The organism is Vibrio sp. Of14-4 (genome assembly GCF_022347625.1).
Taxonomy (GTDB): domain Bacteria; phylum Pseudomonadota; class Gammaproteobacteria; order Enterobacterales; family Vibrionaceae; genus Vibrio; species Vibrio pristinus.
The window spans coordinates 1-86,474 of record NZ_JAKRGI010000018.1 but is presented as its reverse complement, the minus strand read 5'-3'; the positions used below and the strand labels follow the sequence as shown (position 1 = coordinate 86,474).

General features: G+C 42.1%; 77 protein-coding genes and 2 pseudogenes. 32 read left to right on the top strand and 47 right to left on the bottom strand.

The features are described 5' to 3' along the window. The 5 genes and pseudogenes from MHN79_RS16440 to MHN79_RS16420 form a co-directional block, all read right to left on the bottom strand. Positions 1-4,983, bottom strand: a pseudogene (locus tag MHN79_RS16440) (hypothetical protein); the annotation flags it as partial. 510 nt (positions 4,984-5,493) lie between these two features. Then, the gene (locus tag MHN79_RS16435) at positions 5,494-6,687 is read right to left on the bottom strand and encodes a DUF3103 domain-containing protein (protein ID WP_239173784.1); all 1,194 of its coding nucleotides are present in this window, start codon (positions 6,685-6,687) and stop codon (positions 5,494-5,496) included. A 397-nt stretch (positions 6,688-7,084) separates the two neighbouring features. Then, the gene (locus MHN79_RS16430; RefSeq protein ID WP_239173783.1) at positions 7,085-8,023 is read right to left on the bottom strand and encodes a hypothetical protein; all 939 of its coding nucleotides are present in this window, start codon (positions 8,021-8,023) and stop codon (positions 7,085-7,087) included. Beyond that, positions 8,023-9,348 (bottom strand): sphingomyelin phosphodiesterase, encoded by a 1,326-nt coding sequence (locus MHN79_RS16425; protein ID WP_239173782.1) that lies wholly within the window; start codon positions 9,346-9,348, stop codon positions 8,023-8,025. The genes MHN79_RS16430 and MHN79_RS16425 overlap by 1 nt, the downstream gene beginning before the upstream one ends. Positions 9,349-9,831: 483 nt before the next feature. After that, positions 9,832-11,172, bottom strand: coding sequence for a DEAD/DEAH box helicase (locus MHN79_RS16420; protein WP_114785419.1), 1,341 nt, complete (start codon positions 11,170-11,172; stop codon positions 9,832-9,834). A 341-nt stretch (positions 11,173-11,513) separates the two neighbouring features. On the opposite strand from MHN79_RS16420, the gene MHN79_RS16415 reads away from it, so the two are divergent. Further along, the gene (locus MHN79_RS16415) at positions 11,514-11,741 is read left to right on the top strand and encodes an Lpp/OprI family alanine-zipper lipoprotein (RefSeq protein WP_160930317.1); all 228 of its coding nucleotides are present in this window, start codon (positions 11,514-11,516) and stop codon (positions 11,739-11,741) included. Between the two features lie 324 nt (positions 11,742-12,065). On the opposite strand, the gene MHN79_RS16410 is transcribed toward MHN79_RS16415, so the two are convergent. The 8 genes from MHN79_RS16410 to MHN79_RS16375 are packed head-to-tail and all read right to left on the bottom strand — an operon-like array spanning position 12,066 to position 21,322. After that, positions 12,066-12,713: a 4'-phosphopantetheinyl transferase superfamily protein gene (locus MHN79_RS16410; RefSeq protein WP_239173781.1), complete on the bottom strand. Its 648-nt coding sequence runs from the start codon at positions 12,711-12,713 to the stop codon at positions 12,066-12,068. Then, positions 12,697-13,452, bottom strand: a complete 756-nt coding sequence (locus tag MHN79_RS16405; protein WP_239173780.1) for an alpha/beta hydrolase — start codon at positions 13,450-13,452, stop codon at positions 12,697-12,699. The genes MHN79_RS16410 and MHN79_RS16405 overlap by 17 nt, the downstream gene beginning before the upstream one ends. Then, complete coding sequence (locus MHN79_RS16400) at positions 13,449-15,065, bottom strand: hypothetical protein (RefSeq protein ID WP_239173779.1); 1,617 nt, start codon at positions 15,063-15,065, stop codon at positions 13,449-13,451. The genes MHN79_RS16405 and MHN79_RS16400 overlap by 4 nt, the downstream gene beginning before the upstream one ends. Positions 15,066-15,080: 15 nt before the next feature. Continuing rightward, entirely contained in the window at positions 15,081-16,631 is a 1,551-nt protein-coding gene (locus tag MHN79_RS16395) for an amino acid adenylation domain-containing protein (protein ID WP_239173778.1), read from the bottom strand. 11 nt (positions 16,632-16,642) lie between these two features. After that, entirely contained in the window at positions 16,643-18,838 is a 2,196-nt protein-coding gene (locus MHN79_RS16390) for a polyketide synthase (protein ID WP_239173777.1), read from the bottom strand. Further along, positions 18,831-19,997: an acyl-CoA dehydrogenase family protein gene (locus tag MHN79_RS16385; protein ID WP_239173776.1), complete on the bottom strand. Its 1,167-nt coding sequence runs from the start codon at positions 19,995-19,997 to the stop codon at positions 18,831-18,833. Before MHN79_RS16385 ends, MHN79_RS16390 begins: the two co-directional genes overlap by 8 nt. Positions 19,998-20,012: 15 nt before the next feature. Beyond that, on the bottom strand, positions 20,013-20,255 hold the full coding sequence (locus tag MHN79_RS16380) for a phosphopantetheine-binding protein (RefSeq protein WP_239173775.1): 243 nt from the start codon (positions 20,253-20,255) through the stop codon (positions 20,013-20,015). Between the two features lie 8 nt (positions 20,256-20,263). After that, complete coding sequence (locus tag MHN79_RS16375) at positions 20,264-21,322, bottom strand: hypothetical protein (protein ID WP_239173774.1); 1,059 nt, start codon at positions 21,320-21,322, stop codon at positions 20,264-20,266. A 180-nt stretch (positions 21,323-21,502) separates the two neighbouring features. Between MHN79_RS16375 and MHN79_RS16370 the strand changes: the two genes are divergently transcribed. Genes MHN79_RS16370 through MHN79_RS16350 form a run of 5 tightly spaced genes read left to right on the top strand, consistent with a single transcriptional unit; the run spans position 21,503 to position 26,046 of the window. Then, entirely contained in the window at positions 21,503-23,014 is a 1,512-nt protein-coding gene (locus MHN79_RS16370) for an amino acid adenylation domain-containing protein (RefSeq protein WP_239173773.1), read from the top strand. A 1-nt stretch (position 23,015) separates the two neighbouring features. Further along, the gene (locus MHN79_RS16365; protein WP_239173772.1) at positions 23,016-23,972 is read left to right on the top strand and encodes a 3-oxoacyl-[acyl-carrier-protein] synthase III C-terminal domain-containing protein; all 957 of its coding nucleotides are present in this window, start codon (positions 23,016-23,018) and stop codon (positions 23,970-23,972) included. Continuing rightward, complete coding sequence (locus tag MHN79_RS16360; RefSeq protein WP_104973289.1) at positions 23,972-24,205, top strand: phosphopantetheine-binding protein; 234 nt, start codon at positions 23,972-23,974, stop codon at positions 24,203-24,205. Before MHN79_RS16365 ends, MHN79_RS16360 begins: the two co-directional genes overlap by 1 nt. Before the next feature lie 12 nt (positions 24,206-24,217). Then, positions 24,218-24,841 (top strand): hypothetical protein, encoded by a 624-nt coding sequence (locus MHN79_RS16355; protein WP_239173771.1) that lies wholly within the window; start codon positions 24,218-24,220, stop codon positions 24,839-24,841. A 20-nt stretch (positions 24,842-24,861) separates the two neighbouring features. Beyond that, positions 24,862-26,046, top strand: coding sequence for a sugar efflux transporter (locus tag MHN79_RS16350; RefSeq protein WP_239173770.1), 1,185 nt, complete (start codon positions 24,862-24,864; stop codon positions 26,044-26,046). Positions 26,047-26,451: 405 nt separating this feature from the next. Here MHN79_RS16350 and MHN79_RS16345 read toward each other — a convergent pair whose 3' ends face one another. The 4 genes from MHN79_RS16345 to MHN79_RS16330 are packed head-to-tail and all read right to left on the bottom strand — an operon-like array spanning position 26,452 to position 30,514. Beyond that, positions 26,452-27,357 (bottom strand): L,D-transpeptidase family protein, encoded by a 906-nt coding sequence (locus MHN79_RS16345; RefSeq protein WP_239173769.1) that lies wholly within the window; start codon positions 27,355-27,357, stop codon positions 26,452-26,454. Between the two features lies 1 nt (position 27,358). Beyond that, positions 27,359-28,774 (bottom strand): deoxyribodipyrimidine photo-lyase, encoded by a 1,416-nt coding sequence (gene phrB / locus MHN79_RS16340; RefSeq protein WP_239173768.1) that lies wholly within the window; start codon positions 28,772-28,774, stop codon positions 27,359-27,361. After that, positions 28,771-29,562, bottom strand: coding sequence for a MerR family transcriptional regulator (locus tag MHN79_RS16335; protein WP_239173767.1), 792 nt, complete (start codon positions 29,560-29,562; stop codon positions 28,771-28,773). The genes phrB and MHN79_RS16335 overlap by 4 nt, the downstream gene beginning before the upstream one ends. 1 nt (position 29,563) lies before the next feature. Next, a complete protein-coding gene (locus MHN79_RS16330) occupies positions 29,564-30,514 on the bottom strand; it encodes a DUF523 and DUF1722 domain-containing protein (RefSeq protein ID WP_160930303.1) in 951 nt (316 codons plus the stop codon). Between the two features lie 342 nt (positions 30,515-30,856). Between MHN79_RS16330 and deoD the strand changes: the two genes are divergently transcribed. The 4 genes from deoD (at position 30,857) to MHN79_RS16310 (ending at position 35,012) form a co-directional block, all read left to right on the top strand. Continuing rightward, positions 30,857-31,567: a purine-nucleoside phosphorylase gene (deoD, locus tag MHN79_RS16325; RefSeq protein WP_160930301.1), complete on the top strand. Its 711-nt coding sequence runs from the start codon at positions 30,857-30,859 to the stop codon at positions 31,565-31,567. Positions 31,568-31,628: 61 nt separating this feature from the next. After that, the gene (locus MHN79_RS16320; RefSeq protein ID WP_239173766.1) at positions 31,629-33,098 is read left to right on the top strand and encodes a lactate dehydrogenase; all 1,470 of its coding nucleotides are present in this window, start codon (positions 31,629-31,631) and stop codon (positions 33,096-33,098) included. Between the two features lie 400 nt (positions 33,099-33,498). Beyond that, on the top strand, positions 33,499-33,882 hold the full coding sequence (locus MHN79_RS16315) for a DUF3302 domain-containing protein (RefSeq protein ID WP_239173765.1): 384 nt from the start codon (positions 33,499-33,501) through the stop codon (positions 33,880-33,882). Then, positions 33,882-35,012, top strand: a complete 1,131-nt coding sequence (locus MHN79_RS16310; protein ID WP_239173764.1) for an HlyD family secretion protein — start codon at positions 33,882-33,884, stop codon at positions 35,010-35,012. The genes MHN79_RS16315 and MHN79_RS16310 overlap by 1 nt, the downstream gene beginning before the upstream one ends. Before the next feature lie 53 nt (positions 35,013-35,065). On the opposite strand, the gene gltS is transcribed toward MHN79_RS16310, so the two are convergent. Beyond that, complete coding sequence (gltS, locus tag MHN79_RS16305; protein ID WP_160930293.1) at positions 35,066-36,292, bottom strand: sodium/glutamate symporter; 1,227 nt, start codon at positions 36,290-36,292, stop codon at positions 35,066-35,068. Between the two features lie 620 nt (positions 36,293-36,912). Between gltS and MHN79_RS16300 the strand changes: the two genes are divergently transcribed. From MHN79_RS16300 to MHN79_RS16285, 4 genes are all read left to right on the top strand, one after another. After that, positions 36,913-37,836, top strand: coding sequence for a DUF368 domain-containing protein (locus MHN79_RS16300; protein WP_239173763.1), 924 nt, complete (start codon positions 36,913-36,915; stop codon positions 37,834-37,836). Between the two features lie 160 nt (positions 37,837-37,996). Continuing rightward, the gene (locus tag MHN79_RS16295; protein WP_239173762.1) at positions 37,997-39,328 is read left to right on the top strand and encodes an aspartate aminotransferase family protein; all 1,332 of its coding nucleotides are present in this window, start codon (positions 37,997-37,999) and stop codon (positions 39,326-39,328) included. Next, the gene (locus MHN79_RS16290) at positions 39,328-40,170 is read left to right on the top strand and encodes a 3-keto-5-aminohexanoate cleavage protein (protein ID WP_239173761.1); all 843 of its coding nucleotides are present in this window, start codon (positions 39,328-39,330) and stop codon (positions 40,168-40,170) included. The genes MHN79_RS16295 and MHN79_RS16290 overlap by 1 nt, the downstream gene beginning before the upstream one ends. Positions 40,171-40,211: 41 nt before the next feature. Further along, a complete protein-coding gene (locus MHN79_RS16285) occupies positions 40,212-41,186 on the top strand; it encodes a TAXI family TRAP transporter solute-binding subunit (protein ID WP_239173760.1) in 975 nt (324 codons plus the stop codon). A gap of 15 nt (positions 41,187-41,201) precedes the next feature. Here MHN79_RS16285 and MHN79_RS16280 read toward each other — a convergent pair whose 3' ends face one another. Continuing rightward, positions 41,202-42,083, bottom strand: a complete 882-nt coding sequence (locus MHN79_RS16280; RefSeq protein WP_239173759.1) for a LysR family transcriptional regulator — start codon at positions 42,081-42,083, stop codon at positions 41,202-41,204. Between the two features lie 127 nt (positions 42,084-42,210). Next, positions 42,211-43,176 carry an arginine deiminase-related protein gene (locus MHN79_RS16275; protein ID WP_239173758.1) on the bottom strand — a complete coding sequence of 322 codons (966 nt, stop codon included), beginning with the start codon at positions 43,174-43,176 and terminating at the stop codon, positions 42,211-42,213. A gap of 300 nt (positions 43,177-43,476) precedes the next feature. On the opposite strand from MHN79_RS16275, the gene MHN79_RS16270 reads away from it, so the two are divergent. Then, on the top strand, positions 43,477-45,330 hold the full coding sequence (locus MHN79_RS16270; protein ID WP_239173757.1) for an ABC transporter ATP-binding protein: 1,854 nt from the start codon (positions 43,477-43,479) through the stop codon (positions 45,328-45,330). Positions 45,331-45,787: 457 nt separating this feature from the next. On the opposite strand, the gene MHN79_RS16265 is transcribed toward MHN79_RS16270, so the two are convergent. The 4 genes from MHN79_RS16265 to MHN79_RS16250 all read right to left on the bottom strand — a co-directional run bounded on the left by MHN79_RS16265 (position 45,788) and on the right by MHN79_RS16250 (position 49,066). Then, positions 45,788-46,471, bottom strand: coding sequence for a DUF4937 domain-containing protein (locus MHN79_RS16265; RefSeq protein ID WP_239173756.1), 684 nt, complete (start codon positions 46,469-46,471; stop codon positions 45,788-45,790). Positions 46,472-46,564: 93 nt separating this feature from the next. Next, entirely contained in the window at positions 46,565-47,023 is a 459-nt protein-coding gene (locus MHN79_RS16260; protein WP_239173755.1) for a hypothetical protein, read from the bottom strand. 43 nt (positions 47,024-47,066) lie between these two features. Next, positions 47,067-47,564 carry a DUF3887 domain-containing protein gene (locus MHN79_RS16255; RefSeq protein WP_239173754.1) on the bottom strand — a complete coding sequence of 166 codons (498 nt, stop codon included), beginning with the start codon at positions 47,562-47,564 and terminating at the stop codon, positions 47,067-47,069. 323 nt (positions 47,565-47,887) lie between these two features. Beyond that, the gene (locus MHN79_RS16250; protein ID WP_239173753.1) at positions 47,888-49,066 is read right to left on the bottom strand and encodes a MerR family transcriptional regulator; all 1,179 of its coding nucleotides are present in this window, start codon (positions 49,064-49,066) and stop codon (positions 47,888-47,890) included. A gap of 265 nt (positions 49,067-49,331) precedes the next feature. Here MHN79_RS16250 and MHN79_RS16245 point away from each other — a divergent pair, with 265 nt between their 5' ends. After that, positions 49,332-49,718, top strand: a complete 387-nt coding sequence (locus MHN79_RS16245) for a tautomerase family protein (protein ID WP_239173752.1) — start codon at positions 49,332-49,334, stop codon at positions 49,716-49,718. 92 nt (positions 49,719-49,810) lie between these two features. Here MHN79_RS16245 and MHN79_RS16240 read toward each other — a convergent pair whose 3' ends face one another. Both MHN79_RS16240 and MHN79_RS16235 read right to left on the bottom strand, forming a co-directional pair. After that, positions 49,811-50,731: a dihydrodipicolinate synthase family protein gene (locus MHN79_RS16240; protein ID WP_239173751.1), complete on the bottom strand. Its 921-nt coding sequence runs from the start codon at positions 50,729-50,731 to the stop codon at positions 49,811-49,813. Positions 50,732-50,741: 10 nt separating this feature from the next. Then, the gene (locus MHN79_RS16235) at positions 50,742-51,518 is read right to left on the bottom strand and encodes an aldolase (protein ID WP_239173750.1); all 777 of its coding nucleotides are present in this window, start codon (positions 51,516-51,518) and stop codon (positions 50,742-50,744) included. Positions 51,519-51,633: 115 nt separating this feature from the next. On the opposite strand from MHN79_RS16235, the gene MHN79_RS16230 reads away from it, so the two are divergent. Then, positions 51,634-53,106, top strand: a complete 1,473-nt coding sequence (locus MHN79_RS16230) for a PLP-dependent aminotransferase family protein (protein ID WP_239173749.1) — start codon at positions 51,634-51,636, stop codon at positions 53,104-53,106. A gap of 135 nt (positions 53,107-53,241) precedes the next feature. Here the strand turns inward: MHN79_RS16230 and MHN79_RS16225 are convergent, their stop codons facing one another. The 9 genes from MHN79_RS16225 to MHN79_RS16185 all read right to left on the bottom strand — a co-directional run bounded on the left by MHN79_RS16225 (position 53,242) and on the right by MHN79_RS16185 (position 62,031). Then, positions 53,242-53,967: a class I SAM-dependent methyltransferase gene (locus MHN79_RS16225; RefSeq protein ID WP_239173748.1), complete on the bottom strand. Its 726-nt coding sequence runs from the start codon at positions 53,965-53,967 to the stop codon at positions 53,242-53,244. A 306-nt stretch (positions 53,968-54,273) separates the two neighbouring features. Further along, positions 54,274-55,314 (bottom strand): nickel/cobalt transporter, encoded by a 1,041-nt coding sequence (locus tag MHN79_RS16220; RefSeq protein WP_239173747.1) that lies wholly within the window; start codon positions 55,312-55,314, stop codon positions 54,274-54,276. 69 nt (positions 55,315-55,383) lie between these two features. Next, on the bottom strand, positions 55,384-56,088 hold the full coding sequence (locus MHN79_RS16215; protein WP_239173786.1) for a DUF1007 family protein: 705 nt from the start codon (positions 56,086-56,088) through the stop codon (positions 55,384-55,386). An 85-nt stretch (positions 56,089-56,173) separates the two neighbouring features. Continuing rightward, a complete protein-coding gene (locus MHN79_RS16210; protein WP_239173746.1) occupies positions 56,174-57,061 on the bottom strand; it encodes a DMT family transporter in 888 nt (295 codons plus the stop codon). Beyond that, positions 57,054-58,331: an opine metallophore biosynthesis dehydrogenase gene (locus MHN79_RS16205; protein ID WP_239173745.1), complete on the bottom strand. Its 1,278-nt coding sequence runs from the start codon at positions 58,329-58,331 to the stop codon at positions 57,054-57,056. The genes MHN79_RS16210 and MHN79_RS16205 overlap by 8 nt, the downstream gene beginning before the upstream one ends. A 1-nt stretch (position 58,332) precedes the next feature. Further along, complete coding sequence (locus tag MHN79_RS16200) at positions 58,333-59,118, bottom strand: nicotianamine synthase family protein (RefSeq protein WP_239173744.1); 786 nt, start codon at positions 59,116-59,118, stop codon at positions 58,333-58,335. Positions 59,119-59,155: 37 nt separating this feature from the next. Continuing rightward, positions 59,156-59,911: an ABC transporter ATP-binding protein gene (locus MHN79_RS16195; protein ID WP_239173743.1), complete on the bottom strand. Its 756-nt coding sequence runs from the start codon at positions 59,909-59,911 to the stop codon at positions 59,156-59,158. Then, a complete protein-coding gene (locus tag MHN79_RS16190) occupies positions 59,908-60,984 on the bottom strand; it encodes an iron ABC transporter permease (protein ID WP_239173742.1) in 1,077 nt (358 codons plus the stop codon). Before MHN79_RS16190 ends, MHN79_RS16195 begins: the two co-directional genes overlap by 4 nt. Positions 60,985-60,987: 3 nt before the next feature. Beyond that, a complete protein-coding gene (locus MHN79_RS16185; protein ID WP_343283934.1) occupies positions 60,988-62,031 on the bottom strand; it encodes an ABC transporter substrate-binding protein in 1,044 nt (347 codons plus the stop codon). Positions 62,032-62,344: 313 nt separating this feature from the next. Here MHN79_RS16185 and MHN79_RS16180 point away from each other — a divergent pair, with 313 nt between their 5' ends. The 4 genes from MHN79_RS16180 (at position 62,345) to MHN79_RS16165 (ending at position 65,916) form a co-directional block, all read left to right on the top strand. After that, entirely contained in the window at positions 62,345-63,241 is an 897-nt protein-coding gene (locus tag MHN79_RS16180; RefSeq protein ID WP_343283933.1) for a DUF535 family protein, read from the top strand. A 334-nt stretch (positions 63,242-63,575) separates the two neighbouring features. Then, complete coding sequence (locus tag MHN79_RS16175; protein WP_239173740.1) at positions 63,576-64,775, top strand: aminotransferase class V-fold PLP-dependent enzyme; 1,200 nt, start codon at positions 63,576-63,578, stop codon at positions 64,773-64,775. Positions 64,776-64,789: 14 nt separating this feature from the next. Continuing rightward, positions 64,790-65,470 (top strand): class I SAM-dependent methyltransferase, encoded by a 681-nt coding sequence (locus tag MHN79_RS16170; RefSeq protein WP_239173739.1) that lies wholly within the window; start codon positions 64,790-64,792, stop codon positions 65,468-65,470. A gap of 122 nt (positions 65,471-65,592) precedes the next feature. Next, complete coding sequence (locus MHN79_RS16165; protein ID WP_239173738.1) at positions 65,593-65,916, top strand: heavy metal-binding domain-containing protein; 324 nt, start codon at positions 65,593-65,595, stop codon at positions 65,914-65,916. On the opposite strand, the gene MHN79_RS16160 is transcribed toward MHN79_RS16165, so the two are convergent. Next, positions 65,910-66,305: an ACT domain-containing protein gene (locus MHN79_RS16160; RefSeq protein ID WP_239173737.1), complete on the bottom strand. Its 396-nt coding sequence runs from the start codon at positions 66,303-66,305 to the stop codon at positions 65,910-65,912. The genes MHN79_RS16165 and MHN79_RS16160 overlap by 7 nt on opposite strands. Positions 66,306-66,364: 59 nt before the next feature. Next, positions 66,365-67,072, bottom strand: coding sequence for a transporter substrate-binding domain-containing protein (locus MHN79_RS16155; RefSeq protein ID WP_239173736.1), 708 nt, complete (start codon positions 67,070-67,072; stop codon positions 66,365-66,367). Positions 67,073-67,252: 180 nt separating this feature from the next. On the opposite strand from MHN79_RS16155, the gene MHN79_RS16150 reads away from it, so the two are divergent. The 6 genes from MHN79_RS16150 to MHN79_RS16125 all read left to right on the top strand — a co-directional run bounded on the left by MHN79_RS16150 (position 67,253) and on the right by MHN79_RS16125 (position 73,875). Then, complete coding sequence (locus tag MHN79_RS16150) at positions 67,253-68,068, top strand: SDR family NAD(P)-dependent oxidoreductase (protein WP_239173735.1); 816 nt, start codon at positions 67,253-67,255, stop codon at positions 68,066-68,068. Positions 68,069-68,230: 162 nt separating this feature from the next. Next, positions 68,231-68,956, top strand: coding sequence for a transporter substrate-binding domain-containing protein (locus MHN79_RS16145; RefSeq protein WP_239173734.1), 726 nt, complete (start codon positions 68,231-68,233; stop codon positions 68,954-68,956). A 221-nt stretch (positions 68,957-69,177) separates the two neighbouring features. Beyond that, complete coding sequence (locus tag MHN79_RS16140) at positions 69,178-70,059, top strand: 2OG-Fe dioxygenase family protein (protein WP_239173733.1); 882 nt, start codon at positions 69,178-69,180, stop codon at positions 70,057-70,059. An 86-nt stretch (positions 70,060-70,145) separates the two neighbouring features. After that, positions 70,146-71,285 (top strand): sugar diacid recognition domain-containing protein, encoded by a 1,140-nt coding sequence (locus MHN79_RS16135; RefSeq protein ID WP_239173732.1) that lies wholly within the window; start codon positions 70,146-70,148, stop codon positions 71,283-71,285. A gap of 138 nt (positions 71,286-71,423) precedes the next feature. Next, on the top strand, positions 71,424-72,689 hold the full coding sequence (locus MHN79_RS16130; protein WP_239173731.1) for a GntP family permease: 1,266 nt from the start codon (positions 71,424-71,426) through the stop codon (positions 72,687-72,689). A 49-nt stretch (positions 72,690-72,738) separates the two neighbouring features. Continuing rightward, entirely contained in the window at positions 72,739-73,875 is a 1,137-nt protein-coding gene (locus MHN79_RS16125) for a glycerate kinase (protein ID WP_239173730.1), read from the top strand. Between the two features lie 265 nt (positions 73,876-74,140). Here MHN79_RS16125 and MHN79_RS16120 read toward each other — a convergent pair whose 3' ends face one another. Both MHN79_RS16120 and MHN79_RS16115 read right to left on the bottom strand, forming a co-directional pair. Further along, the gene (locus MHN79_RS16120) at positions 74,141-74,710 is read right to left on the bottom strand and encodes a tRNA-dependent cyclodipeptide synthase (RefSeq protein ID WP_239173729.1); all 570 of its coding nucleotides are present in this window, start codon (positions 74,708-74,710) and stop codon (positions 74,141-74,143) included. Positions 74,711-74,916: 206 nt separating this feature from the next. After that, entirely contained in the window at positions 74,917-75,762 is an 846-nt protein-coding gene (locus tag MHN79_RS16115) for an MBL fold metallo-hydrolase (protein ID WP_239173728.1), read from the bottom strand. Positions 75,763-76,037: 275 nt separating this feature from the next. Here MHN79_RS16115 and MHN79_RS16110 point away from each other — a divergent pair, with 275 nt between their 5' ends. Then, positions 76,038-76,742, top strand: coding sequence for a DUF445 domain-containing protein (locus MHN79_RS16110; RefSeq protein ID WP_239173727.1), 705 nt, complete (start codon positions 76,038-76,040; stop codon positions 76,740-76,742). Positions 76,743-76,779: 37 nt separating this feature from the next. Here the strand turns inward: MHN79_RS16110 and MHN79_RS16105 are convergent, their stop codons facing one another. From MHN79_RS16105 to proV, 4 genes are all read right to left on the bottom strand, one after another. Then, entirely contained in the window at positions 76,780-77,256 is a 477-nt protein-coding gene (locus MHN79_RS16105) for an Lrp/AsnC ligand binding domain-containing protein (RefSeq protein ID WP_114785371.1), read from the bottom strand. A gap of 221 nt (positions 77,257-77,477) precedes the next feature. Then, on the bottom strand, positions 77,478-78,485 hold the full coding sequence (gene proX / locus MHN79_RS16100; protein WP_239173726.1) for a glycine betaine/L-proline ABC transporter substrate-binding protein ProX: 1,008 nt from the start codon (positions 78,483-78,485) through the stop codon (positions 77,478-77,480). After that, positions 78,482-79,528: a glycine betaine/L-proline ABC transporter permease ProW gene (gene proW, locus MHN79_RS16095; RefSeq protein ID WP_239173725.1), complete on the bottom strand. Its 1,047-nt coding sequence runs from the start codon at positions 79,526-79,528 to the stop codon at positions 78,482-78,484. The genes proX and proW overlap by 4 nt, the downstream gene beginning before the upstream one ends. Positions 79,529-79,532: 4 nt before the next feature. Further along, on the bottom strand, positions 79,533-80,720 hold the full coding sequence (gene proV / locus MHN79_RS16090; RefSeq protein ID WP_239173724.1) for a glycine betaine/L-proline ABC transporter ATP-binding protein ProV: 1,188 nt from the start codon (positions 80,718-80,720) through the stop codon (positions 79,533-79,535). Positions 80,721-81,277: 557 nt separating this feature from the next. Between proV and MHN79_RS16085 the strand changes: the two genes are divergently transcribed. Continuing rightward, positions 81,278-81,868 carry a LysR family transcriptional regulator gene (locus tag MHN79_RS16085; RefSeq protein WP_239173723.1) on the top strand — a complete coding sequence of 197 codons (591 nt, stop codon included), beginning with the start codon at positions 81,278-81,280 and terminating at the stop codon, positions 81,866-81,868. Here the strand turns inward: MHN79_RS16085 and MHN79_RS16080 are convergent. Beyond that, positions 81,864-82,040, bottom strand: a pseudogene (locus MHN79_RS16080) (VOC family protein); the annotation flags it as partial. The gene MHN79_RS16085 and the pseudogene MHN79_RS16080 overlap by 5 nt on opposite strands. A 192-nt stretch (positions 82,041-82,232) precedes the next feature. Here MHN79_RS16080 and MHN79_RS16075 point away from each other — a divergent pair. Beyond that, a complete protein-coding gene (locus MHN79_RS16075) occupies positions 82,233-82,655 on the top strand; it encodes a VOC family protein (RefSeq protein ID WP_114785365.1) in 423 nt (140 codons plus the stop codon). On the opposite strand, the gene MHN79_RS16070 is transcribed toward MHN79_RS16075, so the two are convergent. Further along, positions 82,648-83,544, bottom strand: coding sequence for a LysR family transcriptional regulator (locus MHN79_RS16070; RefSeq protein WP_239173722.1), 897 nt, complete (start codon positions 83,542-83,544; stop codon positions 82,648-82,650). The genes MHN79_RS16075 and MHN79_RS16070 overlap by 8 nt on opposite strands. 177 nt (positions 83,545-83,721) lie before the next feature. Here MHN79_RS16070 and bla point away from each other — a divergent pair, with 177 nt between their 5' ends. Then, positions 83,722-84,576 carry a class A beta-lactamase gene (gene bla / locus MHN79_RS16065; RefSeq protein WP_239173721.1) on the top strand — a complete coding sequence of 285 codons (855 nt, stop codon included), beginning with the start codon at positions 83,722-83,724 and terminating at the stop codon, positions 84,574-84,576. Between the two features lie 35 nt (positions 84,577-84,611). Next, the gene (locus MHN79_RS16060; protein ID WP_239173720.1) at positions 84,612-85,454 is read left to right on the top strand and encodes an MBL fold metallo-hydrolase; all 843 of its coding nucleotides are present in this window, start codon (positions 84,612-84,614) and stop codon (positions 85,452-85,454) included. Between the two features lie 72 nt (positions 85,455-85,526). Here the strand turns inward: MHN79_RS16060 and MHN79_RS16055 are convergent, their stop codons facing one another. Together MHN79_RS16055 and MHN79_RS16050 are read right to left on the bottom strand one after the other, a co-directional pair. Continuing rightward, on the bottom strand, positions 85,527-85,961 hold the full coding sequence (locus tag MHN79_RS16055) for a hypothetical protein (protein WP_239173719.1): 435 nt from the start codon (positions 85,959-85,961) through the stop codon (positions 85,527-85,529). A gap of 18 nt (positions 85,962-85,979) precedes the next feature. Further along, positions 85,980-86,474: hypothetical protein (locus MHN79_RS16050; protein ID WP_239173718.1), on the bottom strand; the 495-nt coding region annotated here is incomplete at its 5' end.

The window sequence follows — 86,474 nt, the reverse complement described above, 5'->3', positions numbered from 1 at the left end:
CTCAGTGTCATGAGTCGGTGTGCCCGTCGTCAATTCAATATCTCTCAACTCAGGGGCAACATCATCCTCGTAGACGACCTCGTCAGTCAGCGTTACCGACTGACCTGCACTATTTTCACCCGTCACCGTAATGATGATAGTGCCTTGATACCAGTCCGAGATATCGTGTTGTTCAGTTTGCCAATCGCCATTCTCGTCGACAGGGATTGTTTGACTATATTGAGGAAGGTTGCTTTGGTCTACTAAGCCTGATGTTGGTTTATTTTTGACCGTTACGGTCAGCTCTGCTCCGGTCTGAAACCCTTTAGAAGTACCTGAGACGATAAACTCCGTTGCATCAGAGGCTTTGATACTATCACCCATGTCGTTCAGCGTAATCACAGGCTTTAATGGGATATGTGTAGTATATCCTTCACCAAGATTGCCTTGGGGACGGGTATCTTGGTAGACTCCTTCAACAACTATGAGAGGGGCTGTGGCACTACCACTTGGCAGCATTAGCGGCTGTGTTGTACCTACCCACACTTTAGAAAAACTGGTCTCTTCAAATGAAATAGCCTGCCCATTCAAAGATGCAGTAGGTGTAGTCACACGTTCATTGAATGTCAGCGTAACCTTAGCGCTTTTATCATCTAGCAAGACGTTTTCTGATTCCTCCCCATCATATGAGATTAGAGTACTGACCACCTCTGGTTTGATCTTATCGTCATATAGAGCTTTTTTGGTTGCTACAACACTACGCTCGCCTTCGGCGTACTTTCCGCTAACAGTGACGGTAAATTCAGAATACTCCCATGTAGACATATTGATCGGATTGGTTTTCCATCGCCCATCAGATTCTAGAATTACTACGTCAGAAAATTTATCAGCCCCTTTACGATCTTCCTTATCTGAGACAAGGTTAACGGTTAACTGCGCTGTTCGTTTGAAACCTTTGGTTGTGCCGCTGATCACTACATGTTTCACATCGTCTTCTTCAGCGTTTACCTCATTATTTTCTGTAACATTATCTATAGTGATCAAAGGCTCAACAAAAATTGTGTGCTCATAACCCTCAGTACCTTGATTTCTAACCCGGTCGAAATATGAGGAGTCGATAGTCAACTGCGTGGACTCTTTGTTTGCTTCAACCGATACACGAGCGGAAGATTGCCATACGGTTCTGTATTCTTGGGGGTTTTCAAAACTAATCTCAGCTCCACCGATTTTGACAGTACCCGGCTCTAACGTCACTGGTTCCTCAAACTCGACAGTAAATTCAGCTTCTGTATCCACCACAGGAAATTCAGGATCGACAGTTACACGTTTAATTACTGGTATTTGATTATCAACCAAATACACAAAGGTTTGGGAGTCGAAATTCCCTATACTATCTTGCGCTTTAACAACAATATTAAATTGCTTTGCTTCGCGGTACTTATCACTCTTGGAGTTGATAACAAAGTTATAAGTCTCAGTATATTCCGTCGAATCATCGCTACGCTCAAATTTAGTGTCCGTAGCTTCATGTTCTGTGCCTTGTGGATCTACCCAAAAGACAGTGAAGTCCCCTTCATTTATTTTTACTGTTGTTTTATCATCGGTAATAGTGACCTTTGATTCTATCTTTCCTGATATAGTGTAATTCGAACCATCACCAAAAAACGCGCCTTCTGACTGCTGTTCATTTGGTTGAACCGAAATACTAGGTGGGGTGTTATCTATGCTGCTACCCTCTTGATTAAATACATTGTCATCGGCATATATGGGGTTCGCTTTGGCGAAATGGTCAGCCTGATTTAGCGCGTCTTTGCGTTCAACATCATAAGACGCGGCAACCCTGTAATAAGCCTCTGCAAGATCCTTACGGTAGGTATCTGGACCTAACTCCTTGCCTGAATCACTGAGGATTATCTGGCCTGTTGATTCATTCCCTTGGTCATCATAAATACTGCCCTGACCATCGGCCTTACCATCCTTAGAAAGATCGCGATAAAAGGCTTTCGCATAATCAACGCTGGTGGCGTAGTTCGCATTCGCGAGTTCCGTTAAACCTTCCAAAAGAAAACGGTAGATGTGCTTGGAAGCTAATTTCGCCGGAACTCCTTCTTCGTCGAGTTCCTTGGTGGATGCGTAGGGGGTACTAACAGGATCAAACCCCAACATAGAGTCTGATTGAGTGGCCAATGCATTATTGACTTGGGATAGAATCTCTTTGGCCTTGACGGCTGTTTTATTACCAGACTCTAAGTTATTCCATTGACTATCAAACAAACCTGCATGGTAACTGGCAAATTCAGTGATATAAACTGTGGTATCTTTGCTTGGAGAAAAATAGGCACTAAAACTATGTACTGGTACTTTGTCACCATCAATATCATCACCAAGAATCTCATAGCTAAGATCAACTAGGGTTTTGATATCTTTGCTCCACTGAAAATAGTGTGGTTCACCAGATGCTGAAAAGTCATCCAAGTACACTTTATAAAATTCCCGCTCTTGTTCGCGAGTTAAGAGACATTTAACAATATCTTTACCTTCATCACCAAGGGCTGCATCACAGGTTTTTATTAAATTAAAGGCACCTGTAGAAGCATTTAACCCTGCCAGTACTACCCTTGCGTTACTAAAGGGTGACACAACGGTTACAACTGGTTTGTCAAAGGTCGACCTAAAAAATGCCTCTATTAATGTGCCTTGATTACCGCCCGTTGCTTCTTTGTTGTAACTGAGATTGCCTGCAGCATCTTCTACCGTTATTCGTAGCTTTTGGATATCACTAGACAAAGCTTTGGCAAATTCATCTTTAAAAGCATCTCTAGAAAAAGGGATGTATAGAGTCATAGAGGGTAAAAACGAATCGTTGTCTTTGTTTAAATTAAACGGAAAGTAAACATTATCGGCTGTTACTTCACTTGCTGTTTGTACCCTTGTACCACGAAGAATAAATTCAGCTTCACCTCTCCTTTTCGAGTAATACTCAACGGTCACCTTTAAATTATCAGCAGAAGTGCCATTTTCATCTGAAATTGTCAAAGTTACATAAGGTAATGAGTTTCTCTGGAAAACATCTGGGTTCTCAAGTTTGGTTAAGTCCAAATCAGAAAATACTTGTCTCGCACCTTTCGAAGCATAGTCATAGTCAATCAGCAAGTATTTAGTTGCATCCTCAACATTTTCTTTGGTGTAGGTACTCGATTCGTATATGCTCGGGAAAGATTCTCCCTCAAGTCTTTGGAAATTAAATTGAGCGTCAGGGTAAGTTAAACTTACTTTGGGAGCAGTTACGTCCTGATACAAAATAAACTCTTTATTACCTTGGTTTCCATATATATCTTTGGCGCGAATCGAAAAAGCAACACTTTGGTCAAAGTTAAGCCCCGATTCCGTATAAGAAAATCCACACCATATTGCAGAGCCACTGGGATAGTTAGAACAAGAATATTTACTATACTCGCCAGACGATAAAGCAATCCATACAGACCTATCTTCAAGTAATTGAGGATCTTTTTTAACATAACCAGTAAGTAAATAGTCAGTTGGCAGACTGTTTACAGATTCTGCAGACGTAACCACAATAACTGGGGCCGAGTTATCCCATTTAATATCAACGCTAACTTCTTCTTCACTCTGATTTATGATGTCAGAGAGATAAACTAATAGTTTGGCGTCAGAGTCACTATTGGTATTACCGTCTCCTAGAGCCTCAGTATTAAGATGAACAGTAAGACTTGCTTCGCGTTTCCCCACGGTAAAGTTGCTATCATCGACCCAGCAATTTAGCTGAGCATTTTCTTGTCCAAATGGGCATAAAAGCTCTGTCCATGAGTCAAATTGCTTATCTTCTGTATATTTAACCACAACCCTAGCTGACGCTATTCCCACATTATCTACTAGGTTTAAAGCTATAATATCCTGACCAGCAAGAACATCGCCCTCTTTCGGGTAATCTACCGTTGGCGGCATATCATCAATGCTAGGTGGCTGCTCACCAGGGGTATAACGCTGTGGAAAGATTTCATCTGGGTTTTCATTTGAACCATTTACTTTGCTTAGCTCATCAGCCATGGCTTTATATTGGTCAAAGCTTGGACTTTTAATAAAATCAGCAAAGTCCTGATACCCTGTTGTTCTATTAATTTCAGGATTACTGACCGCAGACATAATGTGTTGAGCAATGATATGTGTGTAGAAGTCTGCATCAAGCGTTGCTTTGCTACCAAACTCAACATCCTCTGAAAACTGTCCCCCTTCGTCGCGCTTTCGTCCATTGAGTTTTCCATCAAAAGTAATATCTTGATACCCGAGATCTGCAAGATGCAAAGAGGTATAGGTGTCTTTACCTTCATCAGGGTTAGGCTTTAAAAATTCCCAAGCGTATGACGAGTATGCCGTCAGCACTGCTCCATATTTGTGCCCATTGGTGACATTAGATGTCACATTTAATGTAAGGTCTACTGGCTGCGTCGTGCTAACATCAAAACCGTATAGCTCACTGAGGTCTTTAGTTGAGGTCGTAATAGCACTATTAACCGATCGACCCTGCTTAATTCTATATTCGGTCAACCCTGTTACCAGGTAAGTCAGCGGCGTCACCATAACATTTTGCGTGCTGCCCTCAGTGTAATTAGTCACGCTCGCCAAATAGACAGGTTTACCTTTGCTGCCATAAACAGCATTGCCAGAGAAAGGATCCTCATACCCTCCTCCCTTTGCTGATATATAGAGAGGCATAGATGCTGATTCAATATCAATCGAATAATGGCCAGATGCTGAGGTTATATCACTTCCCAACTTACGCCCTAAAGAACCATTTTTGTACTCATATATTTCCACCGAAGCTCCTGACACAGGTGCATCAAAAACCACACCAGTAATCGTGCCTTGGGTTCTGGAACGAGGGGCAGAGTCACCGCCACCACCACCACCGCCACATGAACTTATTAGGAGTAGAGTAAGTATTATGAAAAGAGACTTTTTAAAAGGGTTAAAACTCAGCATCATACCGACTTGACGTTGACCAAAAGTTCAAAAATTATATTTTCAGTTTGAATAATGACAACAAGGTAAAATAACCATATAAGAGCAATACTGAGCAGTGATATTTCAGCCGTTATTCTAAAAAAAGAAGTATTGACCGATCAAATTCACCATATGGGTAGTGAATTTGATTTTGACATTTTCCTGATAGAGAAATATTTGAGTTATTTATTTTAAAAATTAGACCCAGATCTAATTTTAACTAGGATCGCTGATTTTTCGTTAAGGGGCTATCTCGGGTATTAAACGCCATTTAAAATGCAAACAATCAATAAAACTTTAATCATAACCCTATAGATTTATTCGACTTTTCATATTATTGAGCTTAGAGTGTTTTAAAAAGAGAGGAAGTCTTAATGGATGGTCATGATAAAAGAGCTATGTACCTCTGATTCTGCTCGATACGAATGTGATACGACTACATAAAATAAAAAAGCAGCACATATCTATGTGCTGCTGTTTTGATTATTGCTGTTATTCGGTCGGAGAGATTGTCACTGGTTTGAAGGTTGCCACAACATTGCCACCTGCTCCTGGACGCTCGACATAAGGGGTATTTTGCATAATGGTATAATAAGAGTCGAGATAATCGTCGTCGTTAGTTAGCACACCATCTGGAATCACATCGATAATTCTATTGGTGATTTGAGCTATGATAGCGTAGCCTTGAATTTCTGGATCTGGAATCATTTTCAAAATATCTTCCGCCGCTTTTACCAAAATTTTCGCTAGCTCTTTATAGTCAGTTCCATCGTCTTGCTCCATCAGAATCATATCGACAGCGCCCCAACGATACCGTGGCCAGAAAATCATGGTTTGGCTTGGGTAGTAATCTTTGCCGTCGTAATCTAAATAAGGCATATCGACGAGGTCAATTTCAGGTTCTACACGGCTTGGATCAACGCCAGTGATAATGGCGTATACTTCCGCCTTGCCAGAAATCCATGGCTCTTCATCGTCGCTAAGACGAATTTTCGTTAACTGAGTAGTATTAAGTGGCTCTACATCACTAAGCTGCGCCGAACGCTTAATACCTTGCTTGGTTTTTGAAGGTAGTTTAGGGCTGTCATTGGTGATCAAATTAGAATCTTGGCCCAAGCGATTCATCTCTGTTCGCATTGCCATTAGACCTGCACGAAGTTCTTTAGCGCTATTGCTGTCAACAACGAGGACTGGAACATCTGGCATTTGGTAAACATCTAATTCATGCACTTGGCCGTAAACATCATAAGCTTCTACATACTGCCAGTTTGAGTCATCACCTGAAGGCTCAAATGCAAACAGTGGACTTTCTCCTTCCTGCCAGTCTTTGACCATTGATGCATCAGCAATCCTAAGCTCCATCACTGAATCAGTATATTGAGCAATGCCTTTTGTTTGGCGGTATTGGTAATCGGCCTGCTGCATACGCTGTTTAAACGCTGAATATGGCTTAATGCTTTCCACAGAGTCCAAATCCGTGGCCAGATTCTCCTCTGTAATTTGTGACTTGATTGATTTTTCTAAATCAAAGTAGCGAGCGCTGATTTGCATCGCAAGCGCTTTTTTTTGCTGTGCTATTTCTTCTGAGATTGATTGTGCATCTGTTGTGTTTACAGTTTGTGCGTTCAACGGAAAGCCAACTATAGTTGTCGCAAGCATCAAGCTGATAGGTAGGTTTGGTCTCATAAAAATGATCCTTATTTGAATTTTTATCCCTAATAGAGCGTTGCCCTACCTGGTCCAACCTATCAGCTCCATCAATAAGTGGAACAAAAACGATCGATTTTTGTTCTATTTTTCCGATAAAGATCACTTAATGAACAAATTGTTCAAAATTCAGTCTTAAAGCGCTTGGAATTTTAAAATTAATAAGTCAATCAATATGCAAGAGATAGTAATATCAACTAAAAGAATAACTTAGTGACTCAGATCACCGGAATGTAAAGCAACTATTACATGCTTTACAGCGACTTTTCCTAGTGATAGGAATGAAGATTAAATACTCTAAATTTACAAAAGTTCACAAATATGGATGAGTATTCATAATGAAATAGGTGTTTAACAGTAGTAAATTTATTTTAATCTATTGATATAAAAAATAATCTCTACGAAATTGACTGACTTGTTGCTCAACATAAGTTTGCCACTCACTGTTTGACAAACTGTTAGACTGCCTTTGAGCTTCTAAGGATTGGTGTAGAGCGGCAAGCTCATCTTGATATTGACCAATATGGGCATTTTGCTGAGCGACTTGCTGCTCTCTCGATGCGATCGAAGCAATCTCTTTGTCAGTTAAATAGTGCCTCGCGAGCTGATTTTTTATCTCTCGCACTTTATCTGGTGGATAGGAACGGGGGATCAGGCTGACACCTTTTTCGTATTTTTCGCTATCGGCTTCTAGAGTTAACACCGCCTCTTTTTCTCGCCATTTTATCAATAAAGTATGGTAGTCGTTTAGAAAGTCTGCTGCCAAAGACTCTGATAGGCTATCTTGTTCAAGGCTAAAATCGTAGAGGGCAAATTCATCGGCAAAGACTAATGTGGCGTGCTCTCCCCAAACCATAGTCGTTAGCCGCTTAAACTCTGCCACTTTGTCTGAAAGCAACGCAAAATGGTTCAACTCAGACTCTTGCCAAATGCTCTGCCACTCACGGTTAAAATGGTTATAGTTTTCCAGCAATTGATACCGAGAATCCGATAGTTTCGACTTGAGAGCGGCAAGTTGAGACAAGCAATCTCCTTTGCCGAGACAATCTGCCCAAAATTGCTCTATCACATTAACCAGTTCTCGTCCTTGGCTTTGGTTAAGTTGCGTTATTGAGCGATCAATTTCCGCGTTCTTTACGGGGGCACTTTCAATTTTGGGTGTTTGGCTTACTAAAGGCTTAACTAAGCGTTGAGGGACTTTACCAACCTCTTGCGAAGGCTTGTCACCTGTCGAGTCAACCAACCTTTCTTCCTCTGGCCAAAGGTAGATGCTCGCCACGACAGCGAGCACAAATAAAATAGCACGGTAGTTCATTACTCAATCACTGCGCTCACAGGAAAGTGGTCGGAAAGGTTGTAGTGCTTCCAAAGCCTTTCGTCTGTGGTACGAGGGATGTCAACACGATTGTTATTACGCCTGCTCTCTCCGTACTCATCGCTGACCATGACATAATCCAAGTATTCCACATGCTCGCCGCCTGAGAGTGCTTTACCAGAAAAGTCGTTGATACGCGGATCAAAGGTTGATTCTGTGTATCCAGAGTAATCTGGCTCTTGCACACTGAGGTTGGTTATCATGCTCTGGTAGTCATCTGGAAATTTCAACTTGTTGACATTAAAGTCACCGCTGTACACCACAGTTTCATGACTGGGTATGTCCAGTGACTGGGCCAATGATCGCATCTGTTTAAACTGGCGCTGTCTATACTCTCTGGCTTTATCCGTATCAGAAGAAGCCGTGTGTGTCGCAAACACATGATAAGCTTTACCGCCTTTTATGATCTCGGCATAGTTAACACCCTTGTCGGCAAAACAGTCGGTTCCAGCACAGTCAGGAAATACATATTGCGCCTGATTCACAATCGGATATCGACTAACAATAATCACCCCGCCATCATGTATGTTGGCCCCTTTTTTATCTAACATTTCAGTATGATAAGGGTATTCCTTTGCTAGTTCGCGCAGAAAAGCACCTCGGCCATTGGCAAACACTTCCTGCAAAGCCAAAACATCATAACCTGATACATGCTCGGGGATTATGTCGTAGCGGTCACCAATATGAGAGGCCATCACAGGCAGGGCCCATATGTTATAGGTCATGACCTTGAGAATATTCTCATCTGGTTCAACGGTCTCGCCCACTTTGGCTGGAGTAATCGTATAATAGAGGTCGTCATATCGAGCGGTATTGGCTGATTTGAAGCTCAGCTCAGTGGGGCGCTGACCAAATGCAGTCGTGGTGAAGCGGTGCAGATCCCTATCATCTTGCAGGGAAAGATCTACGTCAGATGAAGATAAACCATATTGGATTGAGGAATTATACCAATGCCCCGTCATCACTTGGTTTAGCTCGACACTTTCCCCCAAAGGATTCGAGATGACTGTATTGAATCTGTATGTTTGGCCTGACTTTACTCCCTCCCAGCGATTAAAACTTAGCACCGCTTTCGTTTCCCATGGCCCCAAGGTTTCCGTATGCTGCTGCCATTCATCACCGTATTCAAGTAAATCTGAGCCATCATGGCTGACTTGTACAGTTAATGGCTGGGCTGAGTTATTAGTTAGATACACATCGGTATCGGCCATTACTGGCATAACGACAAGCGAAGCGAGCAAAATATTCCACAGCTTAAAACTCATGTTATCTTCCTCAATTTGAATTTCTGGTTAAAATTTAAACCAATAATGTTTCATATTTGTTATAAATAAATTAAGAGAAATAATTCACACACTTAACGATAAAACGTGATAACAAAGCACTTTTTAGTGCATAAAATTTATAAAGTTTGAAGTTGTTTAAAACATTGATACCAAGATTTGAAATCATTATTTCTATCAAAAAAACCTATAAGACTAGTAATAATTAGGCAGTTTGATTTAAAAATAAAAATACTCGTTATTATTCAAACATCAGTATGAAAATCACCCTATAAAAAAGCGGGTAATTTTCCATAAAATAAGCGTTTTTAGTCACGCCAACCTAATGATAAATATAGAAATGTTTATAAATTATGTTGTTGATTTTCAGAAAGATTATTTGAACTGTAAATAATACAAAAGCCACCGAAACGGTGGCTTTTAGAAGTTTATATTGAAGGTGTTAGCTATAAAGTATGCGCTAAGTTAGTCGTCATCTTTAGGCGCTACTTTCTTTTTGGGAATAAAGACTGAATCGCCCACAGCAACATTTTGGTAGAAACCTTTATCACGTTGTGCTGGCTTCTTGTTGGCTTTTTTCGCTGCCGGCTTGGACTTCTTGACCACTTTTTTCTTACCACGGTAATCCGCTTTCTTTGGCTTTATCCCTTTAAACTTGCCTTTTAAACCTTCTAGCTCAGAAAAAGTAATGTCTTGTTGCAAATAGGCCTCAACACGCTTGAAGCTATCCCAATCTTTAGGGCCAACTAAGGATAAGGCATCGCCTTTATTACCAGCTCGACCTGTGCGGCCAACACGGTGTACGTATTCCTCAGTATGCTTTGGCATGTCAAAATTGACCACGTGGGTAACATTGGCAATATCGAGACCACGAGAAGCAACATCGGTCGTTACTAGAATTTTAAACACCGCCCGTTCAAACTGACTCATAATGGTGTTGCGTTGCGTCTGATTTAGGTTGCCACTTAAAGCGATGGCTTTGAGTTTTTTCGCATTAAGCTTTTCAGTTAGACGCTCTGTATCCACTCGAGTTGCCGTGAATATAATCAGCTGCTTATATTGGGCATCATCAAGAATACGCTCTAAAATCGCTTCTTTATGATCAAGGTGATCACAGAGGTAGAATGTTTGGGTGATATCCTTATGCTGCTCATTCGATACACCTATCGCTATTCGTTTTGGTGCATTCAACATTTCAAATGCGATTTCATTGACTTCAGCGTGATCGAGCGTTGCAGAGAACATCAACGTTTGACGACGGCGATGCTTGGCAGCATTGTGAATACGGCGCAGCTCAGGTGCAAAGCCCAAATCCAACATGCGGTCAGCTTCATCCAACACCAAAGTTTCCAGTCCATCAAGGTACAAGGAACGGTGCTCAAGGTGGTCAGCCAAGCGTCCCGGTGTCGCGACAATAAACTTAGGGTAGCGACGCAAGGCTTTCACCTGATCGTTGAAGTTCTCACCACCAACGATAAGGGTAGCTTCATAAGAAAGACCACCCAGCATAGAGCGTAGCTCGCCGTAGACTTGTTTGGCCAATTCTCGGGTCGGAGCTAAGATAACTCCACGAGGGTCTTTGGCTGAAAATGCTTTGTTCTTTAAAGATTTATGCAGCATAGGCAACACAAAAGCAAGCGTCTTCCCTGACCCCGTTTTCGAGGAAGCCAGTAAGTCTTTGCCAGCAATCGATACCGGAATCGCCTGCTGCTGAATGTCTGTCGCCTGCTTAAAGTCAAAGTGCTTAAGGTTTTTTAATAAGCGGTTGTCTAGCCCTAACTCTTTAAAGTGCAAAGTATTCTCCAAGTTATAAGTGTGTCTGCGTCTTGTTCTATTCTCAAACCAAACACGGAAATTTTCAAAAACGCGACATGATACCCTGAAAGCGCCTGAGTGGATAGAGATCACAGAAAATTATCCCTGTGATTCTGGTTTTGACGCTCAATATAGTTAGCACATTGACATTTACACTCACTAGCCGTGAGACATGTATCAATTAATTCGATAATTGCTTAAATTCTTGGGTTTTTTTGACTTTTTCCTGCTTTTTGATAGGCAAAATAGAGTCTACACTTTAGTAACCGTCACTATATGAGAGTAAAAGTATAGGACGTATTTTTGATACTTTACATGCAAGGAGTTCTTCTATGAACAAAATGTTGATCGCAGCTGCGGCCTCTTCTGTGCTTTTTCTCGCAGGTTGTGCTTCAGGCCCAAGCGATGCATCTTCAGCTAAAATTGACGAGCTAAGCAATCAGGTTAGCCAGCTAAGCCAGGATGTACAGGCCCTTAAATCTGAGTCAATGTCAGCTCGTGAAGAAGCTGCACGTGCTAACGAGCGCATCGACAACATTGCCCAGTCTTATACTAAATAAGTCTGAAGTATAAAATAAATCGTTATTTTTCAATAGTTAAGAATAACGATTTATGTTCGAATGGCGATAAAGTGGCGACATAATAATGTCGCCACTTTTGTTTTTAGTGTAAACATTAAAGAACTTTTCAATGCTTTTGTTCTAACAAGATTTTGCCCCTTTCTGGGTTACGTGTCGAAGTTTGAGCAAAGATCCTCGGGTAGATTTGATATAGAAAAACTCATGGGCTACAAGAAGCAAGACCTGACCCCATTACACAAAGTGGTGCCCCGATGAGTTTGTCTCAGGAATTTTCGATTCGATTGAACAACGCAGCATCAACGTTCATGAATCAATGATAGCTAGAGTTTCTGCATTTATTGAGTTTAAAGAATAATTTACTTTAAAAACTTTGCCTCTAGCCATCTTTTGTGAGAGATCTTCAGTCAAGACTAGTAACATATAGTTAGATTCAAGGTTTACGGTCAAAATCTCGCAGCAATTAAAGTTCAAGAATCTTTTTAAACATGGGTACAGTGCTTTATAAAGGCTCTCTTTAGCAGAGAATGCTAGTGTCACGAATTGAGATTCTGAACTGAAATAGCCAGAAAGTCTGAGTTCTTTAGCCGAACACACTACCTTCTTAATTCTGTTGCTTTGGTTAACGTCGAGCCATTTCTCAATGTCGATTCCAACAGACTGCTTGTCATTCTGTGTGACCACCGCTACAGCCATCGAATCACAATGAGAAATAGAACCTGCATAACCTTGCATCCAGATGGGCTCTTTAAACTCACCGATACTAGGCTGAATTGGGGAATGAACACCAAGTAGGTTGTAACACATCTTTACACACTGCCGCCCAGTTAAAAACTCTGCTTTTCTTTTGACGGTAGCACTGCTCAACTCATTCCCGAGAACCAGCCCGGAGTCCAATAAATCTTCAATATGCTTTTGTTGGTATATAACAGGGGCTCTATGTACAGCAAACATCTCCCACCCATCCTTTAATGACTCTCGAACACTCAGTAGCATTCTCATGAACAAATAAATGACCGCCATCCAGGCTGTATGTGTACGCTGAGGGGTAATGTTTCACTAGGTTGCGTGATAATGATGCAGGTATCACTAGATCATGATTGGAATAAAGTACTAGGGTTTTCTTGTCAAAACTCAATATTAAGTCTTGATTGACAAGTAGCCCCATTAGCTTTATTTGATACAAACAATCTTGGTATTTGGGGAAATTGGAGTTCATTAAGCTCTGAACTTCAGACATGTACGCTTGATCGCTTTTACTCACACATGACAAGGAGTTCCATAATGATATTTTGACGAATGTATGCCGCTCTAACGAGTAAAGGTAATTGAGAAAATCAATCCAGTTTGTAACGGAAAACTGCGAAAAATCATTCGCCCAGCAGGTTCCGCACAAGATTAGTCCTTCGACACTATCGGAGTGCGATTGAGCATAGTACTGAGCAAGCCATCCACCCATCGAATATCCTACCAAATAGAATTTGTCTGCATCTATACTAGATAGGCGATGACTTAATTCATTGGCCCATGAGGAAAGGTTAACGATGGCATTGTCGGTCGTATGTTCTATGATGATCACGCGTGAATTAGAAAGCTTGGAGGCTAATTTCTCCAAGCTCCAAGCATCGAACATGTATCCGGGAAGCAAGACGTAAGTAGGTCCGTCTCCTTCCCTAATAGTGCGAACGATCATGCACATATCTCTTCAAGACAAAAGAGTGCAAACCATTCGTCAAGTGTCGACGATGTATAAAAACGCTCTCTGCAAATATCTCCTTGATAGAGTCCAAGAGTGGCAATCGCCCGTGCAAGAATTTGGGTTTTAGACAGTGAATCTAATCCTAGATCAATTTCCAAGTGACACTCTCCATCGTCAGCAGTGATAGGGTCAAGAGAAAATTCATTGATAATTTCTATCAGAAGAGCACTCTCTTTTCGCTGGTTTGCATGAACTTTTCCTGTTCGCTTAATTAGATCTGCACCATCAAGGCCATTGCGTAATTCAAGGTTGAACATGTTGCGGAATTCTTCTATTACACTTCGGCTAAAAAACTTCGAATCATAATTGAACGACACAACCAAGCCGTTTGGTGTTAAGACCGACATGACATCAAGCCCTCCAGATAAATTAGTGGTGCCCAAAAAACAGCTTGATATATCCACATCTGAGTGAGTGCAGTCGATACTCGATGAGCCATAAAACGAAAAATAGACATTCGTCGGCATCCCTCGTCGTAACGTAATAGCATATTCTTCATCGGAGATTTTTGATTTGATGTTACTGCTAGCAAGAGATCTAGCATTACGTCTTGCTGTGACTTGATCGACTTCATTGAGTGTACATTTGGTCGTATGCTCGTTCACTTGCGCTTCGACTTCAAACGACTCGCAAGTCTCAACCTTCTCGCGTTCAAAGTGGAGTAAAAAGGATTGAGCAAAGCAGCCTACTTGCGATTTGTGTATTGTTTTATCTGCATAACTACGGCCATGAGTAGGGATTTGAAGCAATAACTCTGACTCTCCCAAGTTAGTCTTAAAAAATGCCTTAGCAAAACATGATGCCATGTAAGAGAAAAGTGACACTCCGTGACTAGCAACCACGTTCGTGATTTTCTGAAGATCTTGGGCTGGAATCAACGAAGACATCATTTTATAGTGACCGACTAAGTAGTCTAAGTGCTTACCTTCAGGTGACCAAAAATACTTTTTGGTCATCATCGATTTGCTGTAGTCAATCACAAAGCTATTCAGTGTCTCTTGATGTTGTTGATAGTCGCTCAGATCAGGAACTGGCTCTGTACTGATTTGGGTCGATTTTGAACCAATGACCATACCCAGTTGCTGCAAATAGGAATTAAGCAAGTTGTCTACGCTGATCCCATCTGCATATAAGTGTTCGACGACTAGAAACACTAGTAGTTCATTGTCATTAATCTTAACAACGCGCAAAAAATGATTATCGTGAGAAGAAATCCCTAAAGGCATGCACAATAGAGCATTTACTTCGGATTCAACAAAATCATTCACATCATCTACGGCCACTTGTGAGTATTCGTAACAGGATAGATGAGCTTGGTCTGATATGCTCTCTACAACACTCATCTGACCGTAGCTGTCGCTTCCTAACTCTATATCAAAGTGCAATCCCTGAGCGGCAGCATAGAAATTCTTATACGCTGTTAAAAACTTCGATGGCTCGCTTGGACTTGATAGTGATATTTTAACGGCACTACAAACACTAGTTCCACCACATAGGTCCTTCCACATTCCAAATAAATATTGTGACGGAGTAATTATTGAACTCATATCATCTACTCTTCATTAATTGTCAAAAAATCCACTAATTTTAGCGCGATCATATTTACCATTCGGTGTCCTTGGGAATTCGGCGCTAAATAGAATGACTTTGTTAGGGTTCATGTATTTTGGTAAAGATTCTCTAATACGATTACAAATAAGTTCAAAGTCAAATTCTTCTTTCAACTTTACTAGGCAACCGAGCGTGTCCTCTAGTGAGTCAGCTTTAGGAATAAAAATGACCACAGCTTCAGAGACTTCTTCAAGGCTTGTTATTGTTGCTTCAATCTCGCCTAGCTCAATACGATGCCCCAAATATTTTACCTGACTATCTTTCCTACCAATGAAATAAAAAACATGCTCCTTGTCAATTTCAACGATATCGCCAGTTCTATATAGCTTATCTGGGTATAAGTTATGCTCAGGGTTTTGGATAAAGGAAGATCTTGTTTGTAGATCATTGGCCAAATAACCATAAGATACAGATTCACCTCTTACTACCAACTCACCTCTCTCACCAGGAGCTTGAGTAAGCTTTCCTGCATCAGTGAGAACAAATAGCTCCATGTTGTCTCGTGCTTTTCCTATAGGTAAATGCTTAGTTTGCTCGTCAGGTATCTCATCGAAAATGTGATACGTACAATCTACGGTTATTTCCGTAGGGCCGTACATATTGACAAACCGAACGTGTGGAAGACATTGCATCCAGGTCCGCAGCACTTGTGGAGGTAGAACTTCGCCAGCGCAAAGTAGTTGCTTAAGATTGAGAAGGATGCCCGGACGTACCCTTCTTGTTTGCTTCAACATTGAAAGAACCGAGGGCACACAAAAGAAAACGCTAATTTTGGACTCTTCTAACCACGGAATTAGGCTCGGAACCATCTGGTTTATGCTATCGGGAACTAAATGCAGTGTAGCGCCGACCTTCATTGCCGTATAGATATCAAAGGTAGAATTATCAAAATACAATGGAGCATGATTAGCTATTTCGTCACTACTGCTCAATTGATATGTTTCAACGCACCATTCAATATAGTCATTGATGGCTTTATGAGGGATCATTACCCCTTTGGGTACACCAGTAGAACCCGAAGTGAACAATATGTATGCCAGATCAACGGATATCGCTTGCCTAGGCGTTAATGTGTCAATATCCGATACTGATACTTCTTCATCAATATTGATGATTCTTACATTTTCTAGTTCAGAGAACAATTGAGCTGATAAGTGCAAGCTATCATTGTTTACTATGATTATTCGGATTTTTGCCGACTCAACTATCGAATTTAGTCGAGACTTCGGAGAGTTAATATCCAATGGTACATACACATTTCCAGATTTGAGTATAGAGAACATAGCCTTAATAGCGGAAACCTTTTTGGGCATGAAAATAGCAACAGCTTCTTGCTTGAATGTCCCTAAACTGCGAATGTATTGGCTATACTTGTTCGTGAATTTGTCTAAACTTTCGTAAGTTATAGTCTCTTGGCTATGTAGATCATTATATTGAATTGCAATTTTATTAGGGAAGAGCCGAGCTGACTCCTCTAAATATTTATGAACCGTTTTAATCACTGTAGTATCCGTTAAGTAAAGATAATTGAAGTCAAATATTTTTGAGGTATCTTATTCCAATGGATATTATTTCCATCTAACCAACTTTTCATAATATGGTGATTATGGTCTCCATCTTGGGGAAGTGGGATCTTGTTACAAAAATCAATCTTTACGTCAATGTAATGCTCCTCTTTTGAGCTTATTTCACTGAGTAAATCCTTTGATATGGCCCTTGATTCTGATATGCACTCTAGGTAGCCGTTAGCTATTATTCTTATTAACGACTGGGCATTATTGAGCTGCCCGAACAATTGCCCAGGTGTCACAACCCCTTCTTTAATTATTAAGTAAATGGTTTTTAATGATGATGAAATATGATCACTAGACAGCCCCCACTTATCATAAAGCTCTAATGCAGCAAACACGTAAGCCAAATTTGTATGTTCTGCACCGCATACCTTGTGCCATTTACTCATCAAGACCTTATATGTAAATTGTTGCTTTTCTAGCTCCTGAGCATTTGCAATCCAGTCTGACGACAACGACGCTATCGCGCTTTGCGCCCCTTCAATCCTATTCAAGAAACGCTGACTTAATCTCCAAATCTTATTTTTGTCACTGATGTACATCATCCCAACATGGAGGTGGCTGATGACATCCTTGGATATCTCTTCGGTCGCTTCGCCGTGATCTACAATCACGTAAGGTCGGTTTAACGACTGAAACAGTGGTAAGTTAGTGAGATAGTCCTTGGCATAGACCGTGGACAAGTTAGACGATAGGTGCACATCTTCTATCGCGCTACCCATCACTTTTTGTGCATATCTAGGGCGGCCGTTTTCATCACTAAAACCATCATAAGGCTTACGAACATGTGCGATGTTTTTCTTATCCAAGCTCGGACTATAGCCAATGTAGTATCCATCGCTTAAGGGTAGGGGACGTTGTTTGCCACTTGTTTCAACTGGTTCAGACAAAATAACATGGCCATTAGCACCACCAAAACCGAATGAACTTACCGCAGCTCTCCGAATACCATTCATTGTTTTCCAGTGCTTATTGTGAGTCGGGAAATTGAGTTTCCCCTTTCTTTCAAATACGAGCGGATTCAAAGCCTCAATCCAAGAGTTCGCTGGTATCACTTTATGCTTCATCATTAAAATGACCTTAATGATACCTGCAAGGCCTGCAACTGATTCGGTATGACCAATTACACCTTTGATACTCCCTACATCACTCTCACTAAACACACGAGACAGCGCATCTACCTCAATTGGATCACCTAACGAGGTTCCTGTACCGTGCGCTTCGATATAAGAGATAGACTCAGGCTCAACGTTTGCCATTGAAAGACTATCGCTAAGTAACTCCACTTGGGCATCTACGCTAGGGGCGGTGATTGAAGGAGTACGACTCCCGTTATGGTTACCTATGACGCTATCTATCACGGCAAAAATAGGTAATCCTAAATCAGTGGCTCGTTCAATAGTGGTAACCAGTAATGCCGCCACGCCATCGCCAGGAACATAACCATCAGCGTCAATCGAAAATGGGGTGCATCTTCCTTTTCTCGACAACATACCTGCTTTGGAGAATGAAATGTATTTCATCGGGTGCAAGTTGAGGTTCGCGGCAGCAACGATAGAGAAGTCGGCTCTGTTCAAAGTCAGCAAACGTTCAGCATCACTCAAAGCCATGAAGGAGGCACTGCAAGCGGTATTAATTGTTTTGCTTTCTCCCCTAAAGCCAAATTCTGAACTAACTCGATTGGCTAGTAATGCTTGAAAGTTCCCCAGTGTCGTCTCGGGCCCGATAGCTTGAGTGCCGTCAAGTTTGTTAAAGAGATTATCCACAGCCATAGCGCCCACGGAGACAGAGACGTTATAGTGTTCTAAGTAAGAAGCGTCTATACCTGCGCATTCCATCGCTCTTTCAACGTGGTCAAACAACAACCATTGCTGCGGATCAATCTGTGCTTTTTCTGTGGAGGTTAAACGTGCTTTAGAACGGCTATTCGCTCGAGTAAGATTAATGGGGGCCATCCACTTAGAGACACTTTTGTTTTGTTCATATCTTGCTGTACTAAAAAAACCCTCTATTGGCCACCTATCTTTCGGTATCTCTTCAAAAGCGGATTGACTTTCAGTCAATAAGTTCCACAGGGCGTTTGAATCTTCGGCACCAGCAAGTTCACATGAGTATCCAACGATTGCGAGTTTAGCCATTTTTACTTTCGCCCTCGTCAGTACGTGCAAAATTTCGTGTAGTGACGTCTATATAGCTTTGAGGGCTGATCATCATATGCTGGCGGCCTGTTTGGATATCACGCAGCACTCTTTCAACGTTATTACGCTCGGAAATTGCGGAGGCTCCGAGGTTTTTGTAAGCAATTTCCGCTGCTTCTGCGCATATTTCGTTGGCAAATGTTGCAGCAAGTCTGACTTTTTCTATGAGGACTTCAGAAAGGGTTGAATGCGTTTGCAGGTGATCTTTAGCTAAGCTAGCGGCGGAGACTAATAATGCTTCTGAAGCTAATGCCCGAGCCTTGATACGGGCCCAGTCCTCTTTGAAGCTATCTTTAGATGCCAAAGGTAACTTCTCATTCGCACGTACTATTTTGGTTCCTAACTGTTTGAGTTCGGTTAAGACTCGATTCGTCATTCCCAAAGCCCAGCAACCATGTGAAAGCGCTGAAAGCGGTAATATGCCCATACGATAAAGGCTACTACCTCTGTTGGCTTCACCTGCGCTAAATTTGAAACAACGATCTTTGGGAACAAAGATATCGTTAACACTATAGTTGATACTGCCAGTACCTTTGAGGCCAGTAGTCTTCCAATCGCCAAAGACTTCAACGTCCTTTATGGGTATAACCGCAATTATAACTTCGGGGTCACCTGCGTCAGTTTTTATTACATTTCCATTATCCACCTGTATGAACCCGGCAACCACCCACTCAGCTAGGTGAATACCACTCCCAAATGACCATCGTCCAGTCAGTCGATAGCCTTCTTCCTCCACATATCCTCGGCCATTTGGTTGATATTGCCCAGCGATCAGCGTTTGACCCTTTTTCGAAAATACTTCATCAAAGCCCTTTTTAGGTAGGTAAACACTGCAATGCGAAGCAGCTAAAACATGAGCAATCGCTAACCAACCAAACGAACCGTCGATATATGAGCACTGTTGCCACATCTCGACCAGCTCATTTGCGTTCTCACATCCACCTCCCACTTCTTTTGGGTAGATAGCCTGCCAAGCATTTGTTTGCTCCATAATGCCTACGATGTCTCTAGAGAACATTCGCTCTTGCTCAGCTTGTTCAGCCAGAAGGAAAATTTGGTCTTGCGCCTGTTTTAAGGCACTTAAAGCATGGTTAACCATATCTAGACACCTCGGCTAATTAGAAAGTATTTCGCTGATCACAGCATCTATGGATTTGATTGACTGAAACGTATTAATGTTTAGTGCGGTGTGGGGGAAATGAAAATTGAAATGTGCCTCAAGTTCAACCATAAGGTTGACGGACATGAGTGATGTCATTCCTAGGTTATATAAATTATCTTCATGAGACAGCTTATCGGACGCAGGTAAATTCACTAATGTCTTCTTCACAATGGTTGCTACTTCGTTTATGTACATCTAAGCCTCTACTTATTTGTTGTTAGATTTTCGATTTGCTGCTGGAAATCATCCATTTTCTTGGCAACTAATGATTCCTTGGTGCATATTTCTTCCAGAATAGGAATATTCCGATATAGGGTTTTAGCCGAGTTTTGACTCACCGAGAAGTGATGAAACATCTCAAAAGCTCGCCACAAATCAGCTAATTCTTCATAACACTTAATAATTTCTTCTATGTCTTCTATAAAATAATTTGCGAGGTAGTGCTGCTCGTTGAGTAAGGCGCGAAAAAAAAGAGCGTTCGCATGACGTTCTCCAAAACACCTTTCAGTCCATGGAACTAAGAATGGAGTGTCGTTTTTCAGTAAATGTTTATACTGAGCAGTAAAATTCTGAATAGCATTTAAACCAAATCTGGCACTTGATGATTTTAGGTTTGAAATTATCCTAGATAGATCGTCAACTAAACTAATATGGTCGATGTGAAAATCCGTATCTTCTCTATCGACGACGTATATATCTAAATATCCATAACTCTCAAGAAAATAGTTAAAGTTATTTTTAAAACCCTCGAATGAGATATGGGACTGTTGATGTTTTCTTTCAATAAAACTGTAGGTGAAATTACTTGAATCTTTACCATTGATTATACAAACGCTAAAAGCATGATCTTTGTTGAAGTATGGACTTTCCTCAATGAAAAACGGGTCTATCACACTCATTAGATGATAATCTTTTGAAAGTAAAATTTTATCCAGCTCCTGAAAATTAGTTACTTTTAAACGACTTACCTTAAACCCGTAACGGCTTCTGATGTTTTCTACAACACGGTGGGAAAGTACAGACTCGGTACTAGACATATCCCAGCCAGGTTGAATAGACATATTTGAATGGATGCCACTAATATCAAAGTTGTCATTATTAAATAAATGAAACTCATGCTCTAAATGAGCTAAATCTAAGTCGTTGACTTTGTAATTGTTGCTAATAAAACAAGATAAAGTGGCAAGGAAACAATTAGGGCTTTCTAATTTTGGATAATTTTGGTATGGATGAAAAAACTTGGCTTTACTCGTTAAATTCACTGGAAATTCCACCTTGACTTAATTTCCTATCATTAATATCATCATAAAATAAACATATCAATAACGATTAATTAAAATATAGTAAATTAGTCTGTTACTAATATAAATAACATTTTCAGTTATCGTTGAATAGTTTTTAATGACAGAAACAACACTATCATCTCAAGGAAAGTAACAATTATGCTATCACTCAATAAAAATAGTGTTCCAGTGGAGAATATATTGCTCTATGGCGATACTACGCCTGACGCTATTGCTATTGTCGACGATGAAAAAAGTTTGACATATCGAGAACTTAAACTCGCTGTGACTAACTTGTCTCGTTCTATTGTTGATTATTTTGATAATATAGAAGAGAAAAGAGCAATTGTATTATCAGACGGAAGTACCGATATGGTTATCGCTATATTGGCAATACAGTGTGCAGGAGGAGCTTATATTCCCATCGAGCCCAAAGTGCCGCTAGAACGCGCCCGTAGCATATTTGATGATGCGTCACCCAGGCTGATCATTAATGACTTGAGAAACACTGAACGAGCAATTGAGCTGTCAAACGCACTTGATATTCCACAGTTGACGTGCCAGCTTAACTCCTTAATCACCACTGAGAATCAACCTTCGCTAGCGCTCCCGAAACTGCTCCCCAACACTCCCGCTGTCGTGTTCTTTACATCGGGCTCTACAGGCAAACCCAAAGGTGTTGAGCTCGGCCATCTAGGCTACCAAGCTTGGTTTGAAGGAATTCAAGAGTGTTTCAATGTTTCTCAAGGTGACCGAGTAGCCTTAACGACCAACCACAGCTTTGACTTGTCGCTTGGCGAGTTATTGCTGGGGCTCGTGTCTGGAGCCACTCTTGTTGTTGCACCACAGAGTACCGTTAGGGATCCGCTATCCATCATACCTTGGCTTGATAAACACAAGATAACCGTTTGGCAATCTGTGCCATCACTGATGAAGCAAATATTGCCGTTTTATGATTTGAGTGACGCTTTGACGTCATTGAGAGTGCTGATGTTTTGTGGCGAGCCGCTCGAATTAGATTTAGTCAGAAATTTTCATACCACATTTCCTAAAAGTCTCGCTCGAGCCATAAATCTATATGGCCCTGTTGAAGCTTCTATTCAGGTGACATGGTGCTGGGCTGATAAGTATTTTGATAGCAATATGGTTAATGTTCCGATTGGCAAGGAGCTCGCCTACGCAAATGTAGACACCATTCCACACGGGCTATCTGACCAGGAGCTCATTGTTAGCGGCCCTCATCTCGCTTTGCGATACCTTGATGAGGACAAAGATCGCGAGGCATTTATTTCCGAAGATGGATCTAGCAGATACTACAAAACCGGCGATCTTGTAGTTAAAGGGGAAGACGGAGACCTCATTTTTGATGGTCGTACCGACGACCAAGTCAAAATCAATGGATATCGGATTGAACTCCCTGAAATAGAGAAAGCTTTGTTACAACATACAGCAGCGACAGACGCATGTGTCATCGCTCATACCGAAGGAACGGAAAAAACGCTTGTTGCGTTTGTCGTCGCAGAAGGTACGAACAGTAGAGAAATGCGCCGTCAGCTATCCACTTCACTGCCAGTTTATATGCTACCTAAGAGGTTTGTGTTTATGGACAAACTCCCACTAACTCAGAATGGTAAGCGAGATAAAGTGTTGATGAAGAGAGAGTATATTTAAAATGACGCAAACTATAAACTTTGGTTGCATCGGCTATGAACTTGGTGAAACCTGCATAGATTTAGAAGACAACGTCGCACTCTGTTCAGATCGTAAGAGCCAGTTGTTTCTTCGTACTATGGGCTTTGGCACTTACTACAAAACTGAGCGAACATTGGGGGAGTTAGCTCAAAAGTCGATTGAAAAAAGCTTAGCGAACTCCAACGTATCCGCTAAAGATATTGATTTGGTTATTTATTCTTCTAGCACTTTTGGTGATCGCCATGGTGATGTGATTGACAAAGAGATTGCTCAATGCCTGACCAACGTAGGCCTAGAAAAAGTGTACCCGATAGGCATTTATTTATCCCAGTGCAACAACTTTTTTGCGGCACTGGATGTAGCAACTCAATATATTAATTCAGGGCGACATCAGACTATCCTGATGGTTTTCGCTGATAGAGTTCTTGATGAGTCTACCAGATTCAAAAATTTAGCTATAAATAGTGATGCTGCAGTTTCTTGTGTATTGTCAACTAGGCATGATCTCGGGTTACCACTGTCAGTCAGTGGGCAAAACATCAAAACATATTTGACCGATGCAGATATGATCAACCCTAGCAACAATACCCTAAACAAAGATATTCATGACCGATATTTAAGTGGCATATCCTCAGTATTTAAACAGATGTTGACTGAAAACAAAATGGCTGCTGACGATGTTGATCAGGTGATATGCCACAACTTCAGCTACAGTGCTCTCCGTCAAATCGCCACCGCTATAAATGTCCATGAGTCTCTGATATTTAAAGATAATATTCGAAGATTTGGACACGCATATACGTGTGATACCTTGATAAATCTCAACGATTATATCAATCAAAGTGAACGAAATCTTGAAGGTCAAAAAGTCGGGGTCATCAGTACCGGCTTGTATTTTTGGGGCAGTGCCCTGTTTACAGTAAAAAAGGAAAAGTAATGGAAGAACGTTTATTAGCAATATGGATGGATGTATCTCAGTTAGACAATATTGATCGTAATATGTCAATCTTCGAGTTGGGATTAGACTCCATCAAAGTTATTGATATATCTGAACAAATTTATAATGAAATGAAGATCCGTTTGGAATGGGAAGAATTCAATGTCATATCAACTTTCAATGACACCTTGAAACTCCTCAATGAAAAAAAAGCACTGTTAGAGACAGCTTAATACAAGGAACTGGTGAGAATTTTTTCACCAGTTATTTTAGATATGACACACTATGCCAAAAATTTCTCTATTACTCATCCCGCCGTCGGGAAATTAGAGTTAGTCCAGTGCGATAGCGATTTGATTTTAAGCTATGGAAACCAAACGCAAAGAATAAAGTGGGACTTGCCGGAGCCCATAATAAATGTTGAACTATTTGGTGATACCATCCGGGTTACCTATCAGTTTCCACAGGGTTCTATTCTCAAGAAAAACTTATACTTTTCTGAAGGATCTTTTAACTTTATTATTCCGGATGGAATCTGTTTTTTTGTAAAAGAAACTATTGAGCAATGGCCAACAGTTTACCACCGATGTCGTGAAGGATCGCAAGTCAGTTTTCGTTGTCCTGACTCGGCAGAATCGTTCGTGATACAGATACACAGTACAAAGCGAGAGCACGACGGGAAGTATGTCACCGATTATTCTTTCCAAGTCGGAGAAGATGTTGTTCGTAGTGCCTTGTATCCTAATCACTTTATACAAGTTAAAAGTTTTTACCTTTATAACAGCCCCTACTCAGGCGCCTGGCCTGTGTTTTTATTGAGCAAAACAAAGTTATCTTCCGAGGAACTTAATTCAATTCACCCAAAATAACTTTGTGATGAGGAATCAAAATGAAAAGCCTACTTAAAGGGGTTTCAGGTAAACTGTTTATAATCAATAGTTTAACTGCAACTGCTTATGCGTTTATTCTTCCTATAATGAGCGTTTACTTGGTGAGCGGTATTGGGGCGAGCCCTTCTTTCATTGCATATTACAGCGTCAGTTTTGCCCTATCAGGCATGATGTTTAGTCAATGGTTTGGGTCTCTGTCAGATAAAGGGATTAGTGATCGATTCCTATTCTTAATCTCAATGGTCTGTATCGTTGTTTCTGCAGTCTGCTTTTCTTTTATCACTGAACCATGGCAGGCACTCGTAGTAGGGACTGTCCTTATGGGCCCAGGGAATGCTTGTATCCCATTAATATTATCTATGATTAAACGGTATGCAGAGCAAGCAGGCAAAAACATAACCAGCCTCAACACTCAAATGCGCTCTGGCGTTTCTGTCGTGTGGATTATCGGCCCAGCGCTCGCGTTTGTGGTCGCGGATGCTTGGGGTTATAAGTCCAATTTTTACATTGCGCTTGTCTTATCTGTGTTAGTTATACTAATGACGGCAAAGTACCTTCCTTCGTTTAATCAAGCCACTGAGTCTTCATTGGCATCAGGTGAACAACAAACTTCTATAAGCATGACTGCTTTTCTTCTTGGCCTTGTGATCTTTTTAGGCAATTTAGCAAACCATGTTTATCTTACGGCCATGCCGTTGTATCTGACTAAAGAATTGAGCATACCTTTATATTTCCCTGGATTTTTATTGGGTCTCACCGCGCTGTTCGAAATTCCTGTAATGCTATACGCAGCAAAGTTGTCTGAAAAATATGGAAAAGGCCAACTTATGGTGTTTGGGCTCCTTTGCGCCGTGATCTACTTCGGACTAATGCCATTTGTGATCTCAATTGAACTACTGCTTTTACTTCAAGTTTTTAATGGATTGTTTTACGGCGTATTTGTTGGATTGGGCATCACTATTATCCAGGATGCGTTCCCTGAGAAAGGGGGATTCGCGTCAGCCTATTATACTAATATGATGAGGATTGGAATGATGTTTGGTACATCTCTCACTGGCTTCATTGCTCAATATTTTGATTTCCAGACAGCACTGTTAGCTTCATTGGTGTGCGCTTTAATTGCCTTGCCTCTTATGGCATACGTGTCAAATAAGTCGGTTAAAAATTCAATTAGAGTCACTTAATCAACGTTTTGTTCTCGTGACCAGTCTCCAGAAGAGTATTGACTAACTGGAAGTGCGGCCGAAGAGATCCGGGTAGGATCGCCTTCGGCTCACCGCCGTCATGATATCGCTGATAACACCCCGCGCTTCTGATAGATCACCAAGACAATACCCTTGAACGGAAATAGTGCCCGCGATGTGGCATCTCTCTGCTTCATTGTTCGTGAGAGGTATGAGTGTAGTGGCCAAGTAAAATTGGCCACTATTCTAGAGGTTTCCCATAGATAAAGTAATTCGTTGTTAACTAAATTAAGTAGAAAATCTAACGCGTTTCTGTCCAAAAATAAGCTACTCGATTACAAAGGGCCTGCTAATACAGGCCGTTTCTGTTTTTTAAAGGTTAAGTTATTGCTTCGACACTAAGTCTCAATCCATAAAATCAGGCGATACCACTTCAACAGGCACACCATTTTGGGCAAGAATAACGGCTTTAGCTTTCGCATCTGATAGGTCAAATTCATCCAACCACCAGCGTAGTTGTTCCGGCAAGACAAGGGCTTTTTTACTGCCATCACTGCGTGTTAGTGGTTCATGCGCTTCAACAAACACACTTCTATCTGGTTCCAATGCCACTTTAATCGGTTCATTAATTACTCTTACCTTTTCGCCTAAGTTAACCTTGGGGAATAACCAATCAATGTCCTTTGGATCCATACGAATACAACCCGAGCTCACCCTAAGCCCTATACCGAAGTCTTTGTTTGTGCCGTGTATTAGGTACTCGCCGATACCATAAGCCAATCGCATTGCGTAGTTTCCAAGTGGATTATCGGGGCCTGCAGGCACAATTGTTGGTAGATCGATACCCTTCTCTCGGTATTCTTTTCGAATCGACTTTGGCGGTTTCCAAGTGGGATTGCGCTTTTTCTGACTAATACTGGTTTCCATTTCTGGCGTATCCCTGCCAATACGGCCAATACCGACGGGGAAGATATGGACCAAGTTTTTATCAGGTTGAAAGTAGTACAAACGGAGCTCTGCGAGATTAATCACAATGCCTTTTCTTGGCACATCGGGCAGTATGATACGAGTTGGGATGGTTAACACATAGTTTTCAGCGGGAAGGAACGGGTCCACCCCCTTGTTCGCAGCCATGAGTGATAAAAAACCGACATCGTAGCGCTTGGCAATATCAGCTAAGCTTTCACCTTGTGACACTTGATGGTACTGCGTACGCCCAACAATGTTGCTTCCTTCTTGCGGCAATTGATACGTGGCGGCAAGCACTGGCAAACTGAAACAACATAAAATGGGGAGAAGAATGCGCAGCATGTTAAACGTCCTTAGCTTCCTTATAAAGGCCTAAGGTTACTTCTCTCTCGACCTTATGATCAACTATTGGATCAGGATATGACAGGTTTCTTACATCTGGCCACGCCCAAGGCTTGTGAATATACTTGTCTGGCACACCAACAAGCTCTGGTATCCACTGGCGTATAAACGCGCCTGATGGGTCAAAGCGTTCGCTCTGCGTTACGGGATTAAAAATTCTAAAGTAAGGCTGGCCATCACAGCCTGTCGATGCGCACCATTGCCAACCTCCGTTGTTGGCTGCGTAATCGCCATCAATAAGACGCTTCATAAAGTAGCGCTCACCGATGCGCCAATCAATGTGCAGATCTTTGATCAAGAAACTCGCTACAATCATCCTCAGACGATTATGCATCCATCCTGTTTGGTTCAATTGTCGCATCGCTGCATCTACTATCGGATAACCTGTTTGTCCTGTTTTCCACGCTTCAATCCATTGACTGTTGTTGGCCCATTTTAAGCCATCCCCCCAGTCAAGAAAACTGCGTCCTTTACTGAGTTTAGCTTCAAAATAAATCAGATGCTGATAGAACTCTCGCCAGATCAATTCACTTTGCCAAACTTCACGTCCAGAATTGAGCGGTGGAGTTTGACCATACATTAGCCTCGCCATACATTGGCGAACTGATAGAGCACCAATAGCTAGGTAGGGCGACAATTTACTTGTCCCTTGTATAGAGGGAAAGTCTCGCTGACGGTCATAAAGATCACTTCGAGTAGCGGTAAAAGCTCTTAGCTGAGCGATAATTGACTGATTATCAGCGGCCCAAGCACTACTCTCTTGCCTTGGATAACTGAAGGTAACCGCTGGATGAAAACATAAATCTCGGCTTGTCTCTGGTAAATCAGCCTTGACAGCTTTATGGGCTTTTTTGACCTCAAAAGAATGTGCTTCGAGTTTAGTAAGATAAGCTTTCTTGAACGGAGTGAAGACTTTGAAGTAACTTCCTTGCTTATTGACGACACTGCCGGGAGCGAAAATGCATTTGTCGTCACACAAGCGAAAGCCAATGCCGTTTGCCGACAGCTGACTAGCAAGAAGGTCGTCTCGTTGACACTCATCCACTTCGTATTGTCGATTTACAAAGACAGTATTTGCGCCAAGGCCGGTAGCCACTTCAGTTACTCGCTCGGCGCAGTCAGAATACTGAGCAACCTCGTCATACAAAAGTTGAATATTGAGCTCTGCCAGTTCTTCACAAAGCTGCTCGAGCCTGCGAAAGATTAAATCCGCTTGCATAGGCGCTAGGCCATGGTTTTCCCATGTCTCTGGCGTGGCAAGATAAATGCAAACCACAGGTTCGCCGTGACTAAGCGCTTCGCACAATGCGGTGTTATCATCAACTCGTAAATCTCGCCTTAACCAAACTAGTTTCATTTTTCGCACCGCAATTGTTGGATCAGTTCAGAGACCACCACTTTGCCTGACAATTGTTCTTCCAGCTGGTTTATGGCCGTGAGCTGAGGCTCATTGATGGCTTTCGCACTGTAGATACCGATAACAGCAAAACTTTCTATGGCGGGATGAATGGCAAGCCCCGACAAATCTTCAACTTCATCCAACAGAGTAACATTGTACCCTTGCTCAACCAGTGTTAGTGCCATCAGGCGTGAGCCTATGTCTGTATTGCCGATAGTGCTTACGAGCAATGCGCGTCCGGAGCGACTCGCTTTGTTTTCCGAATCAATAATCGCATTTAACTTATTGACCATTATTGAGTAAAACAGACCGTATTGCAGGGCTCGCAACGATGGACGAATCGAGGCAAAGGCTTGTTGAACTGGTTGAATAAATTGCTTGTCGACCACATTTAGCGGGTACTCTTTAACGACTGAATTAATCAGTGTTTCAGCTTTACCCTTGTTTAAACTTGCCAAAGCTTCCAGTACAGACTCTACATCATCCAATTGGCTGACATTGTTATCAGCGTCATAAGAGTCACTGTTCCCCGCTTCTAACAAGGCTTTGACCTTACCAATTGACACGCCTTTATTAAGCCAGCTCTGAATTTTGTCAATTAAGTCAATGTGTTCTTGGGTGTAAAGTCTGTGACCTTTAGGCGTTCTCTCTGGCTCAATCAAGCTATATCTTCTTTGCCAAGCCCTTAAGGTGACTGGTTTTACACCTGTCATTTCAGAAATTTCTCTTATCGCGTATTTCTTCATTCTACAATCCGTATCTCAGCCTCATCTCTTGGGGATGAGGTTGCAAAAATTTTTGCTCAAGTAAGTATTCATCTGGGTAAGTCGTTAAATAATGCTTAATTAAGGTTATCGGCGCTAAGAGAGGCAAAGTGCCCTGACGATACTCCTCAATCACTCCACATAACTCAGCTTTTTGCTGTTTATTTAACGATCGCTTGAAGTAACCCTGTAAATGCATTAGCACGTTAGTGTTGTTTTTCCGGCTCGCTCTGTTAGCGACCGCTTTCATTAAGCCTTCTCGGTACAACTGGTAAAAAGTCTGTGGATCATAGTCTTTGGTGTTGGCAACGAGACGGCCGAGTTCTTTGTATGATTGAGGGTGATGTGCCATCAGAGTCAGCTTGTAACGAGAATGAAAAGCAACCAGTTTTCCGGCCGTAGGCTCATCTCCCATTGAATCATAAAAATCTCTTAGCACGAAGATGCGTGCAATGAAGTTCTCTTTGAGAACGGGATCATTTAAGCGTCCATCTTCTTCTACAGGCAACCAAGGCATTTGCTTCATTAATTCCTGAGTAAACAACCCCACACCGGTGTTTTCAGCCCCGCCTTTGCGATAAATCTTGACTCGCTCCATACCGCAAGTAGGCGATTTCGCGCATACAATATAGCCGCACAGGTCCTGAGTCTTGAGCTCAGCCACTTTTTGTTCAGAGTAATCGAGCATTTTGGCTGTGTGTTCATTCTCAGGATTTTTTGTCTCTACAAGTGCAACACGTTCGTCATTTGAAACCAAGCGAATAGTAGGTCGCGGAACAGGCATACCCATTCCTACCTCGGGGCAGACAGAGACGAATTCGAAATACGGCGCTAGTTCTTTGGTCACAAACTTACTGATCTTATGTCCGGAGTCGAAACGAACATTTTCTCCTAATACACATGAACTGATACCTACTTTGATTGTGTTTGTCATCTTCTGATTCCTCACCAAGGGTATACAAAAAAATATCTTGTATAAGAAATAGCACAGATTTATTTATTTGTACAAGATTTAACTTTGTATAAGTAGTTCGTAGTACGTAAATGCGGAGTATTTGGTTCAGATAAAATGCTGTCTTTTCTTGCAAAACGATTGCTTTAACTCTTTCAACACAAAAAGTTATCAATGCAATTAACAATAACAACAAGACTAACTTTTGTGATTTACATCTCATGGATAGGCCTCACATCTAGCTAGTATCTGGCTACCGATTTTTCTAAATCAACACAATTAGTGATCAGTAGTTAGAATCATTAATCATTCGGAGTATCAACTATGGCAACCCCACACATTAATGCCCAACCAGGTGATTTCGCACAAACTGTTTTGATGCCAGGCGATCCATTGCGTGCAAAATATATTGCAGATAATTTCCTTGAGGATGCAAAGCAAGTTTGTGATGTGCGCAACATGTTTGGTTATACGGGGTCATATAAAGGACAGCGTATTTCGGTTATGGCCCACGGTATGGGGATCCCATCATGCAGCATCTATGTACATGAACTTATTGCTGAGTATGGTGTGAAGAACATTATCCGTATTGGTAGCTGCGGCGCGGTAAGAGATGATGTCAATTTGATGGACATCGTCATTGGTATGGGTGCATCAACCGACTCCAAGGTAAACCGTATACGATTCAATGATCATGATTTTGCTGCCATTGCCGATTTTGGTCTGTTAGAAGAGGCGGTTAAACAAGCTAGAGCACAGAATGTGTCTGTCAAAGTTGGTAACGTCTTCACTTCTGATCTTTTTTATACTCCAGAGTCTGATATTTTTGAAAAAATGGAAAAACTTGGCATCTTGGGAGTTGATATGGAAGCGGCAGGCATTTATGGTGTAGCTGCCGACCACGGAGCAAAAGCACTCACTATTTTGACCGTCTCTGACCATATTACCCGTGGTGAAAAGCTCAGCTCAGAAGAGCGCCAAGATTCTTTCAACGACATGATGAAAGTCGCTCTGGAAACCGCCATCAATATTTAATTAACCATATTTTGCTACCAAGGGCTGCTTTGGTAGCCCTGATAATCCCGAGGGGGAGATAGTGAAATCTGGCAAACTGCCGAAGGAAGCGGAAGGGTTACAACTCAACTTTTGTAAAACATTGGCGTGTGAAAATTTTGGGCAAAGTGATGCGCATAGGTACATGGTGCAACATGCAAACCCGAAACGACCTACGATGGTTTGTCGGGTATGTGGCGCTTTCCCCCCCTTACTTAACAATCAAGAAGTCTTAAACGAGCTTCAGCGTTTAAGACTTCTTCATAGTGACGGCTTACCTGCCTGTCGGAATAGCCATTGCGAAAACTTTGGCCTTTCCGTACACACCAACAAACACGTGTACCATGCGTTTGGCTACAGTGGGGACCGCCAACGTTATCGCTGCAAACTATGCCAATCAACTTTTGTTGATAAATGGTCTGGCACTAATAATAAGCTGGTGTTCCAAGAGACTCTGTTAGGGCTGCTATTTACCGGATATTCAGTACGCGAAATATGCCGTAAGTTGGAGATTAACCCTAAGACTTTCTACGATCACCTAGATCATATTGCCAGTCGATGTCGACGTAAACTGGCAATGTTCGACGCGCGATGGGTCAATCATGCTACGCAATACGAACTGGCTTCTTCCTACCGACCATTGCAGCCCAAAAGTAATAATGGGGTACTTTGGTTTGTCACTGGGGACGCGAAAACGGGTTATATCCTCTGCCAACACGTAAATTACTCGGGCGATGAAGACCCACAAGGCAAAGCTGATCATGATCCCTACCAACCCAATTCTCGTCTTATTTGCCGTGACTATTCATTAGAGGAATATACCCCGTCGTTCTCGAACGCTTCACTATTAAAAGAGAGAATTGATCAGAAATATCAAGCGATTCTCGCGCGCAGTAATGTCGAAGACCCTTTGGGCAATCTCAGCCATTTCCATTACCCGACTAAAGGTGCTCTCATAAGACCGCCTTACACATCATACGCACACTTCCTACATATCTTTGAGCAATGTAAAAACGAGCGACGAGTCACACTTTATTTACCTCAAGATCCTGTCTTACGGTCTGCGGCTTTGAGCATAGGTTTACCTAGAATTCAAAATCAAAGTATTGATCTCCTCTATGTCGAAGAGGACAGTAACTGGGACAATAATAACGACGTAGATAAGGTTGATATTTTACATATGGGGTGGTGGCGTGACCGCTGGGCGATTGCAAATGACAATGGGACGTCCAAAGGTATCTGTTATCTCGCTGGGGACAATGGTGATCCGCAAGACTGGTTAAAAAAAGCCAGTATCCGCCAAACTGTTTTCTATCAAAACAGGTTTCAAACCTTATTTGAGGATTTCATTGACGAGCCTAGGCGTAAGCTAAGACCTGGCGGGCTGCTACCCTTGCTGGATATATTCAGAGCCTGGCATAACTTATGTTATCAAGGTAAAGATGGAATGACGGCAGCACAAAACCTTAATCTGACTCAATCTCCATTAACACTAAGAGAACTCTTATCATAGAACTCACTCCTCAAGATTAACTGGCATCCTTTTCTCAAATCTAAGTGGAGACTGCATGGAGAGCGGTCTTCAATATCAAATATCAACTTCTAAAACGATACGTTTTACAGACTGCGACAAGTTGTTCAAACAAGCCAGAGAAAATCAGAAAAATACCCTTGCTAATCCAACCTAGTACTTATTTACTACCCTTAACTATTCTTAACATTTAAGACTAAACGCTTATGGCTAAAAATGTCGTTTGTGGAAGGCCATTATGCCATCTTCGTGGAATAGCAAACTTCTCAATTTTCAAAAAAAGGAAAGTAAACCTAAAAATCACACATTCATTATTCATACAAAAATATCCGTTTAAATCATAATTAATAGTGGCTGCACGTCATAAAAAGGGAGCACATTTATGTTTTTGGATTACTTCGCACTAGGTCTACTGATCTTTGTCGCGCTAGTGATATTCTACGGCATCATAGTCATTCACGATATACCCTACGAAATCGCTAAGGAAAGGCAACATCCTCACCAAGACGCCATACATTACGCAGGTTGGGTGAGCTTATTTACCCTACACGCTATTTGGCCATTTCTTTGGATTTGGGCAACCTTATGGCGCAAAGAACGAGGTTGGGGTTTCCAAAGGCTGGAAGAAGAACAACACGATATACATCACAGGATGGATCTCCTCACTGAACGGCTAAATCGTTTACAACAACAAATTAATACTATGACTTCCCCAGTTGAGCAATCCCCCGCTGCGAGCACAGACAACAACGAGGAGAAACAATAATGGATTTACTCCTTATTCTGACCTATGCCGCTTTATGTATTGCTATTTTTAAAATATTTAATATTCCGCTCAATAAATGGACCGTCCCTACCGCTGTCCTTGGCGGTGTCACTCTAGTTGGCACTTTAATCTTACTCATGAACTACAACCATCCATTTACCCAAATAGGAAATCAGGTATTTTCTACAACGCCAATTGTATCTGGGGTGCGAGGGAGAGTTATTGATGTTCCTGTAGAAGCCAATCAGCCTTTAAAAAAAGGGGACGTACTGTTTGTTATCGATCCCACCCCTTTCGAAGCAGAAGTTGATAGATTAAAGGCAAAAATAAAAGAAGCCAGCCAAAGCGCACTTAGCCTTCAATCTGATGTACTCGAAGCTCAAGCGGCATTGACTCAATCCATCGCAGATCGAGACAAAGCGCAGCGAGAATTTTCTCGTTACCAACGTGGTTATGATAAAGGCGCGTTTACTGAGCAAGACCTAGACAGTCGTCGCCAAGCCTATAAAGCCTCTGAGGCTGCGGTCGACGTATCTCAAGCACGAGTAAGCCAAGCAAAAATTGCTCTCAATTCTGAAATAGGTGGTGAGAATACTAGAGTCGCTCAGTCACTAGCAGAATTGCGCCAAGCGGAGTTCGATTTAGAACAAACCGTTGTGAAAGCACCCACCGATGGCTTCGCCACTCAACTCGCTCTTCGTCCGGGCGTGATGGCGGTACCTTTACCTCTTGCCCCGGTAATGACATTTGTACACACAGAAGAAACTTTGTATGCAGCGGCATTCAGGCAAAACTCGCTTCAGCGTCTACAACCGGGCTATGAAGCAGAGTTTCTCTTTAGAGCAATTCCTGGCAAGGTGTTTAAGGGAAAAGTCGTTGACGTATTGCCAGCAATCGGCGAAAGCCAATTTCAAGCGCGAGGTTCTCTGTTAGGTACTGAAGCACTAAGAACCAATGGACGTGTTTTCGTTACGCTCGAAATTACTGATGATTTATCCAATTATCATCTACCCATGGGAACCGCTGTCGAGGTTGCCGTGTACTCAAATCAGTTCACTCATGTTTCGATTATGCGCAAAGTTCTAATAAGAATGAAAAGCTGGCAAAACTATCTCTACTTAGACCACTAACCCTATATAATAAGCCCTGACTACTCAGTAGTTAGGGCTTATTATCGCTTAACTTAGCGTATGAAAGAAATGTAACCCTGAAGAATGATAAGGTTAACAATATCAATAAAGAAAGCGCCGACGATAGGAACAACCATAAAGGCTTGAGGAGATGGACCATATTTATTAACCAGCGATCCCATATTCATCACAGCCGTAGGAGTCGCGCCTAAGCCAAACCCACAATGACCACCTGATATAACGGCCGCATCATAGTTAGAGCCCATAACCTTAAAGGTCACATAGTAGGCAAAAATACCCAAAACCACTGACTGAACAGACAATATAATCAGAAATGGAATAGCGAGATCGAATATATTCCATAGCTTTAAGCTCATAAGAGCCATCGCAAGGAATAATGAAAGCGACACAGTACCGAGAATATCAACCGTTTCCGCATCCACTCGGTGTACTTTGGTGATTTCCATTGCATTAGTAATAAACACACCAATAAACAAGGCATAAACAAAATCAGGGATCATAAGCCAACTGACTTCCAAGCTCGTCACCCATTGCTCAAGATACTTAGCACCAGTCACACAAATCAGCAAAACAAATAGGATCTCAATCACCTTTTTTGAAGTGACTTTATCCTCTTCATACTCGTTATAAGTCACAAGCTCTGGAAACTTTTCATGGGTATTGCCCCCTTTGCCATAATCGGACTCAAACCCATTCTTGTTAATCAACTTTTGCGCCACAGGGCTACCTATAATGCCTCCAACGATCAAACCAAAGGTTGCCGATGCCATGGCGATTTCCAATGTATTGCTTAACCCGTATGTTTCTGTAAACGTTTGTGACCATGCAGCACCAGTGCCGTGACCACCAGATAAGGTGATTGAACCTGCGATTAGGCCCATCAGAGGATCAAGACCAAGCGCCGTTGCCAAAGAGACACCAACAGCATTTTGAATGATAATGTAGACTGACGCGACCGTGAGGAAAATAAACACCTTAGCGCCGCCTTTTATCAGCTGCGTATAGTTTGCCGCAAGCCCCACAGTACTAAAGAACATCAGCATAAACGTGTTTTGTAATGGCAATGAAAACTCTAGGTCTATACCCTCAAAGTGCATCATTGTGATGACAAATGCCACTACAAGTCCACCGACAATAGGTTCAGGGATATTAAACCTGGTCAAGATAGGAAGCTTTGAGTTGATAAAATGACCCAGAAATAATACACATATAGCGATTAGAAAGGATTCTAGTGGCCCAACAGAAATGACTTGATTCATAAAACCTCTTTATTGTCTGTTACCCCTCTTCCCTTACTAGGCAACGTAATGGTGTTTCTCTTCATTTGGCGGTTAATATTCAGATTAAACCACAAAGTCGTAGTTTAGAAAGCCAAGCTTGAATTTTATCCATGTAAGTAGTGATATTCAGAAACCGTATGATTGACGATTTAATCTAAAAACAAAAGTGCCATTATGGATGTAACTAGAGATGCTTGTCGAGGAGTGGTTATAAATTTGTCTCTTTTGGCGGTGTAAACTGACAGAAAAGAAAAAGTAAAAAAAAAGCCAACCGCAATAATCGCGATTGGCATCTATATTTTGTGAACAATATTATTCACTAACAACGTCAGTTGGCTAGGTGACCCTCGGCTTAATAAGGGTCGATAAGTATTATGCATTTTACGTGCCAACATTTAAAGCCTTAAAAACGATATATTGGTTCAGGTTTTAAGCAATTAAACGCCTATTATTTGCAAATTGCAAATCTCAAGTTGCAAATACAGTGCAAATTGATAGTAAACCAGTATCTTATCAATTTATGCTTTAAGTATAATTTGGTACTGTTTAATTCCCATTGTCGTTATAATCTTGAAATTAAAACTAACTTGCTCTAAACAATGAAATATCTATCAACGTTTTTAAAAGGATTAGCAATGGGGGCGGCTGATGTGGTCCCAGGAGTCTCTGGTGGAACCATAGCTTTCATAACAGGGATATACGACACGCTTTTGGAAAGCATTAGACGTATTAACCCACAGCTCATCAGCGTAATAAAACAAGACGGGATAAAAGCTGCTTTCGAATACATTAACGGTCTTTTTCTAATTGCACTCTTTTCCGGTATCCTCACGAGCATTGCGACCCTTGCTAAACTGATTTCTTGGCTGCTGGAGACACATCCGATCCCCTTATGGTCATTCTTTTTTGGCCTCATTCTGGTTTCTGTCTTTCATATGCTCAAACAGATAGAAAAAAGAAGCCTGAGTCGTATGATCGCACTTTTACTCGGTGTTATTTTCGCTTATAGCATCACCATACTTCAGCCACTACAACTTGACCCAACTAGCGCGAACATCATACTCGCAGGGGCTATTGCGATCAGTGCCATGATACTACCGGGAATATCTGGAAGCTTTATCCTCCTTCTCATTGGGATGTACGCTCCAATATTGGGCGCCGTCAAATCCATGGATATAACACCTCTAGCACTCTTCGCCTGTGGTTGTGTTATCGGCCTACTGAGTCTGTCACATGTCCTAACTTGGTTACTCAAGCATATGCGAGATCTTACTCTGACTTTCTTAACTGGTTTAATGGTGGGGACACTACCAAAAATATGGCCTTGGAAAGAAACGCTCAGTTGGAGAACAAACTCTAGCGGTGAACAAGTACCATTACTTGAACGTAACCTTTCTCCTTTCGACTTTGAAGCGATTACATCGCAGCCTGCGCAACTAACCATTGCAGTAATACTCATGCTCAGCGCCATAGTATTAGTTCTAGCATTAGAAAAGTTTGCTGCTCACTCAGAGAGCGAATAATCACTTTTAAACCACTCGTGAATATTCCAGAGGCAGCCGTTTGGCTGCTTCAATTTTATCTGCAACTATTCCAAAAACTCATAATGCTCAACTTTTTGTCAGTTGCGTAACTGCCCATTGTTGGACAGGATTAAAGTATCGAATCTTTCGGAGTCCTGACATGTCCAACGTATTTCATCGACATTGCCATCAGATTTTGCCGACGATCAGTCACGGCGAAGGTATGTATCTTTTCGACAAGAATGGGAAATCTTACCTCGATGCTTGTGGCGGCGCAGCGGTATCAAACCTTGGCCACAATCACGCTGCGATTAAGCAGGCGATTATCAAACAAGTCAATCAGATAGCCTATGCTCACACTGGCTTTTTCACTAATGAGCCAAGTGAGAAACTGGCCACCAGACTTTGCTCATTAATGCCCAAGCAATTTAATCGAGCCTATTTTGTCAGCGGAGGCTCAGAAGCCGTAGAAGCCGCTTTAAAGATGGCTCGGCAGCATTTCGTTGAACAAGGAAAGCCGAGCAAAACCGAGTTTATTGCCCGCAGACAAAGCTATCATGGAAATACGCTAGGCGCGCTAAGTGTTGGAGGCAATCAGTGGCGACGTGAGCCATTTAAACCTCTGCTCTCTAGCGCTCATCACATTGACCCATGCTACGCATATCGATATCAAAATAACGATGAAACAGAAAATGATTACTCGATACGCGCAGCCAATCAGCTCGAAGAAAAGATCCTTGAACTCGGAGCCGAAAACGTGATGGCATTTATTGCTGAGCCTGTCGTTGGCGCGACATCAGGAGCTGTACCCGCAACGAAAGGATATTTTAAACGTATACGCGAGATTTGTGACGCCTATGATGTTTTGCTCATTTTGGATGAGGTCATGTGCGGCATTGGTCGAAGCGGAAGTCTATTCGCCTTTGAACTTGAGGGCATTGAGCCAGATTTAGTCTGTATCGCAAAAGGATTAGGCGCAGGTTACCAACCTATTGGTGCCACAATAGCTAATGATAAGGTCTATCACTCAATGGCAAGTGGCAGCGGTTTTTTCCAACACGGACACACTTACATGGCGCACCCCACCGCCTGTGCATGCGCATTAGCAACCATTGACACCGTAATAGACGAACAATTGATCGATGCCGTCAATCACTTCGGAGATAAACTAAAGCAAGCTCTTGTGGAACAACTAGGCCCTTTACCTAACATAGGAGACATACGTGGTAAGGGATTGTTTCTTGGTATTGAGTTGGTCAAAGACAAAACAACCAAAGCTCCCCTTCCCAGCAGCACTCAAGCTCATAACGTGATAAAAGCGCATGCGATGCAAAATGGTTTAATGTGCTATCCAATGGCTGGCACAATTGATGGCAAGAACGGACACCATATTTTACTTGCGCCTCCATTTATCCTTCAAGATGGGCATATCGAAGAAATAGTAAGTAAATTAAAAGCGACAATCGATGAGGTATCAAAAGGATGGACCTAATGTCTTTAAGTAATGATAAACAAACTCATCGCGCCATTATTGTCGCGCCCAATGGCGCTCGCAAAACCAAGCAGGATCACCCGAATATTCCACTGACAGAAACAGAAATCATCAACGAAGTAATCGCGTGCCGAGACGCTGGAGCTGCAATGATTCATCTCCATTGTCGTGACGACAACGGGCGCCATAGCCTTGATGTCACACTCAATCAACGCCTCTATGAACATGTCAAACACGCCGTGGGGGACTCTGTAATAATCCAGTTAACCACTGAAGCGGTTGGCCTATACTCGCCAGAGCAACAAAAACACCTCATAAAAACGGTTAAGCCAGAGGCCGCTTCATTCGCATTGCGTGAGTTAGTCCCAGAGGATACTAACCTAAATGATTGCCGAGCTTTTTTCCACTGGGTAGCAGAGCAAGGCATTATCAACCAAATTATCCTCTATGATCAATCTGATATCTCAAGGTATCTACAACTGCTCAACGACGATGTTTTACCAAGCCAAAACCAACACACTTTAGTTGTTCTAGGACGATATCAAACTCAGGGAAACCCAAGCCCTAAAGAGTTGGACGATTTGCACATTTCTGCCCTTCGCCAACGTGCTATTCGTGTTGCAGTTTGCGCCTTTGGCAAACATGAACATCAGTGTTTAAGCCATGCACTAAAACAAGGTCTAGACGTTCGGGTAGGCTTTGAAAATAATCACCTTGCTCCAGACGGTAAACTAGCAGCGAATAATGCTCAGCAAGTGAGACACCTCAAAGAATCAGACAATTTATTGAATATTAACTATCATGATGCATATAGTTTTCGACGAGCGCTAACAAATGGCTAGACTTTAGATTAGTAGCCGACCATGCGACAAAAGGAATGACTATGGCATCACTTAAAGGCATCTTCTTAGCACTTGTTACCCTCATTCTTTTCACCAGTCCTTTTTCTGTATTGGCAAAAGATAACTATGTCACTATTGGTACAGGTGGTGTAACGGGTGTGTATTATCCTACTGGTGGTGCCATTTGCAGACTCGTCAATAAAACCAAAGCGATCCATGGTATTCGATGTTCAGTGATCTCTACCGGAGGCTCTATCTATAATGTCAATACCATACGTGCGGGAGAACTTGATTTGGGCGTTGTCCAGTCTGACTGGCAATATCATAGCTATAAAGGTACGAGTAAGTTTGCAGATGCTGGGCCATTTAAAGAGCTTCGCGCGGTTTTTTCCGTCCATCCCGAACCCTTTACCGTGGTGGCACGCAAAGACTCGGGAATTAAAACCTTTGAAGACTTAAAAGGAAAGCGAGTCAATATTGGTAACCCTGGTTCAGGTCAACGCGGAACTATGGATGTATTAATGGAGCGATACAATTGGAGTACTGAAGACTTTAAGCTTGCCTCGGAGCTCAAAGCATCCGAACAATCCAAAGCATTATGTGATGGTAAGCTTGATGCAATGATCTACGTCGTTGGTCATCCTAGTGCCGCGATTCAAGAGGCCACCACCTCATGTGATAGTGATATCATCGAAGTCTCGGGGCCAAAAATTGATCAGTTAATCGCCGAGGCAAGCTACTATAGAAACGCAACTGTGCCAGGTGGGACCTACAAAGGTAACCCGAATGATGTAAACACTTTCGGCGTTGGTGCCACGTTTGTCTCATCGACTGCAGTATCAGAAGAAGTAATTTATCACATCGTCAAGTCAGTGTTTGAAAATTTTAATAACTTCAAAAAACTGCATCCAGCCTTTGCTCACCTTAAAAAAGAAGAAATGGTCAAAAGCGGCTTAACCGCCCCACTTCACCCTGGCGCTCTTAAATACTATAAAGAAGCGGGACTGATTCAATAAACCTCTGTTGATTTTTTAAGCTAGCTGATCGACTAACCATTGATGAAATAATTGAACTTTTCTCGATGCCAGTCGGTAGCTAGGTACGCTCATATAGTACCCATAGCCACTTTTTATCGATAGGCCAAGCGGGTTCACCAACTCTCCCTTTTCTAACTCTTTCGTCAGCATAAAATCTGGAATTAACGCCAGCCCCCGACCTCTCTTTACCGCTTCAAGTGATAAATAGAAGTGTTCAAAACCCACCTGACAATAATTGGACACATCCAAGCATTGATACTGGCTTTTGAATAGTTCCCAAAGCTGTGGGCGAGTGGTTTGAGGTATCAGAGAATGCTCGGACAATATAGACTCGATGTCAGGACAAGTGGTCTTTACATCACCAACCAACAGCAAGGTTTCGCGTTTTATCAGTTCGCTATGCTCATAATGCTTAGATAACGGCAAACAACGCAGCACAATATCCGCTTCACCCGCTAGTTTGAGCTCAGTATCTTCTCGCGTTCGGATCTTCACTTGTAGCTCAGGTGCGATTTGACGAAATTCTTCAACCTTATCAATTAACCATAAGCTGGCAAATGATGGGGGCACATCAATGGTTAATTGTTCTTGAGTGGTATCGCTTTGAATCAAACTCGCCGACGCGTGTTGGATAATCTCTAACGCTTGCATTATTTTAGGTAGGTATTGTTTTCCAGCGGGCGTCAATACAATACCGTTAATCTGCCTTTCAAATAGTGCCTGACCCAGCATATTTTCCAACAAGGTAATTTGCTTGCTGACCGCTCCTTGAGTGACATGAAGCTCTTTAGCCGCTTTAGAAAAGCTCTGATGGTGAGCAACAGAGACAAAAGAACGAAGGGATTTTATTGTAGGGATTTCACTGCTTTTAAGCATGGAAAATACGGCTTCTGAATCGAATTTATATCAAGAGAATAAAAGCCAAGCCACACCATGTAAAGAAACAAAACACTGGAGAGACTCAGTGCCTCTCCAAACCACAGTAACTAAGATTTAGAGTGGGCTAACACTTGGGTAGAAAAACCTCACCCAACATGCAACGCACACTACCACCACCAATAGATTCTATTGTCTGCACATTAAATGGCATCAATTTAGCGTGGCTAGACAATTGAGCACGCTGCGCAGGCGAAAAAGCATCATAAGCGGACTGAGACATAGCAATGACTTTATCGCCAGCATCGGTTTCCAATTCTAAAATATTGCCGCAAAATTGATTCATCTGCTCAAGGCTGATTGAAATGACTTGCTTGTCTCTAGCCAGTGATTTAATTACGAAGCGACGTTCAAACTCAGGGATCACTTCATCGCAAATCACGCAGAAGTGTTCACCAATAGCCATCATTACATTGGTATGATAAATCGGCTTTCCCGATGGAAGTGCAGTTTGAAAAGACACCACTCGCTCATAGCCAATACGCTCAGCGTAATCTTCTAACACTTCACGATCGCAACGCTGTGAAAGCGCGGCATAAATGGTTTTGTTGAGGTGATCAATAACCATCACACCCGTACTTTCTAAGTGTGCATCCTGATCTAGATAGTCCACTAAAGAGTCCTGAGAATTCACTTTACGACCAGAATTTTTTAGAGCGGCACATAAAGCGTCCGGTCTCACCTCTTGCTGGCGGTTTTTACATGCCATAGGAAAAGTGTACAGAGCGCCGTCAGAGGTCGTGCTAAACCAGTTATTTGGGAATACCGCGTCAGGCGTTTCAATTTGCCCTAACGGATAGTCAAATTCAATCACTTGGACGCCAGCACCGCGAAGCTGATCGGCCATTACGCGAAACTCTTGCATAGCCAGTTCACGTACTTGTTCTGTTGTTTGACTGACTTGATGCTGGAACTCATTATCAAGTGCAGTTTCTGCATTGAATGCAAACTCTTTAGGTGGAACCATTACCACACAATTGGCGTTTTGCACTGTAGAAACGGCTTTTTGTTGTTTTGGTTGTTGTTTTAACATTGCAATAGACTCATTGTTTCTCACTCACTCGGGAGAATTGTAGACATATTGTTAAAATAACAATCACTGAAATTACTCCACTTTATGTTATAGAACCAGAAATGTTCCTGAAAATTTCATCAAATACCATAAAGTTTACTGAAAAGTTCGGAGTTAAAGATTTTAGGATGGATATTATGCAAACATTCCGATAACAAAAAGTTGCTAGGTGGTTACATTTCAAATAGTAACAGTATACCATTGATACAATACGCTATTGGTATCGATGGCTTTTCAACGTCGTGTATTTGAAGGCTAGTTATGTTTAAAAAATTCGAAGGCTTCACAAAGCCCTTTCCTAACGAAGAACCTACGCAGCCACCTTATGGTATTTGGGCATTTTGCCGCTATTATACCCGGGGCTTCGAGTTTCCTCTGATTATCATGGCTATAATGGCTATGATCATCGCTATTGCAGAAGTGTCTCTTTTTGGCGCCATGGGCAGTATAGTTGACTGGTTAACAAACAGCAGTCCTGATACGTTTTGGCAAGACCATAAAACTGAACTCATACTGTATGGCGGCCTCATACTCATTTTTATGCCCATCTTGGTGACCGCTTATTCTCTTATTATCCACCAAACTCTGCTCGGCAATTACCCAATGTCGATTCGCTGGCTTGCTCACCGATACCTACTTAAGCAAAGTCTTAATTTCTATCAAGACGATTTTGCTGGGCGCATTGCAACCAAGGTGATGCAAACATCGCTTGCCGTTCGTGAGACTGTGATGAAGTCGATGAATGTGTTCGTTTACGTCTCGGTTTACTTTACCGCTATCGTTGTCTTGTTAGCTCAAGCCGATTGGCGCTTGATGATCCCAATGTTGGTCTGGCTGGCATGTTACATCGGTATCCAAATCCATTTTGTACCCAAACTAAAAGGCGTAGCCTCAGAGCAAGCCGATGCTCGTTCAACCATGACAGGTCGCATTGTTGACAGCTACACCAATATTGCAACCGTTAAACTCTTCTCTCACAGTAAACGTGAAACCGAATACGCAGAAAAAGGTATGCAAAGTTTCCTTGATACTGTGTATCGCCAAATGAGACTAGTGATGGGATTTGATGTCGCGGTAGAAATATCCAACTATTTGTTGGTCTTTTCCGTTACTTGCCTTTCAATCGTTCTTTGGATGGATAGTTCAATCAGTGTGGGAGCCATTGCGATTGCGATTGCGCTGGCACTTCGGCTCAACGGCATGTCGATGTGGATCATGTGGGAAGTCGGTGCTTTATTTGAAAATATGGGCACTGTAGTTGATGGGATGAAAACACTCTCAAAGCCCGTTGATATCAAAGATAAAGAGCAAGCTAAGCCGCTAGAAGTCAATCAAGGTTCTATTGAATTCGATAACGTTAGTTTTCATTATGGAGATGAAAACAAAGGCGTGATCAGCGATCTCAACCTCAAAATAAAACCAGGAGAAAAAGTTGGACTGGTTGGCCGCTCAGGTGCCGGTAAGTCGACCTTAGTAAACTTGCTGCTGCGTTTTCACGATGTAGAGAGTGGCTGTATTAAAATCGATGATCAAGTCATCTCTGATGTTACCCAAGATTCGCTGCGCAGCAACATAGGCATGGTGACTCAAGATACTTCTCTGCTTCATCGCTCAATTCGTGACAACATTCTATATGGTAATCCAGATGCGACGGAAGAGGAGCTGCTCAAAGCCACCAAGCAAGCTCACGCCCATGAGTTTATAGAAACGCTTAACGACCCGTTTGGCAACCTTGGTTACGACGCTCAAGTTGGTGAGCGCGGAGTCAAACTGTCAGGCGGACAAAGGCAGCGCATTGCGATTTCACGAGTATTACTCAAAGATGCTCCTATTCTTATCCTCGATGAGGCGACATCAGCGCTCGACTCAGAGGTGGAAGCAGCGATTCAAGAAAGCTTAAATGAATTGATGCAAGGTAAAACCGTTATCGCGATCGCGCATAGGTTATCCACCATTGCGGCCATGGATCGCCTAATCGTTCTCGATCAAGGACAAGTCGTCGAACAAGGCACACACAGTGAGCTAATCCAAAATGAAGGCATTTACGCTCAGCTCTGGGCGCATCAAACCGGCGGTTTTATCGGCGAAGAGGCAGCAGACGCAAAAATCGCGTAATCATAAGCTTTAAATTCTATTAACCGACTAAAATAAATGGCGACAAACTGGACACCAGTTGTCGCCATTTATGTTCAATTATGTGTATCTGAATACGCGGTATGGTAAGAAGTTTTTTGCGTGTGTGCCAAATTTTAATTTGCCGAGTCCATCTTAGATAAAATCACCATAAATTCAGTTACTTTACTCTCTTTTAAATAATCTTTTTGGGGAGTTAACGAGATTGGTATTGAAGATATCCATAAATTTATTACCTCCTACTTTTGATGAGCTTCAGTTGCTAAAAGCTCAGGGATAATTTTAAGACACGTCCAATTCTTATCGATAGCTTGATGGGAGAACAGCTTGTCAACAACATTACTAAATTAGCATACAACGGATTAGTTGAAGTATTGAAAATAACGCTGGCTTAAGGAGCTTAAAACGCCCACTTCACGTAAGTTAGCCATCTTGAACACTAAAAATTGATAAAACTAAAAAATGATCCAGTGTTTTTAGTCGCCTTGAAGCCCTTGTTAGGAGCGACCTTCCATGAATCAATCTCATGTACAACGTAACCTGAAAGCTTATTTATGTATGTTTCTGGTGCTATCTGTCGACTTAAGCTGGGAAATATATTCTCTCTGTAATTCTCATGGTGCAAAATGGATGCCCATCGAGTAATGACCAAAAAGTGGTTACTTTGCGTCAGGCTACGGGCGACAAAGCCACCAAGCATTCCTTCAGCTTTTTGCATTTCTGGGTTCCAAACTCTCGTTTGGTCGAGCATGAACTTATCTACATCTTGTACTTCTTCACATTGAGCTATCCGAAGAATACAGCCTTGCATAGATGCAACCTTGTTACTTAAAGATGGGATGTTTATTACGTTTTCAAAGTATTGGACTTGGCAGTGACTCATGGTTTCTGACTGCCTACTTGTCTCGAATATACTGTCATGGATTGAATCCATAAAACGGACAATGTCCTCATCGGACTTCCAGCTACCTAGAACTATAGCCTCTTCATCATTCGTCCAACCACCGAATTGGCCTTCAAAACCATCACAACTGTTTAGCTCACTCCAAGCTAGCTGTCCTCGATAGAACTGTTCCTTTTTATTGGGTTTGATTGTGCATTTGATGAGTTTTGTAATTGACAATTGAGAAGCTCCTAACGCAGCCATTAGGGGCCCAAAAACCAGAGTTAAGCAGCGGTTCTTTGGTCCCTTTTACTGACCTTGTTAACTTAAGACTCAAGAGAATAAGCCGCGCTTTTTCCCTAGAGTTTTATATCCAAAGTAATTTGTAGCTGAGAGATTAGCCCCAGCGATATCTGCGCCATCGTTTAAGGCATAATTTACCGAATTGAACTCTGCGCTCCGAGTTACGATGCTGTTGAAGACCTCTCCCAACTCAGGTTCATTGTGATAAATGTCTGAGGCAATCTCGATACCCAACTTGTAGATAGGCTCGTCTTTATACGAAAACTCACCTTCTTGCCCCTCTACTTTGTAAGAATCAGGAAAGCCTAGGTCGAATTTGTGACTAAGCGCTATACGGCAAAACGCACTTGGAAAAAACGCTGATACTCTTTCTGCATCCTGCAAACTAAGTCCCAAGCTCTTCAATTTATCACTTATAGCCGAATCATCACTTTCTCTCAGCTCAAGAAAGACAGCCAACACTTCTTTGATTTTTTCGCGATCTATCATATTCAGGTAACGTCCCGCTTTAGTTACTTGCTATCTCTTCTTTCTACATTTCACTATTTAAGTGAATGCCGTAAATTTGATATTCATTACTATCAATTGCAATAGTAATTTTTAGAGTACCTATTTGGCCAAATTCACTCTCTTCAGAAAGATTAACGGTATAATTTAGAACATAGATTGTTGTACTGCCTTGTTGTCCGGAAAATTCTGCGAAACTAAAAGTCCCACTTTCTACACTATGAAAAAACTTGACTAACTTACCAAATTCTACATCCATATTTTTTCTTGGCATTTGAGCTTTAGCGATAGGCCCAAACATGTCATATAAGGCGTCATAATCTTGGGAATTAAAATGTGTGATAAATCTCTCTAGAATTTCAGATTTTACAGAGTGATCGATTAAATCTGGAAGTTGATGCTGAGACGCTTTTTCATAGGGTTTTTGACTAGAGACGGTCTCTGTATTGTTGGTGCCAAACCATATGGTCGCCGCCAAGTTTGCAACGAGTAGACTTATTATTATTTTATTTGAGTTATTCACTGAACTTTCCTTGAATACATAACATACTTAATAACAGACTGGCTCATTTCCCGCCAGCCTAATTAACAAGAAACATACCATAACTCACTAAAAAGCTGAGATATATATAAAATTTATTATTTCTCTGTCACATGAAAACGAGCTGGCTACCTGTGGCATATTTCGAAGAGTAACAAACTTTGGGGCAAGAACATTCTAGATTTACACCACCAAGGTGTTGGCTTACCAAGCAATTTGTATTTCTGCGCTTAGCGGTATTGCTGCCCCAATTAATGGGGCATACCTTATTAATCACAAAAACTCACTTATTCGAGCGGCACGGGCTAGCCGTTTTTCCTAAGTACAAAGAATTGATAGGTAAAGTCTTTAGCAGCGCTTTGTTCATATATTGAAATCTCTTTCTCGATATCTGCAATGGCTTGAGAATTAGGCATACTAGGTTTCAACCCTTCAATTCTTTGCTGGAGAGGCAGCCAGTAGTTTTTCCATGCTTCAATATCTAGTGAGAAATGCTCAATCACCTCATAACCCTGCTGCTTAAAAAGCTTGAGCCGCTCTGGTATCGAGCTAATATCCGGATAATCTGCCAGCCAAAATTTCATGGCGTCTTCATCTGGAGTATCTGTCAGCCATACCAAATCACTCACCATCAGCATACCTTGATCTTTTAGTAGCGGTTTCCACTGCTTTAGAGCGTTTTCCATACCCATAATGTACACGCAGCTTTCGGCCCAAATAGCATCAAAGCTTTTCTCCTTAAATGGCAGCTCCGTCATTGATGCACAAACGGGAGAGATTCGTTCCTCAAGCTTCAAGCTTTGTACTCTTTGGTGAAGATGCTCAATGGCCATAGGTTCGTTATCGACAGCCGTAATATGCGCTCTACTATTCTCGGCAAGAAGTATGGTCGATAGCCCTTTACCAAAGCCTATTTCAAGCACTTGGGATATTGACTCTGGCGATATCAAATTCAGAGCTTTTAAAGAATCCTGTGTACTACCTGGTCCCCATCGTTCTAATGTTTCAAACACCATCATAAAATCTTGCATATAAGTATCGTGTTGGTTCATATCTTTTGATAACCATTTTAATCTGAGGGCTTCTTTCTCACAGTAGCCCTGTGCATGTAACCAATTGAGATAAGCGTTAGGCGCATTTTTACCGAGAGATTGATGTAACTCTCTTTGTGAACCTTTACCAAGCAATGCCATCAGTAACTCACGAGCATGTTGCTTTTTCTCAATCTCCTCATTAAGTTGATTTAATCGACTCTCCAACAAGCTTTTATCCAACTTGGCTTGCAAACATTCTTGACACTCTTTTAGTGAAAGGCCTGCACTTTGCAACTGCTGAATAAGAATCAATCGCTGAAGGTCGCCTTCACTGTAATAACGGTATCTATTATCAAGGCGCTGCCCCGTCACTAACCCCAGTCTTTCGTAATAAAGCAAAGTGGTGCGAGATACCCCCACCTTTGCTGCCAGTTCGGATATTAGATACATGTAAAATACAACCCAATTGTGTTTAATCTAGAGAGAGTATGAAGTGTAAAGCGGTAGACAGGTCAAGTAGATTAGCGGAATTTTTAACGTTGCTTTAGATAGCGTTCGACTGCATAAATACATGTAATAATCTTCTCATTTCAGCCGCCAGACTATGACTCAACAATAATTAGTGGACTATCAATTGAATTCAAATGTAAATGAATGCATATTGTGAAAGCAGTAGCTAATCGAAAAATTAGAATCGCGAATTTTAGGAGATAAAGTGGTCGTAGTATATGGGATTAAAGAGCAATTAAACCCAATAAAAGCTCAGTTATCAGATGTCATCCAGCAATCGATGACTCAAGTGTTAAATTTACCAGAAGGTAAGCGCTCTCATAGAATTGTGCCACTCGATAAATCAGATTTTTACTACCCAGAAGGTCGAACAGAAGCGTACACTCTAATTGAAATCAACATGATGGAAGGACGTAAAGTCGCCACCAAGAAAGCACTGATTAAAGCACTGTTTGCCAATATTAAATCCCAAGTGGGCATAAACCCTATTGATGTTGAAATTATAATCAAAGAACAACCGCCACACTGCTGGGGATTTCGCGGCATGACAGGCGACGAAGTACAAGATCTCACCTATGAGGTCAATACTTAACGCTATCCATTGATTACAAATTAAGCTCATTTGGTCCAGTATAGTAAGACTATATGAGCTTAGCTTTGGAGATTTACAGTAGATACCCTGCTCTAAATCGTCTGATTTGATGAGATTAAAGCCTCTTCAACACCCTGACTTTGGCTATCCATAAGAGATTGCAACAAGGTGATTTCTTCGACCGTAGCTCCTCTCAAAGGGCGGCGGGGCAAGCCGGCAGCAATGCCTCTTAGCACCAATCCTGCTTTTATGGCTTTAGGTATTCCACCGGAGACAATAAAGTTCAACATAGGAAGCTGCTGATAAAATATCTCTCTTGCCTCATCAAGCTTACCTGCAGAAACACTTTGGTAAAGTGCTTTGGGCTTTTTACCAATCAGGTTGGGGGCTGCGGTACACCAGCCCGAAGCACCAGCACAAAGGGCTTCGAGGGCCAGAGGGTTACTACCATTAAAGAAAGGTAGCTTACCAGAGCTCAGGGAATACAACTTGTGCATCCGCTGAATATCTCCGCTGCTCTCTTTCACCATGGTGACATTGTCTATTTCATTAAACATCTGAACCAACAATTCAGGGGATATATCAATGCCGCTGGTTGCTGGATTATTGTATACCATAATAGGAAGGCTGATCGATTCAGATATCTCTTTGTAATAATTAAAAATTTCTTTTTCCGTCAACTTCCAGTATGAAACAGGAATGATCATCACAGCATCAGCGCCGATAGACTGCGCATATCTTGCTTTGCTGATCGCCTGTAGGGTGGTTAATTCAGAAATACCTACAATTACTGGCACTCGGCCTGCGACCTTTTTCACCGTAAAATCAGCAACTTGACGCCATTCTTCTAAGCTTAAATAAGCACTTTCTCCAGTGCTACCCAGTGGCGCGATAGCGTCGCTACCATTTTGAAGAAGAAGCTCCAGCGTTTCACCAAGTACATCAAAACTGATGCTACGTTCATCGGCGCTGAATGGGGTAATTGGATAAGAAATAATACCTGATAATTTCACGTTATTGTCCTTATATACAGTCGGGATAGGTTTTCAGTACTTGCCTTACGTAGTAAGCAAAATTCACCTTGTTTCGTTTATCCGTCGATACCCAATCGTGAGCTTCATTGGCAAGTGCAGGGGGAATTGGTTGGATCTGTCCAGCTGCCATCGCGAGCAATTGCAGCTTTGCTGCTCGTTCAATCAAAATGGCGAGGTTACACGCTTCTTCAATGGTTTTTCCTGTCACCAACTGGCCATGATGAGAGAGCAAAATGGCTCGGTTGTTTCCCAACGCTTTCGAAATAAGGACACCTTCTTCATTACCAACAGGAACGCCAGGCCAATCACCAAGAAACGCACAATCATTGTACAGACCACAGGTATCCATGTGGGATATGGTTAACGGAACTCTAAGCATGGAAAGCGCGGCAACATAGGTTGGGTGGGTGTGAATGATGCAATTCACTTCGGGGTGTTCTTTGTATACCCATGTATGAAATCGATTAGCAGGATTGGCCATACCTTGCTGATCTAGAGGTTCCAGATCTTGGTCTACTTCAAGAAGATTATCGGCGGTGATTTCATCAAATCCTAAACCAAACCTCTGGGTAATGAAGGTGTCTGGTTTATCTGAACGGCAAGTGATTTGCCCGGCCAACCCTGAATCATGCCCCTTTGTGAATAAAATCCGGCAGGTTAATGCAAGCTTCTGTCGATCGGTTAAATTGAGATCAGGAATAGTGGCATTCATGCTGCTCTTGGCCATTTCCATTAGGGTCTCTTTACTGAATGTGTCAGTTTTCATTATCTTACCTCCCAAGGCTATTGCGTCTCCTAAACTTCACTCTCATAATATTGGCTTTCTGGACCCTTAATAACAGCCAGATTTCATTTCCTTACTGGTCCAGATGGAGGTGTAATTGTTACGTCCTTGGCAGACTAAAATTTGGCTTTCACGCAAAAGCGGGGAGTCCATTCACACAAGCTTGAGCAATCAGATCGCAGAAGACATTTGCTCTGGGCGTTTGGCTTCTGGTCACATGATGCCGGGTTCTAGAACCTTAGCGCTTCAGTTGGAAATAAACCGTAAAACGGTTCAACAAGTCTATGAGGAGCTGGAGTCTCAAGGATGGCTGGTTTCCAAACCACGTCGTGGAACCTATGTGGCAGATATACTGCCCGAGCTGTCTTTGTCGTGTGAAAACCAAGAATTAGTACGTCATGCACAAAAAACTTGTTCCACTGAAAACTCGTTCGAATCGAAGCTGCGTTTACCCCATAATGTGATAGAGACCCGTTCTATCAATGACGGAGTACCTGATACCAGGTTGATTCCATATGAACTGCTGTCACGTGCTTTTCGCCGAGCGATTGTCCAAACGAGCAGGCAGCCTTATTTGGGTTATGGTGATCCGAGGGGCACTGATGCTTTGCGTCAGTCACTCCAACGTATGCTCAATATGGACAGGTTTATGAATGTCACCACAGACCAGATTTGCGTTGTCCGTGGTAGCCAAATGGCGATTTATCTTTCATCAAAGGTTATGGCCCCTAAGAAAGGTGTCATGGTGGTTGAAAGTCTTTCTTACTCACCGGCAGTGGCTGCATTTGAATCAAACGGATTTAACATCATTCGCTGTCGGCAAGATGAGCAAGGCCTAGATATTGAAGACTTGGAAAAGATTTTATCGTCTTATCAAGTGGTAGGCGTTTATACAACGCCACATCACCAATATCCAACAACCGTCAGTTTATCCATGGATAGGCGCCTTAAACTCTTGCAGCTCTCCAAACGCCATGGGTTTGCGGTATTGGAAGACGATTATGATCACGAGTTTCACTACGATAGTCGCCCCATTCCACCGCTAGCCTCTCTTCCAAATAGTGAAAACGTTATTCATATTGGTTCTTTATCTAAAGTGTTCGCCCCTGGCTTAAGGCTTGGATACTTGGTGTCGAGTCCAACATTTATTAATCGTATTGCTGAGGAGGTTGCTCTGATTGATAGACAGGGCAATACAGTAACTGAGCTCGCACTCGCGGACATGATGCAATCAGGCGATGTCAAAAAACACATTCGTAAAGTTCGTAAAATATACCAAGCTCGTCGAGATCATGCCGCAAGTGAATTGCGGCGTATTTTCAACGATAAGGTGTCGTTTCACCTACCGCAAGGTGGGTTGGCACTTTGGATTGATATTTCACGACTACTAACATCCTTGGGTGATAATAAACCAGAAGATATTTTATCAAACTTACCCGTTTTATCGGGCAGTAAACTATTTACCAATGCAGAAGCAATATCACCAGCACACATACGATTTGGCTTTGGTGCCCTGACAGAAGGTGAAATTACCACTACTCTTGAGCAATTTGCTGCACAACTAATGTGAGGCGATGAAAAATGAAGATCAGGACGTACATCAGAAGAGCTGCTAGCCTAAATCGAAGACAATATTTGCAAATGTTTTGGTTCGTCAAAACAAACCGAAAGCGCCAAGCGTTGTGAGTCGACATTAAGCACTATGTCAGGTGCATTGGGTTGTAGAGTGAATGAACAGGTACAGAGCAAAACCCATTGTTTCACGACCCCACTTCAAATACGCATCTTTCCAAATTCGTGTTGTTGTTACTTTGTCCAATAACTCAACATTCTCAGGATCTCGCAGCAACTCTCGCTCGGATGCGAGCCAAAACGAACTTTCAAAAGTGTCCCAATCTTCATAGGAAGCATGAACGACATAAACGCATTCGAGACCTGATTGATTCCCTGCTTCTATATTTTGCAAGTTTGACCGTAATTCTATCGGATCAATTCCTGTTGCTCGTAAATACTCTTTATCGGGTTCTTTTCGCCAATATGCATCACCAAATACAATGACGCCATCGGAAACTATAAGAGATTTCATGTCAGACAGTGCATTGTCTAAAGCTTCACCAACATCACCAAACGCATGAGTAGAGCCTAAACTAAAACACGCATCAAATGCGCCTTTAGGCAGCTCAACATCTTTGAATGCAGCAGTATGAAAGATAACTTGATCTACATACGAGTCCAAATTTTCCTTTGCTTTAGCCATTTCTAATTCGTCTATTTCAATGACAACCGCCTGGCAATTAAACTTGTCTAAAACCCTTTTAATTAATTCGCCATTCCCGCAGCCAATATCTAAGACTAAAGAGTTCTCATTTAGCCATAGCTCATCTAACATGTTGTCTATACAACTTGGGCTAATAGGATTGTTGTATTTCATTATTACCCTCCATGGCACCTTTTGATTCAAACACTTAAAAGAACTGTTGAGATAACTAGCACCTTATATTGTTGATAACAGTCAATCTGGTTTTTCTATATGCCCGACTTGGAGAAAATCTACCATAACCCACTAAAAATTAAAGTAAATATGTGATGTTATTCATTCTATCATCACATAAAAACATACCAAGATGTCATTACTTTCTGATAAAGCGAGTTATTTTACCCTTAACGACAATCGCCCCCTATTGGGGGCGATGATTCAAGGTAGACTTGGTTCTTTGTTGCTCTAATGCTTCGCTTGCTAGAACACCTGTGACATACCTGTATCTTGGCTGCTGACTAATAATAAGCCGATGGCGATTAGCAGTAAGCCACCAAAAAGCTGCACATAATAACCAGCAAGCTGCCATGGCGCCGTCTTGTCACTGCTGGTTGCAGCAAGGTAACGTTTGACTATTTTCTTACTGGTCAAGGTTAAGATGGCAATAATTGAGGTTGTCAGAGCGGTTCCACCAGCCATGGCAAGTGCACTCATCACGCCCAACCAATAGGTGCCTACCATATTGGCAAACAACAGCGCCATGATAGCACCGGTACATGGTCTAATCCCTATGCTTGCAACAATCCCAACGTATTCTCTTAAGGTCGATGCCTGATTTATTTCAGCAGCGCCTGCCACATGCTGATGTCCGCAGCCACATTCATCGTGTGAGTGGTCTGCAGCATGCACAGCACTCTGGGGCATCAATAACGAACTAGGGGCATTCATCGACATCATTGGTGAGGCGGTGATTGGCGTCAAGGTTTTCACCTTCAGCTTGGGCACTCGAATAGCTCGGTAAATCTGCTTGCTCGCTTTCCAACAAATCAGAAGACCAAGCACCACAACCAAAACAAAGCTAAGCGCGACGAAGGTAGCGGCCTTTTCATTCACCACTCGCATTGACGCATTAAAGCCCCAAATTAAGACGCTCACCAATAAGATGGCCACCAAGGCTTGGCATATGGCTGAAATAATGGTCAGCATCAGACTCGCTCTTACTTTCGCAGGGTGCGTGGCTAAATAGGTAGAAACGATCACCTTACCATGACCAGGCCCAAGCGAATGCAGCATTCCATAAAGAAAACTGAACCCGACCAAATACCCACCTGACACCAATGGCTCGCTTTGCGCGCTATAAAGTAAATCTGCCAGCTCAGCATTCACTTCTCTTTGCCATTCAATGGCCGACAAGACTAAAGAAGGCCAAATAAGCCACACCTGATAAGCGCCGATAATGAGCACCAATAAAGAAATAACCGCAATTAACCAACTTGTTTTCATGATTCGACTTGGTTTCATCCTACTAAACCTTATTATTTTTAACGTAAATAATCACGCCTTGAGCAATGAAAAGAGACTATAGATCAATTAGCTAGCCACAACCGCGCAATGCATTTTGACCATCTGGGTAAATAGCTGACCAAGGGTATTATCCGGGTCAGCATCTTCAGGTAACGACATGGCATACATCATTTGCTGAGAAGTAGGATGAGGTTCAACCAGATCAAATTGGCATTGCTGCGCCAGCCCTTTAGAAAGAACAACATCGGATTTAGAGCGCCAAGCCATATCAACATAATAGCTGGAATCAAAGACCAGCAAGCGCAGCGTATCTCTAGTTATCGGTTGAGGCTTAGCCAGTGGTAGCGCGAATCTGAGTTTTAACTTAGATTTATCGCGCTCAAATCTTTGGTCAGTGGCCGGGTGATATTTGATTGGCTCTTCGCCATCATAAAAGTAGGTAAAGTAGTGTTGGCTTAGCATATTCTTTACCACGGTTTTGGCCAGCTTATCTAAAGTGCTTTGCGCGTTTTCAGGCGACATATCCTCACCATCAAGCAAATAGGCTGACGTCATTGAATCAAACGTCCACTCCATTTTAAGGCCGCTGACCACACCATTTTCCCCTTCGATATGCGTTTTCATATTAACCCAAGAATGAGGATGAGCTTGAAGAGGCAGAGAGGCAATCAATACCGATAAGCTCGCTAAACTCCCTAGCATAAAACGCGGGCAGAACCTTAGCCTTGTATGCATGGATAACCTTCTAAAAGCCTTGACCCATTCTTTCATCCTAACGGTAAAACTCATATACATATCAACTCCTTTTTCTACAACCCATTCCTGCCCTGTTTGACAAGGTATCACTCTAGGTTCACTAGCTGGTGCGAAGTGGTTTATCAGCCGCATCTGCGGGCGTGTTACTCGGCTCCTTGGTCTTTTTCCAAGACAAAGTGATACAGGCGACGACTATCATGCATCCCCCCAAGACTGTCATCCAACTTGGGATTTCCTGCCAAAAGATAACGCCCCACAACACATTAAATACCAACCCTATGTAACGTGTACCTGCAACTACCGCAGCATTCTCATGAGTAAACGCCTTGGTCAAAAAGATTTGTCCGATAAGCGATACAACTCCAATGGCGATAAGGTAGAGCCAAGTCACTCCCTGAGGCATGACAAAATCATCTTTCATCAGATAACCAGACACCAACATAGCGGTCATCAAGAAATAAAATACAATCTCATAGGTGTGGTGTCGCTTGCTTAGATGACGAATTGTGATCGACGCACCTGCGGCAAACAAAGCACTGGCGACACCAGCAAGGGCATAAATATTAAACGACTGATAATCAAATGGGTTCGTAACTAATCCAACCCCTGCAAGCACTACGGGAAGCAAGAATTTCGCTTTGGCGGGTAAACGCTCCCCTAATACAAGATGCGATAAGACAATCACAAAAAAGGGCGACAGATACGCCAAAATGGCTGCATCAGCCAGTGGAATATGGGCGATCGTATAGACAAAAGCCAGAAGATAGAAAGCCCCAAATAAACCTCTTAGCACCAAAAGTGGTACACCTGTGCTCGAGAAAGTCACCTTGGCCTGCCACATTAAACCGAGCACTAATACACTGCCAATAGCACTGCGGAAAAACACAATTTCTGCACTGGGGATTGTTAAACTGGCTGCTTTAATTAACGCGTTCATCACGCTAAAAACGAAAGCTGAGAAAATGGCAAGCGCCACACCTTTATTCATGATTCACTCCTAGATCAGAAGGCAGCCATGCAAGTCCTTGACTCGCTTGGTCTTGATTGGATTGGTTAAATGGGTTTTCTAGCCCTCGCTCAAGTAACCATTGCTCAAAAACACCCAGCACATGATTAATCGAAGTACAATCAATGCCACAATAACTCGACAGGGATTGCAGCCAATATAGTGCTTGTAGGTCTTCACTTGGAATTCTGGGCCAGTATGCTTTTTCAAGATCACCTTTGGCAAAAGGGACCGCCGAGAAATCAAAATACCGTCCATCCTTATCTGGAGTAGAAAAAGGATCAATTAAGATCGCGCTATAACGAACATAAAGGCGATATTCTTGTTCTATAGGCGTGCAGTCCGTAAAGGTATCAATTTGATCACGAGACAAACTTTGCTCACGAACGGGATAGTTATCATCGTTTAAAAACTGTAATAAGTTAAATGATTCGCCACCGAGTTTTTCAATCAGAACAGACACATCTCGCCATAAGGACACCATGGTTTGCATTGCCAATGGCGTGATCGGCCCTTCAGGGAATAATTTGTACATATACTTCTTATCCCCCGTCTCAGAAAAAATATGATCAAGTGAGAAGGGGTTAATAAACAATGCAGAATGAACGTAAAGCGTAATATTACGTCCCTCAACACTGAATCCACTTTTCAGTGTCTGAATTTGAGTATCAACTAAAATTAATGCTTCTTTAAACAGTGAAAATATACCATGCTCGTTATGGCTAACATGGGCATAGACACGTTTTTTGACTGCTTTTGTGATCACTCGCAGTGTGTGTTCTTTGGGTTCAAATTTCGTTGCTGCAAAGTAATTAGAAAAGACGACTACGTTGGGTGCTATCCCTTGCTGCGCAAAGAAACCTTGGGCGATTTTATGACCACCAAACCAAGATGAAAGCAGGACAACTTCCTTCACTCGTGTCAGACTTTCTATGGGTAACCCATTTAACACCGAAACTAGGGCATACGCGGGAGTCGCAATAACGATGCACTCCCAATCACCGTCAACAAGATCCAGATCTGGGTATACCGAGTCAATGCAGGCTGACTTTGCCAAATAAGACAAGTTTTCTTTCGCTGCGTCAACTTGAACGCAGTCCCCATGTGTTAACCTGTCAACGCGAGCTTGCCAATGAGTGGATCGACGGCTGACCATACCAAGATGTGAGCAGTGTGGTCGAAGTAATGTCGCGGTTTGGATAGCCGCAGGGCCTGCTCCAACAATTAATAATCGCCCTATTTGATGAGTCATATTAGGCTCTCTCCATTATGACAGTATCGTAAATGGCCGTTAAGTTCTCGAGACGACGCGTTTCCCAACCTTCCATCAGTTCTGGATTAAAGGGATAGTTAAATGCAGACTTAATTCCATTACCAAAGCGCACCAACACTCGATGAGAAGGGGTTAGAAAGGGTTTCAGGCGGTTCAATACCTCCCATTTATGCTCGACTAACGAAGCAACCAATATATGAGTCGGTTTAAAATCATTAAACTCGGTGAGCAGGTCCTGACAGCCAAAGCTGGTTGGCAGTGCATCATGATCAAGATCGTTAGCCATACTCACCGCGTGCTCATCAATATCAACGCCGTGTACAGCCGCGCCAGTCAGCTTTGCTATGGTAAATGCAGACAAAGGGTATGACCCTGAACCGATAAACAAAACTCTAGAGTCAGGTGTCACACTGGCGCTATCGAGCTCGATATGTACAGTGTTTGACAACCTATTTAAATAGTCGGTGATATCCAACTGATGAGACTTAGCGCACTTAGACTGGTGCTTTTCTAACACACACAGGGCCCGAATCGAGGTTTCACGCAAGCGTTTCAGTTGTCTATCGTGTTCAGGATGATGTTTAAGCTCATCACTTAAGTCTTGTATGGATTCTGTCATGATCCAAGCGCAAAGCTCATCAAGTTTTTTTTGCAGTAATGTAAAGCAGTCACAGCTCTCTACACTGTATTGGGTCAATTTTTCTATCTGAGATTCAAATGTCGAGATAGCCACTAACAATTCATAATGGCGATAGGTCATCGGCATAAGTAGTCCTTGTGTATTTTCTTCTTATATTGTTGAGCTAGAGACAATGCGGCGTTATGTGGAGATGCCCTTTATTACACTGACCAACATCCACATCAACTTGATAAACTCGGCTAAGCAGCTGTTCATCAAGTACATCGCTTGGTGGTCCTGCTTTTTGAACTTTACCTTGATCAAGCAACAGCAAATGGTCGCAATAGCGTGCAGCCATAGAAAGATCATGTAATACCGCTATGGTGATGCATTGATGTTCATTCGTGTAATCTTTTGCTAGCGCCAGCACTTGCACCTGATGCTTTAGGTCTAACGCACTGGTCGGCTCGTCTAATAGTAAAACGGATGGACGACCAACTAATGCCTGAGCCATTGAGACTAATTGCTGCTGACCACCGCTTAAATGAGAAAAGGTACGAGTAGCAAGATGAAGCAACCCAAGATCGCTCAAAATAGATTCAGCGGTCTGTTCCTGTTCTGGAGTAATGCGCCAATTTAGCGAATGAACCAAGCCCAGCAACACCACTTCAATCACAGTAAGTTGGCTCGAAGACTTATTGAGCTGGCACAAATAAGCATATCGATTGCATGGAATGCTTTGACCATCGTCTAAAAATGCACCCAAACTCCCTTGACTGGGAATTAATCCCATCATCGTCTTTAATAAAGTGGTTTTCCCTGCTCCATTGGGGCCAATAATGGCTGAGAACTCACCAGATTTGAATGTCGCGTTTATCGGTGTCAGTATTGATTTTCCACCTATGTCAACCGCAACATCTTTGAGCGACAGATGCTTCATAGCCCACCCCGACGGTTAAGTAACAAATAAAGAAGAAACGGCACTCCAACTAAAGAGGTGATAATACCTATTGGAATAATTGTACCAGGAATGATCACTTTACCGACCAAGGAAGATACACAAAGCAATAAGGCACCCATTAATGTCGACAAAGGCAAGTAAAGGCGCTGGTCTTCACCAACTAAAAGACGAGCAAGATGCGGAGCAACCAAACCAACGAAGCCAATCGTACCAACAAAAGACACTGCGCCAGCAGTGAGTAGCGAGCAAAGTAAAAACATTTCCAGTCTGAGCTTTCCGGTATTAACACCAAGCGCCTGTGCGCGTTCCTCTCCTGAAGATAAGGCCGTCAACGCCCATACTCTGGGAAGAGAAAACAGCAGACCAATAATGAGGATCACACCAGCCACTGCAAACGATAACCAAGAGGCTTTCAACAAACTCCCAAATAGCCAGAACACGATTTGTTGAAGAACTTCTGGTGATGCTAGGTATTGGACTAAAGACTGCAAAGCCTGAAAGAAAAACAGCACCACAATCCCAGCTAGAATGAGGATTTTAGCGTCCATATTCTGGGAGCGGCCGATAAAATAAATCGCCAGGCTTGCGATTGCTGAAGTAATAAAGGCAGCGATAGGCACTCCAAGCCAAGCAAGACCAAAGAGAGAAAACCCAGTGAGCAAGGCCGTCGCGGCACCAAAGCCAGCAGCAGCAGAAATCCCCAAGGTGTAGGGGCTTGCCAGCGGATTGGCGAGCAAGGTTTGCATTAAACCTCCCGCCAGCCCCAGCGAAGCACCTACCACTAAACAGGTAAGCGTGACGGGAAGCCGCAAATGCCACACTATAGTTGTCGACAGCGTATTCCCTTCAGGGCCGCCAATTAAAGCATCAGCCACACTGTCTAAGCTTATCCATGAGGCTCCCGTACAAATATCCAAAAAAATAGAAATACAAAGCGCGATAAAAGTAATCAACAAAGCGCGGTATCGCCTTTGCTGGATTTTTCTGTAAACCCCGCCCTGATTTAAATTCATCTCATGAGAATGAGCACTGGATTGCACATTTCCTAGCATGACTTAACTATCCACCTTGATCATGAATGTTCCAGAGAGTTTTTGCGGCATATATTGCTCAAAAAAAGCTCGGTGATGTGCCATAGGATCCACGTCTTTAAACGCCTCTGGATAGATAGATTTAGCGAGGAACTCAAGAAATATATGGTCATAGATAGTCCGAGTACCAGAGTGATACATACCATATACATGACCTTGCTTGACGGCGGTAATGTGCTCCCAGCCAGCTCTCTCAAGATACGGATGATAAGTGGCTTGCGCATCTTCTGCTTTGGTGCCAAAACCTAGCAAAGCACTGCCATTATGTTTGGCCCAATGCGCACCGGAAATGAAGATAACTTCAGGGTCTTGACTGAGCACATACTCGGGGGTCAGGTGTGCAGAACCATCAATTTTACCATTGGCAATGTTGTTTGCCCCTGCGACATTAAGCAAGTTTCCCCACATCGCATTCGCATAAGACTTACCATACTCCGCAGCTCCACCTGTACCAATTTCCACATAAACTCGTCTTTGTGGATGTTGACTCAGATACTTAGCCACTCGTCTTTGCACATCATTAACGGTTTGTTCATAGTCTTGAGCAATGGCTTCTGCCCTTCCTTCAGTTCCCATGACTTTGCCTATCACTCTCGCACTTTTTAAATGTCGCTCTAAAGTTTGTGCATTAAAATCAACGACAACGACTTTAATACCGCTTTTTTCAAGCAAAGCGACCTTGTCACCCAAGGCATCGTATTGCCATGCTGCCAGCAAGGCGACATCTGGTTTAGTAGTGAGGAGCGACTCGAAATCGAAGGTTCCAGTGTAAATGGATCCAGAGTCAGTAATGGTTTCAATTTCAGGAATGATGTCACGATACGTTTGCCACTGTGACTGACGATAGTCTTTCCAAGAATGACGAGGAAAAATAGCCACTTTCTTATATGCATCTGGACCTGCAATAGCCAGATAGTCTTCAAAGTAAAAGCCTAAGAATATGCGCTCAGCAGGCGCTTCCAAAGTGACATGCCGACCCAGGACATCTTCAACCTCGATTTTGGCCATAGCTGGTAGGTTTAGGCCTAACAAGAGAGTAACGAGCAGAATGCACTGATATATTGCCTTTTTCATTTTTAATACTATTCAAAAATCACCATCGAATGAAATGTTATATCATAACATTATAATTTGAAACAAGTTTTATAGTTCATAACATTCAAATAGATTATCAAAATGCATTCGCCGGCATATTAGTGATACAAAGCAAACTTATCGCCTATGTATAACTTTGTCATAAGTCCCTGACAAAGCTATACGGTAATTATTATTTCTATCATTATATTCCTCGGGAAAACTTCGTTTTCACTTTGAGGTTACCGTGAAGCTTAAAACGCTATATGAGATTTCCAAAAAAATAAATGGTACACAAAATAAGTTCACTGTGTATCGGAACCACTGCAGATTCTGCTTTCGCTATATGATTGCGCCAAGCACAGCGAGAGCCGTTCAATCTATGCAGGAGGACCAACACATTCGAGACCTTTTTGACCTCAGGCCCAAGATGTACGATCAACCCACGCACCCTTATGTGTGTCTCAACTGGAATAAGGCAACTCGTTTAAAAAACCTTTCTGCCCACCTCAATTTTATGTCTAAGCAGTTGGGAGAAAAAAGCAAGCAAGCTTATTCAGAACAGGGGTATAAGCTTTTTTCGATTCAAGGAAACAATGGCGAAGAGTATGATGTGCGACTTTGCTCAGGCGAATGGCGAGAGGGCTCTCTGGGTCTATCTATTACCGATAAAGCGTTGCAAAGCATTTATTTCACCACGTTTTGTGTAACCGAAAGTGGCGACTTATTTATCGGCTGTATTCAAGGTGCTAGAGGCTCCATTGAAGATCGCTCTAACATTATTAAATCGTTAACAAAAGCTCAACACGGAATGCGTCCTAAAGCCCTTATTATTGAACTGACCATAATGTTTGCTCGCCACTTTGGTTTGTCGAACGCCTATTGTGTCACCAACAAAGGTCATGTCTATAATGCGTCTGATTACAGAAGTAGAAGACAACGCAAAAAAATGATGTTTGACTATGACGCTCTCTGTAGAGAAATGAGAGGCATCAAACAAAGCCCCTATCAATTTAAACTGCCGATAGAGAGTATTCGCAGAGATTTAGACGATCTAAACCGGACAAAGCGAAAAATGTATCGCAAACGCTATGAAATGCTCGACCTCTACGAGGAAAAAATTAGGGCATCACTTGCGGCGTAAATGTCTGGCTAGTGCATTTTAGAGCAAGCCGATCTTATAATTATTCAGCCGATATTCAGCCGATATTCAGCCTACCTAAAATCATCTACCCACTAAACTCCTTTAGTGGGTATTTATTTCCAATAAATACGCCATTAAATTAATGGATAATTTAATTAAACGTGTGATATTCACAATTCAAAGAAAAATAGAAATGCCGGTATTATCCCTAATTTTTTCGAAACTACTGTTTACTTATCGTCTCCACTACATTACTAATGTTAGAATAAAAAATTAAATCAAATCATAGTAGTAATAAAGCCTGATTAGAAGCAAACGAAGTGAGTACAAGATAATGACAATACCTTTCAATATCCGTCGAGCTCGCAGTGAAACTTTAGCCGCTGATAGTATGATACATTTTGACAATGCGGGCTCTTCATTAATGCCGACACCAGTCAGTGAATCATTACATCAGTACTTGAATGATGAAGAGAAATATGGTGGTTATGAAACAGCTGAACTATATACCGAAAAACTGAATAACTTTTATAATAACGCAGCCAAACTTCTCAATTGCTCTGCCAATGAAATCGCCTTTGTAGATAGTGCAACGAGGGCATGGGATTTAGCTTTCTATTCCTTTAAGTTCCAACGGGGAGATAAAATCCTTACTTCCATGGCTGAGTATGGTAGTAACGTTATCGCTTATATCCAACAAGCCAAGCGATATGGTGTAAACGTTGTATTTATACCGAATGATTGTCATGGACAGGTAGACACACAAATGCTGTCCAGTCTTATTGATGAACGAGTCAAATTGATTTCGATTACTCACATACCCACTGGAGGTGGGTTAGTAAACCCTGTCAATGAAATTGGACGAATCGCCAAAGCGGCAAATATTCCTTACCTACTGGATTCATGCCAAGCTCTTGGGCAAATACCCGTAGATGTCGAAAAAATAGGCTGTGATATTTTATCTGGAACTGGTAGAAAGTATTTAAGAGGCCCTAGGGGGACAGGACTTCTTTATGTACGCACTACACTACTCGAAAAGCTAGAGCCTCCAATGCTTGATCAGCATGCCGCGACCCTAATGTCACCCACAGAATTTCAGATTCGCAGTGACGCCAAGCGATTTGAAAACTGGGAACAGTTTTGTGCCGGAAAAATTGCACTAGGAGAAGCAATAAAATATTCGCTAGATTGGGGATTGCCTGATATACAAGCAAGAATCTATACACTGGCCAATACGTTAAGAGAAAGATTAAAAAGCATAAAAGAGATTGCCGTTACCGATCAAGGTATTGAGCAATGCGGCATTGTAACCTTCTACTCAAATACACTATCGGCTAACGCAATTCAAAAAGCGATGCGAATTAGAGGTATCAATGTCTCGATATCTAAAGGGGCAGGAAGCTTAATCTCATTTTCTGATCGTGGACTTGAAGAAGTTGTTCGAGCGTCTTTGCATTACTACAACACCATTGAAGAAATTGATACTTTCATACAAGTGATACGAGAATTAAACCATTTTGATAATAATCAATAAAACAGGGAAAATATATGAAGCTCGAGCATGTGGTCCCTTGGGGACGAACTCTTACAGAGTATCAACGAATGTTCAACCTAGGCGAAGAAGATAAACATAAAAAGATTCTTGGATGTGGCGATGGTCCTGCAAGCTTCAACGCTGAGCTTACTCAGATGGGCGGGGAAATAGTATCCATCGATCCAATATACCAGTTTTCAAAGCAGCAAATTAGTGACCGGATAGAGCAAGTGCGCCCAATAATCATGGAACAAATCATCCAAAATAAAGGTGCTTACCTATGGAATCAATTTGACTCACCACTTCATCTAGAACAAACCAGACTGTCAGCCATGAATCACTTCTTAGCTGACTACGATAAAGGTAAAGCAGAACAAAGATATGTCCACGGTTACTTACCTAAGCTTAATTTTGCCGATAAAGAATTTGATCTGGCACTATGCTCGCATTTTCTGTTTTTGTATGAAGAGCATTTTTCTTTGCAAGATCATATTCAGTCGATAACTGAATTAGTCAGAGTATCCAAAGAAGTTCGGATCTATCCCCTACTATCTCTTGAAGGAACACAGTCAAACTATCTGACCTCTGTCATCGAGCACTTCGAACGTATAGAGGCAAAAGTCCGACTTGAAGAAGTCAGTTATCAATTCCAAAAAGGAGCGACAAAGATGTTGGTGATTCTAGCAAACGAATAACCACTTATCACTTTGTTGGTCTTGATTGATTGAAATAAAATAGTTATATATTTCATTCAAACTATATAAGATATTATATTTATTTGTATATACAGCGTATTGGCTAGATTAGGATAATATAAATGATCTACACAACCACAGAAACGATTCCGGGCAGAGAGATTGAAACCGTGCTAGGCATTGTGAATGGCAATATTGTCCAATCCAAACACGTTGGACGAGACATTATGGCCGGACTTAAAGGCATTGTCGGTGGTGAGCTGAAAGGCTACACCGAAATGTTAACTGAAGCGCGTGAAATCGCTATTGAGCGTCTCGTTCAAGACGCGGCTAAGCTCAATGCAGATGCTGTCGTCGGGATTCGATTTACAACCAGTGCGATTACTGACGGAGCATCAGAACTTATGGTGTTTGGAACTGCGGTCAAGCTTAAAGCCAGCTACTGACTAAATTCCATCAATGCCGCAAGGGCAGCATTTGCTTTACTTGCTGGAACAAAAATATGGTCGTGATAATAGGCAGCAATAACATTAGCGCTGATGCCTTTTGAGGCTAACTTAGTCGACACTGCCGCGGTCAGGCCAACCGCCTCTAGGCTCGAATGTACTGTCAATGTTATTTGGCGATAAACACCTTCAAAGTCTATACCCGACTTTACGGCTATGTCTTTTTCAAGAACGAGTGTTAAGCCTTCAGCTTCGATAAAACTTGCGAGGGGTTTAAGCTCAGCATAGTTTTGAAGATCACCTTCTACAGTGCAAAAGACAAACTCACCATCGCTCAGCTTAGGTTGCATTGATAAAAGTAGTTTGTCTAGATCGGTAATACCTGACATTTATCGTTTCCTTGATTGTGGCTGTAAATGCAGATTAAAACATTAGATGCCAATAGATGTCAGGAATTTTTGTATTTGGTGTTTATTTTGTCCTGCATCCCTTCTTGAATAAGTTTATCCAAAGCCTTTTGGAGTTTCTCTATTGTTGCGTCCTCCACTTGTCTATTACAGGCAAGACCCATCTTAAGTGCAAAAATATCAATCACTTTCTCTATCGGTTGACCTTGATCAACCATTGCTAGATAACGGGACTCAGCTAAAGCCACCATATCAACTCTTCCTGCAAGCAGCTTAAGAATCGATTGGTCTACGTTGGCCGCACTATCTAGACTAATAAAACCTTTATCTTTCAGATAAGCACCTGCCACATCCTCATTTTGGATCCCAATTCGATATTTCATTGCCTCATCAATAGTGCTAACGCTCACGCTGCTTTGTTTCGATTTCACTAGGATCGACATATTTAAAGACAGGGGTTCAACCCACTTAAAAAGCTTACTTCTTTCAGGCGTGTGTGACGTTGTGAATACACAGGTATTGGCTTCAGTTAACGCTTTGTTATACGACCTGGCCCAAGGAAAGACTCGCATTTCATAATCTATGTCTGCAAGACTGAATATTGCTTCAACCTGCTCAGTAGCAATCCCCTTCAAAATGCCATTCTCTGTATAACTGAGAGGTGCGTACTCTTCAGTGTTAATGATCAGCTTGCCATTTACAGTAGTAGCAAACAAAGCAATAAAAAGCGTGAATAAAATGGGTTTCATACCAAGCCTTATCAATCATCCCTATAATCTCTATAGGCATAAAAAGCTCAGTTGTACATGTTTCGTCAATTCACATTTATAATGAGTCCTATCGTTCTCAAAAACTCAACGACACGAATGATCTATTTTCACCAAGATCTATAATTGGCTAAATCTAGGTTAATAAGTAATAAAATAGTTATGCAAAATATTATATTGGTTACCGGCGCTACGGATGGGATAGGTTTAGAAACAACCAAAAAGTTGGTTACACAGGGCCATCATGTAATAATCCATGGACGTAACCCATCGAAGGTTACAGCGGTGCAAAGCACGTTAAAAAGCATCGGTAAAGGCAAAATAGATTCATTGGTTGCTGACCTATCCTCCTTTGAGGCCATCTATGAGATGATAAATACCATTAACCAAACCTACGATAAGTTGGATGTTGTCATTAATAACGCTGGTATTTTCTCAACTTCGCAGACGATAACCGACAAAGGCTTGGATGTGCGATTTATGGTCAATACTATCGCTCCTTACCTCATAACTCATCGGCTTCAGCCTGTAATGACCCCCTCTAGTCGCGTTATAAACCTCTCGTCTGCCGCACAAGCACCTGTAAACTTGCTTGCTCTAGAGGGAAAACTGCCGCTTAGTGATGGTGAGGCTTACGCACAAAGCAAGCTCGCCCTGACCATGTGGTCAAGAAAAGTTGGTACAGACTGTAGGACATCAGGACCATTAATCGTTGCGGTGAATCCAAAATCGTTTCTTGGCAGCAAAATGGTCAAAGATGCTTATGGTGTAGCAGGTGGTGACATTAGCCAAGGTGCGGATATCCTAGTCAAAGCGGCTATCTCCGACGAATTCGCCCACGCATATGGTGAGTATTTCGACAATGATATAGAAGCATTTACGTCTCCACATAGAGATGCTCTCGACAATGACAAGATCAGTGAAGTGCTAAAAACTATAGAGAAAGTCATAGCGATGCACAGTACATTGCCGAGCTAAGCTTAAAACACACGGTTGCGCTATCTTAATCAAAGCAGCATCCAAAAATTATGCTTTCGCTCCTACAAAAGCTCAGGCAAATTAATCCAGATAGCTGAGCTATATCGCCTAAACTGTTAACTAGAAGATAATTTTGTCGATGGCAATAATACAGGCTATGCAATGAAGGCACTAATACTCAGCATATTCATTTTGATATTCAGTCAAGTATCGTATGGAAAGAATATAATAATCGGTGTGGAAAATATTGATTATCATCCTATCTCTTCGATTAAGTCTGGTGAGTATGCTGGCTATGCAAGAGAGCTACTTGACCATTTTGGAGCAAAATATAATCACACAATTACATATCGGCCACTACCCATTGTTCGTCTTTTTCATGAACTTGTTGAAGATGAAATAGATTTAAAATTTCCTGACAACCCCAACTGGGCAAGCGACTTTAAACAAGGCACCGATATAACATACAGTCAATCAGCATTGAGCTATACCGATGGCATCATGGTTTCCGCCGACAAACTTGGTCAAACCAAACTCAAAACTTTAGGCATAGTAAGAGGCTTTACTCCTTATGCGGTCATTGACGAGGTGAACCAAGGAGCAATCAAAGTCAAAGAGTTCAATAACATTAAAACTCTTATCAGCATTTTCCTCAATAGAGACGATGTTGAAGGTGTATATTTTAATGTTGCAATCGCCAGCTATACCATGAGGTCACTTGGGATCGATGATGAAATGATTGCTTTTGATCCCTCTCTTCCACACATCAAGGGGGATTACTTTCTATCGACGGTGAAACATACAGATGTCATCAAAGAGTTTGATGAATTCTTGAAAAAGAATGCTTCATTTGTTGAAAAATTGAAAGAGAAGTACGGTCTAAATTAAAAGAACTCTAGATGATTTATCCCCTATAACAATTCCCCTTAGGCTAAATAGGAAGTGATTGCTCAATTACACTCTATGTACATAATTTTGCTAAAAAAATTCACACTTTCATCTCCTAAACAAGTAAAAATAACAAGAAAAGTAGTCTTAAGCCTTTAGGTGAATACAATGGCAAAAATTTGTCATCCAAAGACTTAAACTTGATAAAGGGATTAATCATTTTGACTATTTCAAACGGTCCAATCGAGGTCTTCTCAGAAAAATCGTGTTCAGGCTTACTCAAAGAAAGTTATTTAAAAGTGTTCCAAGAAGCTCCTTGGGACAAATACTTACACAGACAATGCCAATTAGAGTGGATAACCAACCAAGAAGATCTATTTGGCTCTTCAATGCTCACTGTTGGTGATAAACACGAGTTTTACCTTGGTATTTTGTCCGTCGATGAGCTTGTTAAAAAGTTAAGCTCTAGCGTTGACTTAGAGGAAGTTAAACACTCAATAGAAATGATAAAACCCTCCAGAAAAAGATTTATCAGCAGTGCCATCGCAACCATAGTTGACGGCAATATAACTGGCCTACAGAGGGTTAAAACCAAACCATTTGGGCAAGCATTGGCAGAGATTGAACATAGCGAAAAGATCGATTTCAGAAGCTTACCACGAGTCTTTACAGAATTACCTCAGCAGTATTTTAACGATGACCTTGTGCGCTTTATCAAGTCCAACATCAAAAGAGCGGTGCACAGTAATCCTAAAATAAAGATGTTAAACATCACTGTTCATCACACCTGTATTGTCTGTGACAAGAACAGCGATGGAACAAATTCTCCAGAAGGTATACACCAAGATGGCAGTGATTACCTAGTGTCGGCGTATGTCCTAGAGCGCTGTAACATAGAAGGTGGGGCTAGCGTTATTTTTGGCGAAGATAAATCAACTGAAATACTACGCACAACGCTAGATGCAGGATATGGGATATTCCAGCCCGACCTTCATACCAGCTTATGGCACTATGTTGAGCCGATTAAAGTAGCTAGAGACGCATCATTTGGTTGGCGTTCTTCTGTGGGTTTAGATCTCGATATTATGGAATTATATCCCTGACAATATAAGCTTTGGTCGTATTAATCCTAATGGTCGTTATGCTATGTTAGCTCTGTTGATAAGCCTGACCGAAAGATCCTTCGAACATGCAGTTAAATTCTTTAATCGCAAAACAAATTGTTGAGCGTGCGACCAAAATCATTCAGTACCCCGTTAACGTCATGGATGAACATGGACACATCATTGGCTCGAGCGATCCAAGCCGATTAAACAAACTCCATGACGGTGCTCTATTGGCCATCCATGATAATCGTGTTGTCGAAATCAGTGATGAGACTGCAAAGACTTTAATGGGGGTAAAACAAGGCATTAATTTGCCCATTTTACATCAAGACAAGGTCATTGGTGTGGTCGGCATTTCGGGCAATCCTGACGAGGTACGACGTTTTGGAGAAATGGTCAAAATGACTGCTGAGTTGATTGTCGAACAAGCTGATTTAATGGCTCAGATTCAGTGGAATAAGCGTCATCGAGAAGAACTCCTGTTACAGCTTATTCAAGGCTCCACATTAAATGAAACGCAATTGCTATCGATAGCTGAACGATTAGACCTAGATCTGTCTCAGCCAAGAGTGGCTGCAGCCATTAAAGTGATACCAAAACAAGGACACCCTCTAACACTAGAGCAGCTACAAAAGCTGGTCCATCTACTGGAATACCCTGAACGAGATAACATAGTCGGTATTGTGTCAGTATCGCAAAACGAAGTCGTGGTACTCAAACCCATCACTGTCGTTAACCAATCATGGAGCAAAACAGAAGAGAACAAGCGAGTCAAACGTCTGCTCAAACGAATCAGTCAAGAGACCGACTTTTCAATTCAAATCGCCATAGGGGACTATTTTCCCGGCTTGGTTGGTTTGTCTCGCTCTTACGAAACAGCGAAGGCTACCCTATCTTGTAGTAGTAGCAAACAAGCCATCCTTTTTTATCAGGATAATAAACTATCGGTTCTCATTGATGGTTTGATACAAGATGAATGGCGTAAAGCACAAGTCAGCCAACCTATCCATCTATTAAAACAACAAGACGCTAAAGGCACCTTGATAAAAACTTTGACCGTATTTTTTGCACAAAATTGCGACCTTGCTCAAACTTGTGCAAAGCTCCATATTCATCGTAATACATTAAGATACCGCCTAGAAAAAATAGAACATATAACCAGACTTAAAATCAATAAGATAGATGAAAAAATTCAACTTTATTTGGCTTTAAGGTGTATGTAAGCGAACTATATTTATTGTGCAATAATACAAAAAATATCTTATTAACGAGTATCGATATTGTTATTTTGCCTAAAGATTTCTTACCACTCATCGCTTAGTCTGCGTTCAGTTTCATCAATAAGCGAGAATAAAAATAAAATGATAGAAGTCACCACTCTTGGCGCATTAACCGCTTTGGTTGTCGCTATTACCCTTATACTGAAGAAAGTCCCGCCCGCATATGGAATGATCATCGGCGCCCTGATCGGTGGTGTTGTCGGTGGAGTCTCTCTCACAGAGACTGTCGGTTTGATGATTGGCGGCGCGCAAGACATTGTTACGGCAGTACTGCGCATACTCGCAGCTGGGGTACTTGCAGGCGTACTGATAGAGTCAGGCGCGGCAACCTCAATTGCAGAGACCATAGTCAAAAAAGTCGGTGAAACGCGCGCTCTACTGGCTTTGGCAGTCGCGACAATGATTCTCACTGCTGTAGGAGTGTTTGTCGATGTAGCGGTTATTACTGTATCGCCTATTGCACTTGCCATCGCTCGCCGCGCCGACATATCAAAAACCGCTATCTTATTGGCCATGGTGGGGGGTGGTAAAGCAGGTAATGTCATGTCTCCCAACCCCAATGCCATTGCAGCAGCAGATGCCTTCGACGTCCCACTTACATCAGTCATGGCGGCAGGAATTATTCCTGGTTTGTTTGGCTTGGTGCTGGCCTACCTGATTGCAAAAAAGTTAGTCAACAAAGGCTCAAAAGTCGAAGCCACTGAAGTCATCGATATCGATCATTCTCGCATCCCCAGTTTCAAACTTGCTATCGTGGCCCCTTTGGTTGCGATCGTCCTTTTATCACTACGCCCTATTGCGAATATTAATATTGATCCACTCATTGCCTTACCCCTAGGCGGGCTGATTGGCGCACTTGTCATGGGACGCTTTGCCGATACCAACCATTTTGCCGTTTCAGGGCTTAGCCGCATGGCACCTGTCGCGGTAATGCTGCTTGGCACAGGCACCTTGGCTGGTGTTATCGCTCACTCAGGACTAAAGGATGGTTTGATTGAAGTTCTCACCGCCTCTGGTCTACCTTCTTTTCTACTTGCTCCAATTTCAGGTGCGATGATGTCATTAGCAACCGCCTCCACCACGGCTGGCACAGCGGTAGCCTCCTCTGTATTTAGTGACACCATTTTACATCTAGGTGTACCCGCTTTGGCTGGTGCGGCTATGATTCATTCAGGTGCAACTGTACTTGATCATATGCCTCACGGCAGTTTTTTCCATGCCACTGGCGGCGCACTTCATATGGATATTAAAGAACGCCTAAAGCTCATTCCCTACGAGTCTGTCGTCGGCCTGATGATTGCCTTTGTTTCAACAATGATGTTTGGTGTGTTTGGTTGGTTTGTTTAAAACCCCAGTGCTGCTTAGATGCAAATTAACCTTAGTTTGAGGATAGAAAATGAAAATTGTCATCGCACCTGATTCTTACAAAGAAAGCTTAACCGCAATGGAAGTTGCTACAGCAATTGAACAGGGCTTTAAAAAGGTAATGCCCAATGCGGAGTATATTAAGCTACCAATGGCTGATGGCGGTGAAGGCACAGTACAATCACTAGTGGATGCAACGAATGGAAGTATTTTAACCGCTAGGGTTACTGGGCCATTGGGCGAAACTGTCGAGGGTTTCTACGGTTTGTTAGGTGAGGGCTCTACCGCTGTGATTGAAATGGCTGCAGCATCTGGTCTTCACCTCGTGAATCCTGACGAACGTAACCCTATGCTTACCACCACATTTGGTACTGGTGAGCTGATTAAGCAAGCATTAGATTCAGGTGTCACACACATCATTCTCGGTATTGGTGGCAGTGCAACCAATGATGGTGGCATGGGCATGGCACAAGCACTCGGCGCTCGTTTCTATGATAAATCAGGCGCAGACTTAGGGTATGGGGGTGGTGCTCTATCTGAACTCGCAAGAATCGATCTATCCGGCTTGGACAAGCGTTTAGCAAATGTAACTCTGGAAGTTGCTTGTGATGTTGACAATCCCTTATGCGGCCCTAAAGGCGCATCCCATGTTTTTGGCCCACAAAAAGGCGCCACTCCAGAAATGGTGGAGCAACTTGACATAAACCTTGCCCACTTCGCTGATGTGATTCGTCAAACAACGGGTATAGAAGTGATCAACCAAGCGGGAGCTGGTGCAGCTGGTGGGCTAGGTGCAGCGCTGCTTGGTCTATTAAATGCAAAGTTGCGCGCTGGAATCAATATTGTGACGGATTTTGTAAAGCTTGAACAAGAAGTCAGAGACGCCACTCTGGTGATCACAGGTGAAGGGCGTATCGACAGCCAAACTATTTATGGTAAAACACCAATTGGCGTAGCTAGGATTGCTAAACAGTACCACCTACCCGTTATTGGTATTGCCGGAAGCGTGTCTAAAGACTGTCATGTAGTATATGAGCACGGTATCGATGCGGTTTATAGTGTTGTCCTTGGTGCGACTGACCTTCCTACCGCATTAAAAGAAGCAAAATCAAATATTGAAATATCTGCACGAAATATAGCTTCAGCACTCACACTCCGTCTAAAATAACCCTCAAAGTTTACAGTGTAAAGGCCGCTATTTTGCGGCCAATAACTCTTGTTGTATGCTAGCCAAAGCGCTTAAATGCTCAAGCCAAGCTTCTAACTATACCATTGAGCTAATGGAATCTTAAAGACACTATTACTAAGTCACGCAGAGCTGAAGTGGCTTCTGGGTGTAGCCCACGCACAACTTCATCAAGAATAGTAAATGCACCAGGGTATAGCATAACGGGTAAATTTTGATCATATAAGCATGCAAATATGGCAAATTCTTATAAAAAGTACTGAATAGAACTTTGTATCTGCAAGCATTCTTCTGCTTGTTCAAGCGATTTAGGTGCAATTTTCTGAAATTGAATCGCCGATGAAATGACCGAGTTTCTATAGTCCAAGTCTGTATTGTAGAGCTCTTTTAAGCACTGGTAATAGTCTTTATATAAATCCGTTTTTTGGACTTCAGAACATCGAACAAACTGAAAACTGGTTGGCAAATTAAGCCTGCTAATGATTTCCTCTGCCTGTTCAATATATTCTCTACCCATAACCAAGGCTCGCTCTAAACACTCTTGTTCTGAGTCAGAGGACTGACGAGCAAGATTTAAGCGATGAACACTATCCCCGACCAATAAGCTGCAAGAATCGAATCGTTTAGATACCCACTTTAAGACAGCTTCAAGCTTTAATGGGGTGAAGTGATGATTGCTTAGGCTAATGCCAAGAAAACAACTCTCTAACTCATGAAAACTTCCCCGCATATCAAGAGGGTATACACGAGAAACTTCTGTTCTATAGCGCTTTCTTTTCGTTAAGTGATCGTGTTTTTCTACAGCTAATTCACTCATTTTCAACCTCACAAGTTGACGACAAAAATCACTGACCCACTTATAAGTAGCTGATTAGATTTAACTAATGTGATTTGCAGCCTCAAATAACCAAATGAGTTGAATAATATACTTGTAGGTGTAGGTATCAATGGAATGCTTTACGCTGTGTTTAAAACTGTGACTAATTTAGGTATAAGTTTCGCATTTAAATAATGAATTACTCACTAAATACTCACACAGCGACCGGTTGGAATATGCTCTAAACGATCACCTAACACGCGTTTCAAAATTGTATAAGCTTTCATACCAGTGCAGTGGCCTGTATAAAACCGAACAATAGGATATTCAGCTAGAGCTTTTGCTACCGCTTCAATATCATGTTTGGTGCCCCCGATACTATTGAATATCGGTAAGCCTACGAGATGAAAACCACCCACAACCGCTTTAATTTTCTGCTTCGGAAATAAATTCACGACTGTTTCAATCATATTGAGCACACCACTATGGGCGCACCCGGTGAAGATAACCAATCCATCCACTTCCTCAATAACAAGGATCAGTTCGTGATCAAAGGTATCGCGTTCAATGCCTTGCTTTGACTGCGTATAAAGATACTGATTTCCGGCAGGTTGGGGATATTTTCTCTCAATTTGCGTAATAAGATGGACACTGGGAGCAATCTCAGTGGTATTTTTTATCAACTCCATCCTATGGGCATTGCGCTCCAATATCGTTTTATTCAGGCCAACGTTAGTCTTAAAGCCATATGCCTGAAAGTAGTAGTCTTTATCCTCGCACTCTCTCATATAGACTTTGGCTTTGTGATTGATATTCACGAAATGCGTAATACCGTTACAATGGTCATGATGTCGATGAGATAACACCACCAAGTCTACCTCGGCAATATTAATATCCAGTAAAAGAGCATTGTCACAAAATGTTCGGCCATTGCCCGCATCAAATAAGAGTTGAGTACTGGCCGTTTCGATATGAAGCGATAAACCTCGTTCAACAGCCAGATCTTTCCTGCTGTCCAAACGTGAATTATCGACAAGGGTCGTGATTTTCATACTTACTGTTTATTACTCCAATGACTCTTCTGGTCTCGAATAATCATCTATTCATTTTTGTATTGTTAATACACTAACACACTCACCTTGAAGAGCTTAACTAGGACTTTACGACATAGGGTTAAGTCTGATATTTGAAACAAAACCCACAACCTGTAAGAAGAAATTCACTCGCGGACAACAGAGGCAAAACTTTACACCATACCCATATTCAATCTAAGCAGCGACTTGGTATATACTCGCAACATTGACACTCAATCATTGTTTTATAGAAGATGAACAAAAGCTTACTGACTAATCTACTCGCACTGGCTTTGTTAGCGGGCGGCTACCAGACAGGCAATTCGATTGCTTACTATGCAGGCTTATTCGCGTTCTCCGGCGCCATTACCAACTGGCTAGCCATCCACATGCTGTTTGAAAAAGTCCCAGGCCTATACGGTTCAGGCGTTATTCCAGCCAGATTCGAGGAATTTAAAGCCGCAATCAAAAACCTCATGATGGAGCAGTTTTTTACCGAGCAAAACATCGACCGTTTTCTTAATAAAGAAATGTCGGGAGGTAAAAGCCTAAAACTAGAGCCGATTTTGGAAAAAGTCGACTTTAACCCAACTTTTGACTCTTTAGTTAGCGTGATTGCCAACTCTTCGTTTGGCGGTGCCTTGGCCATGTTCGGCGGCACTGAAGCACTCCAGCCACTAAAAGCACCATTTGTCGAAAAAATGCAGCAAGCTGTGGTTGAGATCAGCCAAAGTGATGCCGTAAAAGAAGCGCTCAAAGATCAATTAGAATCGCCCGCAATGATGGAAGAAATTCAAGCCAACATTGAAAATATCATTGATCAAAGACTTAATGAATTAACGCCAAAACTGGTTAAAGAAATCGTGCAGAAAATGATTAAGCAGCACCTAGGGTGGCTTGTGGTGTGGGGCGGTGTGTTTGGCGGCCTGATTGGCATCGCGTCTTCGTTTATTGCCTAATATCAAGCATTAAAAAGGGAAACAATACTTCCCTTTTTTATAACGTCATGATCAAATCAGCGTTGATGCCAAAGCTGGTTTTATGCTCTTCAATTACCACTTCGCTGCGGGTTTGAATCACACCAGGTAGAGAGCCAAGCTTGCTCGACATAAAATCCTGATACGCTTTCATATCTTTGACACGAACTTTAATCATGGTATCGAAATCACCAGACAGAGAGTAACATTCCTCTATTTCTGGCATGTCTTCAACCGCTTTGGCAAACTTATCAAAAATCGAAAAGCTCGTCTGATCAAGGCGAATATGAATAAACACCTGAACGTCTAATCCAAGTTTCTCTGGGTTCAGCTCTGCGTGATAGCCTTTTATATAGCCTTCTTTTTCTAGGCGTTTCACACGGTCTGAGCAAGGGGAGGTCGTCAAATTGACGGACTTAGCCAGCTCCACAACAGGAAGACGCCCTTTGAGGTTTAAGATACGCAAGATCTCTCGATCAATTCTATCTAAGCTCATTTACTGCCTTTAGGTAAAAGATCATGGCAAAGATAATAATCTATATAACTATACCTAGCCTATGAAAATTGGCGATTATTGTTACACGCGGCACTAAATGTTTTGATGAAATGGGCTATTAACATCGCGTTCCACAAACAAAGTTATGGGCTGGACAAAGCTAGACTACTTGGAGCCTCCAACTAAATGGTCCACACCAAGCAGTCAGCTCTATTGTGGAATTACAACGCTGCTTTTTTAGCCTCCGATATCCATGCATCAAATTGTGAGCGATTGGCTTTTATCCAACCATTAACATGAGATTCAATATCGGCTGAACTATTTTTCCCTTGACTCATCATCATGTTTTGAGCACTGACATCATTAATATCTAACTTAATGATTTCAAAAAGCTTAGCGGCTGCAGGATTCTTATCTGTGAAGGCCTTATTGGCCACAATACGCATCGAGTTCATTTCAAACCCATAGTTCTTACCATTCGGCAACGTGGTATCAACATTTTCACGCTCACCGGGCAACGCAGAAAACGGGACTTCAAGCCAAACAACATCTTTTCTTGGTACAAGAACGCCACTCACCCAGTATGGAGTCCAGGTGTAATACAAAACAGGATCGCCTTTTTTATAGCGTGATATAGTGTCGGCAATAATCGCCGCATAGTTGCCTTGGTTGTGCGTAACCGTATCTTTCAGTCCGAATGCAGCGATCTGCTTTTCAATGACCATTTCACAACCCCAACCAGGATTACAACCGGTTAGATCAGCTTTACCATCACCGTTAGCATCAAAAAGGCTGGCTAATTTAGGATCCTTCAGTTGACCAATGTTAGTAATGCCGTATTTTTCTGCTGTCTTTTTATCGATCAAATACCCTTGTGCGGCACCACTGATGTAGTTACCTTGTCGATAAAATTTCTCGTCTCCACCTGCCATTGTGTATTTATCAGCATGAAGTGGAAACCAACCAACAGCAAGAAACGTCGCATCGCCCTTCGCGATAGAAGTATAACCAACGTTATAATCCACTTCCTTAGTTTCTTTGACTTGGTACCCAAGCTCTTCAAGAGCACGATTCACAATTAAAGTTTGGAAGGTTTCTTCGGCCACCGTAGATTGCAAGGGTTGAACTGTCACGCCTTCACCAGGAAGGCTATCTGCCGATACATAAACAGGAAGTAACAATGTAAATAAAGCACTTACTTTCAGTAACTTCGTCCATGAAAGGTTCATTTGTAATTCTCCTCTAGAGATGCTCTGGTAGTTTTCGTTTGTTTAACAAAGCGTAAGACAATAGAAATTGGACCAGATTGGTACCAACGCGTTTTAGTGTCTCCCGCATTGTTTCCTAACTCTTGGGTTATTCGGTCTAATAAGATCGCAAGTATTACAATACCTAGCCCTCCAACCGCAGCCAGTCCCATATCCAATCGCCCAATTCCTCTTAAGACCATTTGCCCCAAACCACCAACTGCAATCATTGAAGCTATGACTACCATGGAGAGTGAAAGCATTAACGTCTGATTTACCCCAGCCATAATGGTCGGCAGAGCGAGAGGCAATTGGATGCGATATAACATCTGCTTCTTGCTCGCACCAAATGAATGCCCAGCCTCAATAAGCTCTTCTGGCACTTGTTGTATGCCCAAAATGGTTAATCTAATCACAGGAGGAAGGGCAAAAATGATCGTCACAACGACTCCGGGGACATTGCCAATGCCGAATAGCATGACAATAGGAACAAGGTAAACAAACGCTGGCGTCGTTTGCATAGCATCCAATATCGGCCTAACGAATTTAGCAGCAGTATCACTCCTAGCAAGCCAGATACCGACAGGCAAACCTATCAATAAACAGAAAAATACAGAGGTCATAACCAAGGCTAGCGTTGTCATCGACTGAGACCAAACACCAATCAAGCCTATAAATATCAATGAGATAAACGTCATTATGCCAAGTCGAAGATTGGAAAACTGCCAAGCAAGCAATGACAAAATTAATAACATTATCGGCGCAGGTGTAGACACAAGTGCGGCTTCGAATGAAGTTAAAATAAAGTCGATGGGTACACGGACAGCTTGAAATACAGGTCTGCCATGGGCTACAAGCCAGTCCAAACCTGACTCAACCCAATTATCTAGGGGTAAAAAAGAATCTTCAAAAGGATTCAATAGATCAAAGCTTTTCTCTTCAACAACGCCTGTATTTAGCCATTCATTAGACTTTTCAGATTGACTTGCACCCCATGGATCCGTCGTGTTTTGCGTGGATGACATAGTTCTACTCCTTGTCTAATACTTGCAGTAATCGAGACTTACTAATCACACCATAGTAATTACCGCTATCGTCAACGACAGGGACTGCGTAAGGAACGCCAGCAACGGACCCCAAAATACTATTTATGGGTTGCTCTGGTTTAAGGGTAACTGAATCATCAAGTTCGGCACTCGCCAGAGAGCGATTTTCTTTGTTTGCCAATTGGAGTGAATCTAATGAAACAATACCAGAATAGTGATTTCCCTTATCAACAATAATTCCAAACTCCCTGTCACTATCAACGAGTAATTGCAACGCTGAAGCTGGGCCATCATGTTCTGACTTTTTGAACACAGCTGCGGGTGCTTTTTTAGCAATATCTCTGGCGGTTAGCGCAGACGCTAGGTTAACACCTCTAAAAAACGCGGCTACATAGTCATTCGCGGGTTTTTGCAGAATTTCATCCGGTGTCCCAACTTGAACAACCCCTCCATCCTGCATAATGGCGATACGATCTCCAATACGCATCGCCTCATCAAGGTCGTGAGAAATAAATACTATCGTCCGCTTATCATCATTTTGCAGACGTATCAGCTCATCTTGCATTTCAGATCTTATTAATGGGTCAAGGGCAGAAAAGGCTTCGTCCATCAGTAGAATATCTGGGTCACAGGCTAATGCACGGGCTAGTCCGACACGCTGTTTCATACCTCCGGACAATTCATCAGGAAATGACTCACAATAGGCTTCCAAGCCAACCCTTTCTAATGCCTCGAACGCAAGTTTGTTTCTAGCATCAAGCCCAACACCGGCAAGCTCTAAACCAAAAGCCGCGTTTTCAAGGGTTGTCATATGAGGCATAAGCGCAAAGCTTTGAAAAACCATGGAGATATTTTTTCGGCGCACGGCTCTGAGCGCTTGTTCAGAAATATGTGAAATGTCGTTACCTTTGAAATATACACTTCCTTTCGTCGGCTCAATCAAGCGGTTTAGTAAACGGACCAAGGTAGACTTACCAGAGCCAGAAAGCCCCATAATTACAAAGATTTCACCTTGATTAATTGACAGAGATACATCATTTACTCCAATCGTGAGCCCCGTCCTTTCAAAGACTTGCTCCTTATCCAAACCGTCATTCAGCATGGTAAATGCGCGTTCAGTATTATCTCCAAATACTTTGTAGAGTCCCTTAACTTCCAGTATGGGAGTCATATGATTTATCCTTTGCTAGGTGCACAAGCGCACAAACACTTTGTACTCTAAACAAATAAATACGTATTTTCAAATCTCAAGTAGCTATAATCGTTAATTGGAAAATCAGGCCATCATGTTTACATTCCGTAAAAACAAAAAGCACGAGAACACAAATTATTGAATTAAAAGATAAAAATAAACATATAGATTATAATTTCACATATAGATTATTGACATATCCAACATAGCATATCTAGAAATGGCTAGATATGCGTCTGTAATGATATATATCTATTTAGATTAACCATTTATAGGCTAAACATTAGATGTCAAACTTTGTTTCAATATTGTGACAGAGAAGAAAATGATATTTAGGTCTCAATATAAGAAAATTTTCAGTGAAACCTGTAATGTTGCATGATTTTTCAATAAAACAACGCGGAAGTTTTATTTAGAGTACAAACTAAGAAGTGTTTTGGCTTTGGGTTTGACATTTGCTCTTATGAGACAAAAATTAATCTGTATAATGAAAACTTATCAAAATTGAATTTGTTGATAATTTTTGGTTTCTATCTATGCTTAATCCCGTTTGGCTAAACACCTTTAAAACCCTGATTGAAGTGGGTCATTTTACCAGAACGGCTGAAACGCTTCATATGACTCAGCCCGGTGTCACTCAGCATATCAACAAACTAGAAAATGCCTGCGGATATCCGCTAATAAAGCGCTTTAATAAACAGTTTGAGCTAACTCTGTACGGACAAAAAGTTTATCATTACGCACTTGATTACTTCGCCAATGAAGCGAAACTTTTACAAAACTTGGGTCAAGATGAAGCTTTTAAAGGGCGGTGCAGTATAGGTTGCTCGGGCACATTGGCTTGGCTGCTCTATTCTCCTTTACTAGACTTGCAAGCGCGCTATCCAGGTTTATCGATTGAACTAGAAGCCACGCCAAACGAGCGCATTTTTGAGCAAGTAAAGCAAGGCACTATCGACATTGGTTTGGTGACAACAAAGCCTGAACCTAAGTATTTCTCTAGCCAAAAGATCGGCGCAGAGCATCTCGCTTTAGTCGTGCCCACATGTACAAAGATAGATTCATCGTTAAACTCTCTGCTCAAGGATTTAGGTGTTATTCGACACCCTGATCTCGCGCATTATTAAAGCCTGCAAACCCTTCACCAAACACAGCAATGCACATACGCCCGATAGCAGACTCTCGCTCTTCGATAACTTTGGTGTTGTTCATCACAACTCGAAGACCCAGCGCCTGAGTATAAAACTCCACCGCTTTCGTCATATCGCCAACCATAATACCAAGGTGATTCATTTTCATAACAAGCTCCTAATCGCTCATAAAGTGAATATTTTATTTCAGTAGGAGCAGTATAAGAACCTGCCATGATAATTTAAAATTATCAATTTTAATTATAATGATAAATTATTATTTAAGTCCACAGCTCGCTAGGTGACAATTCACCTGTCTGATACTCTAACTACCCAATAGAGCTTTGATGAAGAGCAGAAAGTGAAACAAAATATCATCCATATTGCATTGGTGGTTGATGACTACGATGAGGCCATCGACTTTTACGTGAATAAACTGAATTTTGAACTGATAGAAGATACCTATCAGCCCGAGCAGGACAAACGCTGGGTAGTCGTCGCTCCGCCGAACTCACACGGTACAACATTACTGCTCGCAAAAGCTTCTAAACCTGAACAAAGAGGCTTTATTGGTAATCAGGCAGGCGGACGTGTATTTTTGTTTCTAAACACCGATGACTTTTGGCGTGATTATGAAAGAATGACGTCTATAGGTATTGAATTTATTAGGCAACCTCAGCAACAGGACTATGGTACCGTTGCCGTCTTTAAAGATTTATATGGCAATTTATGGGATCTTTTAGAGTTAAACCCTTCTCACCCAATGAGTTACAGATTCAGCTAGAAACTATGTCCGAACAGTACTCGATCTGCGCATCAAGCCAAGATTTAAACATCAGCTGAGAGTATGTTTCTGGCTTAGAGTCTAAACGGGTGAGCCAATACCCTCCCTTGTGAAGAAACACATCAAATGGCTGCATAATTGTCTTCTCTTTTAGTTTGCTTGCAAACATCAAAGGAGAAGCTAACGCAACACCAAAACCTTGCGCCGCAGCGTCCACCATAAGGGCGGTAGAATCAAAAGTAATACTATTGGAATAATGAACCTTAGCCTTTACACCAGCCTTAACTAGCCATTGATCCCATTCTTGAATATCGTATGACCTAAGCAAGGTATACTTAAGAATATCTTGGGGCTTGCTCAGTTGACTCGCGATGGATGGATGACACAAAACGGTAAAAGGGGTATCAAATAAAAGCTTGGCAACACTACCATGCCAATGACCTCGGCCAAATCGTATGATGTAGTCCAAACCTTCAGAAAACGCATCTGCAACATTGTTGTTGGTTGAAATTCTTAACTCAATGTCAGGGTGCTGACGATAAAAGCTATCAAGCTTTGGCAATAACCAATGAAGAGCAAAGGTTCCTACAACCCCCAAATTTAGCGGCTCTCGACTGACGCCAAGGCATAGGTTTTCTAGGCTAACCGTAAGCTCTGAAAATACTTTCTCCACCACAGGAAAAAGTCGCAGGCCCTCGAGTGTGAGAGCTATTCCCCTTGGCATTCGATTGAACAGCGTGGTTCCCAACCGACTTTCCAGTCCTTTAACTTGCTGACTCACCGCCGTTTGTGTCACACACAGCTCATCTGCTGCTCTGGTAAAGCTTTGATGCTTGGCTGATACGTAAAAGGCGCGTAACGAATTTAGCGGTAACTGACTCAAGTTCATAACGGTCTTAAGGTAATGGAAAGGCCATGGATTCTACCGGGTTTAGCTTTGTCAGCTCAAGGGTAAACGCCATTTTTAGGCCAAGAATTTCTTGGGTCTAAGCTCAGAATTCGTGTGTTGTCGCTCTCGAGTGACAAGCCTAGTATTCTTCCTTCCTATTACAGTGAAAAGACAATAATGAAAAAACATATTCTATGCTCCTTACTAGCCTTAGTATCAGTCCATTGCGTATCAGCCAGTCTTGAACAATCACTCTCGAAAATAGAGCAAGAAATCAAAGGGCAAGTCGGTGTCGCCGTCATCGACACTCAATCGCATAACCAATGGAGCTATAACGGAAACCAAAGATTTCCTATGATGAGTTCGTTTAAAACATTAGCTTGTGCAAAGGTGCTCTATGATGTGGAGCAGAAAGAGCTCTCGCTCAACCAAAAAGTTGATGTAGCAGAGTCTGGGTTAGTCAACTGGAATCCGATTACCGAAAACTTTGTTGGTAGTAAAATGTCTTTGCAAAGCGTTTGCGCCGCTACCATGTTGATGAGTGATAACTACGCCGCTAACTTAGCCCTTGAGCAAATTGGTGGGCCGAGTGGCTTAACGGCGTTTTTAAGGGAAATAGGCGATCAGAAAACGCGTTTGGATCGCTATGAACCAGACTTAAACTATGTTGAAAAAGGAGCAGAAAACGATACCACCACTCCTATCGCCATCACTCAAACCATCAAACGATTACTGACAGGTAATGTCCTTAGCGCTGACAGTAAAACACAATTACAGTTTTGGATGACTAATAATATGATCTCTGACTCTCTGGCTCGCGCTGTTTTACCTCAAGGGTGGTTGATAGCTGACAGATCAGGCGGCGGGGTTAAGGGTTCAAGAGCTCTTACCGCGATGATATGGAAGTCAGATCGAAAGCCGTTGTTTATCGGAATTTTTATTGCCAACTCGTCGCTCTCCACCTTGCCAGAAATTAATCAAGTTGTCGCAGATATTAGTCAGCTTATTTTTGCGCAATATGGTATTGAATAGATTCACTTAACCACGAATAAGATTTAAGGCTGGCCATGAAACCCACCGCACTTCTGTTACTATTTTTATCGTTGAATGCATTTTCTAGCGAGCAATCAGAAACCATTCCGGAAAAAACAGACCAGAACGGATATGTTGAGCCCTTTAAAATGTTTGACGATTTATACTACGTGGGTGATAAGTGGGTTTCATCTTATCTTATCCCTACTTCCGAGGGGCTTGTTCTGATTGATACGCTTGACAGTCCTTATGGGCGCTGGATCCCAAACAATATAGAGAAGCTTGGCTTCAATCCCAAACATCTGCGCTACATCATAATTACTCATGGTCATTCAGATCATGTCGGCGGCGCTGAATATATCCAAAGATATTTCGATGCAGAGGTTATTATGTCGAGCATTGATTTTCGCTTAGCTAAATTCACCGCCAAAAACTCCAGAGGAGACAATCGCTTCCTAGCACCGAAAGTGAAGACATTTGCTAATGATGACGACACCTTAGTCGTTGGTAATAAACAGTTTAGATTCTATTCCACGCCCGGACACACCAGAGGTGCTTTATCGATTGAATTTAACGTTACTCATCAAGGTGAAACTCATAAGGCATTTATTGTTGGCGGCAATGGGACCAATTTCACCGGATTGGAACTGGCGCAGCAGTATGTAAATAGCGTAAAAAAGATTCGAGCCTTATCTAAAACTGAGCCTCAAGTGGAAGTTAACCTCGCCAGTCACCCGCATTTGGCACAGATTTTTGAGCGCCACGCTAAAGAATCACAGCAAAGTAATCCCTTTGTCGACCCACAAGGTTTCCAAACCTTTTTGGATGTATTAGAAGAACGTGGAAGCAAAAGACTAGCCCAAGAGCAAACCCACTAATGAATATGAAGAGAGGATGCTTATACTGGTAGCCAGATAGAAAAAAGCCCAGCAAAGCTGGGCTTGGTATGTTTAGTCAAATTGATTCAGTAACGTTACATTGCAGTTTACCGCTACCGGTGAACTACCATAATCATACGAGCCGTCACTTTTATACTTTGTGATTGCAGTGCTTGTCACCTCTCCTTTGTGGATACCAAAATAAATTTCATAAGACTCAACCTTCAACTCCATAGAGCCTGAGGGCCCTGTTTCTAACTTGGGTGCTCTTTTATCTCGACCTGAGCGGTATTGAGTTAAACACTGATGCATTTTACCCAACTGCCCTTTCTGAGCGATAGAAAACTCCTTGGCAGCATACTCTCTAACCACATAGTGAGAATCGGGGCTAAGCGAAAAAATAGCTTGGTAAGGTTTTTCTCTTTCCCCTTGTCCCATAAGGAAAACAATAACTATAACTGGTACCACGATATGTACACTGATAGCCAATCGCTTTTTTAAACTCATGTATCATCACCACTTCTGCTACAACTTGTCATACATTTCTCCATAAGTCAGGTAGTCTCCCGTGCCATAACTGATCTGCACTCCTGCATCATGTTTGATTGGCCTGACTGAGGCTCCATACCAATCTTTTGTAAATTGATAACCATTGATGTTCCCCGCATCTGCTCTGATATAGGACATCGATGCACTATTGTACGCCCCCGTCATCACTTGGTAGTCACCTTTTAATGCTTGTTTGAAGTCTGGGCTGGTAAAGACGAGTGCTTCAACCCCAACATCCCCAGACAGGTTGTACTTGGCTAGGTTGACACCACCCTCAGCACTTAAGTACCCACCGCCATTGACGTTCAATCCTTGGCGCCAGTCAATATTGACCCATTTTCCAGCGGCAAACGCACCTTGCTGCTTTCCAATTGCATAACTTGGCGTTACACCTAATCCTAAAGTGATACCGCCATTGTCTATTGATTCCAAGGCGATTTTACCGAGCTGGTCTCGATGTTGATACCCTTG

Excerpts from the sequence above, each read along its gene's own strand:
- MHN79_RS16330 (WP_160930303.1), bottom strand. The coding sequence starts at position 30,514 with ATGACAAACACAATCAAAGTAGGTATCAGTTCATGTGTATTAGGAGAA.
- MHN79_RS16150 (WP_239173735.1), top strand. The coding sequence starts at position 67,253 with ATGCAAAATATTATATTGGTTACCGGCGCTACGGATGGGATAGGTTTA.
- MHN79_RS16200 (WP_239173744.1), bottom strand. The coding sequence starts at position 59,118 with ATGCCGATGACCTATCGCCATTATGAATTGTTAGTGGCTATCTCGACA.
- MHN79_RS16205 (WP_239173745.1), bottom strand. The coding sequence starts at position 58,331 with ATGACTCATCAAATAGGGCGATTATTAATTGTTGGAGCAGGCCCTGCG.
- phrB (WP_239173768.1), bottom strand. The coding sequence starts at position 28,774 with ATGAAACTAGTTTGGTTAAGGCGAGATTTACGAGTTGATGATAACACC.
- MHN79_RS16145 (WP_239173734.1), top strand. The coding sequence starts at position 68,231 with ATGAAGGCACTAATACTCAGCATATTCATTTTGATATTCAGTCAAGTA.
- MHN79_RS16360 (WP_104973289.1), top strand. The coding sequence starts at position 23,972 with ATGGAAGAACGTTTATTAGCAATATGGATGGATGTATCTCAGTTAGAC.
- deoD (WP_160930301.1), top strand. The coding sequence starts at position 30,857 with ATGGCAACCCCACACATTAATGCCCAACCAGGTGATTTCGCACAAACT.
- MHN79_RS16435 (WP_239173784.1), bottom strand. The coding sequence starts at position 6,687 with ATGAGACCAAACCTACCTATCAGCTTGATGCTTGCGACAACTATAGTT.
- MHN79_RS16210 (WP_239173746.1), bottom strand. The coding sequence starts at position 57,061 with ATGAATAAAGGTGTGGCGCTTGCCATTTTCTCAGCTTTCGTTTTTAGC.
- MHN79_RS16185 (WP_343283934.1), bottom strand. The coding sequence starts at position 62,031 with ATGGCCAAAATCGAGGTTGAAGATGTCCTGGGTCGGCATGTCACTTTG.
- proW (WP_239173725.1), bottom strand. The coding sequence starts at position 79,528 with ATGTCATCCACGCAAAACACGACGGATCCATGGGGTGCAAGTCAATCT.
- MHN79_RS16365 (WP_239173772.1), top strand. The coding sequence starts at position 23,016 with ATGACGCAAACTATAAACTTTGGTTGCATCGGCTATGAACTTGGTGAA.
- MHN79_RS16300 (WP_239173763.1), top strand. The coding sequence starts at position 36,913 with ATGAAATATCTATCAACGTTTTTAAAAGGATTAGCAATGGGGGCGGCT.
- proX (WP_239173726.1), bottom strand. The coding sequence starts at position 78,485 with ATGAACCTTTCATGGACGAAGTTACTGAAAGTAAGTGCTTTATTTACA.
- MHN79_RS16105 (WP_114785371.1), bottom strand. The coding sequence starts at position 77,256 with ATGAGCTTAGATAGAATTGATCGAGAGATCTTGCGTATCTTAAACCTC.
- MHN79_RS16060 (WP_239173720.1), top strand. The coding sequence starts at position 84,612 with ATGAAACCCACCGCACTTCTGTTACTATTTTTATCGTTGAATGCATTT.
- MHN79_RS16115 (WP_239173728.1), bottom strand. The coding sequence starts at position 75,762 with ATGAAAATCACGACCCTTGTCGATAATTCACGTTTGGACAGCAGGAAA.
- MHN79_RS16175 (WP_239173740.1), top strand. The coding sequence starts at position 63,576 with ATGACAATACCTTTCAATATCCGTCGAGCTCGCAGTGAAACTTTAGCC.
- MHN79_RS16250 (WP_239173753.1), bottom strand. The coding sequence starts at position 49,066 with ATGTATCTAATATCCGAACTGGCAGCAAAGGTGGGGGTATCTCGCACC.
- proV (WP_239173724.1), bottom strand. The coding sequence starts at position 80,720 with ATGACTCCCATACTGGAAGTTAAGGGACTCTACAAAGTATTTGGAGAT.
- MHN79_RS16225 (WP_239173748.1), bottom strand. The coding sequence starts at position 53,967 with ATGAAATACAACAATCCTATTAGCCCAAGTTGTATAGACAACATGTTA.
- MHN79_RS16275 (WP_239173758.1), bottom strand. The coding sequence starts at position 43,176 with ATGTTAAAACAACAACCAAAACAACAAAAAGCCGTTTCTACAGTGCAA.
- MHN79_RS16385 (WP_239173776.1), bottom strand. The coding sequence starts at position 19,997 with ATGGTTAACCATGCTTTAAGTGCCTTAAAACAGGCGCAAGACCAAATT.
- MHN79_RS16125 (WP_239173730.1), top strand. The coding sequence starts at position 72,739 with ATGAAAATTGTCATCGCACCTGATTCTTACAAAGAAAGCTTAACCGCA.
- MHN79_RS16130 (WP_239173731.1), top strand. The coding sequence starts at position 71,424 with ATGATAGAAGTCACCACTCTTGGCGCATTAACCGCTTTGGTTGTCGCT.
- MHN79_RS16260 (WP_239173755.1), bottom strand. The coding sequence starts at position 47,023 with ATGATAGATCGCGAAAAAATCAAAGAAGTGTTGGCTGTCTTTCTTGAG.
- MHN79_RS16135 (WP_239173732.1), top strand. The coding sequence starts at position 70,146 with ATGCAGTTAAATTCTTTAATCGCAAAACAAATTGTTGAGCGTGCGACC.
- MHN79_RS16415 (WP_160930317.1), top strand. The coding sequence starts at position 11,514 with ATGAACAAAATGTTGATCGCAGCTGCGGCCTCTTCTGTGCTTTTTCTC.
- MHN79_RS16405 (WP_239173780.1), bottom strand. The coding sequence starts at position 13,452 with ATGATCGTTCGCACTATTAGGGAAGGAGACGGACCTACTTACGTCTTG.
- gltS (WP_160930293.1), bottom strand. The coding sequence starts at position 36,292 with ATGAATCAAGTCATTTCTGTTGGGCCACTAGAATCCTTTCTAATCGCT.
- MHN79_RS16055 (WP_239173719.1), bottom strand. The coding sequence starts at position 85,961 with ATGAGTTTAAAAAAGCGATTGGCTATCAGTGTACATATCGTGGTACCA.
- MHN79_RS16430 (WP_239173783.1), bottom strand. The coding sequence starts at position 8,023 with ATGAACTACCGTGCTATTTTATTTGTGCTCGCTGTCGTGGCGAGCATC.
- MHN79_RS16155 (WP_239173736.1), bottom strand. The coding sequence starts at position 67,072 with ATGAAACCCATTTTATTCACGCTTTTTATTGCTTTGTTTGCTACTACT.
- MHN79_RS16190 (WP_239173742.1), bottom strand. The coding sequence starts at position 60,984 with ATGCTAGGAAATGTGCAATCCAGTGCTCATTCTCATGAGATGAATTTA.
- MHN79_RS16295 (WP_239173762.1), top strand. The coding sequence starts at position 37,997 with ATGTCCAACGTATTTCATCGACATTGCCATCAGATTTTGCCGACGATC.
- MHN79_RS16170 (WP_239173739.1), top strand. The coding sequence starts at position 64,790 with ATGAAGCTCGAGCATGTGGTCCCTTGGGGACGAACTCTTACAGAGTAT.
- MHN79_RS16070 (WP_239173722.1), bottom strand. The coding sequence starts at position 83,544 with ATGAACTTGAGTCAGTTACCGCTAAATTCGTTACGCGCCTTTTACGTA.
- MHN79_RS16345 (WP_239173769.1), bottom strand. The coding sequence starts at position 27,357 with ATGCTGCGCATTCTTCTCCCCATTTTATGTTGTTTCAGTTTGCCAGTG.
- MHN79_RS16120 (WP_239173729.1), bottom strand. The coding sequence starts at position 74,710 with ATGAGTGAATTAGCTGTAGAAAAACACGATCACTTAACGAAAAGAAAG.
- MHN79_RS16390 (WP_239173777.1), bottom strand. The coding sequence starts at position 18,838 with ATGGCTAAACTCGCAATCGTTGGATACTCATGTGAACTTGCTGGTGCC.
- MHN79_RS16110 (WP_239173727.1), top strand. The coding sequence starts at position 76,038 with ATGAACAAAAGCTTACTGACTAATCTACTCGCACTGGCTTTGTTAGCG.
- MHN79_RS16315 (WP_239173765.1), top strand. The coding sequence starts at position 33,499 with ATGTTTTTGGATTACTTCGCACTAGGTCTACTGATCTTTGTCGCGCTA.
- MHN79_RS16335 (WP_239173767.1), bottom strand. The coding sequence starts at position 29,562 with ATGAAGAAATACGCGATAAGAGAAATTTCTGAAATGACAGGTGTAAAA.
- MHN79_RS16310 (WP_239173764.1), top strand. The coding sequence starts at position 33,882 with ATGGATTTACTCCTTATTCTGACCTATGCCGCTTTATGTATTGCTATT.
- MHN79_RS16220 (WP_239173747.1), bottom strand. The coding sequence starts at position 55,314 with ATGAAACCAAGTCGAATCATGAAAACAAGTTGGTTAATTGCGGTTATT.
- MHN79_RS16425 (WP_239173782.1), bottom strand. The coding sequence starts at position 9,348 with ATGAGTTTTAAGCTGTGGAATATTTTGCTCGCTTCGCTTGTCGTTATG.
- MHN79_RS16270 (WP_239173757.1), top strand. The coding sequence starts at position 43,477 with ATGTTTAAAAAATTCGAAGGCTTCACAAAGCCCTTTCCTAACGAAGAA.
- MHN79_RS16085 (WP_239173723.1), top strand. The coding sequence starts at position 81,278 with ATGCTTAATCCCGTTTGGCTAAACACCTTTAAAACCCTGATTGAAGTG.
- MHN79_RS16165 (WP_239173738.1), top strand. The coding sequence starts at position 65,593 with ATGATCTACACAACCACAGAAACGATTCCGGGCAGAGAGATTGAAACC.
- MHN79_RS16280 (WP_239173759.1), bottom strand. The coding sequence starts at position 42,083 with ATGCTTAAAAGCAGTGAAATCCCTACAATAAAATCCCTTCGTTCTTTT.
- MHN79_RS16285 (WP_239173760.1), top strand. The coding sequence starts at position 40,212 with ATGGCATCACTTAAAGGCATCTTCTTAGCACTTGTTACCCTCATTCTT.
- MHN79_RS16235 (WP_239173750.1), bottom strand. The coding sequence starts at position 51,518 with ATGAAAACTGACACATTCAGTAAAGAGACCCTAATGGAAATGGCCAAG.
- bla (WP_239173721.1), top strand. The coding sequence starts at position 83,722 with ATGAAAAAACATATTCTATGCTCCTTACTAGCCTTAGTATCAGTCCAT.
- MHN79_RS16350 (WP_239173770.1), top strand. The coding sequence starts at position 24,862 with ATGAAAAGCCTACTTAAAGGGGTTTCAGGTAAACTGTTTATAATCAAT.
- MHN79_RS16290 (WP_239173761.1), top strand. The coding sequence starts at position 39,328 with ATGTCTTTAAGTAATGATAAACAAACTCATCGCGCCATTATTGTCGCG.
- MHN79_RS16410 (WP_239173781.1), bottom strand. The coding sequence starts at position 12,713 with ATGTTTGCTGTACATAGAGCCCCTGTTATATACCAACAAAAGCATATT.
- MHN79_RS16400 (WP_239173779.1), bottom strand. The coding sequence starts at position 15,065 with ATGAGTTCAATAATTACTCCGTCACAATATTTATTTGGAATGTGGAAG.
- MHN79_RS16215 (WP_239173786.1), bottom strand. The coding sequence starts at position 56,088 with ATGAAAGAATGGGTCAAGGCTTTTAGAAGGTTATCCATGCATACAAGG.
- MHN79_RS16370 (WP_239173773.1), top strand. The coding sequence starts at position 21,503 with ATGCTATCACTCAATAAAAATAGTGTTCCAGTGGAGAATATATTGCTC.
- MHN79_RS16380 (WP_239173775.1), bottom strand. The coding sequence starts at position 20,255 with ATGTACATAAACGAAGTAGCAACCATTGTGAAGAAGACATTAGTGAAT.
- MHN79_RS16160 (WP_239173737.1), bottom strand. The coding sequence starts at position 66,305 with ATGTCAGGTATTACCGATCTAGACAAACTACTTTTATCAATGCAACCT.
- MHN79_RS16195 (WP_239173743.1), bottom strand. The coding sequence starts at position 59,911 with ATGAAGCATCTGTCGCTCAAAGATGTTGCGGTTGACATAGGTGGAAAA.